Annotated in this window: 113 protein-coding genes and 1 tRNA gene (2 of these 114 cut by a window edge); 62 read left to right on the top strand and 52 right to left on the bottom strand. The window is 65.4% G+C overall.

Going from position 1 to position 110,436, the window contains the following annotated elements; genetic code table 11:
• Nucleotides 1-914, top strand: partial view of an L-seryl-tRNA(Sec) selenium transferase gene (selA, locus tag ML540_RS03180; protein WP_243358485.1) — the 3' portion only. Its footprint begins 499 nt before the window's first position; 914 of the gene's 1,413 nt are visible here — the last part of the coding sequence; its start codon lies beyond the left edge, outside the window; it ends in the stop codon at nt 912-914.
• Nucleotides 915-923: 9 nt separating this feature from the next.
• Nucleotides 924-2,327, top strand: coding sequence for an aminopeptidase (locus ML540_RS03175; RefSeq protein ID WP_243358484.1), 1,404 nt, complete (start codon nt 924-926; stop codon nt 2,325-2,327).
• A 112-nt stretch (nt 2,328-2,439) separates the two neighbouring features.
• Here ML540_RS03175 and ML540_RS03170 read toward each other — a convergent pair whose 3' ends face one another.
• The 4 genes from ML540_RS03170 to ML540_RS03155 form a co-directional block, all read right to left on the bottom strand.
• Nucleotides 2,440-2,955, bottom strand: coding sequence for a GNAT family N-acetyltransferase (locus ML540_RS03170; protein WP_243358483.1), 516 nt, complete (start codon nt 2,953-2,955; stop codon nt 2,440-2,442).
• A gap of 486 nt (nt 2,956-3,441) precedes the next feature.
• Complete coding sequence (locus ML540_RS03165; RefSeq protein WP_243358482.1) at nt 3,442-4,773, bottom strand: protoporphyrinogen/coproporphyrinogen oxidase; 1,332 nt, start codon at nt 4,771-4,773, stop codon at nt 3,442-3,444.
• A 66-nt stretch (nt 4,774-4,839) separates the two neighbouring features.
• The gene (locus tag ML540_RS03160) at nt 4,840-6,417 is read right to left on the bottom strand and encodes an exostosin domain-containing protein (protein ID WP_243358481.1); all 1,578 of its coding nucleotides are present in this window, start codon (nt 6,415-6,417) and stop codon (nt 4,840-4,842) included.
• 5 nt (nt 6,418-6,422) lie between these two features.
• A complete protein-coding gene (locus ML540_RS03155) occupies nt 6,423-7,463 on the bottom strand; it encodes a class I SAM-dependent methyltransferase (protein ID WP_243358479.1) in 1,041 nt (346 codons plus the stop codon).
• A gap of 201 nt (nt 7,464-7,664) precedes the next feature.
• Here ML540_RS03155 and ML540_RS03150 point away from each other — a divergent pair, with 201 nt between their 5' ends.
• The 4 genes from ML540_RS03150 to ML540_RS03135 all read left to right on the top strand — a co-directional run bounded on the left by ML540_RS03150 (nt 7,665) and on the right by ML540_RS03135 (nt 11,406).
• The gene (locus ML540_RS03150) at nt 7,665-8,291 is read left to right on the top strand and encodes a class I SAM-dependent methyltransferase (protein WP_243358478.1); all 627 of its coding nucleotides are present in this window, start codon (nt 7,665-7,667) and stop codon (nt 8,289-8,291) included.
• A 97-nt stretch (nt 8,292-8,388) separates the two neighbouring features.
• On the top strand, nt 8,389-10,293 hold the full coding sequence (gene selB / locus ML540_RS03145; protein ID WP_243358477.1) for a selenocysteine-specific translation elongation factor: 1,905 nt from the start codon (nt 8,389-8,391) through the stop codon (nt 10,291-10,293).
• 86 nt (nt 10,294-10,379) lie between these two features.
• Nucleotides 10,380-10,874, top strand: a complete 495-nt coding sequence (locus ML540_RS03140) for a hypothetical protein (protein WP_243358476.1) — start codon at nt 10,380-10,382, stop codon at nt 10,872-10,874.
• Nucleotides 10,875-10,887: 13 nt separating this feature from the next.
• Entirely contained in the window at nt 10,888-11,406 is a 519-nt protein-coding gene (locus ML540_RS03135; protein WP_243358475.1) for a hypothetical protein, read from the top strand.
• A gap of 115 nt (nt 11,407-11,521) precedes the next feature.
• Here ML540_RS03135 and ML540_RS03130 read toward each other — a convergent pair whose 3' ends face one another.
• Nucleotides 11,522-11,845, bottom strand: coding sequence for a hypothetical protein (locus tag ML540_RS03130; RefSeq protein WP_243358474.1), 324 nt, complete (start codon nt 11,843-11,845; stop codon nt 11,522-11,524).
• A 305-nt stretch (nt 11,846-12,150) separates the two neighbouring features.
• Between ML540_RS03130 and ML540_RS03125 the strand changes: the two genes are divergently transcribed.
• The 6 genes from ML540_RS03125 to ML540_RS03100 all read left to right on the top strand — a co-directional run bounded on the left by ML540_RS03125 (nt 12,151) and on the right by ML540_RS03100 (nt 18,730).
• Complete coding sequence (locus ML540_RS03125) at nt 12,151-12,483, top strand: hypothetical protein (RefSeq protein ID WP_243358472.1); 333 nt, start codon at nt 12,151-12,153, stop codon at nt 12,481-12,483.
• Nucleotides 12,484-12,744: 261 nt separating this feature from the next.
• The gene (gene nrfH, locus ML540_RS03120) at nt 12,745-13,206 is read left to right on the top strand and encodes a cytochrome c nitrite reductase small subunit (RefSeq protein ID WP_243358470.1); all 462 of its coding nucleotides are present in this window, start codon (nt 12,745-12,747) and stop codon (nt 13,204-13,206) included.
• Between the two features lie 34 nt (nt 13,207-13,240).
• Nucleotides 13,241-14,707, top strand: a complete 1,467-nt coding sequence (locus tag ML540_RS03115) for an ammonia-forming cytochrome c nitrite reductase subunit c552 (RefSeq protein WP_243358469.1) — start codon at nt 13,241-13,243, stop codon at nt 14,705-14,707.
• A 222-nt stretch (nt 14,708-14,929) separates the two neighbouring features.
• Nucleotides 14,930-16,393 (top strand): PP2C family protein-serine/threonine phosphatase, encoded by a 1,464-nt coding sequence (locus ML540_RS03110; protein WP_243358466.1) that lies wholly within the window; start codon nt 14,930-14,932, stop codon nt 16,391-16,393.
• A 102-nt stretch (nt 16,394-16,495) separates the two neighbouring features.
• The gene (locus tag ML540_RS03105) at nt 16,496-17,569 is read left to right on the top strand and encodes an acyltransferase family protein (protein ID WP_243358465.1); all 1,074 of its coding nucleotides are present in this window, start codon (nt 16,496-16,498) and stop codon (nt 17,567-17,569) included.
• Between the two features lie 144 nt (nt 17,570-17,713).
• Nucleotides 17,714-18,730: a PEP-CTERM sorting domain-containing protein gene (locus ML540_RS03100; protein ID WP_243358463.1), complete on the top strand. Its 1,017-nt coding sequence runs from the start codon at nt 17,714-17,716 to the stop codon at nt 18,728-18,730.
• A gap of 6 nt (nt 18,731-18,736) precedes the next feature.
• On the opposite strand, the gene ML540_RS03095 is transcribed toward ML540_RS03100, so the two are convergent.
• From ML540_RS03095 to ML540_RS03080, 4 genes are all read right to left on the bottom strand, one after another.
• Nucleotides 18,737-20,104, bottom strand: coding sequence for an L-serine ammonia-lyase (locus tag ML540_RS03095; RefSeq protein ID WP_243358461.1), 1,368 nt, complete (start codon nt 20,102-20,104; stop codon nt 18,737-18,739).
• A gap of 129 nt (nt 20,105-20,233) precedes the next feature.
• Nucleotides 20,234-22,069 carry a methyl-accepting chemotaxis protein gene (locus tag ML540_RS03090; RefSeq protein WP_243358459.1) on the bottom strand — a complete coding sequence of 612 codons (1,836 nt, stop codon included), beginning with the start codon at nt 22,067-22,069 and terminating at the stop codon, nt 20,234-20,236.
• Between the two features lie 470 nt (nt 22,070-22,539).
• Complete coding sequence (locus ML540_RS03085; RefSeq protein ID WP_243358458.1) at nt 22,540-22,782, bottom strand: hypothetical protein; 243 nt, start codon at nt 22,780-22,782, stop codon at nt 22,540-22,542.
• Nucleotides 22,783-22,936: 154 nt separating this feature from the next.
• Nucleotides 22,937-23,012 (bottom strand) — tRNA-His (locus ML540_RS03080).
• Nucleotides 23,013-23,134: 122 nt separating this feature from the next.
• On the opposite strand from ML540_RS03080, the gene murA reads away from it, so the two are divergent.
• Nucleotides 23,135-24,388, top strand: a complete 1,254-nt coding sequence (gene murA, locus ML540_RS03075; RefSeq protein WP_243358456.1) for a UDP-N-acetylglucosamine 1-carboxyvinyltransferase — start codon at nt 23,135-23,137, stop codon at nt 24,386-24,388.
• 1 nt (nt 24,389) lies between these two features.
• On the top strand, nt 24,390-26,774 hold the full coding sequence (locus tag ML540_RS03070; protein WP_243358454.1) for a DNA internalization-related competence protein ComEC/Rec2: 2,385 nt from the start codon (nt 24,390-24,392) through the stop codon (nt 26,772-26,774).
• 13 nt (nt 26,775-26,787) lie between these two features.
• On the opposite strand, the gene ML540_RS03065 is transcribed toward ML540_RS03070, so the two are convergent.
• The gene (locus tag ML540_RS03065) at nt 26,788-28,245 is read right to left on the bottom strand and encodes a cation-efflux pump (RefSeq protein WP_243358452.1); all 1,458 of its coding nucleotides are present in this window, start codon (nt 28,243-28,245) and stop codon (nt 26,788-26,790) included.
• Nucleotides 28,246-28,364: 119 nt separating this feature from the next.
• Between ML540_RS03065 and ML540_RS03060 the strand changes: the two genes are divergently transcribed.
• Complete coding sequence (locus ML540_RS03060; RefSeq protein ID WP_243358449.1) at nt 28,365-29,255, top strand: AraC family transcriptional regulator; 891 nt, start codon at nt 28,365-28,367, stop codon at nt 29,253-29,255.
• 145 nt (nt 29,256-29,400) lie between these two features.
• Here ML540_RS03060 and trpS read toward each other — a convergent pair whose 3' ends face one another.
• From trpS to ML540_RS03045, 3 genes are all read right to left on the bottom strand, one after another.
• Nucleotides 29,401-30,393 (bottom strand): tryptophan--tRNA ligase, encoded by a 993-nt coding sequence (gene trpS / locus ML540_RS03055; RefSeq protein WP_243358447.1) that lies wholly within the window; start codon nt 30,391-30,393, stop codon nt 29,401-29,403.
• 10 nt (nt 30,394-30,403) lie between these two features.
• Entirely contained in the window at nt 30,404-31,036 is a 633-nt protein-coding gene (locus ML540_RS03050; protein WP_243358444.1) for a site-2 protease family protein, read from the bottom strand.
• Nucleotides 31,037-31,136: 100 nt separating this feature from the next.
• On the bottom strand, nt 31,137-31,514 hold the full coding sequence (locus ML540_RS03045) for a response regulator (RefSeq protein ID WP_243358443.1): 378 nt from the start codon (nt 31,512-31,514) through the stop codon (nt 31,137-31,139).
• Nucleotides 31,515-31,647: 133 nt separating this feature from the next.
• On the opposite strand from ML540_RS03045, the gene ML540_RS03040 reads away from it, so the two are divergent.
• Genes ML540_RS03040 through ML540_RS03030 form a run of 3 tightly spaced genes read left to right on the top strand, consistent with a single transcriptional unit; the run spans nt 31,648 to nt 33,354 of the window.
• Entirely contained in the window at nt 31,648-31,845 is a 198-nt protein-coding gene (locus tag ML540_RS03040) for a hypothetical protein (RefSeq protein WP_243358442.1), read from the top strand.
• 6 nt (nt 31,846-31,851) lie between these two features.
• The gene (locus ML540_RS03035; protein ID WP_243358441.1) at nt 31,852-32,748 is read left to right on the top strand and encodes an adenine nucleotide alpha hydrolase family protein; all 897 of its coding nucleotides are present in this window, start codon (nt 31,852-31,854) and stop codon (nt 32,746-32,748) included.
• A gap of 3 nt (nt 32,749-32,751) precedes the next feature.
• Nucleotides 32,752-33,354, top strand: a complete 603-nt coding sequence (locus ML540_RS03030) for a hypothetical protein (RefSeq protein ID WP_243358440.1) — start codon at nt 32,752-32,754, stop codon at nt 33,352-33,354.
• Nucleotide 33,355: 1 nt separating this feature from the next.
• Here ML540_RS03030 and ML540_RS03025 read toward each other — a convergent pair whose 3' ends face one another.
• The 4 genes from ML540_RS03025 to ML540_RS03010 all read right to left on the bottom strand — a co-directional run bounded on the left by ML540_RS03025 (nt 33,356) and on the right by ML540_RS03010 (nt 37,000).
• Nucleotides 33,356-34,177: a 6-phosphogluconolactonase gene (locus ML540_RS03025; RefSeq protein ID WP_243358439.1), complete on the bottom strand. Its 822-nt coding sequence runs from the start codon at nt 34,175-34,177 to the stop codon at nt 33,356-33,358.
• Nucleotides 34,158-35,708 (bottom strand): glucose-6-phosphate dehydrogenase, encoded by a 1,551-nt coding sequence (zwf, locus tag ML540_RS03020; protein ID WP_243358438.1) that lies wholly within the window; start codon nt 35,706-35,708, stop codon nt 34,158-34,160. Before zwf ends, ML540_RS03025 begins: the two co-directional genes overlap by 20 nt.
• A 2-nt stretch (nt 35,709-35,710) precedes the next feature.
• Nucleotides 35,711-36,619: a phosphogluconate dehydrogenase (NAD(+)-dependent, decarboxylating) gene (gene gnd / locus ML540_RS03015; protein WP_243358437.1), complete on the bottom strand. Its 909-nt coding sequence runs from the start codon at nt 36,617-36,619 to the stop codon at nt 35,711-35,713.
• A 171-nt stretch (nt 36,620-36,790) separates the two neighbouring features.
• A complete protein-coding gene (locus ML540_RS03010) occupies nt 36,791-37,000 on the bottom strand; it encodes a TOBE domain-containing protein (protein WP_243358436.1) in 210 nt (69 codons plus the stop codon).
• Between the two features lie 246 nt (nt 37,001-37,246).
• Here ML540_RS03010 and ML540_RS03005 point away from each other — a divergent pair, with 246 nt between their 5' ends.
• Nucleotides 37,247-37,879 (top strand): hypothetical protein, encoded by a 633-nt coding sequence (locus tag ML540_RS03005; protein WP_243358435.1) that lies wholly within the window; start codon nt 37,247-37,249, stop codon nt 37,877-37,879.
• A gap of 102 nt (nt 37,880-37,981) precedes the next feature.
• A complete protein-coding gene (locus tag ML540_RS03000) occupies nt 37,982-38,359 on the top strand; it encodes a hypothetical protein (protein WP_243358434.1) in 378 nt (125 codons plus the stop codon).
• Nucleotides 38,360-38,758: 399 nt separating this feature from the next.
• Here the strand turns inward: ML540_RS03000 and mltG are convergent, their stop codons facing one another.
• The 3 genes from mltG to ML540_RS02985 are packed head-to-tail and all read right to left on the bottom strand — an operon-like array spanning nt 38,759 to nt 43,826.
• Nucleotides 38,759-39,772, bottom strand: coding sequence for an endolytic transglycosylase MltG (gene mltG / locus ML540_RS02995; protein WP_243358432.1), 1,014 nt, complete (start codon nt 39,770-39,772; stop codon nt 38,759-38,761).
• Between the two features lie 17 nt (nt 39,773-39,789).
• The gene (ruvX, locus tag ML540_RS02990; RefSeq protein WP_243358430.1) at nt 39,790-40,251 is read right to left on the bottom strand and encodes a Holliday junction resolvase RuvX; all 462 of its coding nucleotides are present in this window, start codon (nt 40,249-40,251) and stop codon (nt 39,790-39,792) included.
• Nucleotides 40,251-43,826, bottom strand: a complete 3,576-nt coding sequence (locus ML540_RS02985; protein WP_243358429.1) for an FAD-binding and (Fe-S)-binding domain-containing protein — start codon at nt 43,824-43,826, stop codon at nt 40,251-40,253. Before ML540_RS02985 ends, ruvX begins: the two co-directional genes overlap by 1 nt.
• Before the next feature lie 250 nt (nt 43,827-44,076).
• Between ML540_RS02985 and ML540_RS02980 the strand changes: the two genes are divergently transcribed.
• Complete coding sequence (locus ML540_RS02980) at nt 44,077-44,259, top strand: hypothetical protein (RefSeq protein WP_243358428.1); 183 nt, start codon at nt 44,077-44,079, stop codon at nt 44,257-44,259.
• 186 nt (nt 44,260-44,445) lie between these two features.
• Here the strand turns inward: ML540_RS02980 and ML540_RS02975 are convergent, their stop codons facing one another.
• The 4 genes from ML540_RS02975 to ML540_RS02960 form a co-directional block, all read right to left on the bottom strand.
• A complete protein-coding gene (locus ML540_RS02975; RefSeq protein WP_243358427.1) occupies nt 44,446-45,072 on the bottom strand; it encodes a tetratricopeptide repeat protein in 627 nt (208 codons plus the stop codon).
• Between the two features lie 6 nt (nt 45,073-45,078).
• Nucleotides 45,079-45,462, bottom strand: a complete 384-nt coding sequence (locus ML540_RS02970; RefSeq protein ID WP_243358426.1) for a hypothetical protein — start codon at nt 45,460-45,462, stop codon at nt 45,079-45,081.
• Nucleotides 45,463-45,464: 2 nt separating this feature from the next.
• Nucleotides 45,465-46,133, bottom strand: a complete 669-nt coding sequence (locus ML540_RS02965; RefSeq protein WP_243358425.1) for a YkgJ family cysteine cluster protein — start codon at nt 46,131-46,133, stop codon at nt 45,465-45,467.
• Between the two features lie 135 nt (nt 46,134-46,268).
• Nucleotides 46,269-46,457 carry a ferredoxin gene (locus ML540_RS02960; RefSeq protein ID WP_243358424.1) on the bottom strand — a complete coding sequence of 63 codons (189 nt, stop codon included), beginning with the start codon at nt 46,455-46,457 and terminating at the stop codon, nt 46,269-46,271.
• Between the two features lie 314 nt (nt 46,458-46,771).
• Between ML540_RS02960 and ML540_RS02955 the strand changes: the two genes are divergently transcribed.
• A complete protein-coding gene (locus ML540_RS02955) occupies nt 46,772-47,722 on the top strand; it encodes a glycosyltransferase family 2 protein (protein ID WP_243358423.1) in 951 nt (316 codons plus the stop codon).
• A gap of 72 nt (nt 47,723-47,794) precedes the next feature.
• Here ML540_RS02955 and ML540_RS02950 read toward each other — a convergent pair whose 3' ends face one another.
• The 3 genes from ML540_RS02950 to ML540_RS02940 all read right to left on the bottom strand — a co-directional run bounded on the left by ML540_RS02950 (nt 47,795) and on the right by ML540_RS02940 (nt 49,729).
• Entirely contained in the window at nt 47,795-48,241 is a 447-nt protein-coding gene (locus tag ML540_RS02950) for a hypothetical protein (protein ID WP_243358422.1), read from the bottom strand.
• Between the two features lie 2 nt (nt 48,242-48,243).
• Nucleotides 48,244-48,648: a M23 family metallopeptidase gene (locus ML540_RS02945; protein WP_243358421.1), complete on the bottom strand. Its 405-nt coding sequence runs from the start codon at nt 48,646-48,648 to the stop codon at nt 48,244-48,246.
• A 91-nt stretch (nt 48,649-48,739) separates the two neighbouring features.
• Nucleotides 48,740-49,729: a M23 family metallopeptidase gene (locus ML540_RS02940; protein WP_243358420.1), complete on the bottom strand. Its 990-nt coding sequence runs from the start codon at nt 49,727-49,729 to the stop codon at nt 48,740-48,742.
• Between the two features lie 239 nt (nt 49,730-49,968).
• Between ML540_RS02940 and ML540_RS02935 the strand changes: the two genes are divergently transcribed.
• Complete coding sequence (locus ML540_RS02935) at nt 49,969-50,361, top strand: hypothetical protein (protein ID WP_243358419.1); 393 nt, start codon at nt 49,969-49,971, stop codon at nt 50,359-50,361.
• 80 nt (nt 50,362-50,441) lie between these two features.
• The gene (locus ML540_RS02930; protein ID WP_243358418.1) at nt 50,442-50,639 is read left to right on the top strand and encodes a zinc finger protein; all 198 of its coding nucleotides are present in this window, start codon (nt 50,442-50,444) and stop codon (nt 50,637-50,639) included.
• Nucleotides 50,640-50,741: 102 nt separating this feature from the next.
• Here ML540_RS02930 and htpX read toward each other — a convergent pair whose 3' ends face one another.
• The 3 genes from htpX to ML540_RS02915 all read right to left on the bottom strand — a co-directional run bounded on the left by htpX (nt 50,742) and on the right by ML540_RS02915 (nt 52,363).
• Entirely contained in the window at nt 50,742-51,593 is an 852-nt protein-coding gene (htpX, locus tag ML540_RS02925) for a zinc metalloprotease HtpX (protein ID WP_243358417.1), read from the bottom strand.
• A 38-nt stretch (nt 51,594-51,631) separates the two neighbouring features.
• Nucleotides 51,632-52,084 carry an Hsp20/alpha crystallin family protein gene (locus ML540_RS02920; protein ID WP_243358416.1) on the bottom strand — a complete coding sequence of 151 codons (453 nt, stop codon included), beginning with the start codon at nt 52,082-52,084 and terminating at the stop codon, nt 51,632-51,634.
• Nucleotides 52,085-52,159: 75 nt separating this feature from the next.
• Nucleotides 52,160-52,363 carry a Trm112 family protein gene (locus tag ML540_RS02915; protein ID WP_243358414.1) on the bottom strand — a complete coding sequence of 68 codons (204 nt, stop codon included), beginning with the start codon at nt 52,361-52,363 and terminating at the stop codon, nt 52,160-52,162.
• Nucleotides 52,364-52,464: 101 nt separating this feature from the next.
• On the opposite strand from ML540_RS02915, the gene ML540_RS02910 reads away from it, so the two are divergent.
• Nucleotides 52,465-53,322, top strand: coding sequence for a PHP domain-containing protein (locus ML540_RS02910; protein ID WP_243358413.1), 858 nt, complete (start codon nt 52,465-52,467; stop codon nt 53,320-53,322).
• A gap of 107 nt (nt 53,323-53,429) precedes the next feature.
• Here the strand turns inward: ML540_RS02910 and ML540_RS02905 are convergent, their stop codons facing one another.
• The 5 genes from ML540_RS02905 to ML540_RS02885 form a co-directional block, all read right to left on the bottom strand.
• Nucleotides 53,430-54,155: a hypothetical protein gene (locus ML540_RS02905; protein WP_243358412.1), complete on the bottom strand. Its 726-nt coding sequence runs from the start codon at nt 54,153-54,155 to the stop codon at nt 53,430-53,432.
• Nucleotides 54,156-54,254: 99 nt separating this feature from the next.
• Nucleotides 54,255-54,572, bottom strand: coding sequence for a hypothetical protein (locus ML540_RS02900; RefSeq protein WP_243358411.1), 318 nt, complete (start codon nt 54,570-54,572; stop codon nt 54,255-54,257).
• Nucleotides 54,553-55,503 (bottom strand): metallophosphoesterase, encoded by a 951-nt coding sequence (locus ML540_RS02895; RefSeq protein ID WP_243358410.1) that lies wholly within the window; start codon nt 55,501-55,503, stop codon nt 54,553-54,555. The genes ML540_RS02900 and ML540_RS02895 overlap by 20 nt, the downstream gene beginning before the upstream one ends.
• Complete coding sequence (locus tag ML540_RS02890; protein ID WP_243358409.1) at nt 55,490-56,722, bottom strand: AAA family ATPase; 1,233 nt, start codon at nt 56,720-56,722, stop codon at nt 55,490-55,492. The genes ML540_RS02895 and ML540_RS02890 overlap by 14 nt, the downstream gene beginning before the upstream one ends.
• Nucleotides 56,719-57,873: a PAS domain-containing sensor histidine kinase gene (locus tag ML540_RS02885; protein ID WP_243358408.1), complete on the bottom strand. Its 1,155-nt coding sequence runs from the start codon at nt 57,871-57,873 to the stop codon at nt 56,719-56,721. Before ML540_RS02885 ends, ML540_RS02890 begins: the two co-directional genes overlap by 4 nt.
• A gap of 106 nt (nt 57,874-57,979) precedes the next feature.
• On the opposite strand from ML540_RS02885, the gene ML540_RS02880 reads away from it, so the two are divergent.
• The 10 genes from ML540_RS02880 to ML540_RS02830 all read left to right on the top strand — a co-directional run bounded on the left by ML540_RS02880 (nt 57,980) and on the right by ML540_RS02830 (nt 70,471).
• A complete protein-coding gene (locus ML540_RS02880; protein ID WP_243358407.1) occupies nt 57,980-59,017 on the top strand; it encodes a methyl-accepting chemotaxis protein in 1,038 nt (345 codons plus the stop codon).
• The gene (locus tag ML540_RS02875) at nt 59,014-61,104 is read left to right on the top strand and encodes a methyl-accepting chemotaxis protein (RefSeq protein ID WP_243358405.1); all 2,091 of its coding nucleotides are present in this window, start codon (nt 59,014-59,016) and stop codon (nt 61,102-61,104) included. The genes ML540_RS02880 and ML540_RS02875 overlap by 4 nt, the downstream gene beginning before the upstream one ends.
• Nucleotides 61,105-61,110: 6 nt before the next feature.
• Entirely contained in the window at nt 61,111-61,554 is a 444-nt protein-coding gene (locus ML540_RS02870; RefSeq protein ID WP_243358403.1) for a chemotaxis protein CheW, read from the top strand.
• Nucleotides 61,551-62,762 carry a CheR family methyltransferase gene (locus ML540_RS02865; RefSeq protein ID WP_243358402.1) on the top strand — a complete coding sequence of 404 codons (1,212 nt, stop codon included), beginning with the start codon at nt 61,551-61,553 and terminating at the stop codon, nt 62,760-62,762. Before ML540_RS02870 ends, ML540_RS02865 begins: the two co-directional genes overlap by 4 nt.
• Nucleotides 62,759-63,316: a chemotaxis protein CheW gene (locus ML540_RS02860; protein WP_243358401.1), complete on the top strand. Its 558-nt coding sequence runs from the start codon at nt 62,759-62,761 to the stop codon at nt 63,314-63,316. The genes ML540_RS02865 and ML540_RS02860 overlap by 4 nt, the downstream gene beginning before the upstream one ends.
• Nucleotides 63,313-65,649 (top strand): hybrid sensor histidine kinase/response regulator, encoded by a 2,337-nt coding sequence (locus tag ML540_RS02855; protein ID WP_243358400.1) that lies wholly within the window; start codon nt 63,313-63,315, stop codon nt 65,647-65,649. The genes ML540_RS02860 and ML540_RS02855 overlap by 4 nt, the downstream gene beginning before the upstream one ends.
• Complete coding sequence (locus ML540_RS02850; RefSeq protein ID WP_243358399.1) at nt 65,649-66,239, top strand: CheB methylesterase domain-containing protein; 591 nt, start codon at nt 65,649-65,651, stop codon at nt 66,237-66,239. The genes ML540_RS02855 and ML540_RS02850 overlap by 1 nt, the downstream gene beginning before the upstream one ends.
• Nucleotides 66,232-67,410: a fused response regulator/phosphatase gene (locus tag ML540_RS17740; RefSeq protein WP_279343206.1), complete on the top strand. Its 1,179-nt coding sequence runs from the start codon at nt 66,232-66,234 to the stop codon at nt 67,408-67,410. Before ML540_RS02850 ends, ML540_RS17740 begins: the two co-directional genes overlap by 8 nt.
• Before the next feature lie 372 nt (nt 67,411-67,782).
• The gene (locus ML540_RS02835) at nt 67,783-68,730 is read left to right on the top strand and encodes a hydrogenase small subunit (protein ID WP_243358398.1); all 948 of its coding nucleotides are present in this window, start codon (nt 67,783-67,785) and stop codon (nt 68,728-68,730) included.
• Nucleotides 68,731-68,779: 49 nt separating this feature from the next.
• Entirely contained in the window at nt 68,780-70,471 is a 1,692-nt protein-coding gene (locus ML540_RS02830) for a nickel-dependent hydrogenase large subunit (RefSeq protein WP_243358397.1), read from the top strand.
• A gap of 76 nt (nt 70,472-70,547) precedes the next feature.
• On the opposite strand, the gene ML540_RS02825 is transcribed toward ML540_RS02830, so the two are convergent.
• Nucleotides 70,548-72,488 carry a right-handed parallel beta-helix repeat-containing protein gene (locus tag ML540_RS02825; RefSeq protein WP_243358396.1) on the bottom strand — a complete coding sequence of 647 codons (1,941 nt, stop codon included), beginning with the start codon at nt 72,486-72,488 and terminating at the stop codon, nt 70,548-70,550.
• Between the two features lie 177 nt (nt 72,489-72,665).
• Between ML540_RS02825 and ML540_RS02820 the strand changes: the two genes are divergently transcribed.
• The gene (locus ML540_RS02820; RefSeq protein ID WP_243358395.1) at nt 72,666-73,160 is read left to right on the top strand and encodes a HyaD/HybD family hydrogenase maturation endopeptidase; all 495 of its coding nucleotides are present in this window, start codon (nt 72,666-72,668) and stop codon (nt 73,158-73,160) included.
• Between the two features lie 44 nt (nt 73,161-73,204).
• On the top strand, nt 73,205-74,836 hold the full coding sequence (locus ML540_RS02815) for a bifunctional metallophosphatase/5'-nucleotidase (RefSeq protein ID WP_243358394.1): 1,632 nt from the start codon (nt 73,205-73,207) through the stop codon (nt 74,834-74,836).
• Here ML540_RS02815 and ML540_RS02810 read toward each other — a convergent pair.
• Nucleotides 74,774-76,189, bottom strand: a complete 1,416-nt coding sequence (locus ML540_RS02810) for a GAF domain-containing sensor histidine kinase (protein ID WP_243358392.1) — start codon at nt 76,187-76,189, stop codon at nt 74,774-74,776. The two genes, ML540_RS02815 and ML540_RS02810, sit on opposite strands and share 63 nt — an antisense overlap.
• Before the next feature lie 295 nt (nt 76,190-76,484).
• Between ML540_RS02810 and ML540_RS02805 the strand changes: the two genes are divergently transcribed.
• Entirely contained in the window at nt 76,485-77,687 is a 1,203-nt protein-coding gene (locus ML540_RS02805) for an MFS transporter (RefSeq protein ID WP_243358390.1), read from the top strand.
• A 13-nt stretch (nt 77,688-77,700) separates the two neighbouring features.
• On the opposite strand, the gene ML540_RS02800 is transcribed toward ML540_RS02805, so the two are convergent.
• From ML540_RS02800 to ML540_RS02780, 5 genes are all read right to left on the bottom strand, one after another.
• Nucleotides 77,701-78,345, bottom strand: a complete 645-nt coding sequence (locus ML540_RS02800; protein ID WP_243358388.1) for a VTT domain-containing protein — start codon at nt 78,343-78,345, stop codon at nt 77,701-77,703.
• On the bottom strand, nt 78,345-80,168 hold the full coding sequence (gene ftsH / locus ML540_RS02795; RefSeq protein WP_243358386.1) for an ATP-dependent zinc metalloprotease FtsH: 1,824 nt from the start codon (nt 80,166-80,168) through the stop codon (nt 78,345-78,347). The genes ML540_RS02800 and ftsH overlap by 1 nt, the downstream gene beginning before the upstream one ends.
• Nucleotides 80,169-80,317: 149 nt before the next feature.
• The gene (locus ML540_RS02790) at nt 80,318-80,653 is read right to left on the bottom strand and encodes a hypothetical protein (protein WP_243358385.1); all 336 of its coding nucleotides are present in this window, start codon (nt 80,651-80,653) and stop codon (nt 80,318-80,320) included.
• Nucleotides 80,654-80,830: 177 nt separating this feature from the next.
• Nucleotides 80,831-82,756, bottom strand: a complete 1,926-nt coding sequence (gene htpG, locus ML540_RS02785) for a molecular chaperone HtpG (protein ID WP_243358383.1) — start codon at nt 82,754-82,756, stop codon at nt 80,831-80,833.
• 72 nt (nt 82,757-82,828) lie between these two features.
• A complete protein-coding gene (locus tag ML540_RS02780; protein WP_243358381.1) occupies nt 82,829-83,059 on the bottom strand; it encodes an FmdB family zinc ribbon protein in 231 nt (76 codons plus the stop codon).
• Between the two features lie 214 nt (nt 83,060-83,273).
• On the opposite strand from ML540_RS02780, the gene ML540_RS02775 reads away from it, so the two are divergent.
• The 7 genes from ML540_RS02775 (at nt 83,274) to ML540_RS02745 (ending at nt 87,412) form a co-directional block, all read left to right on the top strand.
• Complete coding sequence (locus ML540_RS02775; protein WP_243358379.1) at nt 83,274-83,690, top strand: Hsp20/alpha crystallin family protein; 417 nt, start codon at nt 83,274-83,276, stop codon at nt 83,688-83,690.
• Between the two features lie 16 nt (nt 83,691-83,706).
• Nucleotides 83,707-84,072 carry an Hsp20/alpha crystallin family protein gene (locus ML540_RS02770; protein ID WP_243358378.1) on the top strand — a complete coding sequence of 122 codons (366 nt, stop codon included), beginning with the start codon at nt 83,707-83,709 and terminating at the stop codon, nt 84,070-84,072.
• Nucleotides 84,073-84,132: 60 nt separating this feature from the next.
• The gene (locus ML540_RS02765; protein WP_243358375.1) at nt 84,133-84,591 is read left to right on the top strand and encodes an Hsp20/alpha crystallin family protein; all 459 of its coding nucleotides are present in this window, start codon (nt 84,133-84,135) and stop codon (nt 84,589-84,591) included.
• A 153-nt stretch (nt 84,592-84,744) separates the two neighbouring features.
• Complete coding sequence (gene folD, locus ML540_RS02760; RefSeq protein WP_243358373.1) at nt 84,745-85,608, top strand: bifunctional methylenetetrahydrofolate dehydrogenase/methenyltetrahydrofolate cyclohydrolase FolD; 864 nt, start codon at nt 84,745-84,747, stop codon at nt 85,606-85,608.
• A gap of 10 nt (nt 85,609-85,618) precedes the next feature.
• Complete coding sequence (locus ML540_RS02755) at nt 85,619-86,089, top strand: YbhB/YbcL family Raf kinase inhibitor-like protein (protein WP_243358371.1); 471 nt, start codon at nt 85,619-85,621, stop codon at nt 86,087-86,089.
• Entirely contained in the window at nt 86,073-86,618 is a 546-nt protein-coding gene (locus ML540_RS02750) for a YbhB/YbcL family Raf kinase inhibitor-like protein (RefSeq protein ID WP_243358369.1), read from the top strand. Before ML540_RS02755 ends, ML540_RS02750 begins: the two co-directional genes overlap by 17 nt.
• 227 nt (nt 86,619-86,845) lie before the next feature.
• On the top strand, nt 86,846-87,412 hold the full coding sequence (locus tag ML540_RS02745) for a hypothetical protein (RefSeq protein WP_243358367.1): 567 nt from the start codon (nt 86,846-86,848) through the stop codon (nt 87,410-87,412).
• A gap of 55 nt (nt 87,413-87,467) precedes the next feature.
• On the opposite strand, the gene ML540_RS02740 is transcribed toward ML540_RS02745, so the two are convergent.
• Nucleotides 87,468-88,454 carry a hypothetical protein gene (locus ML540_RS02740; protein WP_243358366.1) on the bottom strand — a complete coding sequence of 329 codons (987 nt, stop codon included), beginning with the start codon at nt 88,452-88,454 and terminating at the stop codon, nt 87,468-87,470.
• A gap of 270 nt (nt 88,455-88,724) precedes the next feature.
• Between ML540_RS02740 and ML540_RS02735 the strand changes: the two genes are divergently transcribed.
• The 4 genes from ML540_RS02735 to ML540_RS02720 are packed head-to-tail and all read left to right on the top strand — an operon-like array spanning nt 88,725 to nt 91,631.
• On the top strand, nt 88,725-89,645 hold the full coding sequence (locus tag ML540_RS02735; RefSeq protein ID WP_243358364.1) for a hypothetical protein: 921 nt from the start codon (nt 88,725-88,727) through the stop codon (nt 89,643-89,645).
• A gap of 30 nt (nt 89,646-89,675) precedes the next feature.
• Nucleotides 89,676-90,632, top strand: coding sequence for an SU10 major capsid protein (locus ML540_RS02730; protein ID WP_243358363.1), 957 nt, complete (start codon nt 89,676-89,678; stop codon nt 90,630-90,632).
• A gap of 57 nt (nt 90,633-90,689) precedes the next feature.
• Nucleotides 90,690-91,073 (top strand): hypothetical protein, encoded by a 384-nt coding sequence (locus ML540_RS02725; protein WP_243358362.1) that lies wholly within the window; start codon nt 90,690-90,692, stop codon nt 91,071-91,073.
• A gap of 12 nt (nt 91,074-91,085) precedes the next feature.
• Nucleotides 91,086-91,631, top strand: coding sequence for a hypothetical protein (locus tag ML540_RS02720; protein WP_243358361.1), 546 nt, complete (start codon nt 91,086-91,088; stop codon nt 91,629-91,631).
• 714 nt (nt 91,632-92,345) lie between these two features.
• Here ML540_RS02720 and ML540_RS02715 read toward each other — a convergent pair.
• Entirely contained in the window at nt 92,346-92,489 is a 144-nt protein-coding gene (locus ML540_RS02715; RefSeq protein ID WP_243358360.1) for a hypothetical protein, read from the bottom strand.
• Between the two features lie 116 nt (nt 92,490-92,605).
• On the opposite strand from ML540_RS02715, the gene cbiR reads away from it, so the two are divergent.
• From cbiR to ML540_RS02685, 6 genes are all read left to right on the top strand, one after another.
• A complete protein-coding gene (gene cbiR / locus ML540_RS02710) occupies nt 92,606-93,352 on the top strand; it encodes a cobamide remodeling phosphodiesterase CbiR (protein ID WP_243358358.1) in 747 nt (248 codons plus the stop codon).
• Nucleotides 93,349-93,879, top strand: a complete 531-nt coding sequence (locus tag ML540_RS02705) for a bifunctional adenosylcobinamide kinase/adenosylcobinamide-phosphate guanylyltransferase (protein ID WP_243358356.1) — start codon at nt 93,349-93,351, stop codon at nt 93,877-93,879. The genes cbiR and ML540_RS02705 overlap by 4 nt, the downstream gene beginning before the upstream one ends.
• A 6-nt stretch (nt 93,880-93,885) precedes the next feature.
• Complete coding sequence (locus ML540_RS02700) at nt 93,886-94,929, top strand: DHH family phosphoesterase (RefSeq protein WP_243358355.1); 1,044 nt, start codon at nt 93,886-93,888, stop codon at nt 94,927-94,929.
• Nucleotides 94,896-95,924, top strand: a complete 1,029-nt coding sequence (locus tag ML540_RS02695) for an HD-GYP domain-containing protein (protein ID WP_243358353.1) — start codon at nt 94,896-94,898, stop codon at nt 95,922-95,924. The genes ML540_RS02700 and ML540_RS02695 overlap by 34 nt, the downstream gene beginning before the upstream one ends.
• A 267-nt stretch (nt 95,925-96,191) precedes the next feature.
• Nucleotides 96,192-97,217 (top strand): hypothetical protein, encoded by a 1,026-nt coding sequence (locus tag ML540_RS02690; protein ID WP_243358351.1) that lies wholly within the window; start codon nt 96,192-96,194, stop codon nt 97,215-97,217.
• A 57-nt stretch (nt 97,218-97,274) separates the two neighbouring features.
• On the top strand, nt 97,275-98,555 hold the full coding sequence (locus ML540_RS02685) for an amidohydrolase family protein (RefSeq protein ID WP_243358350.1): 1,281 nt from the start codon (nt 97,275-97,277) through the stop codon (nt 98,553-98,555).
• A gap of 55 nt (nt 98,556-98,610) precedes the next feature.
• Here ML540_RS02685 and ML540_RS02680 read toward each other — a convergent pair whose 3' ends face one another.
• From ML540_RS02680 to ML540_RS02660, 5 genes are all read right to left on the bottom strand, one after another.
• Nucleotides 98,611-99,963: a protein kinase domain-containing protein gene (locus tag ML540_RS02680; protein ID WP_243358349.1), complete on the bottom strand. Its 1,353-nt coding sequence runs from the start codon at nt 99,961-99,963 to the stop codon at nt 98,611-98,613.
• Nucleotides 99,960-100,700 (bottom strand): metallophosphoesterase family protein, encoded by a 741-nt coding sequence (locus tag ML540_RS02675; protein ID WP_243358348.1) that lies wholly within the window; start codon nt 100,698-100,700, stop codon nt 99,960-99,962. Before ML540_RS02675 ends, ML540_RS02680 begins: the two co-directional genes overlap by 4 nt.
• Nucleotides 100,691-101,074, bottom strand: a complete 384-nt coding sequence (locus tag ML540_RS02670; protein WP_243358347.1) for a response regulator — start codon at nt 101,072-101,074, stop codon at nt 100,691-100,693. The genes ML540_RS02675 and ML540_RS02670 overlap by 10 nt, the downstream gene beginning before the upstream one ends.
• 120 nt (nt 101,075-101,194) lie before the next feature.
• Nucleotides 101,195-101,539 carry a DVU0772 family protein gene (locus ML540_RS02665; RefSeq protein WP_243358346.1) on the bottom strand — a complete coding sequence of 115 codons (345 nt, stop codon included), beginning with the start codon at nt 101,537-101,539 and terminating at the stop codon, nt 101,195-101,197.
• A gap of 66 nt (nt 101,540-101,605) precedes the next feature.
• Entirely contained in the window at nt 101,606-102,316 is a 711-nt protein-coding gene (locus tag ML540_RS02660; RefSeq protein WP_243358345.1) for a DVU0298 family protein, read from the bottom strand.
• Between the two features lie 249 nt (nt 102,317-102,565).
• Between ML540_RS02660 and ML540_RS02655 the strand changes: the two genes are divergently transcribed.
• The 5 genes from ML540_RS02655 to ML540_RS02635 are packed head-to-tail and all read left to right on the top strand — an operon-like array spanning nt 102,566 to nt 104,214.
• Nucleotides 102,566-103,051, top strand: coding sequence for a transglycosylase SLT domain-containing protein (locus ML540_RS02655; protein ID WP_243358344.1), 486 nt, complete (start codon nt 102,566-102,568; stop codon nt 103,049-103,051).
• A gap of 8 nt (nt 103,052-103,059) precedes the next feature.
• Nucleotides 103,060-103,527 carry a thermonuclease family protein gene (locus ML540_RS02650; protein ID WP_243358343.1) on the top strand — a complete coding sequence of 156 codons (468 nt, stop codon included), beginning with the start codon at nt 103,060-103,062 and terminating at the stop codon, nt 103,525-103,527.
• Nucleotides 103,524-103,700: a hypothetical protein gene (locus tag ML540_RS02645; RefSeq protein ID WP_243358342.1), complete on the top strand. Its 177-nt coding sequence runs from the start codon at nt 103,524-103,526 to the stop codon at nt 103,698-103,700. The genes ML540_RS02650 and ML540_RS02645 overlap by 4 nt, the downstream gene beginning before the upstream one ends.
• A gap of 7 nt (nt 103,701-103,707) precedes the next feature.
• Entirely contained in the window at nt 103,708-103,962 is a 255-nt protein-coding gene (locus ML540_RS02640; RefSeq protein ID WP_243358340.1) for a hypothetical protein, read from the top strand.
• Nucleotides 103,963-103,968: 6 nt separating this feature from the next.
• Nucleotides 103,969-104,214, top strand: coding sequence for a hypothetical protein (locus ML540_RS02635; protein ID WP_243358338.1), 246 nt, complete (start codon nt 103,969-103,971; stop codon nt 104,212-104,214).
• Between the two features lie 81 nt (nt 104,215-104,295).
• Here ML540_RS02635 and ML540_RS02630 read toward each other — a convergent pair whose 3' ends face one another.
• Nucleotides 104,296-104,559 (bottom strand): hypothetical protein, encoded by a 264-nt coding sequence (locus ML540_RS02630; RefSeq protein WP_243358336.1) that lies wholly within the window; start codon nt 104,557-104,559, stop codon nt 104,296-104,298.
• A gap of 213 nt (nt 104,560-104,772) precedes the next feature.
• Here ML540_RS02630 and ML540_RS17905 point away from each other — a divergent pair, with 213 nt between their 5' ends.
• Entirely contained in the window at nt 104,773-105,657 is an 885-nt protein-coding gene (locus ML540_RS17905) for a GGDEF domain-containing protein (protein WP_243358335.1), read from the top strand.
• A 391-nt stretch (nt 105,658-106,048) separates the two neighbouring features.
• Nucleotides 106,049-107,956 carry a HAMP domain-containing methyl-accepting chemotaxis protein gene (locus ML540_RS02620; protein WP_243358334.1) on the top strand — a complete coding sequence of 636 codons (1,908 nt, stop codon included), beginning with the start codon at nt 106,049-106,051 and terminating at the stop codon, nt 107,954-107,956.
• Between the two features lie 177 nt (nt 107,957-108,133).
• Here the strand turns inward: ML540_RS02620 and ML540_RS02615 are convergent, their stop codons facing one another.
• Together ML540_RS02615 and ftsZ are read right to left on the bottom strand one after the other, a co-directional pair.
• Nucleotides 108,134-109,726, bottom strand: coding sequence for a radical SAM protein (locus ML540_RS02615; RefSeq protein WP_243358333.1), 1,593 nt, complete (start codon nt 109,724-109,726; stop codon nt 108,134-108,136).
• Nucleotides 109,727-109,818: 92 nt separating this feature from the next.
• On the bottom strand, nt 109,819-110,436 hold the 3' end of the coding sequence (gene ftsZ / locus ML540_RS02610; RefSeq protein WP_243358332.1) for a cell division protein FtsZ. 741 nt of this gene lie beyond the right edge of the window; only the last 618 of its 1,359 coding nucleotides appear in the window; its start codon lies beyond the right edge, outside the window; the stop codon is at nt 109,819-109,821.

Below are 110,436 nucleotides of genomic sequence, written 5' to 3'. Positions count from 1 at the left end.
GCGAGGTGGTGGTGTCGCGCGGGCAGCTGGTGGAAATAGGCGGGTCCTTCCGCGTGCCCGAGGTCATGGCCAAGAGCGGCGCGATCCTGAAAGAGGTCGGGGCCACCAACCGCACCCACCTGCGCGACTACGAAGCGGCCATCGGCCCCGACACCGCCGCGCTCATGCGCGTGCACACCTCCAATTTCCGCATGATCGGCTTCACCAAGGAAGTGCCCCTGGACGAACTGGTGGCCCTGGGCCGCGAGCGCGGCCTGCCGGTGATCGAGGACCTGGGCAGCGGCACGCTCTTCGACTTCGCCCAGGCCGGGCTGCCTGGCGAGCCCACGGTGCGCGAGGTGGTGGCCGCCGGGGCCGACGTGGTCACCTTCTCGGGCGACAAGGTGCTGGGTGGGCCACAGGCCGGGATCATCGTGGGCAAACGCGAGTACGTGGACGCCATCCGCAAAAACCAGCTGGCCCGGGCCCTTCGCCTGGACAAGATGACCCTGGCCGCCCTTGAGGCCGTGCTGCGCCTCTACCTGGACCCGGAAGCGGCCCGGCGCGAGATCCCCACCCTGGCCATGATCTGCGCCGCTCCCGAGGAGCTTTCCCGCAAGGCCCGCTCCCTGGCCTCGGCGGTGCGCAAGGCCGTGGGAGGCATGTACGACGTGCGCGTGCGGCCCGGCTCGTCGCGCGTGGGCGGCGGCGCGTTTCCGGAAAGGGATTTACCAACCTCGCTGGTGTGTTTATATCCAAAGGATTCGTCCCTGACCGTGGACGAACTGCGCGCGCGGCTCCTGGACACCGACCCGCCCCTGGTGGGACGCGTGGAGGACGACGCCTTCTGCCTGGACCCGCGCACCCTCGCCAAGGATGAATTTCCCCTGGCCGCCCGGGCGCTGTCCCAGGCCGCCCTGAAGAACCACGCTTAAGGAGACACGATGAATCCTCTGGAACACGAATCGAAAAGCTGCTGGGACGTCTATTCCTCCAAGAAGGACCTGGCGGCCATGGACAAGCTGGCCAAGCGCTACGTGGAGTTCCTCACTGCCTGCAAGACCGAGCGCGAAACCATGGTCTACGTGCGGGGGCGCCTGCTCGAGGCCGGATTCACCGAGAACGTGAACGGCAAGTTCGAAGGCGACGCCAGCTTCAAGATATTCAAGGGCAAGACCGTGTTCATCGCCCGCAAGGGCGTCAAACCGCTGTCCGAGGGCTTCAGGCTCCTGGGCGCGCACGCCGACACCCCCAGGCTGGACCTCAAGCAGCACCCCATCTACGAGGACTGCAACGTCTCCCAGGCCAAGACCCACTACTACGGCGGCATCCGCAAGCACCAGTGGCTGGCCCGGCCCCTGGCCCTGCACGGCGTGGTGGCCAAGACCGACGGCAGCGTGGTGGACGTGGTCATCGGCGAGAACTCCGAGGACCCGGTCTTCGCCATCCCGGACCTCTTGCCCCACCTGGCCTACAAGCAGATGGAACAGAAGGTTTCCGACGCCTTCGAGGCCGAGAAGCTCAACATCATCATGGGCCACGCTCCCCAAGCGGAAGAGGCCAAGGGCAAGGACGGCAAGGAGACCAACTCCAAGGCCTCCAAGGTGAAGTCCAAGGTGCTGAAGCTTCTCAACGACCGCTACGGGGTGAGCGAATCCGACCTGTACTCCGCCGAACTGCAGGCCGTGCCCGCCGGTCCGGCCCGCTTCGTGGGCCTGGACGGCTCGCTCATCGGCGGCTACGGCCATGACGACCGGCTGTGCGTGTTCGCGGGGCTGGAAGCCATCCTGGCCGCGCCGAAGCCCGAGCACGCCCAGATCGTGCTCTTCTGGGACAAGGAGGAGATCGGCTCCGAGGGTTCCACGGGCGCGCGCTCCCGCTATTTCGAGCACTGCCTGGAGGACCTGGTGGACGACTGGGAGCCGGGCGCCAGGCTTTCGCGCGTGCTGCACGCCTCCAAGGCCGTATCCGCCGACGTCAACGCGGCCCTGGACCCGGACTACCAGGACGTGCACGAGAAGATGAACGCGTGCCTTCTGGGCCACGGCCCCACCTTCAACAAGTTCACCGGCCACCGCGGCAAGGTGGGGGCCAGCGACGCCCACCCCGAGTACGTGGCCTGGATCAGGGGCGTCATGGATACGGCCGGGGTGCCCTGGCAGATGGCGGAACTGGGCAAGGTGGACCTGGGCGGCGGCGGTACCGTGGCCAAGTTCCTGGCCGAGCACTGCATGGACATCATCGACTTCGGACCGCCGGTGCTCTCCATGCACAGCCCCTTCGAGCTGTGCTCCAAGGCGGACCTGTACGCCTCGTTCAAGGCCTACCAGGCCTTCCTGCAAAGCTGAGCACGGCTTCCCCGACAACCACAACGGCCCGGCGCGCTTTGCGCGCCGGGCCGTTTCGTTTTTCAGCCAGCTCGGCGTCTGTGTCGCCGGCTACCGTCAGGATGCGCGGACGCTACACGCCCGGCACGTCAAAGGCCTCGTGGGCCACGATTTCACCTTTGGGAGCCTTGTCGCGCAAACACGCCGCAAGAACATACTGGTCCGGCACTCCCCGGTAGGCGAGGCCCCGCACGTTCCCGAATCCAAAGCGGGCATAGAATCCGGGATCGCCCACGAGAACGATGCCGGAGGCCCCTAAGTCGCGCAACCGCCCAAGCGCCTCGCGGACCAGGGCGGAACCTATGCCCTGGCCTTGGAGGCGTGGCAGGACGCCGACGGGTCCAAGCAGGAACCAGCCGCTACGGTCTTCGCCCACGACACAGGGCGAGAGGGCGATATGCCCCACGCCCTCCCCGTCGACTTCCGCCAGCAGGGAAAGGGTCATGGCGCCGCAAGCGCGCAGGCGTTCGACAATACGATGCTCGAAGGGCTCAGCGCCGGGCGCATGAACCGGATGCCCCTTGAAGGCGGCGTACTGTATCTGCGAAATGCATAAAACGTCATCGGGACGTTCGTCTCTGATCTGCATCGAGGCACTCCTTGTGCGCGATGGTGTCACACGGCAGGCATGGGGTCAGACGGGCGCCAGGCCCGCCCCATGCGGCGCATGCGGCCTGTGATTGCCATGAAAAACGCCATGGGGTGGTTGCCGAACGAGAGTAAAGGGAGTCCTCCCCGAGGATGCCGGGCAGGACCAGGATGGGCGGAAGAGATCGCTCCGCAGGGGAAGACGCCTCCCCAGGCAAGGAGGCCCACGTCTTGGGAGCGCTTACCGGCCGCGGCTCTCGCCGACAACCCGCGCCACAAGATCCAGTGTATTGGTTCTCAAAAAAACCTCTGTTGAAAAGGCGGTTGAGTGAGAGGTTGATACGCAACGGGCCAAACGCCGTCAATCACATCTGTGCAACTTCGGCCAGCAACGAAAGAGTACGAACTTCCTACAGGGTTCCGGCTGTCGAATGAAACGGTACAAGAGCCGAAACGCCGTCAAGGCCGCATCCCTCGACCGTACCCGCTAAGCCGCCGGGAGCAGTTCCCTGCTCAGGCGCGGCGTGAACGCTTTCAAAAACGCGTCGGCCGAGGCCACCACGCCGTCGATGTTCTGGTAGTTCCAGGCGCCGCTGCGCCCCACCAGATGGATGCCCCGCTCGGCCAAGAACCGCGTGGCGAACTCCTTGGAGCGCGTGAGCCCCACCGTGGGGATCGGATAGGTGTGGTCCTGGCAGCGCATGTCGACGGTTTCGATGTCGTCCATGCGGCGCAGAATCCCGCGGCGCAAAAGGTCGTCCACCACACGCTCGGCCACGGCGCCCGGCCTTGGGGACTCGCCGTCCTTCACGGTGTACTCGGCCACCACCGAGGCAGGGAAGCCGTCGGAGTAGTTGTGCATCATGGTGAGGCGGTAGAAAACCTCGTCGCCCGCGAAGAAGACCCAGTGGCAGGAATCGAAATTGCCGAAGCTCCGCCCGTCCTTCAAGCCCACCATGACGAACAGGGTGTTATTGTGCCTGAGCTCCCGGCGCACCGGCGCGAGTTCCCGGTAGGGCAGCGCGTCGATCAAGGTGGTCAGGGGGATGGTGGAAATCAGGTTGCGGAAGGTCCCGGAGCTTCCATCGGCGAACTCCACCGTGTGTCCTCCGTCGGCCGGGTAGATGCGCGAGACCGGCGCGTCGAGGCGGGCCTGATCCCGGACGGCCCCGTAATAGTGGTCCACGAGTTCCTGGATGCCACCCTTGGGGTAGAGGAACTTGGCCTGGTAGGCCCGGCCCACGAAATTCTGGCCCATGGCCCCGCGCAGCACCTTCTCGAAGGGCTCCGGCTCGATCTTGTTGGACACCAGCTTGAGGGAAATGCGGTCCAGCGGGCTGTTCCAGATCTTGCGGTTGTAGGGGAGCATGAAGCAGCGGGCGATGCCCGAACCCAGGCCGCCGCGGATCCAGTCTTCGAGGTGGGCGAAGTCCTTGCGGCCGGCGGCCAGGGACTCCATGTACCCCACCACGCAGTCCTCCCAGTCGTCGTCGGGGAGCTGGTGCAGGCCGTTCTCGAAGGGGTAGTCGAGCTGGTGGACGGCCCCGTCCGAGACGTGGCAGACCTTCACCTCCCGGTCGCAGGACTGGTACTCGATGGGCAGGGAGCGCAGGTATCCGGCGAAAGCCGGGTCCTTGCCGTAGAGGGCGTGCACGCCCAGGTCCCAGGAGAAATGCCCGGTCCTTAGGGTGCGCGACAGGCCGCCGGGCACGGACTGGGCCTCGAACAGGGAGAAGCCGTGGCCGAGCTTCCTGAGTTCCGAACCGATGTACAGGCCGCAGACGCCGCCGCCAAGGATCGCCAGTTCAGCGTGAGCCACAGGCACCTCCAGTCGTTTTTCCACGATTGCCTTGTGTCCTGAAGAAAGAGCGGGCCACGTCGCGGATCATTGTTTCCCGCTCCCGGAATTGACGATCACCCTGGAACCGGGCTTCAGGGTCCGGTTCCAGGCGTCGAGCAGGACCGGGACGGTCCCGGCGGGCAGGCCGTGCCTCTCCACGAGGAGCAGGTCCACGCTCTGGTCCCGGAAGAGTCCGGCCCCCTGATCCGGAGGCACCGGCAGGACGCGGACCATGTGTTCGATGCCGGCCGAGGCCAGGTTCGAAGCGAGGGAATCGTCCACCTGCCCGGCCAGGGCGTACACCGTGGCGTCCAGGCGCAGGCTGCCCATGGCCCCGCTGGCCACAAGCGCCGTGGCGAGGCCCGAAAGCGGCCCGAGCACCACGGCCACGCCGTCCTGGGGAAGGTCGCCCCCAGCCTCGAAGAGCGCTTCCACGTCCGCGACGCGAAGCGGTCCGGGGACCCCGTTGGCCTCGATCCACCCCGCGCGCCCGGGAACCTCGCTCAGCTCCACGCCCCGCGTGGCCCAGAACTGGTCGCTGCGGCCGAGCCCCGGGGAGTCGATGACCAGGGGCTCAAGCGCACCGGGCCTGCGCACCCTTTTGGGAGCGGCCTCGGACGTGAGTTCGTGGGGCCGTTCGGTCCAGACCCCGGGGCGCTGCCCGGGAAGCGTGCGCAAGACGCGAAACATCTGGGAGGCGAGCGCTTCGTTGCGGAAATATTTTTCCCAGACCTGGCGCGCCGTCAGGCACATGAGCTTGAGCTGGGCCGGGGTCTTCGAGGCGAGCCAATCCCTCAGGATGCCCCCCGCCTCCTTGGCCCGGTCCTCCGGGATGCGCAGGCAGAAGGCGTCGTAGTCGATCTCGTCCTCGAAGGGCAGGCAGCCCTCGTCGTCCACCAGCACGGGGATGCGGGCCATGTACATGGTTTCATAAAAACGGAAGCAGATGTGGCCGATACCCCGGGGAGCGAGGACGGTCAGGCTGTTCTTGAGGGACTCGACGTAGCGGTCCTCCATGCCCCGTTTCCGATCGCCCTCGGGCAGGTAGTACCAGGAGGACTTGGTGACGTCGCGCTCCTCCGGGGTTTCCACGAAAGCCTCGAGGCCGGGCTCGTGCACCAGGGAGAACATGAGCGGGATGCGCACCACGTGCTGCACCGATCCCACGAAGCTGACGTCGTACCGGATGGCGGCGAAGTCCGTCATGGGGGCGTGGGCCCGGACGAAATCGTGGGCCGCATAGGGGAAGGGCACGCAGTTTACGTCCTTGCGCACCCGGTTGGCGCTGGTCTTGAAGATGACCGAGCCGATCCCCAGCGGGTTGTCCAGGTCTCCCGACTCGTAAAAGACGTGCTTGTTCTCGTGGGCCAGAAAATGCGGGAGCGTGTCCAGAAAGTCGCGTATGCGCGCGTACCCGAAGCGGGAGATGAAATGGCACAGTTCCAGGGGGAAGACGATCCAGTCCGCCTCGTCCGGGTCCTGGACGAGGCACGCGCCGTGCTGCTCCAGCCACTCGCCCGAGGGCTCGGCCGGGATGCAGATGGGAGTCCGAGCTGTTTCCGGCGGGACGGAGAAATCGACGCCCGGACGGTATATGAGGAGTTTGAGCGTTTTCACGTCCATACCCGCTAGCTCGAATGCTCGAGCGGCACGTCCGCGAGCTTTCTGGCCGAACCGTAGGCCCGCGATCCGCCGGGCAGCAGGTACATGTCCTTGGTCTCGAACCCGGACGAGGTGATCCATTCGCGCAGGCACAGCACGTTCGGCACGTACCAGTTGCTGAAATGGCCCAGGCAGTCGCCCGTGGTGTAGTAGGCCATGGGGACCTCCAGGTAGGGCTGCATGCGGTCCTTGCGGGCGGCCCAGACCGGGTCCAGGGTGTAGGCGTACTCCAGCACCGCGCCCTCGTAGAGCATGATGCCGCCGTCCTTCAAGGCGGCGTGGATGTTCTCGAAGGCCCACACCGGGTTCTTCAGGTGGTAGAACACCCCGAAGAACAAAATGACGTCGAAGTGGTTCCTGAAATGGGTGGACAGGTTGTAGACGGAGTCGCGCACGTACTCGGCGTTCGACCCCTTGAGGGCCCTCAGCAGGTTGTACCCGCTGGTTTCGGGGTCCTGGATGTCGTAGGAGGTGACGACGCCGCCCCGGCGCTCCACCTCGAAGCTGTAGGGGCCGGTCCAGGCGCCGATGTCCAGCACCCGCTTGCCCTCGAAGCCGCGCGGCCCCACCTGGTCGAGCAGGAAACCCTGCAGGCTGGCCGGCCCAGGGGTGGTCACGCCGGGAAACAGGTCCACCTGATGGTACCAGGCCTTGGAATCGAGCGCGGCGATGTCGTCGTCCGTGAGGTGGCCGGGCAGGACGCCCTTCTTGCCGAAGCGCCTGAGCAGGCCGAAACGCTTGTGGTGGTAGGCGTGGATCTTGTCCTCGGGCACGCCGCAGTCTTCCAGGGCCCGGCGCCGGGGCTCCTCCCAGCGGGCGGAGGTGATGAAGAGGGCGTCAAAATTTTGTCCGCCTAACATTTCGGGCCGGATCACCTGCCGGTTGAGGAACGTGGCCCCGGCCTGGGCGTTCTCGTCCACGAAGGCCAGCAGGTTGATGTCCTCAAGCTCGAGATGGCCGAGCATCTCCACGGCGTCCTTGCCCGTTCCCCACACCACGATGTCCATGGGAGCCTCCTTGGCGCTGTCGCGAGTCCCGCTCGCGCGCGGCGGCCCCGCCTGTCCCTGCCGCTCGCCTGGGCAGGCGGCAGGCGGATGCCGTGCGGGCAATTGCATATTGCGTTCCAACCGCCAGCCAACGGCGCTTACGCGGCACGCCCTGTGCATAGCCCAGTGAACCCGTGAAACCGACGCCCAGGAGGCTCCGCCATGCTCATCCCCGACGCGCAGGACAAGTACCAAAGCCTCATCAACTTCTGCCATTGGCGCAAGATCTACCAGGTGCCCGGCGACTTCGTGGAGATCGGCGCCCTCTTCGGCACCGGCACGCGCCAGCTCTCGCACTACCTTTCCCGCGAATGCCGGGAGAAGCGGCTCTTCGTCATCGACGTGTTCGATCCGGATTTCGACGTCACCGAGACCAGCGGCGGGCTCAACATGAAGGCCCTCTACAACGAATGGCTGGCCGCCACCGGCGCGCCCTCGCAGTGGCTGCTCTACCTGTGCAACGTGCACGGCCTCTCCAACGTGCACACCCTCCGGGGGGATTCGAAAAAGGTGGTGCTGCCCACCGGGGCGGTGGCCTTCGCCTTCATCGACGGCAACCACCAGGCGGACTACGTGCAAAGCGACTTCAGGATGGTCTGGCGGAAGCTGAGCCCCGGCGGCGTGGTGGCCTTCCACGACTACGGCGGCGACCTGCCCCTGGTCACCAAAGCCATAGACGACCTGGCCGCCCGGCACGCGCCGGATATCGAATACAAGCGCGCGGTGGCCCGTCATTCGCTCTATTTCATGGTCAAACGCCGCGCCTGCAGCCAAAGCGCCGCCGCGTAGACGCTCTTTCGCCCGGTCCTTTACAGACCGGCCGAGTCCGGCGATACTCTCTCCGGGCGCATTTTCGCGCCCGCCATCAGCATCACGGGAGAGACGCATGCCGGTCATCATGGGCACGGCCGGTCACATCGACCACGGCAAGACCACCCTCGTCAAAGCCCTCACGGGCGTCGATTGCGACCGACTGGCCGAGGAGAAGAAGCGCGGCATCACCATAGAGCTGGGATTCGCCTTCATGGAACTGCCCGGCGGCCACCGCGTGGGCGTGGTGGACGTGCCCGGGCACGAACGCTTCGTGAAGAACATGGTGGCCGGAGCAGCGGGCATCGACTTCGTGGTGCTGGTGATCGCCGCCGACGAGGGCGTCATGCCCCAGACCCGCGAACACCTGGAAATCTGCACCCTGCTGGGCATCCGCCACGGCGTGGTCGCCCTGACCAAGGCCGACGCCGTGGACGAGGAATGGCTGGCCCTGGTCACCGAGGACGTGAAGGCCTTCCTCGCCCCGAGCTTTCTGGCCGAAGCCCCGCTCGTCCCCGTTTCGGCCCACACCGGGCTGGGCCTGGACGCCCTCAAGGCCGAACTTTCCCGCTTGGCTTCCGAGTTCACTCCCAAACGCCGCTCCGACCTGGCCAGGCTCCCCATCGACCGCGTTTTCACCATGAAGGGCCACGGCACGGTGGTCACCGGGACGCTCATCGCCGGGCAACTCAAGGCCGGCGACGAGGCCGTGCTCTACCCGTCCGGCAGGCCCACCAAGGTGCGCGGGCTTCAGGTGCACGGCTCGTCCTCCGATGTGGCCCAGGCCGGACAGCGCACCGCCGTCAACGTCATGGGCCTGGAGGTGGACGACGTGGAGCGCGGAGAGGTGCTGGCCCACCCCGGCACGCTTTTTCCGAGCCTGGCCTGGAACCTGGAGGTCACCTGCCTGTCCTCGTCGCCGCGCGCGCTCAGGCACCGGGGCGAGGTGCACTTCCACCACGGCACCCGCGAGGTCATGGCCAGGCTCTACTTCCCGGACCGCGACAAGCTCGAGCCCGGCCAGACCGCCCTGTGCCAGGCGCGGTTCGAATCGCCCCTGGCAGGAGTCTCAGGAGACCGTTGCGTCATGCGGGCCTTCTCGCCGCTGCGCACCGTGGCGGGCGGCACCATCCTCTCGCCCATGGCCGCGCGCCTCAAGCGAAACGGCCCGGAACTTGCGGACCTGGCGGCCCTGCCCCAGGCGTCCCCGGAAGAGACGGTGCGCCTGCACCTGAAGCTCAAGGGGCGCGAGGGCGCGAGCTTCGCGGCGCTCATGGCCCTGACAGGGTTGGAAAGCCGGGAGCTGGAGAAGATTCTGCAGGGATTTTCCGGCAAGGGACAGGCCAGCCTCTGGGACAAGGACACGCGCCAGTGGATATCCGGCGAGGTGCTGGAGGGCCTAGGCGCCGGTCTTCTCGAGCACATGGCCGCCTTCCACAAGCGCGAGACCTTGAAGCAGGGCGTTGCCCGGGGCGAGCTGGCCTCCACCTGGGGGCGCGAGCTCGCGCCCAAGCTCATGCATTTTCTGGTGGAGCGGCTTTTGAAATCCGGCAGGCTGGCCCAGGAGCAGGAATTCCTGCGCCTGCCCGGCCACACGGTCAGCCTGGCCTCGGACCAAGAGGACCTTCGCGCGCGCATCCTCGGGGTCTACGAGTCCGGCGGGCTGACCCCACCCAACCTGAAGGACGTGCTGGAGGAGCTTGCGCTCACCTTCAAGCAGGCTCAGCCCGTGTACAAACTCCTGCAGGACGAGGGTCTGGTATCGCGCATCAAGGAGGAGATGTATTTCGCCTCCTCGGCCCTGGAGGGCCTGAAGGCCAAGGTGGTGGCGTATTTCGCGGACAACGCCGAGCTCGGACCCCAGGAATTCCGGGAACTTACCGGGCTCTCGCGCAAATTCGCCATCCCCCTGCTCGAATACCTGGACAAGGAAAAAGTCACCATGCGCGTGGGCGACAAGCGCCTCCCCCGAGGACGCTGACCCCCCGGGCCGGGACTTGCTTTTTTCACCCATGGGGCTACACCCCTTTGGCCCCTCGGGGCGCAACCACACACAAGGAGTCGCACATGGCCCGCAAAGCCTTGCTCATCGCCCTGGCCCTGATCCTCGCGTTCGCCGTTCCGGCCCTGGCCCAGAAGAAATCCGCCGACAAGGCCCCCGCGCCGCTCGCAGCCTCTCCCTCCGCAGCCGCCAAGCCCGGCCCCTCGGTCACCAACTTCGGCCAGCGCTGGAACGCCATGACCGACCATGAGCACGAAGTATTCCTGGAAGGCATCGCCACCGCTTTCAGGATCCTGTGCATGAACGTCGTGATGTCCGGGGAAACCAAGCCCCAGAATCCCCAGGAAGCCGACAAGCGCTTCAAGGAATGCTTCCTGGCCCAGTTCCCCTACCAGACCGCCCTGGTGAAGGAAGCCATGAACAGCCTCTACCAGGACAAGGCCAACAGCATCATCCCCTACGACCTGATGTACGGCATGGCCCTGCTCAAGGTGAAGGGCGACCCCATCGAGGACAACCTGGCCAAGCTGCGCCAGGACCTGTCCAAGCGCGGCAAATAGCTGGGCAACGCGCATGAGCGCCCTGGACCTGAAGGTGGGCCAGTCCCTGGGGATTCGGCCCGCCGGGGAAGGGCCCGCTCCCGTTCTGGCGGGCGGAGGATTCGAGGTTTTCTTCTTCTATGAGGATATCTCGGACGCCGAAGCGCGGGGATTCGCCGCCGGGGCGCTCAGCTGCGGCGTCTACGTGGAAGACGCCGTGCCCGTGCTTGTCATCGACATCGAGGGATTCGGCGGCCTCGAGGTGGCCTTCAACATCTACGCCGAACCCGAAGACAAGCGCCGGACCTTTTTCGAGTCCAATCCCGCCATGGGGATCGCCCACCTCGTGCTCTGCGACTTCCCGGACGCCACCGTGCGGGCCGTGCGGGCCATCCGCCCGGGCCCGATGCTCATGGCCGAGATCAAGAAAGCCTGCCTGGACCAGCTGAGCCTCTACCGGGACATCGGCCACTGCTTCCGGGCCATGACCCGCCTCTACGAGACCATCGGCCCCGAAGACATGCGGGAACGCGTGCTCATGCGCCCGGCTTGATCGCCCCGCGCGAAGCCTCGCGGCGTGCCGTCGCCCAGCCGGTCTGAACCGGCCGGATAGACCGGGCAGGAAGCCCGCGCGGCCCACCCGCCAGGAATCGGCCGGTTCCGGCCGGCTAGTTCCCTGCTCCGGCCTTCTTCCGGTCGATCAGGGCTTCCTTCATGGAATCCAGGGCCACCTTGCGGTCTTCAGCCTCTTTCGTCAGGGAGTCGAGGCGGGCCTTGTACTCGGGGCTCTTCTTGTCCATCTTCCCGTTCACCAGCCGCCGGACCTGCTTGCGGACCGACTTGTAGGCCTGTTTCTCGACCCGCATCGCCTCCTGGAGCTGGGGCGTGGTCATGGAGGCGTAATCCTGCTTGTCTGCGGCCAGGGCCGCGCCGGAGGCGCAAAGGCATGCAACAAGGGCCAGGAGGGCCGCGAAACTCGCTATTCTCTTCATGCTGACCTCGCATTCTCTCGTCTTTCCCCGCACATAGCAAAAGATCCCCGTTCGGGACAATCCGTTTTTTTTCGCCGCCTCCGGCGTGGTGCCGCTCGGGGCAGTTGCCTTCCATCGGGAAGAGCGAACGACAAGCCCCCATGGATACAGGACGCCCGGATCACAGCGGCAGTCCCCCCGGGCGGAGCCGTTGCGGGCAGCCCGCTTTTTTACGGCCCGTATTGCTACGACCCGGGCCGAGTGCTACATTTCAACGACGAATCGCCCCCCCATCGGCAGGAGGGGCATGGACGGAGGTATGCGCCATGATTCGTTTCGTATTGATCGCCGCCGTGACCGCTATCGCCGTTCTGCCGGGGACCGTCGGACCCGCCCTGGCCCAGCAGAGAGTGACCTCCAACACCCTGCAGGAGCTCAAGAACAAGCTCGACGAGCAGCGCAACGCCTACTACCGGATCGAACTGGCCGAGCGCGAAGCCCTGAAGGACGACTCCCCGGAACGCGCGTCCGTCTACCAGCAGGCCAAGAACAAGGCGTACGAGGCGTACCTGGCCCTCAACGCGCAGCTGCAGCAGGCCCAGATGGAAAAACGCGTCCAGGACGCACGGCAGGCCCAGCAGAACCCGGACTATCGGTGAGCCGGTGCGTCCCGGACGGCGGCCATGGCGGAGCGCCGTCATATTTTCGAGCTTTTGTGATCTAGGTCACATTTTTGAGCGCTTTTTGCGTCTACGGTCTTCCAAGTCCCGGTATTATCATGTACTCTTGATTTGCTCCCGCTTCGGCGCAAGCCCGGGACCTCGCGCTTCCTGCTGCCGACCCCCATGCAAACGGGGTCGCGCGCTACCAGAGAAAACCGGCCCGGCAAGCGATCCGGGACCGCAACCAGGAGGAGGAAAATGGGTACTTCGAGTCGTCGCGCACTGAGGCTCGCGGCCGTCCTGGCCCTCCTCTTCGCCGGCGTCGGATTGTTTCTCGCCTTCGGCCCGCCTCAGCTGCTGGCAAAATCCGAATCGCCGCTTTTCTGTTCCTCGTGCCACGTCATGGAATCCGAATACGAGGCATGGTTCCACCAGGGAGCCCACCGCCGGAAGGCCTGCGTGGACTGCCACCTGCCCAACCAGAATCTTCCCGTGCATTACCTGTGGAAGTCCATCGACGGCATGAAGGATGTCATCTTCTTCTATTCCGGGCACGTCCCCGAGGACATCCGCCTCACCGACCACGGCAAGGCCGCCGTGCAGGCCAACTGTGTGCGCTGCCACGAGACCGCCGTCTCGCGCATGGACACCACGAGGCTCTGCTGGGACTGCCACCGGGGCATCACCCACAAGAAGACGGGCTCAATCTTAACGCGCTAAGGCGCGTGCATCGCACATCAAACGGAGGACAGCCATGCGGAGCAAGAAGGTAGGGTATATCATTCTGGCCGGACTGGCGGCGTTGTTTCTGGTTGCGCCGTATGCCTGCTCCCCGCCGAAGCCCGAACCGGTGAAGACCGTCACCATCCCCGACGGAGAGATCGATCCCACACTCTGGGGCAAGGCGTACCCTGACGAGTACGACCTCTGGAAGCAGACCGAGAAGCCCGAGCCCGCCGGCAAGAGCAAGTACAAGCGCGGATACGACGCCGACCACGTCACCTACGACAAGCTGGCCGAATATCCCTATATGGCCCTCTTGTTCAACGGCTGGGGCTTCGGCGTGGAGTACAACGAGCCCAAGGGCCACGCCAACATGGTGCGCGACCAGCTCGAGATCGACGCCTCCAGGCTCAAGGCCGGCGGCGTGTGCCTCTCCTGCAAAACCCCCTATTCCCCCGGCCTGCGAAAGGAACTGGGCGAGGACTACTACAAGCTGCCCTACAAGGACATCCTGAACAGGATTCCCGAGAAGAACAGGAACCTCGGCGTGGCCTGCATCGACTGCCACGACAACAAGGACATGTCGCTCAAGATCTCCAGGGACTACACCCTGCAGCCCGCGCTGGAATCCATGGGCGTCGACTGGCACAAGCTTTCCCGCCAGGAGATGCGTTCCGCGGTGTGCGCCCAATGCCACGTGACCTACAACATCCCCAAGAACGCCGAGATGCAGTCCGTTGGCGTGTACTTCCCCTGGCAGAACAGCAAGTGGGGCGCCATCACCATCGAAGACATCATCAAGAAGATTCAGAGTGACCCCTCCGTCAAGGAATGGAAGCAGAACGTCACCGGGTTCAAGATGGGATTCATCCGCCACCCCGAGTTCGAGCTCTTCTCCAACAATTCCGTGCACTGGAAGGCCGGGGCCGCCTGCGCCGACTGCCACATGCCCTACACCAAGGTCGGCGTGCACAAGGTGTCCGACCACCGGGTCATGAGCCCCCTGAAGAACGACATGCGCGCCTGCATGCAGTGCCACACCGAAACCGCCGACTGGCTCAAGCAGCAGGTCACGGCCATCCAGGACCGCACCCTGTCCCTGCAGCTGCGCGCCGGCTACGCCACCGCCGTGGTGGCCAAGCTGTTCGAATCCGCCCACATGGCCCAGGCCGCGGGCAAGCAGATCGACCAGTCCCTCTACGACAAGGCCAAGGAATTCTACGAACAGGCCTTCTACCGCTCGCTCTACATCGGCGCGGAGAACTCCATCGGCTTCCACAACCCCACCGAAGCCATGCGAGTGCTGGGCGATTCAATCGCCTTCGCCACCAAGGCCGAGGGCTTCCTGCGCCAGGCCCTGACCAAGGCCGGGGTCGACGTGCCCATGAAGGTGAACCTGGAACTGGCCAAGTACCTGGAGGGACGCGGCGAGAAGAAGCTGCCCAACCAGCCCGCCGTCGAATTCAAGGACCCCATGGGCATCCAGGAACAGTTCTAGTCCAAACTGACCGCCAACCAACGGGCCGCCGGAACACCTCCGGCGGCCCGTTTTCCGTTGGACCTCCGCTCCGGGCGAATTCCCGGGACTTTCCTATTCCCTCCCCTTTCGCTCTGGGATATGCCTTGTCCCATGAGCGACAAACCCACCCTTCGCGTCTGGGCGGGCTACCTGCTGGCGTCGGTGTTGCTGGCCATATACGGCGGCAAGGTCTGACCCTTCATGAATGCCCTGCCCCCCGTGACGCTGGGGGCGATCATATTCGGGGCGGCGGCGGCGGCCCTGGCCATGCGGCCCCGGCTCGAGCGGGCCCTGGTGGAGAACCGCGACATCTTCACCCAGCCAAGGGCGCAGTTCCTGCTCGATTTCGCGCTCGGCCTGGTTGCGGGTTCCCTGGCGGCGTCATTCAACTCGCTGGTGCTCGGCTTTCCCCTTTTCAGCGGGATCAAGCTCTGGACAGGCATGGCGGCCGTGGCCTTCTTCCTGGCCCTGGACTGCGCCATCACCCGCCAGCGCCGCATCATCGACCGGGCCTGCACCAGGACCTGGCACTCTCCGCCCGAGACCATCCGCCCCCTGGCGCGCAAATTCGCCGTGGTGGCCATGGGGCTCGCCCTGCTGGTGGCGGCGCTGTTGTCCGTCATCCTCATAAACGGCGTGGACTGGCTGGCCGGCAACGCATACAGCCCGACGGCCCTGGCCGAGGCCAAGCGCTCCGTGACCTTGGACGTGGTGTACGTGACCACGGTGCTCATCGCTGGAGTCGGCGCGCTGATCCTGCGCTACTCCGAGAACCTGCGCAGGCTCATGGCCGAGCAGACCCGGGTGCTCGAGGCCGTGAGCCTGGGCGAGTTCGGCCAGTACATCCCGGTGGCCACGGCCGACGAGTTCGGGGTCATCGCGGCGCGCACCAATTCCATGATCGAGGGACTCCGCCACCGCACCCGGCTCATGCAGGCCCTGGCCCAGGCCCAGGCCGTGCAGAAGAGCCTGCTGCCGGGCCAGATTCCCCGGCGCATGGGGCTGGATATCGCGGCCTCGGCCATCTATCCGGAGCAGACCGGCGGCGACTACTACGACTTCCTGGAACTGGCCGGGGACACCCTGGCAGTGGTGGTGGCGGACGTCTCCGGACACGGTGTGGATTCGGCCCTGCTCATGGCCTCGGCCCGGGGCTTTTTGCGCCAGGGAGCGCTGTGCCTGTCGGACACCTCGCGCATCGTCACCACCCTGAACCGCCACTTGGCGCGCGACGTGGCCGGAAGCGGACACTTCATCACCCTGTTCCTGCTGGTTCTGGACCCGGCCGCCCGGCAGGTGGAATGGGTGCGGGCCGGGCACGACCCGGCCATCCTCTACGATCCGCGCACGGACGAATTCTCGGAACTGCGGGGCCGGGGCCTGCCCCTGGCAGTGGACCAGGAGAGCGCATACCTGGCCCAGCACCTGGGCCGCTGGCCCGAAGGGTGCGTCCTGGTGCTGGGGACCGACGGCCTCTGGGAGAGCTTCGGCCCGGACGGGAGCATGTACGGCAAGGAGCGCCTGCGCCGGGTGGTGCGCGAGAACGCGGACAAGGGCGCCCTGGAGATCATGGATGCGGTCACGAACGACTGGCGCACCTTCCTGGACGGCGCCGCCCAGGACGACGACCTGACCCTGGTGGTGATCCGCTTCGAGGAGGAATGACGCGCCTCTCGCCACGCGTCCCCCTCCCTTACCACGCCTCCCGGCTTGCGGGGACCCCGCTTTAAGGCTAGGGTTTTGTTGGAAATCCCAGGAGGCGTACCCGTGAAGCGAGACATCCCCCAGCTGCATTTCATCCGCGCCCTGGCCATGGTCGGCATCTTCCTGCACCACCTCTTCCAGGGCATCGGCCCCCTGCGGGACGCATACGCCGGAACGCTCCTCGGCGACGCCTTCGTGGATCTGGCCCTGGGCGTGGTGGTCTTCAACGTCATGACCAGCTTCCTCCTGGCCATGCCCTACGTGGGCGACAACCCCGCCCCCATCCCCAGGCTGGCCGACTTCGTGCCCAAGCGCCTTTCCCGGCTCTGCCCGCACTATTACGCCGCCGTGCTCCTGGTGATCGTGGGCAACGCCGTGGTCTACCGCATAACCAGTCCCGGTGACTGGCTGCCCCCGGCGCTCTCGCACATCTTCTTCCTGGACCCGCTGCGCACGCAGTCCTTCATGTCCAACACGGCCGCCTACTGGTGGCTTGGGCTCCTCTTGCAATTCACCCTGGCCTGGCCCTGGATACTGACCCAGTACCGCAAGCACGGCGCGGCGAAATTCACCATCGTCACGGTCGCCATCGTGTGGCCGCTCACCGAGGCCATCAAGATGTGGGGACGCGCCGCGCCGGAGGGCATCGGCGGCACGCTGGCCTTTTTGTCCACCTTCAACCTGCCCGCCCGGCTGCCGGAGTTCCTCATCGGCATGTGGATGGCCGAGCTGTGGAAAGCCTCCCCGGACCGGGAATGGATCGTGGACAGGCCCCTGGCCTGGCTCATCTTCGGCACCTGCGGACTGAGCTTCGCACTGTACCTCTTCGGGGCGCACCAGCCCTGGTTCTCCACCATCGCCTGGACCCTGGCCGTGTTCGTGGTGCTCTTCTCGCTGCCCATGTCCGTCACGTGGGGCCAGCGCAAGGGCGTGCTGTGGCTTTCAGGCGCGTCCTACGCCATCTACCTGGCGCACCAGCCGGTGCTCTCCTACCTGGACGTGGCCGTGGGGTCGTTCACGCCCTGGTGCAAGTTCTTCACCCTGTGCGTCCTGGGCTGGATACTGAGCGTCAAGGAGGGGGACTGGCTGGACAAGACCGCCGCCTGGGTGTCGGCACGGATGAAAGGGGGGCGATAGCAACTCCGCCCATTTTGAAATTCACGACACTCCGTCGGAGGATTTGACACTTTTCGGGACACTCTTGCGGACAAGCATCCGCAATGATTGAGCGGCCTTGTGGAATGGTTGTTGCTGCGACACTGCATTCCAAGGAGGCCGCCCATGAAACGCCATGCAGCAGTCTTCGCAGTCCTGGCCGCGATTGTCTTGTCTCCGGACCTGGTCCGGGCCACGGTCCTGACCTTCGACATCTTCGGCTCGACCAACGCAAGCATCATCCCCAACAGCTACGGCGACCGGGTTGCCTCCCCAAGCGACGCCACTGGCCTCTACGCCCCGGGGAACGGCTTCACGCCCAACGTCCTGACCGAATACCGCACCCGCGCCGTGACGGCGGCCGCGCCCATCGTGGACGGCACGTCCAACACCATCATCTTCGGGGACGGTTCGGTGCGCTTCGGGGACGGCTCGGTACGCTTCGCCGACGGTTCGGTGCGCGTGGGCGACGGGACCACCGTCATCCTGGCGGACGGCTCGGTGCGTTTCGTCTCGGACGGATCGACCGGAGTGCTGGGGGACGGCACAGTGGCCTTCGGGGACGGCTCGGTGCGCACCATCCCCGGCCTCGCCCAGAGCGGCTTCATGCGCTTCTGGAGCGGCGGTTTCGGCGGATTGACCAACATCGCCTATCCGGACGGGTTCCTGGGCAACGGGGAGGTGATCCTGTCGGCGGACCCGGGCTTTACGGTGCTGCTCAACTCCTTCGATTTGGCCGGGACCGAGAGCAACCGGGCCTTAGGGCTTCTGCAGATCAGGGACGGCGACGGCAACCTGCTGTGGGACAACCTCCCGCCGACGGGCGGCGCCCTGCGCACCATCGCCGACGGGACCTCCAACACCCTCCTGTTCGCGGAGACCCCGCCGCCGCTGACCCTGCGGTCCATAACCGACGGCACGTCCAACACCATCGTCTTCGGGGAGAGCGCCACCGGGTTCAGCACGTACAGGCCCGGGGTGCGCGCCCGCGAACTGCACCTGCTGTTCGGAGCCAACGGCACGGCGGGAATCGACAACATCAACTTCGACCAGGTGGCCACCCCGGAACCGGCCACCCTGGCCCTGGCCGGGATCGGCGCGCTGGCCGCCCTGGCCCGCAGGCGCTCGCGGACGAGAACCTAGAGGCGATCAGCAGCGCACGATGGCCGCGAGCCCGCCCTGGGCGGTCTCGCGGTATTTGGCGCACATGTCCCGGCCGGTCTCGGCCATGGCCTTCATGGCCTGGTCCAGGCCCACCATATGGTGGCCCGGCACCTCGGCCGCCGCGATCTGGTAAGCGGCGAACGCCTTCACCGCGCCCATGGCGTTGCGCTCGATGCAGGGGATCTGCACGTAGCCCTGCACCGGGTCGCAAGTGAGGCCCAGGTGGTGCTCCAGGGCCGTCTCGGCCGCGTTCTCGATGACCCAGGCGGGATGGCCGTACACCTGGGCCAGGAAAGCCGCCGCCATGGCCGACGCCACCCCCACCTCGCCCTGGCAGCCTACCTCCGCCCCGCTCACCGAGGCGTTGTGCTTGGCCAGCATCCCCACCACAGCCGAGGCCAGCAAGGCCTCGCGCAGCACCTTGCGGAACACCCCGGCCGTGGGGCGCAGGTTCTTGGTGACGTAGAGGACCGCCGGAAGCACTCCCGACGCCCCGGCCGTGGGCGCGGTGACGATGGTGTGCCCCGAGGCGTTCTCCTCGGCCGCCGCGAAGGCGCAGGCGCACAGGGCCAGGATGGGGCGGTCCTGCATCTGGGGGTCCTGGCGGTAGCGCTCGAACAGAGCGTGAGCCTTGCGGTGAAGCCCCAGCGGCCCGGGCAGCGGCCCCTCGGCCTCCAACCCGCGCTCCACGGAATCCTCCATGACCCGCATGACGTGCTCGAGCTTCGCGCCGATCTCCTGGCGCGTAAGCCCGGTCAGCGCGGCCTCGTTGTCCAGCATCACCTCGGGCAGGGAAAGCCCCGTGGAATCGATCACGTCAAGCAGCTCCGCCATGGTGGAGAAGGGATGCGCCGGAGCGGGCCGCTCGGCCGGAACGTCGTCCTTCCACTCGATGAACCCACCGCCAACGGAATAGGCTTCCCGTTCGAGGAGGATGTCTCCGGATTCGCCCTTGAGGCTGAACCGGATGGTGTTGGGGTGGCGATCCGGCAGGTCGAACAGGTCGAAGACCACCGTGGCCTCGGATATGGGCACGTCGCGCCCGCCCAGGCGCACCGTCCCGGCCTCGAATCCGGCCATGGAGTCCAGGATGTCCGGCGGGCAGCTCTCGGGGCGGTGCCCCAGGAGCCCCGCCAGAACGGCGCGCACCGTGCCGTGCCCGCGGCCCGTGGCGGCCAGGGACCCGAACAGGCGGACCTCGACGGCGCGCACCTGGTCGAGCACGGCCGGGGGCAGCTGCCCGGCCTGGTCCACGAATTCGCGGGCGGCCAGCATGGGGCCGATGGTGTGGGAGCTGGAAGGGCCGGGGCCGATCTTGAAAAGTTCGAAAACGGAGGTGGTGATGGGGCGCATGCTGCGCTTCTAACCCAGGTTGGTCCGAAATACCACGCCCGCACGGCTCCCGGGGCCGGGCAGCGACAAAAAAACGGCCCCCGGAGGGGCCGCCGATGGTCAACGGGATGACGGCGCGCGGGCTGCGGACTAACGCCCGATGGCGCGGGGCTTGCGCCGCCCGGCGGGCAGGCTCGCCCCTGCGCCTCCGTCGGACTGCATTTCCTCGATGAGCCCCTTGAGCACCTGGGACTGGTCGGCCAGTTCGGCCACGGCCGTCGCGGACTGGCGCATTCCCTCCGAGGTCTCGGTTGAAATCCGGCTGATCTCCTCGATGGAGCGGTTGATCTCCTCGCTGGCGGCGGACTGCTCCTCGCTGGCCGCGGCGATGGAGCGCACCTGGTCGGCGGTGGTCTCCACCAGGGCGACGATCTCGCGCAGGGCCTCGCCGGACTCGCCCGCCAGGGCCGTGGCTTCGTCGATCTTCACAGCGGCCTGGTCCACGTTGTCGATGTTGCGCCGGGTGCCCGTCTGGATGCCGCCGATGGCGTCGCCCACTTCCTTGGTGGCGGTCATGGTCTTCTCGGCCAGCTTCCGCACCTCGTCGGCCACCACGGCGAAGCCGCGCCCGGCCTCTCCGGCCCGGGCGGCCTCGATGGCGGCGTTCAGGGCCAGCAGGTTGGTCTGGTCCGCGATGTCGGAGATGACGTTCATGACCCGGCCGATGCCCTCTGCCTGGACGCCGAGTTCCGTCATGCCTCCCTTGAGGGCCAAGGCCTGGCGCTGCACCTCTCCGATGCCCTCCACCACCCGGCCCACGATCCTGGCCCCTTCATCGGCCTTCTCACCGGCCCTGGCCGAGGTGCTCGCGGCCTGGGAGGCGCTCTTGGCCACCTCCAGGACGGTGGCGTTCATCTGCTCCATTGCCGTGGCGGTTTCTCCGATGCGCTGGGCCTGGCTCTCCGAGCCCCGACTGGACTGCTCCACCTGGGCCGAAAGCTCCTCCGAGGCGGAGGTGACGATCTCCACCACGCCCTCCAGTTGCCCGGCGGCCTGGAGCATGCCCTCGCGCTTGGCGGCCTCGGCCTGCTCCTTGGCCGCCTCGGCCTCGGCCATGGCGACGCGGGCGTTTTCCGCCTCCCGCGCGGCCTGGGCGCTCTTGGCGTCGGCCTCGGCGATCTTCTCCTTGAGGGTCTTCACCATGAAGCGCAACCCGTCGGCCAGCTTGCCTGTCTCATCCTTGCAGGAGACGTCCAGCACGGCGTCCAGATCGCCTCCCGCGACGGCCTCGGAGAAAGCCATGTTCTTCTTGAGCGGCGACACGATGGAGCGCGTCACCCACAGCCCGATCAGGATGGACGCCACGGGCGTGCCCACGGCCAGCGACAGCATGAGCCAGGACAGGACGCCCGCCTCCTTGTCGGCCGAGAGGGAATCGTTGCGGGCGTTCTGGACGTTTATCTCCATCACCTTGGCGATGGCGTCGTTCAGCTCCCGGTTGGCGGCGGCGGTCTGGATCATGGCCAGGTCGGTGAGCTTCTGGAAAAGGGCGTCGTTTGCCATGTCCTTTTCCCATTCGCCGACAAGCTGCATGGCCTGGTCGTTGATGGCGCGCGTTTTCTCCAAGGCGGCGAGGAACACGCCCCAGGCGGCCTTTTCCTGCGGAGTCTGGGGGAGGGTCTCGTACTTGGCCCTGGCTTCGGCGTAGGCCTTGCGGAAAAGCTCGAAGTTGTCTTTCTGGCGCTGACGCTCCTGGGGGGTGATCTTGTCGATGAGAAGGGTGCGCTGGGCCACCACGAGATTGCGCAGATTGAAGCGCACCGCCGCCAGATACTGGATGGCGGGCACGTACTTCTTGTTGCTCGCGTCCAGATAGGCGTTGGTGGACTTAAGCCCCCAATAACCCACGGCGCCCACCACGGTGGCCAGCAGGGAAACCAGGATGAACGCCGTCACCAGACGGACTCCGACACGGACGTTGTTCACGCACACCCCCACAAACAACAAGGTTTCACGAAAATGTTCCGCTGCCGAAAACCGGGTCCGCCTTCCGCCCCTGGAGACACGAACCCCTTTCGCCGCATGATTAATCCCTCTCGGCGCCCCTCGCCGGGTAGCGCCACCTCGACGCAAGGCCCCGATACAGCCTCATAATAAAACATCTAACGAATAGACAGTTTGTCAAGCATGCACCAGTCCATTCCACACCAGGATTATCCAGTTATTTCATCGAGCGCAACAACAGGATTCCATGACGCGACCTCATGCAAGGTGGCACCACGCGGCGTGCTCGGCGCAAGGCCAGCGTGAACTTTTCGGAAGAAATTCTGGAGAGTTAATGGGCGGCGGGGGCTAGTTTGGCAGTAGCGAGGTTCCCGCCGCCCTGTGGCAGTGATTAAGGCAAGAGGCTTCTACAGGGATTCAAGGCGTTTGGATAGCGAAAAAGCGCCTTGAAATCATTTTCCCGGTCCGGGCAGGTCGCAGGCCACGACCTCACAGGGATCCTCGATGAGCTTGATCGGTTCGCATTCTTCCCGGAAGGCGCACCCGGCCTGGCCGCAAGTATCCGCGCAGCCGCATCCGAAGCAGGCCTCAAAGCCCTCGGCGCGCTGTATGGCCCGGATGGCGTCCACCCTGCCCATACCGTCCACATTGGCCCCCACCGTCCATGCCCGAGCGAGAATTTCCAGCCTGTCCACGGCATCGACCTCCTGTGCCCGGGGGTTCCCGGCCCCGGCGGCGTCGTCCAGGCGGAGGCATCCACCCGGAATCCCCCATTCTCTCCACCGCGGACCAGGGGTCTGTCAAACTGAAAATGCCGGGCAGTTTCCTGCCCGGCATTGCCGATAACGATGGGGTGGCTGATGGGGCTTGAACCCACGGCCCCCAGGGCCACAACCTGGTGCTCTGCCAACTGAGCTACAGCCACCGTCGGACGGGGAGGAATACATGAGCTGTGCCCCCTGGTCAAGACCCTTTTACAGCCCTTGAGCCCGGCCCCTCTTCGGGCTAGAGAAGCCACAGCCATCCCGACGATTTCCGAGGAAACCCATGGACAAACTGATCATCGAAGGCGGACTGCCCCTGCGCGGCCGGGTGCGCGTCTCCGGCTCCAAGAACGCGGCCCTGCCCATACTCTTCGCTTCCATCCTGCTGGACAGCCCCGTCACATACACCAACGTCCCCAACCTGCGCGACATCCACACCACGCTGAAGCTCCTGAACATCCTGGGGCTCGAAGCCGGGTTCGAGAGCGGCGCCGCCGAGGTGAAGCCCGCCGGGCAGCTCAACCCCGAGGCCCCCTACGACCTGGTGAAGACCATGCGCGCCTCGGTGCTCTGCCTCGGACCGCTCCTGGCCAGGCTCGGCGAAGCCCGCGTGGCCCTGCCCGGCGGATGCGCCATCGGGGCCCGGCCCGTGAACCTGCACCTGACCGCCCTGGAAAAGATGGGCGCGCGCTTCGACCTGGATTCCGGCTACATCGAGGGCAAGACCAGCGGCCTGCACGGCGCCAAGATCGTCTTCGACCAGGTGACGGTGGGCGGCACGGAGAACCTGCTCATGGCAGCCGCCCTGGCCAAGGGCGAAACCATTCTCGAAAACGCCGCCCGCGAGCCCGAAGTGGTGGACCTGGCCAACTTCCTCATCGCCTGCGGAGCCAAGATCACCGGCCACGGCACCCCGGTGATCCGCATAGAGGGGGTCGAATCGCTCTCGGGCTGCCGGTATCCCATCATGTCCGACCGCATCGAGGCGGGCACCTACCTGGTGGCCGCCGCCATGACCGGTGGCGAGCTGACCCTGGAAAACTGCCCCTGCGAGGCCATGGACGCCGTGTTCAGCAAGCTGCGCGAGATGGGCGTGGTCATCGACGAAGCCCCTGACGGCCTGGTGGTCCGCAGGGGCGGCGAACTCAAGTGCATGGACGTGACCACCATCCCCTACCCCGGCTTCCCCACGGACATGCAGGCCCAGATCATGGCCCTCATGTGCGTGTCCTCCGGGGCGGGCACCATCCGCGAGACCATCTTCGAGAACCGCTTCATGCACGTGCAGGAGCTCATGCGCATGGGGGCCGACATCAAGGTCAGCTCCCAGAGCGCCTTCGTGCGCGGCGTGACCCGCCTCACCGGCGCGCCGGTCATGGCCTCGGACCTGCGGGCCAGCGCCTCCCTGGTGGTGGCCGGGCTCACCGCCCACGGCGTAACCGAGGTGCAGCGCATCTACCATCTGGACCGGGGCTACGAAGCCATGGAGGTGAAACTCCAGGCCCTGGGCGCGCGCATCAAGCGGGCCAAGGAATAGGTTGGCCACGGCCAAGGTCCCCGGGCTCCTGCCCTGGCAGGTTCTGTTCCTGGCCTGCGCCGGGGGGGCCTGGGCCATCCACGACCCTTTCACCGGATTTGGCGCGGCATCGCTTGCCGCACTCTGCAATCTGATCGCGGGGCGGAAATCGCCCCGCGTTTTTATTTTTGCCCTGGCGGCGCTTACGGGCTTTGCCTACGCCTGGCTGCGCCTGCCGCATGCCCCCGAGATTCCCGCCTGGATCGATCAGCGCCCCAGGGGGGTTCTTGCCGGGCAGGTCGCGAGCGTGGAGGAGAAGCCGGGCAACCGCCTGGAGGTCCTCCTCGAATCCCCCGAATTCCGCTTCCCCTCGGGCGAGACGGGCCCCATCCCCGGCGATCTGGTCTGGACCTGGCAGGACCCGACCTTCCGGCCCGTTCCCGGCAGCCGCGTGGAGGTGGCCGCGCGCCCCCACGCCACCGGCGGCTTCGACAACCCCGGCGGCACGGATTGGGCCTGGCGCTGGCGCATCCGGGGTGTGTTCTTCCGGGCGTTCTCGCTTGGCGCCAAGGGCGCCGCCGTGGCCGCCCAGGCGGACGCGACTCCCCTGGAGCGCTGGCGCACGGGGCTGCGCGACGCCATCCTGCGCGGCGCGGGGGGCGGCTCTCCCGGCGGCATGGTGCTCGGACTCACCACGGGCGAGCGTTTCGCCATCGCCCCGGCCGACCTGGACCGGGTGCGCCGGGCGTCGCTGTCGCACCTTTTGGCCGTGTCCGGCATGAACCTGGCGGCGGTGGTGGCCATGGGCTGGGGACTGGCCTGGCTTGCCGGTCTCGCCTGGCCGGGCGTGTACCTGCGCCTGCCCAGGCCCAAGCTGGCCGTGGCCGCCGGGTTCCCCCTGGTGGCCTGCTACCTGTGGCTGGGGCGATTCGAGCCGTCGCTCATGCGCGCGGCGCTCATGTTCGCGGCCTGGGGGGTGCTGGTCTGGCTCGGCCGCCCCCGGGTGCTGCTGGACGGCCTGTTCTTCGCCCTGGCGGCCATGTTCGCGTGGGACCCGCTGTGCGTCTTCGACGTGGGCCTGCAGCTCTCGGCCGCCGCCGTGTGCGGGCTGGTGCTGCTCCTGCCCCTGGCGGAGCCCGTTTTCACCTGGCTCGGCAAGGCCGGCCCTCGGCGTATCGCCGTGGTCCCGCTCGGCTGGCTGCTGGTGACGCTGGCGGCCCAGCTCTCGGTGCTGCCCATCCAGTTCTCGGTATTCGGGGAGGCCAGCCCGCACCTGTACCTGAACCTGCTCTGGGCCCCCCTGGTGGATTGGGCCGCGCAGCCGTTGGCCTACCTGGGGGCGCTCACGGTCACCTGGTGGCCCGGCCTGGGCGATCCGCTGCTCTCCTGGTCGGCCAGGGTCTGCGAGATATTGCTCGAAAGCCTCAAGTACATGGACGCGCGCGGCTGGCTCGCGGTGTTTCCGGTGCAGCGCCCCTGGCAGCCGGAGGTGTTGGGGTACGCAGTCCTCCTTGGCGGACTGGCCTGGATACGCGGCCTCCCGAACAGGCACCGCGCCGCCTGGCTGGCGCTCGGCCTTGCGCTTTTGATTGCGCCGCCGCTGTACCGCGCCTGGGACTTGAGCAGCGACCGGGTGCGCCTGACCGTGCTGGACGTGGGCCAGGGCCAGTCGGTGCTCCTGGAAGCGCCCGGAGGACGGCGCTACCTGGTGGACGGAGGAGGAACGCTGTCCGGAAGCTTCGACCTGGGGCGCTCAGTCCTCTCGCCCGCGCTCACCTGGGGACGGCCGCCTGCGGTTGAAGGGATCGTCATGTCCCACCCGGACCGGGACCACACAGGGGGATTCGTCTACCTGCTGAACACTTACCGGGTGGGATTTCTGGCGGGCAACGGCGAGCTGCCCAAGGCAGAAGATTTCAACACGGCGCTTCACGCAAGCGGGCTCACGCCCCGCGCCTGGCGCGCCGGGGAGTGCATCGAGCTGCAACCGGACCTGTTCCTGGAGGTGCTGCACCCCGCCGAGGGCTATCACAGGAACGGCAACGACGCGTCGCTGGTCTTGCGGGTGGTCTGGCACGGGCGGGGGCTGGCGATGCTCCCGGGAGACGCGGGCAAGGACGCCCTCATCCCCCTGGGAGGCTCAGGGCGGGACATGGCCGCCGACGTGCTGGTCACGCCCCACCACGGCAGCAAGAGCGCCCTGGCTCCAGGGTTCTACCGGAGCGTGGGGGCCACATGGGCGCTCATCAGTTGCGGGCGCGGCAACACTTTCGGCTTCCCCGCCCCGGACGTGGTCCAGACGCTTGCGCAGTCGGGCGCGGCCACGCTCTCCACGGCCTACGCCGGGGCGATCACCGCCACCTGGGAGTCGCCGGACGGGCCGCCCGTGGTGCGGACGATGCATTGAACCGGGGTATTTCCTACGGCCCGCCCGCAGGATAACCGCTGGCCGGAGCGCCCTCCTCGGGCTCCACGTGGATCACCACCCGCCCGATGTCCTCGACGGCGGCCCGGACCATGTCCTCCAGGCGGGCCGTCATCTCGTGGGCGTGGCCGATGGACACCGACGGGTCCATGCGGCAGTGGAAGCTCACCGCATACTTCGTCCCCAGCCGGTGCACGGCCACGCCGTGGCAGTCCGTCACCCCGTCGGTTGTGCCCACCAGATGCTCCACCCGGCGCTTCACGTCCTCGGAATGGTCCACCCGGTTGTCCCTGGCCAGATCGGCCTCGCCCACGGGCTCGATGTGGCTGGCGATGGTCACGGGCTCCTTGAGCACCCCGCGCACTTCGTCCTCGAACTGCGTGACCAGCTCGTGCGCCCGGGCCAGGCTTAAGCCGTCCGGCACCTCCACATGCATCTCCAGGTGCAGGCCGCTCGGGCTCTGATGAGCGCGCAGCCCGTGAACCCCCAGGGCCTGCCTGGCGGCCACCCCGCGCACCAGTTCGAACAGGTCGCGCTCCTGGGCGGCAACGGGCGTCAGGTGCACCACCACGTCCGCGCCGGGAAGAATCTCCTTCACCGCGTCCTCAGCCCGGGCCCCGATCTTGTGGGCCTCCTCGAAGCTCGCATGGCGGGAGATGTCCAGGATCAGGTCCACGAAGGCCGACGGACCGGAAATCCTGGCCCGAACCTGCCCCACGCCACGCACCCCTTGGATGTCCTCCACGGCGGAGCGTATCTCATCCACCATGTCCTGCGAACCGCCGTCCAGGAGCACGTCTATGGCCTCGCGCCCCAGGCGCACGCTCACCCAGACCACGATGGCGCTCACGCCAAGCGCGGCCACGGCGTCGGCGCGCTCCAGCACGGAGCGCCAGGGGGAGCCGACGGGGAGCATCTGCGCGATCCAGACGCAGCCGAGGCCCAGAATGACCACCGCCGAGGACCAGATGTCCGTGGAGAAGTGTAGGGCGTCGGCCTCCAGGGCCTGGCTGTTGTGCTTTTCGGCCATCCTCTTGAGCATGCGGGAGCGTGAAATATCGATGACGATGGACACGGCCATGACCCCGAAGCTCCACCAGGTGACCTCCACAGCCTCGGGGGCGTAGAAGAGCCGGTTCACGGCCTCGCGCACGATGTAGACGCAGGTCAGCAGCAGAAGGAGCGTCTCCACCAGGGCGGAGAGGTTCTCCATCTTGCCGTGCCCGTAGGGGTGGCGGGTGTCGGCGGGAACGGAGGAGTAGCGCACCGCGAAATAGGTGACGGCGGCGGCAACCAGGTCCAGGCCCGAATGGGCCGCCTCGGAGAGGATGCCCAGGGAGTTGGTGGACAGGCCCACGGCCAGCTTCATGGAGGTGAGAAAGACCGCCGCCACGAGCGAGGACATGGCCGCCCCGCGCTTTTCCTTCCCGGCTTCATGGCTGTCGATGTGCATCGTCGGCCAGTAGCCTATCAGAGGGGTTTTTGTGAAGTTGTGAAGCTGATTGTCATAATTGCTCCGGACAGCGCAAAAAATGTCAAGCGGCCGCGAACAGGTTCTGTTAGACACCCAACATGTCCGAGACGGAAAAAAGCTACCGCCGCCGCATGCTCACGGTGCTTTCGCACATCCAGGAGAACCTGGACGGTGAGCTCACCCTGGAGGGGCTCTCGCGCATCGCCGGGTTCTCGCGTTTTCATTTCCACCGCATCTTCCTGGGCATGACCGGGGAGACCGTGGGGGCGCACATCCGCCGCCTTCGCCTGACCCGGGCCGCATGGCGCCTGGAGTTCACCGGGGCGAGCGTCACAGAAACGGGACTGGAGGCCGGATACGATGCGGCCGAGGCATTCAGCAGGGCCTTCAAGGCCCAGTACGGGGAATCGCCCAGCCGGTTCCGGGAGTATTCCCGAAAGCGCCGCCGGGAGCGCGTGGCCGAGCTGTTCCCCTTCCCCGAGGATTTTCTCAACCACAATCTCAAAGGAGCTGTCGCCGTGGACGTGATCGTAAGCCGTAAGGAAGCCCTGCGAGTGGCCTGCACCCGGGCCGTGGGGCCTTATGCCCAGTCCGCCAAGGAGGCCTGGGGCAAGATGATGGCTTGGGCCGGACCCAAGGGGCTTTTCGGCCCGAGCACCCGCTTCATCGGGGTCGGCTACGACAACCCCAACACCACCGCGCCGGAGCTTCTGCGCTACGACGCCTGCGTCACCGTGGGGCCGGACGTGGACGGCGAGGGGGAAGTCGTGGTCACGGAGCTGCCGGGCGGCGAGTATGCCACGGTGGTTCACAAGGGGCCCTACGAAGAGCTGGAAAAGACCTACATGTGGTTCTACGGGGTGTGGTTGCCCCAGTCCGGGCGGGAGCCGGCCGTGCGGCCCGGCTACGAGGTGTACCTGAACGACCCGTGCACCACCGCGCCGGCAGAGCTTCTGACCGAGATCAACATGCCGCTGGAAGAGAAATAACCTCCCCTCTTCACGCAAAAACCGGCCGGGACTTTCGTCCCGGCCGGCCGTTCACAACATCTCACGAATCCCGCGAAGCCTACTGAGGGTCCAGGGGGATCATCCCCCTGGCGGGTCCGGGCGGAGCCCGGCTCCTGCATCTTCTTTAACAGAAGTTCAGCTTCCCCTTCAGGTCGTCCATGACCACGGCCGCGGCCTCGCGGGCCTTGTCGTTCCCGTTCTTCAGAATATCCCAGGCCAGATCAGGATCTTGATCGAACTCGCGGCGCCGCGCCTGCATGGGCTCCAGGAAATTGAGCAGGTTGGCGAACATCTTCTTCTTGCAATCGCCGCAGCCCATGGTGGCGGCGCGGCAGGCGCAGGCGACCTCGGCCACCTCGGCGGCCGGGGTGACCAGCTGGTGGTAGGGGAACAGGTTGCACTCGTCGGGCTCGCCGGGGTCCTTGAGGCGCACGCGCTTGACGCAGGTGACCATGCCCGTGACCTTCTTGCGGATCGCTTCCGGGTCCTCGCCCAGGTAGATGGCGTTGCCGTAGCTTTTGGACATCTTGCGCCCGTCCAGGCCGGGGAGCTTGGGGGCCTGGGTGAGCTTGGCCTCGGGCTCCACGAAGGTCTCGCCCCAGAGGTGGTTGGCGCGCCGGGCGATCTCGCGGGTGAGTTCCAGGTGGGGCAGCTGGTCGTGTCCCACGGGAACCCACTTGGGGTTGTAGATGAGGATGTCCGAGGCCATGAGCACGGGATAGCCCAGGAAGCCGAAGGTGGAGAGGTCCTTGGTGCCGTCGAGCTGATCGCGCACGTCCTTGTAGGTGGGGTTGCGCTCCAGCCAGCTCACGGGGGTGATCATGGAGAGCAGGAGGTTCAGCTCGGCGTGCTCCTTGACCTGGGACTGCTGGAACATGACGCAGCGGTTGGGGTCGAGTCCGGCGGCCACCCAGTCCTTCACCAGCTCGGGCACGAATCCCTTGATCCTCTGGGGATCGGCGTATTCGGTGGTCAGGGCGTGCCAGTCGGCCACGAAAAAGAGGCAGTCGTGGTCCTTGTGGAAGTCGATCCAGTTGACCAAAACGCCGAAATAGTGCCCCAGGTGCAGGGGGCCGGTGGGACGCATGCCGGAGACGATACGGTTGTTGGCGGTCATGGGCGGCTCGCTAGATCAGAAGGTTGTAGAGGGACGACACCACCGGGCCGAGGATGCGCCCGAGCACCCCGGTGATGGCGAGCAGGATCACGACGACGAAGCCCCATCGCTCCAGGCGCGCGAGCTCATAGGCCCAGCGCTTGGGCAGAAGGCCCATGAGCAGGTGTCCGCCGTCCAGGGGCGGGATGGGCAGCAGGTTGAACACGCCCAGGGCGAGGTTCACCTGCACGCTGGCGATGGTCATGTAGAGAAGCGGCACCAGCACGTAGCCCTTGAGCGGGGACGCGCCCAGGGCTCCGCCCGCGTACTCGAGCCCGGAGAGGGCCAAGGCCGAAAGCAGGGCCAGCACGAAGTTGGAGAGCGGCCCGGCCGCCGACACCAGCACCATGCCCATGCGGGGGTTGCGGAAATAGCGTCCGTCCACGGGCACGGGCTTGGCCCAGCCGATCATCTGGGTGAGCACGAAGGCCAAAAGCCCCATGGGATCGAGGTGCTTGAGCGGATTGAGCGTCAGGCGTCCGGCGAGTCTCGCGGTGGGGTCACCCAGCAGGGCGGCCATGGCTCCGTGGGAAACCTCGTGGAAGGTGACGGCCATCAGCATGGGGGGAGCGAAGATCGCCAGTTTCAGCAGAAACTGGCTCATATCCTGGAAAAACATGGGCAGGGGCTAGCATGAAGCCCGGGGGAGGGCAAGAGCAAGGGGCCGGAGGGCGACGCCCTCCGGCCCCTTGGGTCGGGCTTGTTTACGCGCCTGCCGAAGCCTTGCCCAGGGCCAGGGAAACCTTGGACTTGAGCTCGGCCAGGTCAACGGACTTGACCACGTAGTAGTCGGCCGCGATGGACTTGAGGTCGTGCTGGAAGGAGTCGTAGGCGGTGGAGAGGATCACCGGGATGACCTGGTCCTTGCCGCGGATCTCCTGGAGCAGGTCGAGGCCGGAACGGTTGGGGCCGAGCTTGATGTCCAGCACCACCACCAGGGGCTTCTCGCGTTCGAGGACGGAGAGGATAGGCTCCTCGCCGTCGGAGGTGGCGACCTCGTAGCCTTCGCCTTCGAGTTCTTCTTGGTAGAGCATGCGGATGTGCTTCTCGTCGTCCACCACCAGGACCTTTTTCGAACTCATGGAGACCTCCGGAGCTTGGCGCGTCACGCGCTCTTACAAGTCTACGGTATGCTCAAAAACATCGGCCCGGTCAATACGTTTCCCCGCCGCGCCACGCTTGCCCTTCCGGGCGGCTCGGGGTAGGACCCCGCCCATGGTAACGATCGTCATGGAATCCACGGGAGAGCGCCACGAGTTCCGCAAGCTGAACACGGTGATCCAGCTCCTGAACAAGCTCAAGCTGAAGTCGTCCGAGGTGCTGGTCATCCGTGGCAGGGAACTGCTCACGCCGGACCGCGAAATCGGCACCCAGGGCGAGATCCGCATCCGCCACGTCGTGTCCAGGGGGTAAGCGACCATGAAATGCCGCCGCTGCGGGGAACTGGCCCAGGTGGCCCTCCCCAGCCACCACACCGGCTTCTGCGCCCCCTGCTTCGAAAACTATTTCCTGCGACAGGTGGAACGGGGCATCCACGAGCACAAGCAGTTCACAAAGGAAGACAAGCTGGTGCTGGCCGTCTCGGGCGGCAAGGACTCGCTGGGGCTTCTGCTGGCCCTGACCGAGCTCGGCTACGCCGTCACCGCGCTGCACATCGATCTGGCCATCCCCGTGTCGTCGGAGAACGCCCGGAGCACGGTGGAGGCGTTCTGCGCCAAGCACTCCATCCCCTGCCACATCCTGGAGATGGCCGGGAAGGGCCTGCCCATCCCCGAGGTGAAGAAGAAGGTCAACCGGCCAATCTGCTCGGTGTGCGGCAAGATCAAGCGCCACTGGTTCAACCGCTACGCCTTCGAGGAAGGCTTCGATGTGCTGGCCACCGGCCACAACCTGGACGACGAGGTGGCCCGGCTCTTCGCCAACACCCTGCGCTGGGACCAGGCATACCTGGCCGGGCAGGGGCCGGTGATGCCCGCCGAAGGCCGCTTCGTGAAGAAGGTCAAGCCTTTGTGCCGCCTGACCGAATACGAGACCGCCGTGTGGTGCTTTCTGAAGGGCATCGACCACGTGCTGGCCGCCTGCCCCTATTCGGGCGGGGCCAGCTTCACCGGCCACAAAAAGCTGCTGGCCGACCTGGAGGAGAGAAGTCCGGGCATGAAGATGCAGTTCTACGGCCACTTCCTCGCCACCGGCAAACCGGCCTTCGAGGCTGTGGTGGAAAACGCCCCGCCGCTCAAGGAATGCTCCGACTGCGGCTTCCCGTCCTCCCAGGACATGTGCGGGGTCTGTCGCATCAAGAGGCTTCTGGAGAGCTAGGCGGTGGATCTGGCGGCGTGGATCGACTCCCGGGAGCGCGCAGCCCTTGCGCGCGTGCGCTTGGCCGGGCTGTGCTTGGCGGCGGCGCTTCTGGCCCTGGCCGCGTGGCTGGGCTTTCGCGAAGCCCGGCTGGCCCCGCTGCCCGGCTACGCCCGCGAGGCAGTGCGGGCGGAATATGCGATCGAGGAACGGCTGCGTCTCAAAAGCCTGTCCTCGGCCATCTACCTGGCCAAGGTGCGCCGGAACTCCCTGCTCAAGGACATCACCGGCGACTTCGGCCTGTCGGCCCCGTGCTCGAAGTTGGACGACATGCGCGGCCTGGCCCCGGCCTCGCCCTGCGCGGCTGCCTGGGACGCCGCCCTGGCGCGCATCTGGAAGGCGGCCCATGGCCCGGACGCGCCGCCCGTGCCGGAGGCGCTCAAACGCGACCGCTGGGGAGCCCCCTACCTGCTGGACCAGTCCGAGGCGTCGTGCGGCCTGTTCGGAGTCTGGTGTCCCCCCGACGTGGTCAGCTCGGCCGGCCCCGACGGCAAGCCCAACACGGACGACGACATCCAGGAGACCATCCCGCAGCACCTGGGCCCTTCACGCATCCAGACTCCCTGAGCTACGCCTCCCCCACCAACCAGACGAGCTTGCCCGCCGGGCGCACCAGTCCCGCCGGGTAGCCGCCCCCGTCGTCCGAAAAGGCCGACCGGGCCAGAGCCGCCTTGTCCGCCCCCGAAGCCAGGAAGAGCACGAGGCACGCGGCGTTCAGCACCGGCAGGGTCAGGGTCAGGCGGGGAACCGGCGGCGAGGCCCCGGCATAGAACACGGGGACGACCCAGCGGACGCGCTCGCCCAGGGCGGGCTGTCCCGGAAAGAGCGACGCGGTGTGGCCGTCGCCCCCGAGCCCGAGATGGACCACATCGAAAGCGGGGATACCCCCTTCCCCGAAGAACCGCCGCAGGACGGCTTCATAGCCGGCCGCGGCTTCCCCTTGGACCGAACGGTCCGTTGCGTCCGCATGAATCGCCCGGCCTTCCTGGACAGGCTGCCCCGCTCCGGGCGCGGATGCTCCCGGGGCGTCCGGGCTCGGCCCGGCCCCGTTGACGCCTCCGGGCCACATGGCCCCCCGCATGGGGTGGACGTTGGCCTCGGGGATGGGCGCGCGCGACAGCAGGCGCTCCCGGGCCATGCGGTAGTTGCTGTCCGGGGAATCGGGCGCCACGAGGCGCTCGTCGGCCCAGAAAACGTGAACCTTGTCCCAGGGCAGGTCCTCGGCGGCCAGCAGTTCGAAATAGCGGGCCGGGGTCGCTCCCCCGGACAGGGCCAGGGAGAACCGCCCCCGTGCGGCCACGGCGTCGCGGGCGGCGGCAGCGGTCAGGGCGGCGGCCCGGAGGCTCGCGGCCTCCAGTCCGGGAAACGCCTCAAGGCTTCTGGCGGTCATCGGTCAACAGATCCTTCAGATAGCGGGGGTGTACCATGCTGGCGTCGCGGGGCCCCCAACTTCCGGACGGATAGAACTTGAGGTTCTCCTCGATCACCTCGCGCTGCTCGCACATCGCAAGGATCGGGGTCAGATACTCCCAGGAGAGCTCCACGCCGTCCTGGCGCCAGAACAGCATGTGGTCGCCCAGCATGCAGTCCACCAGCACCTTCTCGTAGGAATCCACCGTGGGGCCGGCGTCCCCCTCCTTGAGGTTGAAGTTCATGGAGGCGGTGCGCAGGCAGAATCCCTCGCCGGCCTTCTTGGCCTGCAGGGTCATGTGGATGGTTTCGTTGGGGTAGACCTCCATGACCAGGCGGTTGGCCAGGATGCGCTCGCCCACAATGTCGCGGTAGATGGAGTGCGGCACTTCCTTGAACTGCACCACCATGCGGGTGATCTTGCGCTTCAGGCGCTTTCCGGAACAGATGTAGAAGGGCACCCCCTGCCAGCGCCAGTTGTCCACGTAAACCTTGAGCATGGCGAAGGTCGGCGTGCTGGATGCGGGCGAGACGCCCGGCTCCTGCCGGTAGCCCGGAACGGATGCGTCCTCGCTGGCGGCGTACTGGCCGAGCACCAGATGCCCGAAGCCCTTCTGCGGGTCGAAGGGACGCAGGCTCCTGTAGAGCTTGGTCTTCTCGTCCAGCACCTCCCTGGCCCGGAACACCGACGGCGGCTCCATGGCCGCCAGGGCCAGAAGCTGCATCATGTGGTTCTGGAACATGTCCCGGAGTACCCCGGCCTCCTCGTAATACCCGGCCCGGTGCTCGACCCCCAGTTCCTCCGCGGCCAGCACCGAGACGTAGTCCACGAAGTTGCGGTTCCACACGGGCTCGAACACCGCGTTGGCGAAGCGGAACAACAGCACGTTCTGTACGGTGTCCTTAGCCAGGTAGTGGTCGATGCGAAATATCTGGTCTTCGCCAAAATGCTCGTGCAGGGCCGCGTCCAGCACCCGCGAGGAGGCCAGGTCGCGCCCGAAGGGCTTCTCCACCACGATCCTGGTCCAGGTGTTCTTGCACTTGTTGCCGGAGAGACCGGCCCGGCCGAGCACCCCGGCCACGCTCTCGTAGAGCGTGGGGGGGATGGCCAGGTAGAACATGCGGTGGCCGGGCAGGTTCATGGCCAGCTCGGCCTCCTCGATGGTCAGGCGAAGCCTCTCGTAGCTGTCCGGATCGGCGTACTCCAGAGTCTGGTAGTACAGGCGGGGGGCCAAGGCGCTCCAGTCGATCTTCGCCAGGTTCCCCGAGGCTTCAAGCCACTGCCGGACCTTCTCCCGAAAGGAATCGGTGGTCATCTCCGTGCGCGAGGTTCCCACGATGGCGAAGCGCTCGGGCAGGTCTCCCGACTCGAAAAGCCGCGCCAGGGCGGGGAAGAGCTTGCGCGAGGACAGGTCTCCTGAAGCGCCGAAAATGACGATGGCGCAATCCTCCGGGCGCGAGGTCACGCGGCAGCCCATGGAGTCGTCGGAAATCGTCGGGGACAGGACCACGGCTATTTCTCCTTCCTGACCACGGCGTGCCCGCCGAACTCGTTGCGCAGCCCGGCCAGGACGCGGTCGCCGAAGTCGTTCGCATTGCGGGAGCGGAAGCGCTCCATGAGCGAAAGCGTCAGCACAGGGGCGGGCACGGCGTTGTCCACGGCCTCCTGTACGCTCCAGCGGCCCTCGCCGGAATCCTGCACGAAGGCGGTCAGTTGATCCAGGCGCGGGTCCTTGGCGAACATGTCCTCGCAGAGCTCCAGCAGCCAGGAGCGCACCACGCTGCCCTGGTTCCACAGGTGCGACAGCTTGGCGAAGTCGAGGCCACCGGAGTAGCGCGAGGCGTCGAGCAGGGCGAAGCCCTCGGCGTATGCCTGCATCATGCCGTACTCGATGGCGTTGTGCACCATCTTCACGTAATGGCCCGAGCCCGTGTCCCCGCAGTGCATGTATCCCTCGGGCGGGGCCAGGGACTTAAGTATCGGTTCGATGTGCTCGAAAGCCGCCTTGGGGCCGCCCACCATGGTGCAGTAGCCCACCTTGAGGCCCCAGATGCCGCCGGACACGCCCGCGTCCACGTAGGTGACCCCAAGCGTGGCAAGCTCCGGGGCGCGGCGGACGTCGTCGGAGAAGCGGGAGTTGCCGCCCTCAACCAGGATGTCGCCGGGTGAAAGAAGGGGTTTCAATTCCTCGATGTGCTCCTCGGTCACGTCCCCGGCCGGGAGCATGAGCCAGACCACGCGCGGCGCGGGCAGCTTGGAGACCACCTCCGCCAGGGAATAGGAGGCGATGGCCCCTTCGGCGGCGATCTCGTCCACCTTGGCCGGGGTGCGGTTGTACGCCACGACTTCATGCCCACTCTGAATGAGGCGGCGGACCATGTTCATGCCCATGCGCCCAAGACCAGCCAGACCGATTCGCATACGGGGTCTCCTTGAGAAGGTTCTGGGACACCCATACGGGAATTCAGGCGGCGTTGCCAGGGGGGAACAGGAAAAAAGGACGCTTGCCGCCAAGACGGACGGGACAGACGGACAAAGCAGGAAAGCCCCGGAGCGCGGCCGCGTTCCGGGGCTTTTCCGTGCGGGCTGAAGCTAGTCGGTGACCACCATGACACTGGAGGCCTTGACCATGGCCTTCACGGTCATGCCTACCTTGAGGCCCATGGATTCGACGGAATGTTTGGTGATGATGGACACCACCTCGATGCCGGGAGCCACTTCGATGACCACCTCGGAGTTGACGGCTCCGTTGGTGAGCTTGACGATCTTGCCGGGAAGCAGGTTGCGGGCGCTGACTTTCATGGTCGTTCTCCTTGTCTTTGCGGTTATCAGGAGTGCCGCGCAGGGCGCGACGCAGAGAAAGATCCATCATAGACCGAAAACGAAAAGTCATGCCACGATTTATATTCGTGACTCAAAAGTGTGGGAGGAATATTTTCGGAAGTTTCCCACATAGCGCTGTATTGGGAGACAAGGAGGCGATTTTGAATATCCTGCGTGGTCATCGCCCGACTGAACCGGGACACCTTTCACAGAGGATTTCACCACATGAGGACAGAGCAGGAGCTCAAGGAAAACCTGGCCAAGTATTGGCGGCAATCCAACACGGCCTTCGAGGTGCCGGACGGCACGCATCCCGACGATCCGAACCAGCACGGAGCCGTCGTCCAGCAACCGGACCGGCTGGCCGGGCAATGGGCCGCTTCGCAACCGCCCGCCATCCAGCCCTTCGATGAAGTGCATGCGACTCTCCTGGGCGACCCGAAAGTCGCCGCCCTCTTCCAGGACCACTGGAACGACGCCTTCAAACCCCACGACCTCGGCCCCCCGCCCGGCGACGCGACAGGTCAGCTGCGCTGGTACATCCTGCGCGACCTGAACGAGCACCATCACAAGCGCCACAAGCTCGACTTCGAGGACGCCAAGAAGCACCGGGTGCGCCAGCGGGTGGAAAAGCTTTTCGGCAAGCTGGCCCAGTCCGACCCGCTGTTCGGGCTGACCAGGGACGTGATGGACTTCTATGTGGAGGGCCTGCCGCCCTCCGCCCAGCGGGCCATGCAGCGGATGTTCACCCGCTGCCCCGGAGATGCCTTGGAGTTCTACCGGGAGATCCGCCGGATCGCCGAGAAGGTGGTCCGCAAGCGCCACTCCCGCAAGGCCTCCAGCCGGAACGCCGACTGAACTTTTCCTCCTGGATGAGCGGATGAGGCACGCCACCCCGAGAAGGCGCACGGAAGAACCGGGGGAACTCGCCTCACCCCGAAACAATCAAGGAGACAGACGATGCCGTACTCGGAACGAGTCGCGGAAGCGTATATCGAGGCCAAGGACAAGCCCAGGCAGCAGGACATGCTGGTCAGGCAGGGGCAGTTCGACAAGGACCCCGTGACGGGAGAATCCTACGCAAATCCCAAATGGAGGCTTCCGACCAAGGAAGAAGCGGACAAGACCATGGCCAAGTTGGATGGCATAGTCGCCGGTGTCGGAACGTTTGCGGGCGGCCTTGGCCCGGTTCCACTGGGAGTTGCCGCCATAGGAGGCGGAGCATACCTCGGGAACCGCCCGGCAATAGAAAACGACATCCGATCAAAGGCTTCCGAACCAGTTTTTGAAAACTGGGACGAAAACGACTACCAGAATTACTATCGCAACTGGGATTAGCGTCTTGCGGCGGTCCTTTGGGCCGCCGCATTCATAATGACATGCACCTTGAAACACTAATGACGAACCAAGAAAACATCACCGTAAATATCGCCCACCTCAGGATTTCTAAAAAGATCCGCAATCGGCCCATGTTTGCTCCCGCTCCAGCCCCGATCCGCATTCTATTCCGAGTTCAATTCTCCAAGAAAGAGGCTCACATCTGGCTACGAAATATCAAGATCACAATCCCATGCAGAATCGTTGTGGAATAAACATGCCAGCGCTGCGATTACCAACAAATTGAAAGTACTTTGATCTTCATTGTCTCCGCGCACCCTCCCTTGCGACAGCTCGAACCCCGGCGGCGGCATTACCCACTGCCAGAATAGCCTACGCCGAACCAAAAATTCGTCAAGACTATTTCCCCTTCCTCAACTGATATTTCACCACCGCCGAGTTATGCTCCTCTAGCGATTTCGAGAAGTAGTGGGTGCCGTCGTTCTTCGAGACGAAATACAGGAAATCATGCGGTTCGGGATTGGCCGCGGCCTTGAGCGCCTCCAGGCCGGGATTGCAGATGGGGCCGGGCGGCAGGCCCGGGTGCTGGTAGGTGTTGTAGGGGTTTTTCGGGTCGTCCAGGTGGACGCGCTTCAAATTGCCGTCGAACTTCTCGCCCAGGCCGTAGATGATGGTGGGGTCGGTCTGCAGAAGCATCTTGAGCCTCAGCCGGTTGGCGAACACCCCGGCGATCCTGCCGCGCTCGCCTGCCTGGCCGGTCTCCTTCTCCACGATGGAGGCGAGCGTCACCGCATCGAAGAGCGCCCGCCCTTGCGGCGCTCCCTGGGGCCAGGCCTTGGCCACGGCCTTCTGGAACTGGGCCAGCATGGCCTCCACCACCTGCCGGGCGTCGTTGCCGGGCTTTTTCGTGAACAAGTAGGTTTCGGGGAAGAGGAACCCCTCGGCGTTGTCGGCCGGGACGCCGTATTTCGCCAGCACGTCCTTGTCGCGGGCCGCCCGGTCGAAGCTCTCCACGCTTCCGAGCCCGGCCTGCTCGGCGAGCCTGGCGATCTGGCGCAGGGTCAGGCCCTCGGGCACGGCCACCTTGTAGAGGATGGCCTGGCCGCTCACCAAAAGATCCAGCACCTTCTGGGGAGTGGCGCCGGTGGAGAGCAGATACTGACCGGCCTTGAGCTTCACGTCCTGCTTGGAGAATCGCGCCAGGATCTTGAAGGCCAGCGGGTCCGTGACCACGCCCTCCTTGTAGAGCAGGCCCGCGATGGCGTCGAAGCCCATGCCCTGCTCGATGGTGACGGTGATTTCCTTGCCGGGGGTCTCAGGGGGAACGGTCAGGAAGCGGTGGGCACGCCAAGCCACTATGGCGGCGCAGGCCATCACCATGAAGACCAGGACCGAAAGGGCGCGTCTGTACATCAGGAATTCCTTGCGGGCTAAGGCGTCTGCGGACGCCACTGCGCCGTCACGTCGCGGGCGGCCTCCGGCGCGCCCAGATAACTTTGCAGGATGCGCACGGCGGCCTGCTGGTCCAGCGCCGCCTTGCGCTTCGAAGCTTTAAGCCCGGCGGCGCGCAGGTCGTCCAGGGCTTCCTCGCTGGAGAGGGTCTCGTCCATGAGCTTCACGGGCACGGCCACGCGCCGGGCCAGGCTGGCCGCGAAGTTGGCCGCCTGCCGGGCCGTGAGGCTGTCACGCCCCTCGGCCGGGGCGGGCCAGCCCACCACGACCAGCTCGACGAACTCGGAGGCCACGATCCCCGCGATCTCGGAGAACAGGGCCTCGCGCCCGCCCTTTTCCGTGCGTTCCACGGTTTTGTGCGGAAAGGCCATGGAGCCCCCCGGATCGGACAGGGCCAGCCCCACACGCTTGAGACCGAAGTCCACGCCGAGCACGCGCATCAGCCGGTCGTCACTGTCTCGCCGTAGGACACCACGCGCTTTTTGCCCTCCTGGCGGGCGTGGGCCAGGGCCTTCCTGAAGGTCCGCTTCCACTTGGGGCCTTCCCACACGGCGGCCAGATACTCGAGCGTATGGTACACGCTCTGCTTGCGGCCCATGCGCAGAAGGCAGCGCTTGATGCCGATCTTGCACGAGGGGCAGCCCACCAGGACGGGCTGGGTCTCGCTGCCGGCGTCGCCCAGGTCCTTGTGCAGCTGCTCCTGCTTGCGCAGGCGGATGCGGTTGAAGATGTCCGGGCTGGTCATGGCGCCAAGTCCCGATTCGCCGCAGCAGCCGGGGGACATGTCCACCTTGGAGGCCGTCAGGTCCGCGAGGGCCTGGCGGTACATTTCCGGGGCCTTGGCCAGGGACACGCCCTCCCACTCGGCGTGGCAGGCGGCGTGGTAGATCAGCCTGGAGGACGGCTTCAGCCCGTCGGCGGCCCGCTCCGGAAGGCGCGAGAGCAGATACTGCACCACGTCGAAGTGCGGAATCTTGTTCCCGGCAATGACCTCTGTCTCGTAGCCGGACAAAGTCTCGCGGCAGGTGCCGCATGCGGTGAGCACGGCCTGGGGCTTCACTCCCTCGTTGGCGGCCTTGACGAATATCTCGCCCAGGGCCTCGATGTTGCGGGCGCGGTTCTTGCGGTAGGCGTCCTGGTAGCCGGAGGACAGCAGCGGATAGCCGCAGCACATGTGCCGCTCCGGAATGACCACGGACACTCCCGCGCGCAAGAGCAGGTGGATGGCGCTCATGCCGATGGTGCGCCAGAACAGGGCCGCTCCGCAGCCGGGGAAGTAGAACACGGACTCGCCGGTGGGGCGCTCGGGGATGAAGATGCCCCCCTTGTCCAGGGACAGGGCGTCGGCCAGGTTCTTGAACCCGGTGATGGGCCCCGAGCCGTGCAGCATGGGGTTGGCGAAGCGTGACCGCCACGGGCCGGGGATCAGCCCAACCAGGTGGTTGCCCACGGCCTGGCCCCAGGCGGCCATCTTGGCCATGCTGGGCGCGCGCTCCTCGGGCTTCTCCGCGATATAGTGCAGCACCTTGGATTTGAGCCCGTGCCCGCCCGCGCCCTTCTCCTGCAGGAAGCCCCGCATGTCCAGGATGGCCCCAGCGGTGTTGATCTTCACCGGGCAGGCGGCGGTGCACTTGCCGCAGGTGGTGCAGCGCTCGGTCATCTTGCGCAGGCTGTCCAGGAGTTCGGCCGAAGGGCGTCCGTGGTGCACCTGGGAGTAGTAGATGGCCTCGATGAGCGCGCCCAGGCTTATGTTCTTGTTGCGCGGATGATAGATGAGCCCGCGCTCGGGATGGTACATGGGGCAGACCTGCTTGCACTTGCCGCAGCGGGTGCAGACCTGGATGTTGGTCAGCAGGTTGATGAGCTTGTCCTTGTCCGGCAGCGCGGTCTTGCGGATGTCTCTTATGAGCCGGTTGAAGGAGAAGGTGTAGGGCTCGCAGTCCAGGTCGCGCTTGACCAGCTTGCCCGGGTTCAGAATGTTCTTGGGATCCACCTGCTGCTTGTAGGCCCGCAGGGCGGTGATCTTGTCCTCGGGCAAAAACGCGATCTTGGTGATGCCGATGCCATGCTCGCCGGACACCGCGCCGCCAAGCTCCATGACCTTCTCGAACACGCGGTCAGCGGCCTCGTGGGCCTGGGCCAGCATCTCGGGATCGTTGGAGTTCACGGGCAGGTTCACGTGGCAGTTGCCGTCGCCGGCGTGCATGTGGTTGGCCACGATGATGCGCCGGGCCAGCATGTCCTGGTGGATGGCCTCGATGTCGTTGTAGAGCTTGGGATAGCGGGTCTTCAAGTCCGTGAAGAAGTAGTAGGCCTGGACCTCCAGCTCCTGGTCGTTGAGCTCGGCGGTGGTGCGGAGGCCGCGCAGGATCTCGGCCGCGAACTGCATCTCCATGGAGACGAAGCCGTCGGAGTCCGGGAATCCGGGCAGGCGCGTCACCTCCTGCAGGGCCTTGCGGTAGGCCTTGGCCAGGTAGCTGAGGTTCAGCTCCTCCAGGAAGTCGGAGAACTGGGGGATGACCTTGAGGGGGATGACCACGTCCTCGTTGATCTTGAAGCCCGAGGTGCGCTTGGCGATGGCCGAGAGCTTGTGGCGGTCCTCCCAGAAGAGTTCAGCCTCCTTCTCGTCGCGGGCCACGAAAGCGTCCACGCCCTCGTGCTTCTCGGCGATGGCCACGATGTCGGCCACGGACTTCTCCAGGGCGGAGAGGTCGTTGCCGTCGAGCTGGAGGGTGAGCACGCTTATGGGCTCGCCCTCGCACTTGGCGGACTTCTTCTGGTATTCGATGGCCTTGACGTACTTGGAGTTGAACTCCTCCAGGGCGGAGATCTTCACCAGGTCGCCCTCGAGGCGGATCTTGTCGCGAAGGGCCACCACGCCCTGGATGGTAAGCATGGCGTTGTGCATGGAACGCCCATAGAACTCCAGCACAAGCACCTTGGAGTAGGCCAGCTTCTCGTAGCAGATGAAGCAGGCCTCGGTGATGACGCCGTCCACGCCTTCCTTCTGCATGCCGGGCAGGCCGCCCAGGTACTTGTTGGAGACGTCCTTTCCAAGGCCCGCCCCCCTGATCTCGCTGCCGGGCAGGACCACGGTGTCGACCACCTGGCCCTTCTCGTCCACGATCTCGAAAAGGGCGGTTTCGCTCTCGAGAATCTTGTGCCGGGGATGGTCCACGCGCCGGATCTCGATGATGCTGGCGCCTGGCGTGACCATCTTGTAGGAGAGCAGGTTGTCGAGCGTGGTGCCGTATTCGAAGGCGTAGGGGCCGCCCGCGTTCTCTGAGATGTTGCCGCCGATGGAACTCGAGGCCTTGGAGGCCGGGTCCACGGTAAGGACAAGCCCCTTTTCGGCGGCGGCCCTGATGGCCTGCAGGGTGATGACGCCCGACTGCACGCAGATGGTGCGGTCCTCGGGGTTCACCGAGAGGATCTGCTTGAGCCGCGTCACCGAAAGCACCACGGTGCGCCGCCGGGCGGGCACGGCGCCGCCGGTGCAGCCGGAGCCGCCGCCGCGCGGGATGATGGAGAAGCCCATCTCGTCCGCCAGTTGCATGATGCGCTGCACGTGGACGGGCTTGTCCGGGGCCAGCACCATGAGAGGCAGCTCCATGCGCAGGTCGGTGGCGTCGGTGGAGCATTCCACCAAGTTGTGGGGTCCGTCCAGGATGGCCTTCTCGTCCAGGAACTGGGAGACCTTGGCCTTTAAGTCCTCGCGGAAGCGGACGTCGTCGTCGAAGACGGTCCAGAAGTCCTTCACTGCCTTGGAGATGGCCCGGAAGTATTCCGGGGTGAGCATGGTGGTGGACTGGGTGAGGCGCTTCTCCACGGACTCGCGCACGTCGGAGGCGTCGATGAAGGGGTTGTAGCGCACCAAAAAAAGTTCGCTGGCGAGCGAAACCGCCAGTTCCTGGACGTCCTCGGGCCACGTTCCGAACTCTCGTTCGCCGATTCCCAGCACGCGCGGGACCAGACGGTTGAGCGGAATCGATATATGGGGATTCTTTTCTGGCATGGGGGGAATACCTGCGATCAGTAATGGGAAGGCGTATACATTTAGTACCGGCCGGGACGGATGGCAAGGCGTTTCGATGGGGGGAACGCCTCGCTTTTTCCCGTGGACAAGCGGGCTTGAATTTGCTCATATCCTCGCTGAATCAGAAGGGAAACGGAGCCGTCACGCCAGCCCGCCGCATCCGGGCGCGCACGCCGGCCCCGCAGACACCACGTCAACCGGCGCGCCCGCAACGGCCACGGGAGGAACAATGTCCCACGATGCAGACCTGGCTCAGAAGAACCTGATCAAGGAAACACGCGGCGGCTACGAGAACGAAAAGATCTTCCGGCAGCTGGAAAAGCTGGTGAGCCGCATGGAGTCCATGCAGCAGGCCACGGCCGAGTTGCAAAAGGATATCCAGGCCATCAAGGACCATCTGGGCATCGGCTGATCACGCCGCGCCCCGTCCCGGCTTCAAAAACACGCGGGCCCGACCGGCATTCCGGTCGGGCCCGCGAAGCTCTTGAGGATTCCAAAGGAACGCAGTTCCTTTGGCCGCCGGAGGCATCTTAAAATCTTACTCCTGGGCGCCTTTCCAGCCGCCCAGGCACCTTCCCTCCGGCCTCATCACCTCGAACTATTTCAGTTTGGCCTCGATCTCGGCGATCAGGCCCGGATGCACGTCGTAGTTGCTCGCCTGGGCCTGCTTGACGCAGTTCATGGCCTGCGCGGCGTCGCCCTTCTCCAGGTAGACCAGGGCCAGGTTGTTCCAGGCGGGGCCGAATTTGGGGTGGAGTTCCACGGCCTTCTTGCTCATCTCCATGGACTCGTCCATCTCGCCGGCCATGTACAGGGCGCTGCCCAGCGTGCCGTAGGCCTGGACGAACTTGGAGTCGAACTTGATGGCCTGGCGCAGGGCCTTGATGGCGTCCTCCACCTGTCCCATCTGGAGCAGGCAGAAGCCGATGTTGGCGTGGGGCACGGCAAAGCGGGCGCGGGCCTTGAGAGCGGCCTGGTTCATGCGCAGGCAGCCTTCGATGTCGCCCTCGTTCATGGCCAGCCCGCCCAGCTGCACGTAGGCTTCGGCCATGGCCGGGGAGCGCTCGGCCGCGCGCAGGAAGCTGGTCTTGGCATCGTCGAAGCGGCGCTTGGAGAGGTAGGCCACTCCCAGGTTGTAGTGGGAGGTGGCGCACTGGTCGTTCTTATCCAGCTTCTCTTCAAGTCCGGCGATGTAGTCGTCGATATTCTCGGCGTTCATGGACATGGTGTTCTACCCCAATCGTTTGGACTGCGTGTATTCATCGAGCCGCCCCTCTTTGTTGAGGAGCTCGGCGTACCATAGGACGAAATCGAACATGCCCTTGACGCGTTCCGCGCCGTTGATCACGCCCATGCAGAGTTCCCAGGCGCCCTGGGAGTAGTCCGTGCTGACCGGCGCGCCGGGGGGCAGGGACCGCATGAACTCGTTCATGAGTTGCTGAGAGGTCCGCTTGGAGGTGTCGATGCGGATGTCGATGGGATCGAACGGCTTCTGGAACGGGTCCCAGTTGTCGTAGCCCATCTTGTCGATGAACTTGCGCCTGCGCGGGGCGATCTTGTCGTAGATGGCGCGCTTGTGGGCCTCTTCCTCGGGAGTGAGCGTCTTGGGCAGCACGGTTAGTCCTCCTTGGACTCCTTGAGGCCGAAGAACTCTTCGTCGTATTTGCTGAGCATGGCCATGGACACGGGCACGAGCATGTCCGCCAGATAGTCGTACTTGCCGCCCACACGCTCGACGGCGCGCGCGGAAAGATCGAGCAGGCGCTGCTGGAGCCTGGCGATGTTCACGGCCGGGTACTTGCCGCCCGGCGCGAAGCCGGACTTGCCGCACACGCGCAGCTGGCCGTTCACGTTGAGCGGCGCGCCGTAGAGGCGGCAGGTGACGGGGCGCGCTTCGTACATGGAGCACTTGTCGTCGTCGCCCAAAAGCGCGCAGCGGATGCGCTCACGGGCGAAGTCCTCCACGATCTTCTCGTCGGGGACCCCGGCCTTGTGGGCCTTCCAGGCTTTGTGCTTGAGGCGGTAGTGCTCCCGGTCGGAGCGGTTGGCGGCCTCGGTGAGGCGGTAGCGCCCGTCGCCCTTGGGGTGGAGCTCGTTGAAGCGCTTGTTGATGGCCAGCGCCTCCACCAGGGTGACGTCGAAGGGCGCGTGGCAGCAGTCGGCGCAGGCCACCTCGCAGCGCACCTGCTCGGGACAGACCGCCTTGACCTTGGCGAAGACGGCGTCCACTTCGGCCAGAAGGGCCTCGTACTCGGCGAAGATATCGGAAAAATCGGCGTCGATCACAAACACGCTCCCGGCCGCTGGTCGCGGCAGCCCATGATATAAGCCCGCTTTGGGTCCGGGCAAGAGTAAAACACAGGCGGGAGCGGCCCCCTACGGACCCGCTCCCGCCTGTTTTAATTCAACCGGGGAAGGGGATTATTCTTCCTCGACGGTGATGGCATCCTGATCGCACACTTCCACGCACGATTCGCAGCCCAGGCACTCTTCTTCGTTGATCACGACGGACTTTCCGTCCTGGAGTTCGTAGACTTCAACGGGGCACACGTCCACGCATTCGCCGTCGCCGGTGCACTTTTCCTCATCGACAGTGACCTTGTAACCCATGGTCCTAACCTCCAATCTCAAGTTTGGTTTGTTGCGTTCTTTGTCGAGGGCGGTCCCCCAGGACGTTGGACTCGCCCAAAAAACCAAATGATATAAGTGATTTAGATAGAGCTGCAAAGCAACCCGGTCCAGATGAGCACAGCCTTAGCCTCCCAACCGAAGCCCTGTCAAGCCGGGCGGAGCAAGCCCGTACAAGCTTTTTCGCCCCTCGGGAAAAAAACTTTTTCCCGCCCCTAAAGAACGCCCCCTGTTGGTCCGATAAGTTAGGCGGAGTCAGCTGGATTGCACCTCAACGGCCAAGGACAGGCTGGAACATGAGCAAGATCGTCGCATTGCGGCCAAACCGCGACACTATCCGCCCCGTGCTGATGCTTCTGACATCGCACCGGATCGACTGCATCCTGCTCTGCCTGCGCAGCCTGGAACGCTTCACCAATCTCGAGCGCTTCAAGAAGATCTACATCATCGCCAACGCGGTCAGCCCTGACCACGCGGCCATCCTCCACCGCTTCATGCACACCCGCACGAACGTGGAGGTGATCCATTGCTCCCCCAGGGGGCTGGTGCCCGCTGTCAACGCCGTGCAGAACGAAATCCTGGTCCGTCACATCGACGACGTCATCATCAAGATGGACGAGGACGTGTTCGTCGCCCCCCTGTGGCTGGAGCATCTGCTGGAAGGCTACCGGGCGCACCGCATAAGCAAGGACATCCCCATCGTCAGCGCCCTGTCGCCGGTAAGCCCTCCTGGACGCTTCGCCCTGGGCCGCTACCTCAAGGCCGAGCACGCCGCCGAGCGGGCCATGTTCGAGGGCGAGGTGGTGGAGGAGAACTGGGTATACCACCGCTGGATGTGGGAAAAAGTCACGGGCGAGAACTTCGTTGAGGGCTGGCTGGGGTCCAACCCGCAGCCGTACTTCTACCCAGGGTTCGCCACCATCAACTGCGTGATCTACGACCGCAGGCTCATCGAGGCGGTACTCCCCCTGCCCACGGAAAAGGTGCTGGGCTCGCCCTGCTCCGACGAGATGACCGTCAACTCGGTGATGCACGCCCGCAAGTGGAAGAACGCCGTGGTCAGCCGGGCCATCGCCCACCACTACAGCTTCTCGAAGTGCGAGGAGTACCTGCGCGCCCATGTGCCCCTGGACACGGTATGGCTGTATCTTCAGGATTTGTGGCGCCAGGAGCAGCTCAAGGCGCAGGGGTTCGGCGTGAAGAGGCTGGGCGAGGTGGTGACCATGGCTGGCGGCGGGAGGGGGTGAGGGCGCTTTTGCTCGCCAGTAACCGCCGGATATCAAACCTCGCTTCAGACCAAGATTTGCTTTTTACCCGCCTCATCTGTACGCAAACATATCACTGAAGTACCAGCGCTCATTTTCAACAACGATCGAACACCATGGCCATGCATGAGCAGGATAATTCGACGATTGATATGATATGACAACTTCTGAGCCGACGTTATTAAGAATTATCTTCACATCGCGTGCCGTTTCGAAATATTTTTTCAACGAATCATCCCCGACAAACAAATTCCTCTGCAGCCAACTCTCCCTGTCTTTGATCAACTCGCCAAGAATTTCCTTCGAATAATATTCATCGACAAACACAACCCTCTTCCGAACGTGCGACATCAATCGACCGGCATCTTCCGCGATTATTGCCCTCTGGATATCTTTTGCGATGGACATGACTGCCGGAGACCTCTCCTGTGAAAAGCAGATGTTGTGAAAGAGCACCATACTCCACAAAAGTGACGTGGATATTAAAATATATTTTTTCATATCTACTCCTTCTCTTTTTGCGGAAGATGGCTCATGGGGTCAACAAACAAGGCGCCCGGAGACGGGCGAAAGCCATAATGTATTATATTCTTTACTTCAAAACCATTCGTATCAGTAATTCCAATCTTCTGTCCGGCGTGAACCCGCTGTCCGACTTCGACGAATGGCTTCACATACACATACATTGACTCGCTACCATCTATATTGCTTACAGTTATTTGCCCTTCACCGCGCTTGAACGGAGTCACGCTCAAAACTGTCCCCGAATCAGTTGCCTGAACATCCGCTCCTTCCTGATTATCGATATCTACACCATAGTGATAACTTGAAATTTCACTTTGTGCTACTTCATAACCACATGCGATGCACATGAAGATTGTCAAACACTGAACAAGTACGACTGCCATATTACCTCCTTATATTTTCACGGCAAGACCAAGAATAAATACGCCCTCTGGCCATCCAGCGCGACCAAGTGACATCGCACAATCAATGTGCCTATCTTTTCGGCAATCGGCTTAATGGATCAATATGCTTCCCAGTTTTTGGATCAAAAACACCGTAATGAAGATGCGGTCCGGTACTTCTCCCGCTGAGATCGGTGTTTCCGACAACAGTTCCAGGAAACACACGGTCTCCAACTTCTACAGATGGCTTCGTGTGTGCATAAATTGACTCTGTCTCATCCCGATTCCTAACTCTTACTTGATTTTCCCCATGCTTTGACCCGGGCGTAATGCTTACAACCCGTCCGGATTCACTTGCACGCACCTCCGCACCTTTAGTATTCCGGATATCAATAGCCTTGTGTGTCGTTTTCTCTCCAGTATACGGGTCGATTCGCTCCCCAAAAGGAGAAGATACCTCTCCCGGAACTGGCCACTCCGGTGCATGAATGATACGTTGCGACTCCGGGTCAAGCCCTTTCAGCTTATCCCACGTCTCTCGTTGCCCCGGCTGGCTGCCCCCATCGGGTGGAGTTCCTCCCGCGCCGCCGCCACCTGCGGCCTGATCCGCGCTCGGAGGAGTGCTCGCGGTCTTGGCGAGCAGGTCGTTCGAATTCTCTCCGAAGCCGAAGTTGCCGTTGCGGCCGGTGGTCTCCCAGGCGTTGCTCCCGTATCCGGGTGAACCGGCCCTCCAGTTCTTGCCCGCGTCCAGGAAGACGTTCAGCTTGTTCGCGCCTTCCAGTTGAAGGCGCTGCTGGTAGCTGAGCCCGCCGTTTGCATCCGTGCCCGGCATGCTCGCGCTCGACATGCCACCGCCGGAGGTGTCACCAACCGGAGCGCCTCCACCGTCAGCCTCGCCCACTGAGCCATCGCCGCCATCGGGCGGGCTCCCGGCGCTCAAGAACGTGTCCACGTCGCGGGCGAACCCGTACTGGCGACCGATGTCGTCTCCACCCGCACTCCCGCTCCCGCCACCGAAATCCCAGCTTCCGCCGACACCATCCGATCCGTCCCCGAAAGAGCCCTCGAACTCCAGAACCATGCGATCCTCCTTGCCGCGGCCGTGCCGCGCGAATTTCAGAGGATCATATGCAGGCGAAGAAAAATTTTACCCCACATAGCGCTATATGGGGATGAATGATAAAAAAAATAAAAAATTCTCTTCAATCGATCTTTTCACCCACATGCACCTATATGGGGTGAAATATTTCCGGACCCGGCTATCCTCCAGCATTGTCCGGCGCGGACCGGACCACACCACATCCCAAGGAGGATACCTTCATGCATTGTCCGCATTGCCAGGGGCGGCTCCCCGCCCACAAGCCCGTCACCAATCCCCGCCGGGTCAAGCTCTACGGCCACCACGGAGAGATGGAACTGGACGCAGGCCTACTCAAGGCCATGGCGGAAAACTCCATGAAACACCTGTCCAACCGGCGCAAGCGCGATGGCATTCTCGCTACGCTCGAAGTCTACAAAGAAGTCGTATCACGCATGGAGCACGACCCGGCCTTCGCCCGCCACGTGCTTTCCTACGACGGCAACGGCGGAGCGCGCTTCTTCCCCGGCGCCACCAAGGCGGCCAGGCTGGCCGAATTCAAGGGCCGGATCGCCAGGGGCGACTTGCGCGAGGACGACCTGCTGCGCTACATCGAACTCATGACGGATAATTAGTGCTCTCGCATCCGCGTTGTTCTCTTCGCATTCTTGGCGTATGGTCCTCGCAAACATCCACCTTGATCCGGAGGCATGCGATGACGGACGAGCGCAAAGAATGGATCTGCCCCAAGTGCAACGTGTCCAACGATCCGGATTTCACCCACTGCCGCATCTGCGGCGAGCACAATCCCGCCCTGCCCGTGCCGGAGAAGAAGTGCACCTCCTGCGGCTATCTGGCCAGCAAGGAGACCTGCTGCCCCGTGTGCGGCAGCAACTACTTCCTGCAGCTGTAATTCTTTGATTAACTGTCCGGAAAACAGAAAGGCGGCCCACATGGGCCGCCTTTCGCGTTTGTCTATCTGGGCGCAGCCGTCCTGCGCCGCGTAAAAGGGCTACTAGCCAGCCATGGCCCTGAGCCTGCGGATGCGTTCCTCGGTGGGCGGGTGCGTCGAGAACAGGCTGGCCACGCCGCCACCGCTCAGGGGATTTATGATGAACATGTTCTCCGTGGCGGGGTTGGCTCCCTGCATGGGCACGGCTTGGGCGTATTCGTCGAGCTTCTTGAGCGCCCCGGCCAGGGGCAGGGGGTTGCCGGCCAGCTTCGCGCCGGTCTCGTCGGCCAGGTACTCGCGCGAGCGCGAGATGGCCATCTGGATGAGCATAGCCGCGATGGGGGCCACAAGAGCCATGAGGATGGCCCCGAAGGCGCCGCCTCCGCCGCCCTCCTCGCTGTCGCGGCCCATGCCGAAAATCGCGCCCCACTTGAGCATGCCCGCGATGCCGGTGATGGCTCCGCCCACCACGGCGGCCACGGTCTGCACCAGGATGTCCCGGTTCTTGATGTGGCCCATCTCGTGGGCCAGCACGCCCGCCAGTTCGTCAGGGGACACCAGGCGCAGGAGCCCCTCGGTGACGGCCACGGCGGCGTGCTCCGGGTTGCGCCCGGTGGCGAAGGCGTTGGGCTGCTCCTGCGGCACCAGGTAGATTTTGGGCATGGGCAGCCCGGCATTGGTCGAAAGCTGGCGCACCAGGTCGAAAAGGCCCGGGGCATCCTCTTCGGAAAGCTCCTGGGCCCGGTACATGGACAGGACGATCCTGTCGGAGAACCAATAGCTGCCCACGTTCATGATCACAGCGAACGCGAGCGCGATCACCATGCCTCCCTTGCCGCCCAGGGCCTGGCCCATGAGCACGAGCACGGCGGTGAGCAGGCCCAGGAGAAGGCCGGTCTTGATCTGACTGGTCATCTGATTCCTCCGGAAAGGAAAGGGATTGCGCCGCGACGCTAAAGAATCTGGATGCGCCGGCAGCGCGCCTCGCGGCATTCCTTGGGGAGGGTGATCTCCAGTAGGCCGTTCTTGAACACCGCGCCCACACCGGCCCGGTCCACGCCCTTGGGAAGAGCGAAGCGCCGGGCGAATGGGCCGTAGGAGCGCTCCAGGGAGTGGTACACGCCCTCGCCCTCGCAGAGCTTCACGAACCTGCGCTCGCCATAGACCCACAGCGTGCGGGACTTGACCTCCACGGCCACGTCCTCGCGGTCCACGCCCGGAATCTCCACGGTGATGACGAATGCGTCGGCCGTCTCGAGCACGTCGGCGGCCGGAGCCCAGAAGTACGCCTTGTCGGACACGGCCCTGGGGGCGCGGCCCCCGCGGGCGGCCTCGGCCATGGCCCGTTCCAGTTCGGCCTTCATGTCGGCCAGGCCCATCCACGGGTTCCAATTGAGTTTGGCCATCCGGAAATACCTCTTGTCGCGCCGGGTTTACTCAGCGTTCAGGGTACTTAACCATTGGGGGGTGCGTGTCAAGGCTTACGGCTTGGCCTGACGGTCCCCGGCTTCCCAGCGGGAAAGCTCCACCGCTTCCTCGACGAGCATGATGGGAATGTCCTCGCGGATGGGATAGACCACCGCGCATTTGGCGCATACCAGGCCGTCGCCCTGGGGCGTGGGGGCGATGTCGCCCTTGCACTTGGGGCAGGCCAGGATTTCGAGCAGTTCGGACGCTATAGGCATGATGAGAAGGCCTCCGTGACGTTTTGCCCTCTATACGCGAGCTTTGCCCCCCGCTCAAGGCCCGCGTTGACGCACCGGGCAATACCTCCTACCTGTGGAACATGCGCACCGTAGACCTGCACACCCACTCCGACGCATCCGACGGACAGCTGCCCCCGGCGGAGGTGGTCGGACTCGCCGCCAAGGCCGGGCTCGCGGCCGTGGCCCTCACCGACCACGACACCCTGATCGGCCTGGACGCGGCCGCCCGCGCGGGAGCCGAGCACGGCATCGAGGTCATCCCCGGGTGCGAGCTTTCGGTGGTGGACGGTTCCCGCGAGCTGCACATCCTGGGACTCTGGGTGCGGCCCGGCCCCGGAGAACTGGAGACCGTGCTGGCCTCGCTCAGGGAAAGCCGCGACGACCGCAACAGGCTCATCGTGGAAAAGCTTACCGCGATCGGCATCCCCATCGACTACGAGGAGGTGCAGGACCTGGCCCAGGGTTCCGTGGGCAGGCCCCACATCGCCCGCATCCTGGTGGAGCGCGGCGTGGTGCGCGACTACGAGGCCGCATTCAGGCAATATCTGGGACGCCACGGCCGGGCCTTCGCCCCCAAGCGGGAACTCTCCCTGGCCACCGCCGTGGACGTGCTCAAGGCCCAGGGGGCCACCGTGGCCCTGGCCCACCCCTACCTGCTGGGGGAGAACGGCAGGGCCATGGAGGACCTGGTGCGCCGCTACGCCGGACTGGGCGTGGACGCCATCGAGGCCTACTACACCGAGCATTCCCCCACCCGCACCCGCGAATACATCGAGCTGGCCCGCCGCCTGGACCTGGGCGTGTGCGGCGGCTCCGACTTCCACGGGATCATAAAGCCCGGCATCCGCATCGGCGTGGGCAAGGGCAAGCTGGCCGTGCCCGAATCGGTCCTGGAGGACCTGAAGGCCCGGCGCAGGGCGCGTGGGCTGTGGGTGTGACGGCCTGACGCGAGACCGCACCACACAGCGCAAATTAAACGGGAGTCCAGAGGGCGCAGCCCTTTGGCCGCCGGAGGCTTTCCCAGACGACGCTTCGCCGCGCAGGCCTAGCTTTCCTCCGTCTCGTCGTCCCGGACCGATTCCCCTTCCTCCGGCTCCTCGACCCTCGTCCCGCCCAGCACCGTCACCGTGACCCCGCTCTCCCGGCTGGGGGACAACTGGAACACCCGGCCCGCGTGGCCGTAGAAGGCGTCCACCGCGTGGTGGCTGATGGTGAGCACCTGCAGGCCCAGCTTCTCGCCGATGGCCGCGATGAGCCGGGTGAACGTGGGCACCAGCTCAGGGCGCAGCCAGCAGTCCTGCTCGTCCAGCACCAGGAAGCGCCGGTGTTTTTCCGGGTCCAGCTGGGCCAGGCCGATGAGCCTCAGCCCCACGGACAGGATGTTGCACACCGAACCGCCCTGGCCGTGCAGGATATCCTCCACCTGCCCCTGGTTCTCCATCTCCAGTGTGATGTGGAACTTGCCCTGCTTGACCTCCCTGCGGCTCACCACCCGGCGGTCCTGCCCCAGGATCTCGCGAACCGCGTGGGTCAGGTTGGACTCCACCTCCTCCATGAGCTCGCCGAAAAGCTCGCGCGAGAGCTCTTCCAGGCGCGCCTGGGCCTGGGGGGCCATCTCCAGGAAGGCGCGCACCTCGTCCAGATCGCGCCGGATGCGCTGGTGCTCGCGCACGAAGGCGTCGGCAAGCCCCTCCAGACGCCCGGCCCGGCGGTCGAGGCCGTCCAGTTCGGACAGGAGGAAGGAGAGGGAAGAGGAGAACGTTTCGCTCATGCTGTATGGTTCCGGAACGGCGAGGCCGCAGGGGAGAAGCCTCCGGCGACCAAAGGGCTGCGCCCTCCGGACTCCCGAACGGAGGGGCACGGCGCGAATCTAGCGGGCATCGTCGTTCACGCCGCGCTCCAGGGCGTCCAGCCCCCCCCGCACCGAGGCGATGTGCTCGCGGTAGGCCGCCACCATCCGTTCGTTCTCAGCGCGCATGGATTCGAGCCTGGCCTTGAGTTCGGCCGGATCGGAGGTGCCATACTCCTGGCGGGCCTTTTCCTCCAGGGACGAGAGTTCCGCCTCCAGGTGCGCGAGCGTCTGCTCGGCCCGCACCTGTTCCTCGCGCAGTTTCTCGTATTCGGCCTTGAGCTGGCCCAATTCGCGCTCGAGCGCGGCGTCAGGGCCGTCAGGGGCGTTTCGAGCCACCGGCCACCTCCTCGTAGAGTTCCCAGATGAGCCCCGTCTCGGGGTGCTCCGGGTTCAGGTTCGCTGACAGAAAATCCTTGAGCCCCAGGCCCTCCTGGGTGCGACGCCAGGCTAGGCGCTCCAGGCCCTTGAGGAAGAGCGACTTCCGCTCCTCCGGCCCCGGCTCCGGAGCGAACGGCTGGTCCGGGAAGACCTTCTCGAAGGGAAGCACCGGCACGGGCCAGCGCGTGAGCTCCTGCGCGCCGGGCCGCCAGACCGAGGCCGCCGGGACGCGCTCCCTGGTGCGCTGGGTGAAGGTCAGGCGGGTGATGTTGCCCGGGTTGCACCAGCGCGTCGCTCCCTTGACCACCATGGGCTGGGGCCGGTGGATGTGCCCGTTGATCACCCAGTCCAGGCCGGGGATCTCCTTGGGGAAGAGCAGGCGGTCCTGGAAGTCGGGGAAGCTGATGGAGTGGTGGGAGAACCACACCGTGGCCACGGCCCCGTTCCGGTCCACCTGCCGGGGCAGGTGCGAGCCGTCGGGCGAGGCCCCCACCAGCGCGGGGCCCTCGGGGGTGTCCAGCCAGAACTGCGGGCCGGGCTCGCTCATGAGTCGCACCGCTCCGGCCGCGTCCAGCACCGCCAGGGATACGTCGCGGGTGAACCGGGCCAGGTACTTGTCGTGGTTGCCCACCAGCACCGACGGCATGTGGGGCCGCAAAAGCTCGATCAACTCCACGATCAGGGAGTTGGGATTCTCCCGGGGCCAGTGGAAGAGGTCCCCGGCTATGACCGGATGACAGCCGAGTTCACGGGCCCGCTCCAGGCAGGCGGTCAGCTTGGCCGTCACCTGCTCGCGGTAGCCCTCCAGGCGCTGCATGGGCGGTGTGGCGGCCACGTGGGGGTCGCAGATGACGAACAGGCCCTGGCCCGCGATTCTAGGCAGCCCCATGTCCGCCCGCCTTCCTTAAGAATTTCGCAGCGTCCAGCCCGGCCCCGCACAGCGGGCATTCGCCCACCTCGGCAAGCCGCGCGGCAATTCGTTCGGACAGGGCCGAAAGGGCCGTTTCCCGCTCGACAAGCCAGGCCCGGCCCTTGGCGATGCGCCCGGCCAGCACATCCATGGATTCGACCAGTCCGGCCAGGGGGGCCGGATCGGGCAGCCCGGGCGGCGGTGAAAGCCCGGCCAGGGCCGCGAGCCTGCCCGAGGCGCGGGCCTTGAGCGCGCGCAGGCTGCCCGCCTGGGCGCAGGCGTCGGCCAGGGGCGCGCAAAGGCGCAGACCGCCGGGGGCGGCCAGGGGGGCCAGGCGGGCGAGCGTGGCCCGGATCGACGCGGACCGTGAGCGCAGCGCGTCCACGGCCGCGAGGGTCGCGGCCAGGTCCGCCGCCGGAGCAGGACTCGGCGGCTTCGCCAAACCACCAAGGAGGGAAGTCCGGGAGCGCAGGGTCCGCGCCTCCCCGGTCAGGCGCTCCATGCGCTCCACATCGGCCTGGACGGCGGGCATGCGGGCGGCCCGGTCCTGGAGGACGCGGCCGTCCTCGCGCAGCCGCTCCAGGGACAGGGACACGCCCGGCAGGGCGGAAAGCCTGTCCAGGCCGGACCGGGCCCGCTCGGCGGCTTCTTCGAGCTTGCGCTGCTCGGTCTTCATGCGCCGGGTCTTTTCGCGTAGCGCGTCCTGCATGGCCATGAGGTGGGCGCTCTCCGTGGACGAGGCCAGAAAATCCGCCATCAGGGAGCCCGGCTTATCCAGGAGGAAGATGGGATGGCGCTGGTCGCCCAGGTGGACGTCCACCTCGTCGCCCTTGTCGAACCCCACCGGGGCGAGCTTGACGAGTTTGGCCACCTCGGGAGGGACCATGCTGCGGCCCAGCTTGGCGAACACCTGGGGTTCGTCCTGGCCGGGCGCGTAGACCTCGTACAGGGCGTGGGCCTTGCGCCGCACCCAGGCCACGCGCCAGCCGTCGTCCAGCAGGGCTTCGACGCGGGCCTCGGACGCTCCATGGCGGATGTAGTGGCGCGGCGAGGGGTTGTTGGCCAGGCAGCGCAACGCCTCCACCACGGCGGACTTGCCGGTGTTGTTGGGGCCGCACAGCACGTTGAGGCCCGGAGCCAGCTCCAGGATGGTGCTGGCGTGGGCCATGAAATTAGTCAGGGTCAGGCGACGGATCACGGCTGGCCGGGCGCTCCCGGATCTGGACAGGCTTTTTCCGGCGCGAGCGGCAGGGAGAAAGTGAAGGTGGTGCCTTTGCCCGCCAGGGTGGTGAAGCCCACCTCGCCTCCCAGATAGCGCTCGCCCAGAAGCTTCATGCCGTAGGTGCCGAGCCCCCGGCCGCGCCCCTTGGTGGAGAAGTTGCGCTTGAACACGCGCAGGCGCACGTCGTCTTCCATCACGGCCGAATTGTTGACCGCGAACGTCACCCGGCCGTTTTCGCAGGCGCAGGCGAGAAGGACACTGTCGCCGGTGGCGGAAGCTTCCAGGGCGTTCTTCACCATGTTGCCGATCACCCGCTTGACCAGCGTCACGTCGCTTATGAACTCCACGTCGGCGCAGCCCGGCGCGACGCTGATGGCCTTGCCCCGGGCCTGGGCCAGGCTGGAGCCGATCTTCGCCGCCCCCTGGAGCACCTCGGTGCTGCGCAGGGTGGTGAACACCGGGGTGAGTTCGTTGTTCTCGGCGGCCATGAGGTCCTTCTGGCCGATCAGCTCGTCCACCAGATGGGCCAGGGTGGAGTGGATGAAATCCGCATCCGGCTTGAGGGCCTCAGGGACCTCGCTCCGCAGGATGTCCATGAGGCCCTTGAGCCCTCCGGCGGTGTTGAGCATGTCGTGGAAGAACAGCCGTTCCAGGGTGCGGCGGCGTTTCAGGTCGCTTTGATCCTGGATGCAGAACATCACGAAGGAGTTGCCCTCCACCTGGATGGGCGAGGAACTCACCTGCAGGTCCACTGCCTCGATGCCGAATTCCTTGCGCCTGAGGAAGCTGCACTCCTGCACGCTTTTCTTCCCCTCCATGCCCGCGAGGATGGACCGCAAGGCCCCGCACCTGGAACAGAACTCCGTGGTGCCGCAACCCGCGGGCTCGCCGTAGGCATGGACGCACCCGAAGGCCTCGCCGGGACGAAGCCCCACGAGGTCCTGCCGGTCCCTCCCGGTGGTCCGCTCGGCCTGGGCGTTGGCCAGGACGATCTGCCGATGCTGGTTGAGCACCAGCAGCACCACCGGAATGGCGTCCAGGGTGGTGGCGATGAAATTGCGTTGCAACAGTGCGTTCTGCTCCCGGACAAGTTCGGGAGAGCCGCGTTCGGCGGGAGCGCAATCCATCGAAACAGCTTGAACTTTCATGACGTTTTGAGAACTACCTTTTTTCCAGGCCGTCTTCAACCATCCCCGTGTTGCGTACTCCTTGGATGCGGGGTAATCATCCGCCATGTCAAGCACTCCTGGTAAGACTGCGGCCCTCCTCTGCGCGGTGGCGGCCCTGGTTGCGGGCGGGCTGGAGGAGGCCGTCCGGTTTTTCCTGGGCGAAGTCGCGCCCGTCCTCACCCTTGCCGCCGGGACGGCCTGCGCCGCCGCGCTCGGCGCGCTGGCCGGGCGCGTCCTTTTCGCCCGGCCACCGGGTGAGGCCCTGCCACCGGAGATTCCCGAGCCGTCGGTCCCGGCCGGACCACCTCCCGCCGGGCATGACCACCTGCCGCGGCTGTCGCAGGCCCTGGCCACGGCCGCGCGCCAGCCGGGAGCGGCCCTGGGCGACCTGTTTTCCGGCCTGAGCGCAGCCAAGGCCAAGGCCGAGAACGCCGTCAGGGCCTCCGGGGAGTCCCTGGGCCCCGTGGAGCAGGCGGCAGGCGTCCTGCTGGCCTGCAGGGAGTCCCTGTCCGGGCTGGCCTTGGCCATGGAGCGCATCCTGTCCGGGACAACCAGCGCATCGGCCAAGCTCACCGTCATCGCCGGAAGCGCCGAGCAGGCCCAGACCCTGGTGGCGGGCATGGCGGCCATGGCCGAACAGACCAACCTGCTTTCGCTCAACGCATCCATCGAGGCCGAGAAGGCAGGGGAGCACGGACGAGGATTCGCCGTGGTGGCCCGCGAGGTGCGACGCCTGGCCGACACCGCCGGGATCGGCGCGGAGGACATCGAGCGACTGGTCAGCCGCATGCGCCAGGCCGTGGCCGCCGAGGTCATGGAGATGGACACCTTCGCCCGGGAGACCGGCGCGGGCGAGCGCAAGCTGCGCGAGGCCCAGGCGTCGTTGGACCAGGCGGTCAAGTCCCTGGATGAACTGGCCCCCCGCCTGTCCGAGGCCGGAGGCTACGCCCGGGGAGTGCCCGGCGAACTGGAAAAACTCCAGGGCACGGCCAGGGCCATGGCCTTCTCCCTGGACGCCCTGGCCTCTCTGGCCGAAGATGTCGTCCGCGCCGCCCAAGGCCTGGCGGACGTCGAACCCGAAACAAAGGACGGCCGCTCATGATCGCCTGGTGGCGCGACCTCAAGCTGAGTTCCAAGCTCGCCCTGTGCGGCCTGAGCTTCCTGGTTCCAATCGTTCTGCTGCTGGCCCTGCTGCTCGGGCAGATGTCCAAGGAGATCTGCCTGACCCGGGTGGAGGCCCAGGGCATAAGCGTCATCGAGCCCATGGAGGATGTCACCGAGGGCGTGGCCGAGCACCTGCGGCTGGTTCTCGGGCGTATGTCCGGAGAGGACGTCGATGCCCGGCTCGCCCAACTCGACGCGTCGCTCCACGGCCGCTGGAACGAGATGGTCCTGCGCCTGACCAGGGAAGCCCCCGCCCTGGGCCTGGAACCGGCCGTTCTGGCCCCCAAGGGACTGGCCCATCTGGAGCCCCAGGCGTTCATCAAGAGTCTCAAGGACATCTTCGATCGCAAACCGGCCACGCCCGAAGAGGCCGTGGCCTTGCACATGAAGTTCCAGGTGCTGCTGGCGGAGATGCGCGATTACGTGGCCGACTCGGCCCAACTGGTGCTGGACCCGGAGCTGTCCACCTACTATCTGATGTACCTGCTGGTCTTCGACATCCCCAGGGCTCAGGAGCGCCTGGGCATTCTGTACTCCTCCGGCTTCATCGCCCTGGCCGGACTCCCGACCGCCGACGCGGAGCGGGCCAAGATGGAACAGGTCAGCGCCGCCTGGGAACAGTCCGTGGTGGACCGGCTGCTGGACAAGCTGACCAAGGCGCAACGGGCCTTGGGAGGGGACAGGCTCTCTTCGCTGCCCAAGGCGGTGCAGGCATACGCGGACGCCTCCCGCACATTTCTGCACATGGCCCAGGCCGTCAGCCGCAAGGACCCGTCCGTGACCCTGCAAGCCTACCTCAAGGCGGGGCAGGAGGCCCGCGACACCGGAGCCTCGCTGTGGGACCAATGCTATCCCGTGTTCACGGATCTTCTCAATAACCGGACCATGGCCCTCAAGACCCGCGTGGCCATGGTGCTGGCCGTGAGCCTGGCCTCAGTGGCCCTGGCGGCGATCCTCTCCTGGACCATCGTCACCGCCGTCACCAGGCCCCTGGCCCGAGTGGCCCGCATCGCCACCACCATCGCGGCGGGAAAGGTGCGCGAGGCCGCGGCCCTGCTCGAGCGCTCCTGCCCCTCCGGCAGCTGCACCCGCGAAAGGCTCCTGGCGGGCAGCCGGTCGCGCTCCGAGACCAGCCAGCTCTATTCCGCCGTGGCGGTCATGATCCATGGCCTGGAGGAGCTTCTGGGCGCGGTGAACTCCACCGGCGGCCAGCTGCAGGCGTCTGCCGGGCGCATCGCGGCCACGGCCCGGCAGATCGAGGCCGCGGCCACCCAGCAGGCCGCCTCCACCGTGGAGGTCGGGGCCACCAGCAAGCAGATCTCGGCCACGGCCGGGGAGCTGGCCGACACCATGGCCGAGGTGCTGGGCGTGGCCAACCGCAGCTCGTCCCTGGCCGAGGAAGGCCGCGAAAGCCTGGCCCGCATGGGGCAGGCCATGGACGACCTCTCCGGGGCCAGCCGGGAGATGACCGCCAAGCTCACGCTCATCAAGGAAAAGACCTCCGGCATCGGCCAATTGCTCTCCACCATCGCCAAGGTGGCCGCCCAGACGAACCTGCTCTCGCTCAATGCGGCCATCGAGGCCGAAAAAGCCGGAGAGTTCGGCCCCGGATTCGCCGTGGTGGCCCGCGAGATTCGCCGCCTCGCCGACCAGACAGCAGCAGCAGCCCTGGACATCGAGCGCACCATCCGCGACATGCAGGCGTCGGTCCAGTCCGGTTCGGCGGCCATGGAGGGCTTCGCCTCCCTGGCCGGGCAGGCGTCGGACACCTCGCGCGGGGTCAACGCCAAGCTCGGCCGCATCCTCGAGGCGGGCGAGGAGCTCACGCCCAGGTTCTCGAGCGTCACCGGGGGCATGCGCCTGCAGGCCGAGGGCGCGGACCAGATCAGCGTGGTCATCGCCCAGTTGGCCGACAGCGCCGGGCAGACCCGCGACTCCCTGGCCGAGTTCAGGCAGGCCGCCGAGGAGCTGACCACCACGGCGGCCGGGCTCAAGGAGCTCATCACCCGCTTCGACCTGGGATAACACGGCATGCTCCATGTGACCTTCAAGGCCGCCGGGGCCCGTTTCGCCCTCCCCGCCCGGGACGTGGAGGAGATCACCCCCCTGGTGGAGCTGGCCCCCCTACCGGGAGCGCCCCCTTACGTGGCAGGGCTCATGAACCACCGGGGCGCGAGCCTGCCCGTGGCGGACATGACCGTTCTGCTGGCCGGGCGTCCCTCGCGGCCCTTCGCCTCCACGCGCATCCTGGTGGGCATGGCCGCTCCGGGCCTGGCCGTCGGCCTCATGGCCGAGCGGGTGCTCAAGACGTTGGACCTCGACCCGGCCGCCCTGGTCCCGCCCGGAGCTCCGGCCGCGCCATACGTGGCGGGCGTCGTGACCGACGAAGGCCAGGTGGTGCAGGTGCTGACCCTTGGCGCGGTGCTCCCGCCCGAACTGCTGGCGAGCCTCAAGGCCGCCCTGGAGGCCGCATGAACCAGTTCGAACGCGCGGCCTCGCTGTGCGGGCTCGATCCCATGGCGGTGGGGGCGGCCAATATCCGTCGCGCCTTCGTGCGCGGGGCCGCTCGCCTGGGTCTCGACGCGCATGCCTACCTTTCACGGCTCGACGCCGACGCCGGGGAGCGCCGCCTTCTGGCCGGGGAAGCCGTGGTGCAGGAGACCTGGCTCTTCCGCGATCCTGACACCTTCGCCCAACTGGCCGGCATGGCCGCCGCCCTGCCCAGGCCCGTGCGCGCGCTCTGCGTCCCCTGTGCCACCGGCGAGGAACCGGCGTCCATGGCCATCACCTTCCTGGAAGCGGGCCTTGCGCCGGAGGAATTCCTCATCGACGCCGTGGACGCCAGCCCCGAGGCCCTGGACAAGGCCCGCACCGGACGGTTCGGCCCCGCCAGCCTGCGGGGGGCGCTCAAGGACCACGGCGGGCATCTTGTCGTGGAGGACGGAGGCGCGCGCCTCTCGCCCGAGGCGCTCTCGCGCATCCGGTTCATCGAGGCCGACGCGGTGGGCGATTCGTTTCTGGCAGGCGAGCCGCCCTATCAGGTGGTATTCTGCAGGCACCTGCTCATCTACCTGGCCCCGCCCGCGCGTCTGGCCCTGGCGCGCAACCTGTCGCGCCTCACGGGCGCGCGCGGCGCGTTCTTCGCAAGTCCCGCCGAGGCGGGCGCGTTTTTAAGCCTGGGGCTCACGCCCTATGCATCCGGTCCGGCCACGGCCGCGGGCACCGTCGCTCCGGCCACCGGGACCGCCCAGGTCCACGCCTCGCGCGACGCTTGCGCCCCGGCCGCGCCGCCACGGGCCCGCTCCGGTTCCGCTCCCGCCCCCCCCCCTGAACCGGTCCACCCGGCCGTTCCGGCAGCCCCGGCTGGCGATCCGGCCCGAAAGGCCCGGGAGCTGGCCGATTCCGGCGACCTGGACGGAGCCCTGGCCCTGATCGAGCAGGCCGTGTCCCAGGCAGGTCCGAGCGCCCAGCTGTTCCAGCTCAAGGCGGCGGCCCTCCTGGCGAAGGGGCGCGAGGACGAGGCCGAGGAGGCCCTGCGCCGGGCCCTGTACCTGGACCCCGCCCACCCGGAGGCCCTGGCCCATCTTGAACTGTTGCACCGCGCCAGGGGCCGAGAGGACGAGGCCGAGCTCGTGGCGGCCCGCGCCCGGCGCACCGGGCGTAATGGAGAGTCCAGGCCGTGAACGGTTCCGACGCCCACGCGGCAAAAATCCTCTTCGACCGGGAGGTCTCGGCCGAGACCATCGCAGAATGGACCGCCCAGACCGCGGCGCCCAAGCCCGCCCGCCAGGCCGCCCGCCAGGGGGCGCTTCTGGTGCGGGCCGGAAAGGAATGGATCGCCCTGCCCACGGCCATCGTGGAGTCGGCCCGCCCGGCCGGTCCGGTGCACTCGGTTCCGCACATGACCTCGCAGGCTTTTCTGGGGCTGGCCAACGTGGACGGCGAGCTTCTGCCCTGCGTGTCCCTGGCGGCCCTGGCCGGAGGCGAGCCGGAGTCCGTCCCTGCCCGCGCCCGGCTCATCACCGTGAACGTGCCCGAGGGGCGCTTCGCCCTGTTGGCCGATGAGGCCCTGGGCACGTGCGGGTTCGATCCGGAGGCCGCGTCCCCGCCGCCGGACACCGTGGCCCGCTCGCCACACCCTCTGGTGACGGCCATGGCCGAGCTCGAAGGGCGCACCGCCGGGATCGTCGACACCGAAAGCCTCGGCCGGGCCCTGGCCAGGAGCCTCAGGCCATGACCCCGGAACTGGCCGATCTCTCCCTGCTCGAGCTCTTCGCCATGGAGCTCCAGATGCACCGCCAGTCCATCGAGGACGGCCTCGTGGCCCTGGAGGCGGACCCGAGCCCCGAGCGCATGGAGCCCCTCATGCGCGCCGCCCATTCCATCAAGGGCGCGGCCCGCATCGTGAACCTGCCCCAGGCGGTGGAGCTGGCCCACGCCATGGAGGACGTCTTCCAGGCGTTCCAGAAAGGGACGCTTGCTCCCTGCCCGGCCCACGTGGACGCCCTTCTCGCGGCCAACGACTTCTTCGGACGCCTCGGCGCGGCCAGGCCCGCCGAGATGCCCGGCCTGCTGGAAGCCTCGGCCTCCGAGGCGGCCCGCCTGGCCCGCAACCTGCGCGACGCCGGGGAGCAGCAGGCCGGAGCCGAGCCCTGCGGCACTGTGACGTCCGGTTCCGCAGATGCGGCAGATTCGGCCGGGCCAACATCCTTGAGCACCGAGACGCCCGGCGGGACCGGAACGGCCACCCCGGGTGCGGAAAGCATTGCGTACCGTCCCGCCTCGCCGGACCAGGCAGGCCAGCCCGCCCCCCCCGGCACGGAGGCATCCGCGGAGCCCCAAGACGGCGTGGTGCGCCTCTCGGCCGCCCTGGTGGGGCGGCTCATGGGCCTGGCCGGGCAGTGCGTGGTGGAGGCCGGTGCTCTCGGACGCATCTTCACCCGCATGCGCGGCGGCAGGCGCGACCTCATGGACCTGGTGGACACCCTGGCCGAGCTGCGCTCCCAGGCCGCCGGGGACGAAACGTCCGTGCGGGCCGAGGCTGCCCTGGCCCTGACCGCCAAGATCATGGAGTCGTTCGGTTCCACCCTGGCGTCCATGGACGCCCTCACCCAGCGCTTGGAATCGCTTTCGGACCGCCTCTACGGGCAGGTGCTGGGCAGCCGCATGCGGCCCTTCGGCGAGGGCGCGCGCCCCCTGCCCAGGCTGGTGCGCGACCTCTCGCGCGAGCTCGGCAAGAAGGTCCGCTTCACCCTGGACGGCTCCAAGGCCGCCGTCGACCGAGACATTTTGGACAAGCTCGAGGCCCCGCTCATGCACCTGGCGCGAAACGCAGTGGACCACGGCATCGAGCCGCCGGCCGAGCGCGAGGCCCTTGGAAAATCCGCCCAGGGCCGCATCACGCTCTGCGCGCGCCACGTCTCCGGCACCCTGGAGGTCCGCCTGGCCGACGACGGCCGGGGCGTCGACCCCGAGGTCCTGCGCGAGGCCGTGGCCCGCAAGGGGCTGGCCCGCAAGGACGTGGCCGCGCGCCTGAGCGCCCCGGAACTGTTCGAATTCCTGTTCCTGCCCGGCTTCACCACGGCCCAGGCCCTGACCCAGGTCTCCGGGAGGGGCGTAGGCCTGGACGCGGTCCGGTCCATGGTCCAGGAGGTGGGCGGAACGGTCATGGTGGAGTCCGCCCCGGGCAAGGGCACGGCTTTCGTCATGCGCCTGCCCGTGAGCCGTTCGGTGATCCGCGCCCTGGTGGTCCAGGTTGGCGGCGAGCCCTACGCCCTGCCGCTCTCGGGAATCGGGCGCGTGGTGGCGGCCGAGTCGCAGGACCTGCGCACCGTGGAGGGGCGCCAATTCCTCACCCTGGACGGAGCCCACGTGGGCCTTGCCCCGGCCTCCCAGATACTGGGCAGGCCCCCCGCACCGGTACCCGGCGAGGAGCTTCCCGTGGTGGTCCTGGAGAGCGGGGCCGCCCGCTTCGGGCTGGCCGTGGAGGCGTTCCTCGGCGAGACCGACCTGGTGGTCCACCCCCTGGACGCAAGGCTCGGCAAGGTGCCGGGCGTGGCCGCGGCGTCCATCCTGGACGACGGCTCGCCGGTGCTCATCCTGGACGTCGCCGACCTGGCTCGCGCCCTCGAGGCCCTGCTGGACGAGGGCCGCCTGGCGGGAGTGGGCGCGGGCGGGGCGGCGGTCCCGGCGAAACGGGTCAAAAGAATCCTCGTGGTCGACGACTCCCTTACCGTGCGCGAGGTGGAGCGCCAGCTGCTGGCCGGGCGCGGCTACCTGACCGACACCGCCGTGGACGGCTCCGAAGGGCTGGCCCTGGCCCGCACCGGAGGCTACGACCTGGTCGTGACCGACGTGGACATGCCCCGCATGACCGGCATCGAGCTCACCCGGCGCATCAAGGCCGACCCGGACCTTTCGCGCACGCCGGTGATGATCGTCTCCTACAAGGACCGCCAGGAAGACCGCCTGGCCGGGCTCGAGGCCGGCGCCGACTACTACCTGGCCAAATCGGGCTTCCACGACGAAGCGCTGCTGGCGGCCGTGTCAGACCTCATCGGGGAGCCGTGATGGAGGCGGTCTGCTGCCTGAACACGCCGGTGCTGGCCATCGGCGCGTCAACCGGAGGCCCCAAGGCCGTGGCCGAACTGCTCGCGGGGCTGCCGTCCGACCTGCGCGCCGCCATACTGGTGGTGCAGCACCTAGACCAGACCTTCAGCCGCAACCTGGCCGAATGGCTGGCCACCCAGACCAGCTTCCCCGTCTCCCTGGCCCAGGACGGGGACCGGCTCAAGCCCGGGCGCGTCTACGTGGCCAGGGGCGGCGACCATCTGGTGCTCTCGCCCGTGCACACCCTGCTCTACAGCCCGGAGCCCTCGGGCACGCCCTACCGCCCGTCCATCGACACCCTCTTCGAGAGCCTGGCCGAGTCGCGCATTCCCAGGGGCGTGGCCGTGCTGCTCACCGGCATGGGCAGCGACGGGGCCAAGGGGCTTTTGCGCCTCAAGGAGGCCGGCTGGCTGACCATCGCCCAAGATCAGGGCAGCAGCGCCATCTACGGCATGCCCAAGGCCGCCCGGGACCTCGGCGCCGCCCAGTTGGTGCTGCCCCTTTCCGCCATCGCGGCCCAGGCCGCCAGACACCTGCGCCCGCATGGATAAGGCACGCGCCATGACCGCATCTTCCGATCCCGCCAATCCCAGCGTCACCGTCCTTCTGGTGGACGACCAGGCCATGGTGGCCGAGGCCGTGCGCCGCATGCTGGCCCCCGAGTCCGACATCGCCTTCCACAGCGTGCAGGATCCGGCCAAGGCCCTGCCCGAGGCATTGGCCCACGCGCCCACGGTGGTCCTTCTGGACCTGGTGATGCCGGACATCGACGGCCTGACCCTGGTGCGGTATTTCCGCGCCCACCCCAAGCTCAAGGACCTGCCCCTGGTGGTGCTCTCCACCCGGGAAGACCCCGAGACCAAGGCCCAGGCGTTCGCCCTGGGGGCCAACGACTACCTGGTGAAGCTGCCCGACCGGGTGGAGCTGGTGGCCCGCATCCGCCACCACTCCCAAGGCTACACGCGCCTTCTGGAACGCAACCGGGCCTACCAGGAGCTGGCCCGCCAGCTTGACCAGGCCGCGCAGTACGTGCGCAACCTCCTGCCCCGCCCCGTGGAGGACGGCCCCGTGCGCACCCAGTGGCTCTTCGAACCCTCGGCCCAGCTTGGCGGGGACGCTCTGGGCTACCACTGGGTCGACGAGAACCGCTTCGCCTTCTACCTGCTGGACGTGTGCGACCACGGCGTGGGACCGGCCCTGCTGTCGGTTTCGGCGCTCAACGTGCTGCGCTCCCAGACCCTGCCGGGGGTGGACTTCGCCTCGCCCAGCCAGGTCATGGCCGGACTCAACGCCGTGTTCCAGATGCCCCTGCAGAACGACCTCTACTTCACCATCTTCTACGGCGTGTACGACACCCGCACTCGCAGGCTGCGCTTCGCCTCGGCCGGGCACCCGCCGCCCATCCTGTTCCAGGCGGGCGGCGATGTCGCTGAGCTGCGCTGCCAGAGCATCTTCATCGGGGCCATGCCCGACGTGGCCTACAAGGAATCCGAGATCGCCGTGGAAAGCCCGGCCCGACTGCTGGTGTTCTCCGACGGGGCCTACGAGATACGCCGCCCAAGCGGCGGCATGTGGAGCTACGAGGAGTTCAAGGACTACGCCGTGTCGCAATCCGGCGGCCAAGGGCCGGAACTCGACTCCATGCTGGCCCACGTGCGCTCACTGCTGGGCAGGGACACCCTGGACGACGACCTGTCCATGCTGAAGATCACCCTTTCGTGAGGCGTGCAGCCTGGTTGCTGGCTTGTTCTTTTTTTCTCAAGAACTGTAGCACCGTTTATTGCATCGTAGCACGGACTGCATTATCCGACCCCATCTGGGCCAGCGAGAGGCGTTTTCCACGCCGAAACGTCCTGCTGCGTGCGACACCACCCCCGCCCCAAGAGCTTCTTGCGGGACTTGTGCGCCAAGTCACAATTTCCGCTGGCAAATACATTTCACTTCTGCTAAGGTCCCGCCCAGCCTGGAAGTGTCAGGTCCATTGACTTTGGATCTTCGCCGGCGCGGCATCTGTGGGGGAAGCCGCTTCCGGTTTGCAGTGGGGCCTTATCAACACAACCGACCAGCCAACCTGTAACGATTTGGGAGGTCCGTATGCGCGTATCCATTGGTCTCGCCAAGGACGACGCCGAAAAACGTCTGGAAGAAAAGGGCGTCTCCCGCCGCGACTTCATGAAGTTTTGCGCGGCGGTGGCAACCGCTCTTGGCATGGGCCCCGGCGCCGCGGCTGATGTGGCCGCTGCCCTGACCGCCAAGAAGCGCCCCAGCGTCGTCTACCTGCACGGCGCCGAATGCACCGGCTGCTCCGAAGCCGTGCTGCGCACCTATGAGCCCTTCATCGACGCCCTGATCCTCGACACCATCAGCCTGGACTACCATGAGACCATCATGGCCGCCGCAGGCGAAGCCGCCGAGAAGGCTCTGCATGACGCCATCAATTCCCCCGATGGCTTCATCCTCGTGCAGGAAGGCGCCATCCCCACCGTTGAAAACGGCGCTTGGGGCAAGGTGGGCGGCCACACCATGGCCGACAACCTGAAGATGGCCGCCGAGAAGGCCAAGGCCATCATCGCCATCGGCGCGTGCGCCACCTTCGGCGGCGTCCAGGCCGCCAAGCCCAACCCCTCCCAGGCCGTCTCCGTGAGCAAGTTCCTGAACCGCACGGACGTGATCAACATCGCCGGCTGCCCGCCCAACCCCATCAACTTCGTGGGCGCGGTCGTGGCCTTCCTCAAGGGCGACAAGATCGAACTCGACTCCAACCAGCGTCCCAAGGTTTTCTACGGCAAGCTGGTGCACGATCAGTGCCCGCGCCTGAAGCACTTCGACGCCGGCGAATTTGCCAAGAGCTTCGACTCCGAGGAAGCAAAGAAAGGCTACTGCCTCTATGAGCTCGGCTGCCGCGGGCCCGAGACGTACAACAACTGCCCCAAGGTGCTCTTCAACTCGACCAACTGGCCCGTTCAGGCTGGCCACCCCTGCATCGGGTGCTCCGAGCCCAACTTCTGGGACTCCATGTCCCCGTTCTACGTCGGCCGTTAGTCTGGTCCGCAAGTAGCCCGAACCGCAGCACACCTCACGGAGGAAAGTCATGGCTGACAGCAAGCCTCAAATCATGAAAACGCCCCAGAGCACCTTCACCGGCCCCGTCGTAGTTGACCCCGTCACCCGCATCGAGGGTCACCTGCGCATCGTGGTCGAGCTTGAAGCGGGCAAGATCAAGAACGCCTGGAGCTCCTCGCAGCTGTTCCGCGGCCTGGAGATCATCCTCAAGGGCCGCGACCCCCGCGACGCCCAGCACTTCACCCAGCGCTCCTGCGGCGTCTGCACCTACGTGCACGCCCTGGCCTCCACCCGCGCCGTGGACAACGCCGTCGGCGTGAACGTGCCCGAGAACGCCACCCTCATGCGCAACCTGGTCATGGCTTCCCAGTACCTGCATGACCACATCGTGCACTTCTATCACCTGCACGCCCTGGACTGGGTTGACGTCACCAGCGCGCTCAAGGCCGACCCGGTCGCCGCCGCCAAGATCGCCAACTCCATCTCGAAGCGCAAGACCAAGGCCGAAGACCTCAAGGCCGTTCAGGACAAGGTCAAGGCCCTGGTCGACTCCGGCCAGCTGGGCATCTTCACCAACGCCTACTTCCTCGGCGGGCACCAGGCCTACTACCTGCCCCCCGAAGTCAACCTGATCGCCACCGCCCACTACCTTGAAGCCCTGCACCTGCAGGTGAAGGCCGCCCGGGCCATGGCCATCTTCGGCGCCAAGAACCCCCACACCCAGTTCACCGTGGTTGGCGGCTGCACCAACTACGACGCCCTGCGCCCCGAGCGCATCGCCGAGTACCTGACCTTGTTCAAGGAAGTGAACGCGTTCATCAACGAATGCTACATCCCCGACCTGCTGGCCGTGGCTTCCTACTACAAGGACTGGGGCGGCATCGGCGGCACCTCCAACTTCATCTGCTTCGGCGAGTTCCCCCAGAAGGGCGAACACGGCCTGGACAACCGCTTCCTGCCCTCCGGCGTCATCATGAAGCGCGACCTGGCCGGCGTGAAGGCCGTTGACCAGAAGCAGATCATGGAGCACGTGGCCCACTCCTGGTACAAGGGCAACGAAGCCAAGCATCCCTACGAGGGCGTCACCGATCCCCAGTACACCAACCTGGACGACAAGGACCGCTACTCCTGGATGAAGGCCCCCCGCTACATGGGCGAGCCCATGGAGACCGGCCCGCTGGCCAAGGTCCTGGTGGCCTACGCCAAGGGACACAAGACCACCGTCAAGACCGTGGACATGGTGCTCAAGAACCTGGGCGTCGGCAAGGAAGCCCTGTTCTCCACCCTGGGCCGCACCGCTGCCCGCGGCATCGAGACCGCGGTCATCGCCGCCGAGATCGAAGGCTGGGTGAAGCAGCTGGCCTCCAACGTGAAGAAGGGCAACAACAAGCTGTACCAGGAATGGAAGATGCCCGACTCCGCTCAGGGCGTCGGCTTCGTGGACGCCCCCCGCGGCGCCCTGTCCCACTGGATCGACATCAAGGGCGGCAAGATCAACAACTTCCAGTTGGTCGTGCCCTCCACCTGGAGCCTCGGACCCCGCTGCGCCGCCGGCAAGCTGTCCCCGGTGGAAGAGGCCCTGGTCGGAACCCCGATCGCCGATCCGAAGCGCCCCGTTGAAATCCTGCGCACCGTGCACTCCTTTGACCCCTGCATCGCCTGCGGCGTGCACGTCATCCAGCCGGAGTCCAACGAAGTGCTCAGCTTCAAGGTGCTGTAAGAGTCGATCGATCAGACGAAACGAAAGGGGCCGCGCAAGCGGCCCCTTTTTTTGTTCGTCCTGTCGGCAGCCCGGCCTAGATCTCTTCCCCGCAGTTGCAGAAGCACACGGGCTTTGGCGGCTTCACTCTCGGCTCCTCGCCCGCCTGGTAGAACTTGAGCCCCGCGAACACACTGGACCAGAGCGTGGCGTACTCGCCGTCGGCCCCGGCCAGGGTATCAGGCAGCCAGACCTTCTTGAGCCTGCGCCCGGCCAGGGGCGCGGGCAGGGCCACCATCATGATGCGCCCGTCGACGGTCCCCTGGGCCTGGAACTTGTCCTGCCCCACCTTGACCTTCACCCGGACCGAGCCTGGTCCGGCAAGCGTCGTGGAGAACGTCAGCACCAGCGCGTCAGCCTTCTGCGTGAGCCGCACCAGCCTGGGCATCTCCCTATAGTCGTCCGCACCCTTGGGCGCGTAAAACGCGAAGGCCGGACCTTCCATCAGCTCCGCGTCCGCGCCGTACGCCCCCATGGGGGTGTCCGGGCCGCTGGTCCAGTCCTCAGGCGCGGCCCAGTCCACCCCGCCCTTGAGCGTCACGGCGCACCCCTTGGGCGGCCCTCCCACCAGGCGCAGGTCGCCCTGCTCGGGATCGGCGAACGTGGCTTTCGGATCGGATATCCCGTTCTTTTCCTGGCCGTTCCGGGTGACCTTGGGCGGCCAGGGCAGATTGGTCAGGTCGCAGTCGAAGGTGACGCTCGGGTCCCAGCCTTTGGGCATGAAGCCCATCCCCAGGAAGCGGTCATCACCGTAGTTCCCGTCCGGGAAGGGACGCCGCACCGCCTGGGGCATCTGGCAGGGCACGCCCTCATGTTGCGGAGCAAGCTGCGGCAGAGAATCCCGGAAAAGCACGGCGTTGTTCACATGCAGCAGATGGGCGGTGACGCCCTCCTTGATGAGCGAGTTGTACAGGTAATAGCTGTTGTTGAAGAAGAACGTGGGCTTGGACGGATACGGCCCGCCCTGGTCGTACTTGTAGACCTTGCCGCCCCGGTTGGGGTCGAGCTTGGAGCTCGGCTTGTCGGTGATCCAGCCGGTGTTGGCGAAATAGTACCAGAACCCGCCCGCCACCTCGTCCAGGGAGAACCAGGCATGGGCGTTGTGGATGCGGTTGTGGTGCACCCACCAGTTGGTGGCACCGCTTTCGGGCTCCACCGGGTTGTCACGGGTGCGCAGGAAGGTGTTGTCGTAGATTTCAACGTTGCAGTTGGTCACGGTGGGCTGTTTCTTGTCCACCTTCATGCGCATGCCGTTGAAGGTGTCACAGAGGGTGTTGCCGCGAAGCACCACGCTGCCCGAGATGCCCACGCTGCCGAAGATGCCGCCGTTGTAGTAGAAGAAACGCTTCTTTTTGGAGTCGAGCCACAGGAGGTCGCGCCACATGGAGCTGGTGGGGTCCTGCCGCCAGCGGTTGTTTTCCAGCAGGATGTGGTGGGTGGACTGGCCCCGGGCGTACACCAGGTAACGGCTGTCCTTGGCCACCACGTTGCGCACGGTGATGTAGGCGGAGTCCTCCATATAGAGGAAGGTGGGCCAGCAGTTCTCCACGTGGAAATTTTCGAACTCGATCCAGGAGCAGTCCGAGAGCTTGAAGAAGGCGAAATGCTTCATCTCGGGCAGCATGGAGTCGTGGGGCACGCCGCCAAGGCCGCCGTCCAGCAGGGTGGCCGCGCCCAGGCCCCGGATGGTGATGGGCACGTCGGGCCAGCCGTTTATCTCGGTCATCTTGATGGGGTGGCAAGCCGGAGTGCCCCCGGCGTCCTCGTCGTAGAGGATGGGCGGCCAGTACTTGCCCGGCAGAAGCTGCAGGATGTCGCCGGGCCGCACGCAGTAGAGGGTGTCGGCCAGGGTGCGGGTGAGGAACACCTGGTCGCGCCCGTCCACGTGCAGCATGCGGCAGTCGCCCTTGTACGTGACGTAGAGGACGCGCCTCCCGTTCTCGACTCCGTACGGCAGGGGCGTGAGGTCGTCTTCCATTGCGGCTCCTTTGCTGTCCACCGGGACAAGCTCCCTATATTCATTACATGAATCATGTACGCACTAGGTAGTAGAACCATGAACCGGCAGGCCCGTCAACAGCGGGAACGGCCGCGCCGCACTTGCCCCCGGGGCCTTTGCCGGGCATTATGAGGCATCTTTTTCACGGGAGTGGACATGGACGAACAGCGCAGAATCCTGGTTCTTGGCGTGGGCAACATCCTCTATACCGACGAAGGCGTGGGCGTGCGCTGCGTGGAAAAGCTGGAGCGAGAGTACGAGTTTTCGGACAACGTGACCCTCATGGACGGCGGGACGCTGGGCATGCGGCTCATGGACGCGCTCCTCAACTGCGACATGGCCATCATCCTGGACGCGGTGCTGGGCGGGCAGGACCCGGGCACCATCTACCGCTGCACCGGCGACGACCTGCGCAAATCCGTGGCCTTCAAGGATTCCATGCACCAGTCCGACCTGGTGGATACGCTCATCTACTGCGGCCTGATCGGCACCCGCCCCGACGCCGTGGTCATCGGCATCGAACCGCACGACTACCACACCATGAGCATCGAGGTGTCGCCCATGCTGGCCGGGCGCCTGGACGACATGGCCGGGCACGCGCTCAAGGAGATCGAGGCCGCGGGGGGGACGTTCACACCCCGCGCCCAGTAAGCCCCGCATCCGGCCACGACAGGCATCAACCACGGGAGACGACCATGGCGTTCGCGCGCATCCTCGCGGTCCTGGCCTCGATCCTTCTTGCGTCGGCGCAGCTTCACGCCGCAGACGCCAAGCTCTATCGCCTGAAGGTCCTCCACACGAACGACATTCACGCCCGCATCTCCGAATTCAACCGGTTCGGCCAGACCTGCACCGCTGAGGAATCCTCCCGAGGGGAATGCTTCGGGGGCTACCCGCGCATCGCCGCGGCCGTCGAGGCCGCCCGCAAACAGGGTGGCAACGTCCTGCTACTGGACGCGGGCGACCAGTTCCAGGGGACGCTGTACTACACCATCCTCAAAGGCGTCCCGGAGCGGGACTGCCTGAACGCACTGCACGCAAACGCCACGACCCTGGGCAATCACGAATTCGACGACGGCCCAACGGTTCTGGAGAACACATATCTGAACGGACTTATCGTCCCGGTGTTGGCCGCCAACCTGGACGCTTCGGCCGTTCCCTCCCTCAAGGCCAGGATCAAGCCCTGGACGGTGCTCAGCGTGGGCGGGCGCAAGATCGGCGTCGTGGGCATCGCCAATGAGGACACGGCCAGGCTCTCCAATCCTGGCGCGGACATCGCCTTTGGCGACGCAGAGTCCGCCCTGCGCCAGTCCGTACGGGAACTCGCGGCCCAGGGCGCGGACATCGTGATCGCCTTGACCCACGTGGGCATCGAACGCGACACGGAACTGGCCTCCAAGGTCGATGGCGTGGACCTGATCGTGGGCGGGCACAGCCACACCCTGCTCTCCAACGCCGACCCCAAGGCTGCCGGGCCGTATCCGGTGGTGGCGCGTTCGCCCTCGGGCAGGCCCGTGCTCATCGTGCAGGCCGAGGCTTGGGGCAAATATCTAGGTGAAATCACGGTGGATTTCGACAACCGGGGCATGCCCGTGGCCTGGACTGGGGCGCCGCTCCTCCTGGACGCCTCCAAACCGCAGGACCCGGCCCTGCTGGCCAAGGCCAGGACCTGGCAAGAGGAGCTCAAGCCTTTCCTCGGCCAACCCATGGGCAAGGCCGCCGAGTCGTTCATGCCGGACTGCCGGGGAGGCGAATGTGCGCTGGGGGACGTCCTGGCCGACGCGATGCGGGCCTCGGCCAAGGCGCAGGGGGTTCGGGCGGCCTTCGTCAACGGCGGAGCGGTGCGGGCTGGGCTCAGGGCGGGCGACGTGACCCTTGGGGACCTGCTCACCGTCTACCCCTTCACCGACAACGTGGCCACATTCGAGCTGGCCGGAAAGGACCTGCTGGCCGTGCTGGAGCACGGCGTCAGCCTGGGCGGGCAGCCCGGCGCGTCCGGGTCGGGCAGGTTTCTGCAGGTGTCGGGGATGAAATACGCCTTCGATCCGAACAGGCCCGAGGGCAGCCGCATCATCACCGCGGATATCGCCGGCCCAGACGGAAGCTATGCGCCTGTGGACCCGGAGAAGACCTACGCGCTGGCCACCAGCGGCTACCTGCTCAAGGGCGGCGACGGATTCGATATGCTGAGGGACAAGGCCAGGCGGGTCTACGCTTTCGGCATGCCCATCAACGACGCATTCTCGGACTTTGTGGCCAGCCATTCACCCCTGACGCCGAGGCTCGAGGGTCGAATCGTCAGGCTGGGGGACGCGCTGGAGAAGTAGCCTTGACGGGGCGTCTTCCGCCCCCCCTGTCCCTTCGGGCAACACGTCCCCGGTCCAGGCCGGAGTCCGCCGCTCCGCCAGGGGCTGGGCATCCTCTTGCGCAATCCGGACCTCCACGAGCAGGTGGCAGTCCGTGCCCCGGCCCGGCTCGCTGTCCAAGCAGATGGAGCCGTTCATCATGCGGGCCAGCTTGGCGGCAATGGAAAGGCCCAGCCCGGCCCCTTCGTAGTGGCGGTTATGGGCGCCGTCCGCCTGGGTGAAATTATCGAAGACAACGCCGGACTGCCTGTCGTCCATGCCGATGCCCGTGTCGGACACGGTGAAGTGGAGCCGCGCCCGGCCGTCGCCACGGACGTGGGTGCAGCGAACGGACACCCCGACCACCCCGGCCGGGGTGAACTTGACGGCGTTGCCCACGAGGTTGAAGAGAATCTGGCGCAGCCGCGTTGCGTCGCCGATGAACCTTGCAGGGGTCCCCGCGCCAGCCTGATCGAAGGCCAGGCCAAGTCCTTTGGCCTGGGCCTCATGCTCGAAATGCGCCTCCACCGACCTGAGGAGCTCATCCAGATCGACAGCATCCTGTTCGAGGGCGAGCCCCCCGGCGTCAAGGCGCGAGATGTCCAGAACGTTGTTGAGCAGCGCGAGAAGGCGTGTCGCCCCGTCCTGGGCCAGCCTCGCATAGCCGCCACCCTCGTCGCTCAAGCCGGACAACTGAAGCAACTGGAGCATGCCCAGGATGCCGTTGAGCGGGGTGCGTATCTCATGGCTCATGTTGGCCAGGAACTGGTTCTTGGCCAGGATGGCGGATTCGGCCAGCTCTTTCTGCCGGGTCAACTCCGCTATGCGCTCGCTCAGCTCCTGGTAGAGATAGACGTTGCTGATGCTCACGGACGTTGCGTCCGCCAGGGCCTGGAGCACTTTCACGAGTTCCTCCCCCGGGCGGCGTTTCTCGGTCCAGTACACGCCGATGGCCCCGATGGGGTCCGCCGTGCGGATGGGCACCATGGCCATGCTTTTGACGAAAGTCTTGCGGTAGACGTCGGCGGGAATGCGCGGATCGGCGAAGACGTCCTCGATGACGGTGGCGTGGCGGTTGCGCATGACCCAGCCGCTGATGCAGATCTCCATGGGGAACCGCTTGCCCTTCCACAGGGGGCTGATGGCGTCCTCGTCGGCGTAGTAGCACTTGTCCCCATCACGCAGGACGAACGTGGCCCCGTCGGCCCAGGCCAGGGCGCGGGCCGCGGTTCGCACGATCTCCATGACCCGCTCAAGGGTCCTGGCCATGGACAGCTCCTGCGTCACCTGGATCAACCGCTCCATCGATCCGGAGCAGACCATATTGCCAAACATGCTTCCTCCGAATGGACAAGGCCCGGCTTCGGGCCGGGCTCTGGACCGCCTCAATATACACCCGGCCGCAGGCCAAAGCAACAGCCCATACGAAAATCCACCGCCCATCACCCAGATATGCGGCCGCTACGCCGTGCCCCCGCCCCGTGAGGCTTGACGCTCCCGGGCCATGCTCCTAGTGTCGCGCCGTGCGGTTTACAGGGCATATCAACCGATGCACCTGGAACAATCAACACTTTAGTTAGCCACATATACATTCTTATTGTCTGACAAACAGACTTCATTACACGCCATCGTGAAAGACTCCTCACTGCTTCGATCCTTTCGCCACCGGAACTACCGCCTCTATTTCTGCGGCCAGCTCGTGTCCCTGACAGGCACCTGGATGCAGAGCACGGCTCAGGGATGGCTGGTGTACCGCCTGACCGGGTCCAGCATGGCCCTTGGCATCGTGGGATTCGCCGCCATGCTGCCGATCTTTTTCTTCGGGCTCTTCGGGGGGGTGCTGGCCGACCGTTTCCCCAAGCGCCGCCTGCTCGTTGCCGCCCAGACCGTGGCCATGCTCCAGGCCGCCGGCTTAAGCCTGCTCACCCTGTCCGGGCACATCGAGGTGTGGCACGTGGCGGCCTTCGCGGCCTGCCTGGGATTGGTCAACGCGGTGGAAATACCCACGCGGCACTCCTTTGTTGTGGAGATGGTGGGCAAGGAGGACCTGCACAACGCGGTTGCGCTCAACTCCTCCATTTTCCACCTGGCCCGGGTGCTCGGGCCGTCGGCGGCGGGCATGCTGGTGGGGCTCATCGGCGAGGGGTGGTGCTTCGGGATAAACGCGGTGAGCTTCCTGGCGGTGATCGCCGGCCTCGCCGCCATGCGCCTGGAATCCCCTCCAAAAAAACCGCGCTCGGCCGGAGTGCGCGAACACCTCAAGGAGGGCGTGGCCTACGCCTGGAAGACTCCGCTCATCCGGTCCATACTGCTGCTCATCTCCATGGCCAGCCTCATGGGGAGTTCGGCCATCGTCCTGCTGCCCGCGTTCGCCGGAGACGTGTTCCATTCCGGGCCGCAGGGACTGGGATACCTGACGGCGGCCTCGGGCCTGGGCAGCTTGGCCGGGGCTCTCTTCATGGCCAGCCGGAAGGACGCCCAGGGGCTGCGCAGGATCGCGCTGTGGGGCTGCGCCGGGCTCGGAGCGTCGCTTGCCCTGTTCGCCCAGGCTCCGGCATTCTGGGCGGCCGTGCTTCTCATCGCTCCCACGGGATTTTTCCTGATGGTGCTCATGCCCAGCTGCAACACCATGCTCCAGCTGGAAGCGCCCGACGGGATGCGCGGGCGGGTGATGTCGCTCTACACCATGCTCTACATGGGGGTAGCCCCGTTCGGATCGCTCCTGGCGGGCAGCATGGCCCACTGGCTGGGCGCCCCCCTGGCCGTGACCATCCTTGGGCTGTGCTGCCTGGCCGGCGCTCTCGGTCCGGGCCGGTCGATATCCAGGACCTGAGCCCGGTTCCGCTTCAGCGCCCCTTGACCACGCTCAGGTAGACCATGCGCGCCACCACTCCGAGCAGCGGCGCGCCCAGGGCCAGGAAGATGGCCACGCCGAAGTTCCTCTGCACCCAGGGAATCTGCCCGAAAAAGTAGCCCCCGAAGAGATAGAGCGGCGTCCAGAGCAGTTTGCCGATGGCGTTGTATTTCAGAAACTCCCGCCATTCCATGCGCACGATGCCGCCCACCAGGGGGGCGAAGGCGCGCAGCACCGGCACGAAGCGCGAGGCCACGATGGTGGCCCCGCCGTGGCGCTCGTAGTAGTCGTGGGCCTTGGCCAGGGACTCGGCCGAGATGAAGGGAATGCGGCGCGAGGCGAAAAAGTGCGCCCCGAGATAGCGACCGCAGGCGAAGTTCAGGGAGTCGCCCAGGAAGGCGGCCAGCATCATGAGCATAAGCGTCCACCAGAGGCTCAGGTCCGCGCCGCGAGCGGCCAGCGCCCCCACGGCGAAGAGCACCGTGTCCGAGGGCAGGGCCGTGGTGACGATGAGCCCGGTCTCCGCGAAGAGCACCAGGAACATGATGGCATACACCCAGGCCCCGTAGTCGGCGCTGAAGGCCAGGAGGTGGTTCTCCAGGTGGATGGAAAGCTCCCAGACCTCGGCCGCCGTCACTACTGTTCCTCGTGTGCGCCTGTCCCTTCCAGGAACTTCTCGAACTCCGCCGCATCCAGGACCTCTTTCTTCAGAAGCTCCTGGGCCACTGCCTCAAGCGTGTCCTTTCGCGCCTCCAGGATGCCCCGAGCCCGCTCCCGGGCCTTCTCCAGTATCTCCTTGACCTCGGCGTCGAGCTTGGCGGCGGTGGTTTCGCTGTACTCCTTGCCCATGAGCGGGGCCTGTTCGGGGGAGAGGAACATAGGCCGGGCCTGCCGGGGATAGGTTGAAAGCCCCAGGGTCTCGCCCATGCCGTATTCGGCCACCATGGCCCGGGCGATGTCGGTGGCGCGTTGGAGGTCGTTGTGCGCGCCGGTGGATATCTCGCCGAAGACCTGCTCCTCGGCCACGCGTCCGCCCAGGAGCACGTCGATCTTGCCCAGGAGCTCCTGGCGGGTCATGAGGTAGCGGTCCTCGGTGGGCAGCTGCTGGGTGTAGCCCAGCGCCCCCAGGCCGCGGGGCACGATGGATATCTTGCCCACCTTGTCCGAGCCCGGCGTGAAGCTCGCCACCAGGGCGTGGCCGGTCTCATGGTAGGCCACGATCCTCTTTTCCTTGGGGTTTATCACCCGGTTCTTCTTCTCCAGGCCCGCGATGACGCGGTCCACGGCCTCGGAGAGGTCGTCCATGTCCACGGCGGTCTTGCGCCTGCGCGCGGCCAGGAGCGCGGCCTCGTTGATGATGTTGGCCAGGTCCGCGCCCGAGAAGCCCGGGGTCTTCTGGGCCACCACCTTGAGGTCCACCTCGGGGGAGAGCTTCACGTTCTTGGCGTGGACGTTCAGGATTTCCTCGCGGCCCTTCACGTCGGGCTTGTCCACCAGCACCTGCCGGTCGAAGCGCCCGGCGCGCAGGAGGGCCGGGTCCAGGGTTTCGGGGCGGTTGGTGGCGGCCATGATGACCACGCCCACCCGGGGGTCGAAGCCGTCCATCTCCACCAAAAGCTGGTTGAGGGTCTGTTCGCGCTCGTCGTGGCCGCCCATGACGGCTATGCCGCGCGCCTTGCCGATGGCGTCCAGCTCGTCGATGAAGATGATGCAGGGGGCCTTCTCGCGCGCCTGGGTGAACAGTTCCCGCACCCGCGACGCGCCCACGCCCACGAAGAGCTCAACAAACTCCGAGCCTGAAATGGAGAAGAACGGCACCCCGGCCTCGCCCGCCACGGCCCGGGCCAAAAGCGTCTTGCCCGTTCCGGGAGGGCCCACCAGCAGGACGCCCTTGGGCATGCGCCCGCCCAGGACCTGGAAGCGTTCCGGCTCCTTGAGGAAGTCGATGATCTCCTTGAGCTCCTCCTTGGCCTCGTCGCACCCGGCCACGTCGGCGAAGGAGGTGTTCATCTCGGACTCGGCCACGATCTTGGCCTTGCTGCGCCCCACCCCCAGGAGCTGGTCGCCGGGGTTGAAACGGCGCATGAGCACGAACCAGATGCCGAAGAAGATGACCGCGGGCAGCACCCAGCTCATGATGTCGCGCAGGAAGGTGGATTCGGGCTGGCCCCGGAAATCAACGTTGTACTTGACGAGCTCGTCGGAGATTTCCGGGTCCACGCGCAGGGCAACGAAGCGTTGCTCGGTCTCCTGCCCGTCCTGGACCACCTTCATCTTGCCCGAGAGCGAGCCCTGGCCGATGGCCACCTCGCTGATGTGCCCGGCCTTGAGCTCCTTGAGGAACTCCGAATAGGCCAGGGTCTTGGGGCCGTAGCTGCGGGCGTAGAAGTCCTGGATGATAATGAGGCCCCAGAGAGCTGCGATGACGTACCAGATGGTGAAGTGATGCTTGTTTTCCATGGATGATCCAAAGGTTCGGTCTTTTTGGGATTCTTCACTGATACGGGCCGGGGGCGGGCGGGTCAAGCGGGCGGATGGGGCGACGGGGATGTTTTTCGGGTTTTTCCTCCAGGAGCGTGGCGGGTAAAGGCGGCAAGGCGCGCGAGTTTCTAGCCGCCCTTGGGCATGAAAAACACGGCCACCAGCATGCAATTCACGAAAAGAAACATGATGATGATCGCCAGGATGAACCAGGGGAACTCCCGAACCCCGTGGTCGCGGCTCAGGATCCAGGCCAGGTGCCTTCGCGCCTGGGCCGCCTGGGATTCCCCCTTTGCCGGGGAAACGCCCGCGGCGTCATCCTGGCCGGTTTTCCCCACTTCGCCCATGCGCCCGCCGCCCCGCGACATCATCAACCGGATGGCGAGCCCGAAGAGCCCCAGGAACAGCCCCGCATACCGCATGGCTCCCACGAACCAAGGTGCCTCAATGTCGAATCCTGCCATCGCCTGTTCCCTCACCAATGGAGCCGCGTCGGCCAGGCATCCAGTCCGCCCCTCGGCGGCAAAAAAGGGGCTGGCCCCGTAAGGGCCAGCCCCATCCATGATGCCTGCGTCTTGAACATCCTTCCTGCATGCCGCATGCGAAAAGAATATTCGCCAAGGCGTATCGCGTCAATTAATTCAATGCGTCGTTCCGCTATCGCCTCCGGCCTTGAGCCCGGCATACCAGCCGCTGGCCTTTTCCAGGATGGCGTTGATGCGCCCCACCATCTTGTGCGGGTCGGAGAGGTAGCCTTCCAAGAGCAGCGCCGACTCGTAGAGTTGCTCCGTGGCCTGGGCGATGAAGGCGTCCGCGTGGTCCGCCCCATAGATGGCCAGCAGGTTCCGAGTCAGGGGATGGTCCGGGTTCACCTCCATGATCTTGTCCGGGATGGTCTCGTCCTTGGACATCATGCGCATGATGCGCTGCATCTGGGAGCTCATCTGGCCGTCGGCGGACACCAGGCAGGACGGGCTGGACTTCAGGCGCTCGGAGGCGCGAACGTCCTTGATGCGATCCCCCAGGACCTCCTTCATGCGGGCCAGCAGGCCCTCCAGCAGCTTGGACTCGCCCTCGCTGAGGGGAGCGGCCTCGGGGCCGGACGGGGCCGCATCATCGAAGGAGGCCAGGTCCTTAGCCTGGGCCTGCTCGGCGGACTTGAAGCCGAACTCCTTGAAGGAGCCCATGGACTCCAGCATGAACTCGTCGATGGGCTCGTACAGGTAGAGCACTTCCAGGCCCTTGCGCCGGAGCATCTCCAGATGGGGGGAGAGTTCCACGGCCTCGCGGCTGGGGCCTGAGATGTAGTAGACGGTCTTCTGGCCCTCCCGGGCGCGCGAAACGTAGTCGGTGAGGCTGGCGAGCTTGCCTTCCTCCACGGCCGAGGAGTCGAAGCGCAGAAGCTCGGCGTATGCCTCGCGGTTGAGAAAGTCCGAGTAGCCCAGCTTGAAGATCTTGGCGTGTTCCTTCCACAGGGCGGCGTAGCCGTCGGGGTCGGAGGCGGCCTTCTTGCGCAGGCGCGAGAGGATCTCCTTGGTCACGGCCTGTGCGATGCGCCGCAGCACCATGTTCTCCTGCAGGGTCTCGCGGGAGAGGTTCAGGGGCAGGTCCTCGGTGTCCACCACTCCCCGGCAGAAGCGCAGGTACTCGGGCAAAAGCTCGGTGGCGTCCTTGGCGATGAGCACCCGGCGCACATAGAGGTCCAGGCCGCGCTCCAGCTTGGACATCCCCAGGAACTCCTCGGACTTGGCCGGAACGAACACCAGGGCCGAGAACTGCACCGGGGCGTCCACGTTCATGTGCACGGTCTCGATCGGGGCCTCGGTGTCGTGGGTCAGGAAGGAGTAGAACTCCTTGTACTGCTCGGCCGTCACCTGGGACTTGGGCTCGCGCCACACCGCCGGGACGGTGTTCACCCGCCCGCCGTCCACCAGGATGGGGAAGGAGATGAAATGCGAGTGGCGGTTGATGATGTCCTTGATCTGATCCGGGTCGGCGAACTCCGTCGCGTCGTCCTTCAGGTGGATCTCGATGGAGGTGCCGCGCGGAACCTCGCCCTCGGCGGCGATCAGCTCGTAGCCGCCCAGGCCGTCGGAAATCCACACCCAGGCGGGTTCGTCAGGCGTGGCGGACCGGGTGGTGAGCACCACCTGGCGCGCGGCCATGAACACCGAGTAGAAGCCCACGCCGAAACGGCCGATGATGGAGCTGGCCTTGGAGGAATCCTCGCCCAGGGCCTTGATGAAATTCTCGGACCCGGAATGGGCGATGGACCCGATGTTCTCCACCAGCTCCAGCTCGCTCATGCCGATGCCGGTGTCGGTGATGGTCAGGGTGTTGTTTTCCTTGTCGGTGGTGATGCTGATCTCCAGGGGCAGGTCGGCCCCGGCCACGGATGTGCCGCGGCTCTGCTCGAAGCGCAGCTTCTCCAGGGCGTCTGAGGCGTTGGAGATGAGCTCGCGCAGGAAGATCTCCCGGTTGGTGTAGACCGAGTGGGTGATGATATCGAGCAGCTTGACGATGTCGGCCTTGAACTGGCGCTTCGTGCTCTTTGCCGTGTCGGACATGTCTCTCCCTCTGAAATGTTTACTGATTGCGGCGATACTCCGGCCGGCCTCCCGGGCCGGCTCCCGCTACTTTCAGGAAAATCCGCCCCCCCCGCCCGAGCCGCAGCCCATGCTGGTGGGGAACGGCCCCGGGGCGAATTGGTGCTCGGCCCCCTTGTCGGAGGTGCGTCCACAGACGCTGGACAGGATGCGTGTCACCTCGGCGCAGGCGCAGGACGGACACGCCGGGGGGGGCGAACCGACGCTGACGAGCTCCTCGAATCGCTGGCCACAGGCGGAGCATTGGTATTCGTACAGGGGCATGACGGTTTTCCTCCTGCTGAAGCTTCCAGACAACAGCATAGCTTAAACAGCCCGGACCGGCTGTCAAGGGCGTTCCGGAATCGCAGGCGGCGTTGACTGTTCCACGCGTCGGGCGTACATAATAAAGGATTGCGTCTCCCTTCGGAGATCGCTTGACCGTAAGCGAAACCTGATTATTGTCAACTTTGCCAATTCCCTCAAGGAGGACAATCGCATGGTCATCGATTTCAGTCCGTTCTTCGGCCAGCAGACGCCGCTCGACCGAATCTTCGAGGCATTTTGGTCCCCCAACATGGCTATTTCGCAACGGCCCTACTCCTACCCGCCGGTGAACATCTCCGAGGATGAGGAGCGCATCGTGGTGCGCTGCGAGATTCCCGGCATGGACATTTCCGAGCTGGACCTGACCCTCACCGAGTCGTCGCTGGTGGTCAAGGGCGAACGCCAGGCGGCCAAGGGCAAGTATTACCGCCAGGAGCGCCCCACGGGCGCGTTCCAGAGGGTGGTGAACATCCACGCCCCCATCGACCGGGACAAGGTCACGGCCAAGATGAAGGACGGGCTCCTGGAGGTCGTCATCCCCAAGTCCGAGGCGTCCAAGCCCAAGAAGATTTCCATCGACATCGCCTGATCGCGGAGGAAAACCCATGAGCGAAATCACCAAGACCGAGGAGAAAGGCCTGCCCCGCGTCAAGCCCTCCACCGACATCGTGGAGACCGACGACGGGTTCTTCATCTACATGGACATGCCCGGCGTTTCCAAGGAGGCGCTCATCATCGACCTCAACGAGGACGAGATCAAGGTGTCGGGCCGCACGGCCTACCCCGCCCCGGACGGCGAGAAGCTGGTCCACGTGGAGTTCGGCAACGGCGAGTACTACCGGGGCTTCACGGTCTCGCACATCGTGGACAAGTCCCGCATCAAGGCCACCGTGAAGAACGGGGTGCTCGAGCTGCATCTGCCCAAGGCGGAGAAGGCCCAGCCCCGCAAGATCGACATCCAGATGGGCTAGCGTCCAGGCCCCCAACCGGCCGCGCCGCTTCCCGGCGCGGCCCAGACCCTGGAGGTGTGTATGTTCGAGCGTTTCTTCCCCGCGTTGCGCAAGAGCGAACCGGCTGGAAAGTTCGTCAGCCCCTTCGAAGCCATGGAACGCCTCATGCGCGAACCGTTTCCCGGATTCCCCGGATTCTCCGGCAAGGGCGACATCACCCCGTCGCTGGACGTGAAGGAAACCGGCGACGAGATCCTGGTCAGCGCCGAACTGCCCGGAATAGACCCAAAGGACGTGGAGCTGACCCTGGATAACGGCGTGCTCACCATCAAGGGCGAAAAGCGCGAGGAGACCGAGAAGAAAGAAGGCGAGAACGTGCTTTCGCGCGAGATCCGCTACGGCTCCTTCTCCCGCTCCATGGCCATGCCCGGGGAGGTCCTGGCCGACAAGGCCACGGCCACCTTCGACAAGGGCGTGCTCAAGATCTCCATCCCCAAGGCGGAGGGCTCCAAGTCCACCCGCGTGAGCATCCAGTCCTGAATGCGAGGGGCCGGGAAGCGCTTCCCGGCCCCTTTTTCGCGTCCGCGCACCGATTTGCATTGCCGGTGCTTTTACCCTATCAAGAGCATACCGGCTCGCCGGGATTCCTCCCGTCCGGCGTGCGGAAAATCCAGTCATATGAGGGTTACCTGCATGCAGCTTCTCGACGGGAAGGCCACCGCGCTCTCCATCCGCCAGAAACTCGCCGTAGAGGTGGAAAGCCTGAAGAAAGTCCACGGCCGCGCGCCGCACCTGGCCGTTGTGCTGGTGGGCGACGACCCGGCCTCCCAAGTCTACGTCCGCAACAAGGAAAAAGCCTGCGCCGAGACGGGCATCACCTCCACCGCCCACCGCGTCGGCGCGGACATCACCCAGGAGGCTCTGGAAAAGCTGGTCACCAGCCTGTCGGAGGATGATTCCATCGACGGAATCCTCGTCCAGGCCCCCCTGCCCAAGCACCTCGACCTCCTGGCCGTCCAGGCCCTGGTGGACCCCGCCAAGGACGTGGACGGCTTCCATCCCGTCAACGTGGGCAAGATGTGCATCGGCCTGCCGAGCCTCCTGCCCTGCACCCCGGCCGGGGTCATGGAGGTGCTCAAGCATTACGGCATCTCCTGCTCCGGCAAGAAGGCCGTGGTGATCGGGCGCTCCAACATCGTGGGCAAGCCCATGGCGCTCCTGCTGGCCCGGGCCGAGCCCATGGCCAACGCCACCGTCACCCTCTGCCACTCCCGCACGCCGGACCTGGCCGGGGAGTGCCGCACCGCCGACATCCTGGTGGCCGCCATCGGCCGTCCCAGATTCGTGACCAAGGACATGGTCAAACCCGGCGCCGTGGTGATAGACGTGGGCATCAACCGGACCGATTCGGGCCTGTGCGGCGACGTGGACTTCGAGCAGGTCAAGGACGTGGCCTCGGCCATCACCCCGGTGCCCGGCGGCATCGGCCCCATGACCATCGCCATGCTCCTCTCGAACACCGTCCAGGCGTACACGTGGCGAATGAATAGAACCTAAGGAGCAGCCCATGAGCCAGCCCCTGACCGTGACCAGCGACGCTTTCGCGGAAGGAGGGAGCATCCCTTCCGTCCACACCTGCGACGGAAAGGACGTTTCGCCGCGCATCACGGTCGGCGGGCTGTCCGGGAGCGCCAAGACCTGGGCCCTGCTCTGCGACGACCCTGACGCCCCGGGCGGCGACTGGGTGCACTGGCTGGTGTTCAACCTGCCGGCGGCGCTCACGGACCTGCCCCCGGGAGTGACTCCCGAGGTCCTGGCCGCCAAGGGCGGGGTCCACGGCCGCAACAGCTGGGGCAACTCCCGCTACCAGGGGCCCTGCCCTCCGTCCGGCACGCACCGCTACATCTTCAAGGTGTTCGCCCTGGACGCCGCCCTGGACCTGCCGGAGGGGGCGTCCAAGGCCCAGTTCCTGGCCGCGGCCAAGGGGCGCGTGCTGGGCCACGCCATGCTCACGGGGCGCTATGCTCGGCCCCGCTAGAATCGTCCTCATCGCCGCGCTGGCCCTGTTCTGCCTGAGCGGGTCAAGCGATGCCTCCTCGCTCACGGTGGGGTGTCCCCTGTTCAAGGACGGGGACAAGATGCCCCGCGCGCTGGCCTGCGAGGGAGGCGAGCACTCCCCTCCCCTCACGGTGAGCGGAGTGCCGTCCGAGGCCAGGACCCTGGCCGTCATCATGACCGAGCTTGATGCACCCAAGGGGGCGGCCGCCCTGTGGATGGCCTATAACATTCCGGCAGCGGGCACGGTGGGGGTGTCCGAGAACCAGCCGCGCGCCCGCCAGATGCGCGGCGAAGGGATGCAGCTCGTCTGCGCCGGGGCCGCCGGGAAGCCCGGCTATTGCGGCCCTTGCCCGCCCCAGGGAGTGACCCGGCGCTACCTGATCGAGGTGTTCGCCCTGGACACCGCGCTGGACCTGCCGGAAGCAGCCACCAAGCAGCAGTTCCTCCTGGCCGTGGAGGGGCATATCCTGGCCCGAGGCAAGATCATGGGCAAGTATTCCAAGAAATAGTCCAGGCGTCCGCCAATCCGGCCGGACGCCTGCTTTCACGCGCGCAAACGACGCGCCCATCAGCCCTCTCCCTGCGGAGAGGGCATTTTTTCACCTTTTTACCCACATACCGCTATGTGGGGTGAATTTTATCCGCGCCTGGCTATGCTCGCGGCCAATTCCGGAGGAGTGCCGGATGTCGAGTGAAATGCCCAAGGAACAACTTTACGCTCAGAAGGAGGTTACTCATGAGCGAGCGCAGTGAAGGCACCGGATTCGAAGATTACGCGTGGACGGACGACGTGAAGAACACGTTCGCCGATCGGGAGTCCAATTGGGACGCAATGCTTACACCGAAGCAGGATTCATCCCCACAAGTTGGAGGCGATGGGACCGCCAGTGACCCCGACACCCCGGTCATCCGGGCGCCCAGGGAAGGCGAAGGCGGCTGGCAGAGCAGGATGCCGTACAACAAGTACATGGAGAATCCTTTCGTCCAGATTCTCTCGGGCTTCGGCAAAGGCATCGTTCGCGGCGTGGGTCTGGAGGTCCACCCGAGCCTGGACTATGATACGCCGGTGGAAGAAACCGTAAGCGACCTGACAAAGACCTGGCATCCAGGCCTGAATGTCCCCAAGGCCCTGACCATGACAGCCTTGCAGGCTTCCGGGCAGCCTCTCACGCCAGAGCAACAAAGGACACGGATGGAAGGTGTGATCGGGACGGCTTCTGGCCTGCTCCCCGTTCCGGCCAAGCAGGTATGGGATGTGTGGGATACCGGCACCAAAATCATCGACTCGGGAAAATCCTTTTAAATGAACCATGCGATGGCGCTTGCTGCACAAGCGAGGTGCAGCAAGCGCCATCACGCTACTGAATACCTAGCGGCAAGGCATTTGCTTCGAATTGCATGTACATCTCCTTAAACTGATCCACCATGACAGTACATGGAGCTTTTTCATCTGGCCACAGAACAGCGCACTGTTTATCAAGAAGATCAAGCACCTCTTTGTACCGCGCCATTCTCCCCCGCAAATAATATATGATCAATTCGTTGTCATTTTTTGACAAGTTTTTTTGTGATCCAACAGCCTGAAGCCTCTCCCCAACAACCAACAGCATGTATACATCCGGAACAAGTATCGACAGCGAAGTGATGCTCCTTTGTGTCTGCCGAAACAGATAAATATAATCCATGCCATTTTTCATGGCCACTTTTTCAGCACGCTCCATGTCTTTGAAATATTTCACCGATGCATCATTAACATTATCTACACGTGTCGCCAATTCAACCATTCCTTTTGAGAGCTCCCCCTTCCCATAAGGCTCATCGCCAATATGTTCTCGCAAATACGATCCCGGCCAACCATCAAAAGCCGCAACCAGGTTTTTAAGATATGGAGCCATCTCTTTTCCTGCCGCCTTCAACTCTTGCGAGGGCAAGGAGCCATACCCGGAAATTATTCTGTCTGCGAGCACGGGGATAGCCCCTGGGAATCGTTTTAAGGCATCGCCATATATGACAGGCTTCTTGCCAAGATCGAGAGCGATGCCCATCTCGACACCAGAGGCCAACAAAACATCTTGCGCCAACTCGATGAATGCTCTCAGCGTCAAAACATCAACGGATATATCATTAATAGCAAACGCTTCAGCGCTATTATCTGGCATTACAACAGCTCTGTTTGCAGTTTTATTCCATACGTCAAAAACAGACTGAAGATCCCGTGTCGTTTTTCCAATAAAATCCTTGCAATACTTTCGAACTGATATCAGATCGTCCCGCTCGGACGCTGTGGCGACCGGCAGCACCGACAGGGAAAAGCCGACGATGAATATCAAAACCTTCTTTAGCACTCACTACTCCTAGGGATCGAACGGTTTTGGGCGCTATCCACGATTGCTCCATGCGGACCTGATATAGCGCAACAAATATTAAAACAAGATGTCGTTTCCCTGATTCGAGAAAGTCGTCTTGTCCTGCCCCCTCTCCTCTCCTCAATTTTTTTCAACTTTCTCCCCACATACCGCTATGTGGGGTGAAATAAAAACCCGCCTGCATAGAATTCGGGGAACCTTGGCGCGGGAAGCCAAGGAAAATAACCACCTCTCAAGGAGGAACCCCGAATGCCTTATCCCACCACCGCCGGACCCGCCGGTTACGCCGCCGCCGGGGCGGTCGACCAGCAGGCCGCCAACGAACTGAGGTACAAGCGCTACCTCGAGCACCTCGCCGGTTTCGCGCCCGGCGAATCCGACCTCCCCGACGAGGAGATCCTGCGCCGCCGCGCCATGGCCCAGGGAACGCCCCAACCTCAGGCCGGAACCGGATACGCCCCCGGTTCAGCCATGCCCCAGCCCGGCCAGCCCGCCCCGTCGCAGGTGCCCCTGCAGGCCATCCTGGCGAGCCTCAAGGCCCGCCCGGGCATGATCGAACACCTGGAGGGCATCGACGTGGACGGCGACGGCATCCCCGACGCCCCCATGGGCCCGCCCCCCATGGACCCCATGGGCCGCATGCAGTGGCAGAACATGATGGCCCAGCGCAAGCAGATGATGCAGGCCGCGCAGCAGCGCCGCGCCCAGCGCAAGCTGGTCAACAACCAGGCCATGCTGGCCGTGCTCCAGTCCAACGATCCGTTGTTCGGCTATGTGCTCAGGCGACTTGAAGGGTATGTACGGTCTTTACCCGCCAAGGTTCAGAGGCCTTTCTTTGAAGCCGTCGAGCGCACACCTGGCGCGTTCCTGGACCTGTACACCCACCTGCGCGCCTCCGTTGAGCGCGACCTCAGAGGCACCGCTCCCATTTCCCAGCCCATGCCCCAGCCCGGCAACGCTGATCCACGCGCTCGCATCAGGCAGGCCGTGGCCGGGCGCATGAGCCCCCCCGCCCTGGAATCCGCGGGCATCCTGGACGACCGCCTGCCCGGCGCGACCCGCGCGGCCGAACTGGCCGCGCTCAAGGCGCGCTGCAAGGCCGGTCAGGCCCGCGAGGGCGACCTGCTGCGCTACATCGAGCTGTCCATGGGCGACAGCTCCCCCCGCTAACCCCAACCTGCGAAAGGAGGATTCCTCGCAATGGCCGATTCCCTTACGTCCTACTATTCCAATTCCGGCGCCGGAGTGCGCGAGATGAAGGACTCCATCTTCGTCGACGTGGAGAACATGATTCAGACGGTCACTCCCCACAAGACGCCCTTCATCTCCTCCATCAAGACCCTCAAGGCCAAGAACGTGCTGCACGAATGGCTCGAGGACGAACTGAAGACCCCCACCGGCGCCAATAAAGCCATCGAGGGCGCGGACGCCGTGGCCCAGGCCCGCACCGCCCCGGTGCGCCTGTCCAACTACTGCCAGATCCTGGAGGACACCTTCAAGATCTCCGGCACCCTGGACGCCGTGACCCCGCTGGGCCGTTCGCGCGTCAAGCAGTACGAGATGGACAAGAGCTTCAAGTACCTGAACACGGAGCTCGAATACGCCGCCCTGAACAACGCCACGGCCAACGCCGGAGACGCCGGCACCGCCCGCCAGATGAAGGGCCTGGAGGGCTTCGTCACCACCAACGACAAGTCCTACGCCGCCTACGCTTCCGGCAACGACTTCTCCGAGGCCGACCTGCTGGCCATGTCCCAGGCCTGCTACGAGGCGGGCGGCGAGCCCTCGGTGATCCTGGTGGGCCCGGTGCAGGCCCGCAAGATCGCCAACTGGAACCAGGCCGGGCGCATCACCGTCAACACCAACGCCTCCGAGCAGACCTTAGTCATGGCCGTCATGGTGCTGGAGACCCCCTTCGGGCGCATGAAGGTCACCATCGACCGCTACATCGCCAAGGACACCGACACCGGCAACTCCTACGACCGGGTCTACGTCTACGACCCCAGCCGCTGCTCCATGGCGTTCCTGCGGCCCTTCAAGTGCGTGGACCTGGCCCAGACCGGCGACTCCGTGAAGTGCCAGTCCATCGTGGAGGCCACCTTCGTCATGCACAACGAGAAGTCCGCCGCCAAGTGCAAGAAGTGCGCGACCGACTAGCGGACAACTGACCAAACAGGGGCGGGCCGCAAGGCCCGCCCCTTTCCAGGAGGAACGATGATCGAGCATCGCATAACGCTCACCGGCGAGGAGCTGCGCGCCACCGCCACCCAGGACAACCTGTCCATCCTGGCGCTGAACAAATTTCTGAGGAGCCTGCCCGAGGACCAGCGCGGCTTCTTCAAGGACTGCCGCATCGAGGCCGTGATCCCGGTCTACATGCCGCGCGGGGATTTTGAGGAGGACGTCCACGCCATGAACATGGACCGGGACCAGCTGGACTGGCTGCTCAGGACCAGACCCGAATTCAAGGCCTGCGACGACACGGCCAACAACACCCTGGCTACCGGAAGCAAGATCGTCTCCTGCGGCGCGAGCGCCGATGCGGGGAGCGGGAAGGCGGACGGGACTGTGGAATCAACTTCTAACGAGAAGCTCTAAAGGAGGAGCACCATGAGCGAACGCATCGACGACCCCAGCTTTTCGGACTACTCGTGGCTCAAGGACGAGAAGAACTTCTTCGACAGCAACGGCACCCAATACGAATACCGTGATGGAGGCACGTACATGTACAACCCCCAAGGGGGTGAAATGACGCGGCTTGATCCGGTGACGGCAGCCAAACTGGATGAAGATCGGGCTTGGGAGAACGCAAAGAAGCGGCAAGAACAATTTGGCCCGGTTTACACGGACCAGACGCCGGGAGGGGTCGTTGAATATGACCCATCAAATCCCAACCCGGACTATAAGCACTGGCTTCCCATGCAAGACGAACGCATGGAGTTTCGAAAACTTACGCCAGACGAAAAAAAAGGTTTGGCAGTTGCAGGTGGCGCAATAAGCGGGACTGCCGCCGGGCTGGCCGCCTATGACGGAATTGTCACTGCTCCCGCGGCAGGGTGGGCGGCCCTGAAAGGTTATGGAGGAGGTCACACAGCCACAGAAAACATCTTAAAGTTGACCGACCCGACTATTGGTTATGATTTAAAGAAAAAATAATCCAGCGGACTGTGCGGCTCAACTGCCGCACAGTCCAACGACCACATAATAGAAAAAAACAAACTGAGCACTATACCACAACACATCAAGAATATGTCGTAAACAAGGAGCTACTGAGCCCACAGCCAGCATCCTCCTCCGTAATATTTTCCATACAAAAAATACAAAATGGCAACCCCAATAGCTCCAGAATAAATTTCCCTTGCTATTTTCTTCGCCAGCTTGGCTTGATCTTCTGCAACCATACTATCCAACCATCAATCTTTTGTACAAAAAAATGAGCCCATACCCCAACAAACAACTGACGACTATCTTACAAAGCTCAAAAGATATTATCTTCAGCACAGCCCCCCCCCCTCGCCAGTCATCATAGCCAATACTACTCTTCGCCCCATCCACTCGCGCACATCCACAAACCAGTTAACGCTATAAAATAGTAAATACGATATGTCAAACACCTGGTGAATGGCGGAGCATCCTCCCGAACAAGTTGGAAATCTGATCCCCCCCTCGCCGCATCGGATCTGGACCGCTCCATCTCCAAGGACACCGGTTCCGGCAAGCAGTACGACCGGATCTCCACCTACGATCCCGGCCGCAGCCCGGCGCACCACGGCGCAGCCGCGACGGTCCATCAACCATCACATCAGGGGAATTCAAAGGGGGGCAGAAATCCGGGGAAGGGCGAAGGCCCTTCTTGAGAAGGGGTACGTGTTACGGCAGCAGCCGGAAGACGAACCGCTCGTAGGCTTTACACATCTTCTTGGCCACGGGGGCGGAGAGCCCCATGTCCTTCAGGCGGCAATACACGTGAAGGGGATTGAACACATGGTGAAAGGCATTTCGAAAGCGCGTCACGAGCTAACACCTCCGCTGGAAAACGCTTCCGCCCGGGGCGCTTTTTTGACAGAAGAAGCCTGCGCCGCGAGCCACCGGCTGTCTACCAAATGTAACTTTCCCGTGCAAGTGAATCAATGAACAAGACCCCGCCCAGCTGGCCCCTGGCGACCACCAGCTGGCTCTGGCCAAAGACTTTGCCGGAAAACCTCCGGCGCATTGGAGCGTGGAAACTGCCCATCCGGCAGGTGGCCCTGCTCTTCTACCAGAGCGCCGCGTCGCTGGCCTACACCCCGGCCGACTTCGCCGCCCCGGACCACCTCGAATCCCACGTGCACCTGCCCGTGGACCTGCCCTGGGACGACGGCCCCGAGACGGTCTGGGACATCATCTCCCGCCTCATGGAGCTCCCGGGCAGGCTCTCCCCCTGGGGCGGCGTTCTGCACCCGCCGGGAGATCCCGCGCGGCTGGCCGGAGTGGCCGCCCTGTGGCGCGACCGCGCCCCGGGCTGGCGGCTCATGGTGGAGAACATACCCGGCCAGGATCTCCGCGCCCACTGGCCCGTGATCCAGGACCTGGACCTGCCCGTGTGCCTGGACGTGGGCCACCTCATGGCCTTCGGCCAGCACTGGCTCCTGGACGAGCCGGACCTGCCGGGCCGGGTGGAACTGGTGCACTGCTACGCGCCGGGCATCGTGCGCGAGCGCCACGAGCACCTGCCGCTCTCGGAGCTCTCCCCCAGCCAGGCCCGGACCATCCTTGAGGTGCTCGGTCTGATCGGGGCGAATACCCCGATACTCTTCGAGGTTTTTTCCGAATCGGACTTGCGCGACTGCCTTGAAAATTTTACCAAACTAACGCGGGACTGGAGGCGTCCGGAATGATCCGGCTGATTCTGGGCGGCGAGAAGTCGGGCAAGTCCGACCTGGCGTACGAGTACTTCCGCGCCGCCCCCGGCCCCGGCGTGGTCATGGCCATGGGCGCTGCCCGGGACGCGGCGTTCCGCCTTCAGATCCTGGAGCACCGCCTGCGCCGCGACCCGCGCGTGCCGGTGCTGGAGCCCGGGCCCAGGCTACCCGAGGCCCTGGCGGACGCCGCGGCCAAAGGCCGGAACGTGCTGGTGGACAGCCTGGACTTCTGGCTCTTCGCCTGCATGGAGAGCGCCCCGGAGCGCCCGAATGAACTGGTCGGAGAGCTGGCGGAGGAACTGGCCGGGAGCCTTTCCGGGTTCGTGGCCGAGGGCTCCCCGGCGTGTGTGCTGGTGAGCTGCGAGGTGGGCCTGGGCCCCATCGCGCCCACGTCCCTGGCCAGGCGCTTCGCCAGGGCGCAGGGCGCGCTCAACCAACGCCTGGCCCGGGCGGCCTCCGAAGTGAGGCTGGTGGTGGCCGGGCTGCCCATTGCGCTCAAGTGAGGAGAGATGGCTTTTTTCAGGGTGCTCACCGAAAAGCTCGAGGGCCTGACGCGTCTGATCACGCCCCATGAGCGATGGCTCATCCTCATAAGCGCCGACCCGGACGCGCTGGGCTCGTCCATGGCCCTGCGCCAGATCATCCGCTCGCGCGGCGGCCAGGCCGAGATCGGCCACGTCAACGACATCTCCCGCCCCGACAACCTGGCCATGATCCGCACCCTGCGCATCCCCCTGACCCGCGTCACACCGGACATCGCCAAGTGCTGCCAGCGATTCGCCATGGTGGACTCCCAGCCCCACCACAGCACCGATTTCCCCCCGGTGGACTACGACATCATCCTGGATCACCACCCCCTGGACCCGGCCCACCCGGCCAGGGCCAAATACGTGGACATCCGCACCGACTACGGGGCGTGTTCGAGCCTTTTGACCGAATACCTGTACAACCTGGGCATCAAGCCGGGAAAATTCCTGGCCACGGCCCTGCTCTACGGCATCAAGACCGACACCGGCTCCTTCGAACGCGACTTTTCCGACGTGGACGTGAAGGCGTTCAGCTATCTCTCCAAGCTGGCGGACAAGTTGCTCCTGCGGCGCATCGTGCATGCCGATTTCCACCGCAAGTGGCTCAAGTATTTCTCACGGGCCTTCGAGCGCGCCCGCTCGGTCGGGCGCGAGGGCTTCTTCGCCTATGTGGGGCCGGTGGAAAACCCGGACGCGCTGGTGGTGCTGGCGGACTTTTTCCTGCGCGTGCACGGCCTGTCCTGGAACTGCATCGCTGGAATCTACAACGACAAGCTGGTGGCGGTGATGCGCTCCGACGGCATGCGGCGCAACATGGGCCGCAAGGCCCAGGACTGGTTCGGCGCCTTCGGGTGCGCCGGGGGGCACAAGATGGCCGCCCGGGCCGAGATCGACCTTTCCAGGCTGGCCGGCTACGATCCCGAACAATTCCTCTGGAAGCGCCTCACCGGGCGCATGCTCCAGCCCGACTGGTCCGTGGCCGAGGGCGAGGCATGTCCGGTGAAGGCGGCGCAGGCCGGGTCATGACCGTGCACCAGCCGGGCGCGGCCCCCAAGGTCTCCCAGCGCGGGGAGGACTACTTCCCCATCCATCCCCGCACCATCCTGCCCGGCACGGCGGGCCAGTTCGACCTCTACCTCAAGCGCGTCGACTGGTTCGTGCTCTACGCCAAGAAAGGGGAGACCTTCAGCGTGGAGCCCAAGCTCAAGGAACTGCTGGACGTCAGCGAATTCTACATCCGGGTGGACCAGCGCTTCGACTACGAGACCTACCTGGCCAAGAACCTGGGCAACATGCTGCTCAACAACCAGATCCCCATGGAGGAGCGCTCGAAGCTGTTCTACCAGATCTCCTCGGGCATGCTGAAGCAGAGCTTCGCCAGCAAGCTGCCCCGGGGACTGGACGAGAAGACCTACCAGGCCATGCAGACCCTGGTGAAGCGGGGCATCGCCCTGCTCTCCAAGGAGGAGAGCCTGAGGAGCCTCTCGGAGTTCCTCTCGCACAAGTACCACACCTACAGCCATTCGCTGAACGTGATGGTGCTGACCATATCGGTGCTGCAGAGCGTGCAGGGCATCGACCAGACCACTCTTTTCGAGGCCGGGCTGGGCGCGGCACTGCACGACATCGGCAAGACCCAGATCCCCGACGCGGTCATCAACAAGGGCGGCCCGCTCAACCAGGCGGAATGGGAGATGATGAAGACCCATCCGGTGCGGGCGCTGGGCATCTGCGCCTCCATGCCCATCAGCCACGTGGCCACCAACGCCATCCTTTTCCACCACGAACGCTTCGACGGCGGGGGGTATCCGGGCGGCATCTCCGGGGAGGGCATTCCGGTGTACGCCAGGGTGCTGGCCTTGTGCGACGTCTACGACGCTCTGACCTCGGAGCGGCCCTACGCCAAGGCCCTGCCGCCCTACAAGGCGCTGACCATCATGCAGGAAGACATGAAGGGTGCCTTCGACCCGGTCCTGTACAAGCGCCTGGTGTACGTGCTGGGCAACGCGCGCATCGTCTGACGCCCAGGAGGCGCCCAGGCAGAGCTCGACCAGTCCACGTCTCTTATCCCGCCATATCTTATCTATCGAAGCGCAATTCAGCTGTACATTTTAATTTCACCTGGGATATTCGCACATGTAAAGAGGCCAAATCTACCTCTTGTCATCCGCCACAATGGCACCACACGCGAGAAGCAGATCAAATAACAGAGGACATTAAATAACTATTATACGTAAGAACCGAAAACGCCTTACAAACATCACGCCGACACACCACGGAGGGGCCGCATGTTCAATTCCGCCACCCTGGAAACTATTGTTGGATTGTTGTTTGTCTTCCTGCTCCTGAGCCTTATCTGCTCCACACTCAACGAACTGGCCCTCAACTTCCTGAGCCTGCGGGCGAATAATCTGGATGCTGGTTTGCGCGAACTCTTCGACGCGGGCCAAGGCACAAATTCGGCCCTCGGCGTTCTCTGGAAAAGCTCGAGAAACCTGAAAGCCAGCCTGTGCAACCGCATGCGGGCGGACAGCACAGGCCAGCCCGTCCAAAGCGAACCGCCCGGCCTGCTGGATAACTTCTACACCCATCCGTTGATCTTCAGCCTTTACCAAGGGTCGTACGACGACGCCAAGGCGCTCACCAACAACCTCCCCTCGTACATTCCCTCCAACTCTTTCGTCATGGCTTTCATGGACAACGTGCTCAAAGGGACAGGCGACGGACAGGCCCCACCCATGACCTTCCCGAACTTCAAGGCCGCCGTGGACAAAATCACGGACAACGATACCGTGAAGGGAGCCTTGCAGGTTCTGATGGAAGACGCGGCCGGGGACATGGACAAGCTCAAGGTCAACATCGCCGGCTGGTACGATTCCACCATGGACCGGGCCAGCGGATGGTACAAGCGCCAAGCCCAATACACTGCCCTGGTCATGAGCCTGCTCATCGTGGTGCTGACCAACGCCGATACCCTGGGCATTTGCCGGAGCCTGTCCATGGACCAGAGTCTGCGCCCGGCCCTCAACACGCAGATTCAGGATCTGGTCAAACCCGCGCCCGGAGCCACGCCCGAAGCCCAACTGGCCAAATTCCTGGACTCGGGCATCATGGCCAAACTCCCCCTGGGCTGGAACAGCGACGATCCGCGCCTGGTGCCCGACGCTCCCAGGGACTGGGCCACTAAGGCCGTGGGCTGGCTGATCACGATCCTGGCCGTTTCTCTGGGAGCCCCCTTCTGGTTCCAGGTGCTCCAACAGGTCATACGCTTGAGCAAAAAGCCTGATGGTCAGTCCCCAACGGCCGGCAGTTGAGCGCGCCGACGTGTCCTTATCCGCAATTGCGGCGTGAACCCCTCACAAGGAGGCACCGTGCGTTTCAACACCCATTGCCATGTTTTCAACCTGCAGTCCGTTTTCAACCAGGACACTGTCTTCATACTGAAAAATCGCCTGATCCAGGACCACGGCCTCAGCCGAGGCGGGGCCGAACTGGCCATCGGTTTCATTAAAGCCGTGATGGTCCACCACTCCGGAAGCGACACCCAGGGACTCCCCCGGGGATGGAGGCACGGGGACGCATGGTCGGCCCTTGAGTTGGGCACTCTCTCCAACATGGACCTGGTGGCCAAGGACATGGTCGAACAACTTGACGAAGAAGGCGGCGACCCCTTCATCTTCGTCCCCCTGATGATGGACATCCTCTGCCAACCCCAGCCAGACCCAGTGCCGGCCCGGCCTGACCAGTTGGATCGCCAAGTCCAGGACACCCAGCGACAGATGGTCAACTATCCCGGCCGGATGTTGCCGTTCTACGCCGTGAACCCAAACCGCCGGAATTTCGTTGAACGGACCAAGCAGTGCCTGTGCCGCGGTGGCTTCGTGGGAGTGAAGCTCTACCCTTCCTTGGGCTACAGCCTGACGGACGCGGGTATGTCCGATGTCATGCAGTACTGCAACGACAACGAGATTCCCATGCTGATGCACTGCAACCAAGGGGGGTTCAAGAAAGACAACGTAACCGCCGACAATTGCAGTCCGAAACTGTGGGGACTGGTCGATGACGGAGACGGATTCCTGGACACGTTTCCGAAGCTGAAGATCTGCTTCGCACATTTCGGTGGGTCGGAGAACTTCGTGCAAAAACAACCCAATGGCAGTTTCCAGGACGTTTTCCAATCGGGTTCATGGTCCAGCCTCATATTGGCCCTGATGGGTTCGCAGGGATACCGCGACAGGGTTTTCGCCGACGTGTCCTTCCATGAGGACTCCCTGCCCGGCCCCTTGGCAAGCGGCTATCTGGGGAACCTGGCCACGATAATTGCCAGGGAGGAATGTCGCGGCCAGGTGCTGTGGGGATCGGACACTTGGCTTCTTCGGATGGTCAGCACGGAAATTGATTACTGGCACGGCTTCACCGGCCAATACATACTGCCCATCGAACACTTTCACCTGATGTGGGACGCCAACCCGCGGAAGTTCCTGGGATTCGGAGACGGGAATCCCGCACGGTACACACCGAATATCTGGGCGCACGTGCGATACATGGAAGAGAACAGGGCCCGGTTCGCTTCCGGCCAGGACATCCACCCCTGGCTTGAGGCCGCCATGGCAGTTCCGGAGAAAGACAGGAGGTATCCGGCCGCCCCCTGAAGCTGAGGAGATACGCGAGTGCGAGCCTTCCTGGCATGCACTCTTGCATGTTGCTTCAACTCGTGCGCACCGCCCGCACGTGCCTCCTGCAGGTCATGTCGGCCCAGGCGAAGGCTCCGAGCTCCATGTCCGCGAACCAGGACTGGGTGAAGGCGCGCCGGTCGGCGCTCCAGAGCAGGCGCTGCTCCTCGTCGAAGACGGGACTCTGGCAATGGCCGGTGAATTCGGCGGGCGGGGTCATGATCCGGGCCAGCTCCTCCACCGTGGGCAGCCGCCAGTCGCGCGCCCCCGCGAACCCGGTGGCGTTCAGGTGCGCCACGTATTCGTGGGCCTCCCACCAAGTGAGGCGGTACCGGCTCCCGGACAGCTGCCATTCCAGGCCGGACGTCTCGTCCAGCACGGTCCCCACCCGAGGGGACAGGCGCTGCACGGTGTAGCAGCGGGGCCGCCAGAGCTGGTCCAGGCCCAGGGCCTCGCGGGCGTTTTTCCCCGAGACCTTCAGGGGGTTCGTCCGGGCTTGGCCCAGTCCCGGCACTGGGCACGGGGGCGGCTCGCCCTCCCCCTCCAACCGGCAGGCGTTTTCCAGGCGTTTTTTCCAGTCCGCCAGCAGTACGGTGATCTCGGCGGCCATGTGCCGGGCGTCGCGGTGACGGCCTTCGGCCTTGGGGAACAGGGCCCGCCGGAAGAAGTCGTCCCAGGCCTCGTCCAGATCGCGCGAGAGGCGGCTTGGCAGGCGATCGCCCTCCAGGGGCCACTCGGGCAGAAGCCCGGTGAGCATCCGATAGAGCGTCACCCCCACGGAATAAAGGTCGGCGCGCGGCCCGGCCCGGTCGGGGTCGTCCTCCTGCTCGGGGGCGGCGTAGTAGGGCGAGCCGACCTTGAGGCCCGGTGAGCTGGCCACGCCCTCCCCGCGCACCCGCGAGAGCCCGAAATCGGTGATCTTGATCTGGTCCTCGTCGGTGAGGAGCAGGTTGAAGGGCTTGATGTCGCGGTGGACGATGCCCGCGTGGTGCAGCCGGTCCAGGCCGTCCAGGGTCTGCACGGCGTACCCGGCGGCGCGCGGCAAGGGGAGCCTGCGGGTTGCGGCCTCCGCCTCGGCGGTCTCTCCGATGACCTGCCCCAGGTCGCGGCAATAGTATTCCATGAGGAAGAACGGCCGCCGCCCGGCCCGTCCAAAATCCCACACGGAGGCCACATGGGGGTGGCTGAGCGCGCCCAAGGTGTGGGCTTCGGCCAGGAACCGGCGCTCGATCTCGGCGCGCCCGATGAGTGTCTTCAGGAAGGGGTTGGGGGCCAGGAGCTTAAGGGCCATGATCTTGCCCGTGACGGGCATGGCCACCTTGTAGACCGAGCCCATGCCGCCCCGGCCCAGGAGTCCCAGGACCTCGTACTTGCCGATGCGCTTCACGAAGCGCCCTGCGTGAGCCGGTCCGCGTAGACCCTGGGCTGGCCCGAAGCGATGATCTTGTCGGCGGCGGCCTGGGCGTCGTAGTCCACGAAACGCACGACGAGCTCCCGGGAGGCCGGCTCGTAGAGACAGTATTTTGCCTTGGGGTTGCCGTCGCGGGGCTGGCCCACGGCCCCGGCGTTGACGATGTATTTCACCGTCGGGGCCAGCCGGCTCACGCCTTCCTCCAGGCGTCCCCCGGAAAGGCGGCCATTCTCGACGCGCACGAGCCGCAGCTGGTGGGTGTGGCCCACGAAGCAGACATCCTCGGCGATGCCTTCCATGGCCTGCACGGCCTTGGCGGCGGATGCCTGGAACAGGTAGGTGTCCACCTCGTCCGGCGGCAGGCCGTGGACGAAGCGGCACCCCTCCAGGCTCAAGCTGGCGGGCAGACCGGCCATCCAGCGCCTGGTTTCCGGCGAAAGCCTGGATCTGGCCCAGAGAACGGAGTCCCAGGCCTGGGGGTTGAAACGCGAGCGGCTGCGCAGGTCCGTGACGCCCATCTCGTGGTTGCCCATGACGCAGGCCGCGCCCGACTCCATGACCATGCGCGCGGCCGCTTCCGGGTCGGCGCCGTAGCCCACCACGTCGCCCAGACAGACGATGGCCGCGCCCGGCGCCACGCGCCTCGCGTCCGCCAGCACGGCCAGGAGCGCTTCGAGGTTGCCGTGGATGTCTGAGAGAACGATCAGCCGCATTCTCCGTTTCCGGACAGGGCTTCGTGGATGCGCTCCGCGAGTTCGCGGGCGTCGACGGGCTTGGAGACGAAGTGGAGGCAGCCGGTGCGGCCGGCGCGCTCCTTGGTGGAGACGTCGTTGCAGGCGGAAACGAACACCACGGGGATTTCCCGATGCTCGCGGATACGCCGGGCGGCCTCGATACCGTCGAAACTGCCGTCGAGGATGATATCCATGAGGATCAGATCCGGGCTGAGTTCGGCCGCGAGCCTGACAGCCTCCAGGCCGGTGTGGGCCAGCCCGATCACCGTGTAGCCGAGCTTGGCGAGCTTACTGCGCAGGTCCAAGGCGATGATGCGTTCGTCCTCCACGATGAGGATGCCCGCGTTTTCCATAGTTGCCTCCAGACACGCCCTGAGTCTTTCCACCTTCCGCGCCGATTTTTTACATTCCGGGTGGCTTCAGGGCAATAAAAAAGGCCGGTTTCCCGGCCTTGAGGAGGCGATCATCCGTTTTCAGTTGCTCAGCTGGGTCCGCAGCCAATCCTTGATCTCGGGGGTGGGGGCGTAGACGCCCTTGTTGTTGCCGATGTGCTCCAGAAAATTTCCCCTGAGGTGGTCCGGCAGGGGCAGGATGGCCAACTCCTTGGCGTCGTCGCTGGTGCGCTTGATGAGCATGAGCTTGGGCTCGCGCTCCCAGGTGTTCACCACGAAGTAGGTGGTGGAGTCGCTCCTGTAGCGCACGGGCTTGAACTCGTTCAGCCAGCAGTTGTTTCCCCACTCGAGATACAGGGTCACGGCGGCCTCGGGGGTCATCTCCCAGTCCACGTCGTATTCCTTGAAACTCTTCAGCTCAGCCATGGATGCCTCCTGGGCGCTCTTTGATTTCGGGACCATGACTGAGTAATAATCCTTCCTAAAAAATGGTCAAGAGGCTTTTGCGAGAGCTTCCCGGGCCATGTCCGCCACGCTCCGTCGCGTCAGGCTGCCGTGCGAATAGAACTCGAGGGGGGACTCGTCACCAGTGAGCGCCTCGAGCCCGGCCAGGGCCGCACCACGCCCGTCTCCGGCCAGGGGCAGAAGTCCCCCCACGCCCCAGGCGGCCAGGCCCCGGCTCTCCGGGTCGTCTCCGGCCAGGGCCAGGACCAGGTCGTTAAGCGCGGCAAGGGCCAGCTCGGGCCTGGCCTCGGCCAGCCTGCCCAGGCCCCAGTACACGCCGCGCCGCAAGGGGCACAGCTCCAGGTAGTTGTCGCCGGTCTTGCAGTCGCGTTCGTGGATGTAGGAGGCCAGTACCAGGTGGAACTCCCGGGCCAGCACGGGCTGAGCGGCCAGGATCTCCCCGAAGGCTTCGGGGACGCCCCAGGCCACGTTGCCGGACTCCTCGTTCAGGCGCCACATGAACTGGCGCATGAGCTGGCGGGCGTCCTCGGGCTTCGTGTCGAACAGCCGGGACACCACCGCGCCGAACGCGGAGGCCGCCCGCCAGCGCACCAGCGGGGCCGGCTCCAGCAGGCAAGCGAAGAGCGGCCCCAAAAGCGCCTTGGGGGCATGCTCCTCCAGGCTGGCCAGACCGTCCGGCCAGGGGTCCTTCCGCAGCGCGTCCAGGACGTTTTTCCGCAATTCCCGCAACTTGCCCATAGTGCCTCCGGATAGGTGTCGATGGTTCTCGATACACCGGAACATCCTGCAAGGCCAGAAGCGTGACGCCTGGCCCCGGCCGCACCGGGCACGATTAATTCTCCCACATAGCCCTATACCCCTATGTACCCTTCACAAAAGACTCTGTTCCACTATTATCCGGCCCGTCACCCGCAGGGCCGGACCGCCCCGACAGCACGCGCGGACCCGTCGCGCCCGGGTGGCAGCATCGAGCGAGGAGAACGGAGAATGGAGCACCAAGCGCTCATCGAGAACGCCGCCCAAGCCCACGGCCTGCCGTCCAGGCTGGTGGAGGCGGTGGCGGGAGTGGAGTCCGGAGGCAATTCGTGGGCCTTCCGGTATGAACCGCAATTCTTCGCGCGCCACGTGGCCTCCGACGCATCAGTGCGGGCCGTGGCCCCGTGCAGCCTGGACAGCGAACGCCAGGCCCGGGCCACGTCCTGGGGGCTCATGCAGGTCATGGGGGCAACGGCGCGCGGACTCGGATTCCAGGGGGCGTTCCTGAACGCCCTGTGCGATCCGCAGACAGGACTGGAGTACGGTTGCAGGCTGCTGGCACGGCTGCGCGACCGCTACAAGGCGCTCCACGGCTGGCCGGGAGTCGCGGCGGCCTACAACGCGGGCAGCCCGCGCCGGGACCTCTCCGGGAGTTTCGTCAACCAGCCCTACGTGGACAGGATCGCCCAGGCTTTGGGGGGGCAATGGCCCCAATGAGGACCCCCATGACCATCAGACTGGTTTCGTTTGCGATTGCGATGTTCTTGGCCGCCCAGGCATGGGCCTTCACCGGAACCGTCCAGCGCGTCCACGACGGCGACACCGTCACCGTGGACGACGTGCGCGTGCGCCTCTACGGCATAGACGCCCCGGAGCTCGACCAGCCCGGCGGGAAGGAGGCGCGCCAGTATCTGGCGTCGCTGGCCCAGGATCGCGCCGTCGAGGTCCTCCCCAGGGACGTGGACGCATACGGACGCACCGTGGGCGTTCTCCTGCTGCTTCCGGGCAGGCAGGACTTGAACGCGGCCATGGTCAAGGCCGGGCATGCTTGGGTCTATAAACAATACTGCCGCGACTGCACGGCGCTGACCATCTCGGAAACCTGGGCCAGGCTTCAGGGCCTTGGCTTGTGGGCCAAAGAAGGTCCGGTCGCGCCGTGGGTATGGCGGAACAAGCACAGGAGAACCCCATGAACGGGAAGAAGTGGTATCAGTCGAAGACCCTTTGGACCAACATCGCGGCCCTGGGCGCGCTCGGCGTCCAGGCGGCCGCGGGAAAAACGGCCATGGATCCGGCCTTGCAGGCGGCCGTTCTGGCCGTGAGCAACGCCGCCCTGCGGCTGTTCACCTCCGAGCCCATCCGGTAGCGCGCCCATGAGCGAGGAACTCAAACCCCTCATCAAGGACGCCCTGCGCGAGGCCCAGGAAGAGGGGCTCATGCGTCCCGGATGCTGCTCCGGCTGCGATCTGGCCCCGCACGAGCACGCCAAGCACCATCAGATGCTCCGGGAGGCTTTTTCCCTGCGCAGCCAGGTGGTGAACACCGTGGTCACGTCGGTTATTGGCGGGGGGCTTGTGTGGCTGGGGCTGGCGGTCTGGGAGAAGCTGGTCCGCCAGGCCGTGAAGTGAGCCGGCATGGCTCCCAGAAGGAAAGCCTCTCCCAAAGGGGCGGCCGCATGCGAGCGCGCGGCCAAGCTCCTGAACGAGAAGGTGCTGGACGTGCTCGAGAACCTGCTCGAGGCCGAGGACGACAAGGTGCGGCTGGCGGCGGCCAAGGAGATCAAGGAGATCGTCCGGCAGACCGACCCGGCGGAACCGGCCCCCAAGGAGGGGCCGACGCGGGTGTTCGTGGTCACCGGGATTGACCGCAAGCCAGGCTGAGAAAAGACGGCCGGGGGGCTTTTGGCCCCCCGGCATTTTGCGTTCCCGGGATCGGCGCTGACGCGTGCCTCGTGACGCCCTCTAATCGTCCCAGTGGCGCCAATGCTTATGATGCTTCCACGGCTTGTAGTAGTACACCGGGGGCGGCGGTGCGGGCACGTAGTAGGCTCCGGGAGAATACCCGTAATAGACCGGCGGGGGAGGCGCGTAATAGACTGGCGGGGGAGGCGTACCCACCGACACCGAGAACCCCACATTGGGCCCTCCCACGGACACCGACCCGTATGCGCTGGCCTGGGTGGCGAACGCCGTAACCAGCAAGGCGGCCAGGATGATTCGTTTCATGGCTGCTCTCCTCCTGCCCCGGATTAATCACATATCGTGCCAAGCGGTAACCGCTCGTCATCACTGACTTACCATTTCACCCTCCCACATCTGGTAACGATATTTGCGCACTCGGGTACGTAATTTTCCTTCTGGTCCACACTTGACGGGACAGACCAGCCCAAGTATCGAGACATCGAAAATGATTTTCATTCTCAAATTGTTGGAGTAAGCGTGAGCCCGCACATAAAACTCGCCTCCATCCTCTCGCTCATCATGGTCGCGCCGGTGATCGCCGCGCTGGCGCTCCTTGAAAATGGCAACAGGCCGGGGGCACTGGCCCTTCTGGCCATCCACTGCGCCCTGAGCATCGCCCTGCTGCCCTTTATCGCCCGGTTCTGCCTGTTCGTCTGCGTGTTCAAGGACCTGGCCGAGGTGGGCGAGTTCGCCGGACGCCTGCGCAAGGGCGGCTTCCCCCATCCTTTCGAGCTGCCGGTGGAGAAGGAGGACGAGCATATCCTCTACAAGCTCAAGCGGAACCTCAACTGGATGCTGCACATATTGAAGGACAAGGAGAAGCGCCTGCTCTGGCGCCTGGAGGAGACCGACCTGGCCCGGCGCAACCTGGAAGACCTAAGCCGCACCGACCCGCTCACGGGCCTGGGCAACCGCAGGGGTTTCGATGAGGCGGTCGCGGGGATGTCCAGGGCGGACGCGGGCGCCGTGACGCTCATGCGACTGCTCTTCATCGACTGCGACAAATTCAAGCAGGTCAATGACACCCACGGGCACCAGGCCGGGGACGAAGTGCTGCGGATACTGGCGGCCATCATCAGGGAATCGGTGCGGGAGGGGTTCGACGCCCCCTTCCGTCTTGGCGGCGACGAATTCGCCGTGCTGCTCTCCTGCCGGGAGGACCAGGCCGTCGACGTGGCCGAGCGCATCCGGGAGCGCTTCAAGGAGTCCAACGGCCACGGCAGCACCTTGTCCCTGGGGCTGACCTCTTTCAGGCCTGTGGGCTGCGCCGGTGAGACAGCCTGGGAGGCCGTGGTGGCCCGGGCCGATGCGGCCCTCTACGACGCCAAGGGTTCGGGCGGAGACAAGGTCAGCCTGCGATAGGCCTGCACCCCGAGCGAGGCGTCGCGTACCGATGCCCCCACATCTCTGCTGCCCACTCAATGCGAACCATTCCTGCACACGAATTATTCTTGCGTTTCGCACAGCCTAAGGAAATAATTGTACTTTACTTTTTTGCGTGGACATCCACGCGATTAGCGCTTTACACCTAGCGGGAACGAGATAATAACATAGTCACCACTGGTACGTGATGCGCGGAAAAGCCTTTCGCAGCCTCTCACGGGGCAGCCTGGGAAAGTAGTTCTCCCCCGGGATGCCAACCACTCAAACGATCAGATTCGGCTTTTTCATGAACTGTTCGGGAGCTGCGGCCACCGCCAGGCCAAGACTCCTTCAACATCGCGTTTTCCCGCTAAACCCAGGAGGATCGCACATGCAATGGCTGGACGACATAAAGGTGGGCACCAAACTCATCACCGGCTTCATCCTGCTCGCGTTGCTCACAGCGTTGGTCGGCTTCATCGGCATCATCAACATGGGCAAGATGAACGAGGCCACGGAAGACGTCTACAAGAAGGAGCTGATGGGCATCGCCCACATCAAGGAAGCCGCCATCAACATGACTTTATACGACCGGGCGGCCCGGGGCCTGATCATGTCCCCTCCGGAAGAGCATGACAAGTTCCGGAAGCTGATGGACGGATACGTGAAGAAGTACCAGGATGCGTACGACAAGGCCAATCCCCTCTTCTATTCGGAAAAGGGCAAGGAGCTGATGATCAAGATCGGCAAAGCCGATGACGAAGTCACCAGCTTGATGAACCGTTTTCTGGAGCTGGCCAAATCCGGAAGCGAGCAGTCCCTGGCCGGGGCCCGGACCTTGATCCTGGGACAACTCCGGGAAAAAGAGAACGCGCTGATCGACTTGATCGAGGACGCCACGCGACTGAAGGAAGGCAATGCCGAACGGTTCTTCCAGCAGACCAGCGAGAACTTCGAGCGCAGCCGCCTCATCCTGACCTCCATCGTCGCTCTCAGCGTGATCCTGGGGCTGTCCCTGGGGATCGTCCTCGCCCGGTCCATCAGCGTCCCCCTGCGCAAGAGCGTGGACATAGCCCAGGCCATGGCCGTGGGCGACCTGGAGCGCAATCTCGACATCCACCGCAAGGACGAGGTGGGCGTGATGATCGACGCCCTGCGCGCGGTGGTTGATGCCGAACGTCAGATCACAGCCATCGTGGGAAACATGGCCCTGGGCGACCTGTCCACGCTACCCAAGGAGCGCTCCGGCGCCGACACCCTCATGCGCTCGCTCAAGTCGCTGGTCGAGACGGACGCTAAAATCGCCGAGACCGCGCAACGCCTGGCCGAGGGCGATCTCAAGGTGCGCATCGCGCCGCGTTCGGAAGAGGACCAGCTCCTGATCTCCCTGGCCGAGATGGTGCGCCGGATCAAGGATGTCATCATGGAAGTGCAGTCCGGGGCGACCAACGTGGCCTCCGGCAGCGAAGAGATGAGCGCCTCTTCCGAGAGCCTCTCCCAGGCCACCACCGAACAGGCCGCCGCGTTGGAAGAGTCTTCCGCCTCAATGGAGCAGATGGCCTCCAGCATCAGCCAGAATTCGGACAACGCCCGCCAGACCGAGGCCATCGCCACCAAGGCCGCCACCGACGCCCGCGAATCCGGAGAGGCCATGGACAAGACCGTGTCCGCCATGAAGGAGATCGCTCAGCGGATATCCATCATCGAGGAGATCGCCCGGCAGACCGACCTGCTGGCCCTCAACGCGGCCATCGAAGCCGCCCGGGCCGGCGAGCACGGCAAGGGCTTCGCCGTGGTGGCCGCTGAAGTGCGCAAGCTGGCCGAACGCAGCCAGATGGCCGCCGGCGAGATCAACGACCTCTCCAGGAGCAGCACCGAGGTGGCCGAAAGCGCCGGCGAACTCCTCAAGAAGCTCGTCCCGGACATCCAGAGGACAGCCGAACTGGTGCAGGAGATCAACGCGGCCTGCAACGAACAGAACTCCGGGGCGGCCCTGGTCAACAAGGCATTGCAGCAGCTCGACCAGGTGGTGCAGCAGAACGCGTCGGCCTCCGAGGAGCTGGCTTCCACGTCCGAGCAGCTATCCTCCCAGGCGCAGCAGCTCCAGGCCGTCATCAGCTTTTTCCAGGTGGATGACACGGGGGATTTCGACCCCAGGAGGCTCGCCCAGGGGCGCCCCCGCGGCCATGAGACGCCACAATTCCGGCCGCAGGCCCCCAAGACGAAAAAATCCGGCATCCAGCTTCATCTGGGCACCGGGGAAAATCCAACAGAGGGCGGCGACTTCGAGAAATTCTGATGCGCCATGGACCGGAAGCAGCCCTGCGGCCAGCGCGCTGCGGGGCTGGTCGAACCGCCGGGGGGGGGGGAAAGTCGTTGCTCGCCTGACGCAGTCAGGCTCCTGGCGCACAGGCGGAGCGGCTTCCCGGTCAGGCGGGCAACTGAGCGGGACGTACGGAAACGCGTCGCCTGACGGTCAGGGGCAGGCCTCACACAGGCCGCAGCCCTGCTCCGGACATTTGGGGGTGCGCTTGCCGGATCGGTAGCGCTCCCATTCGCGCCAGAGAGTCTCTCGGCCCACGCCGATGTCGATGCACTCCCAGGGGAAGGGTTCGTCCCGGCCGCGCTCGCGGTCGAGCACGGCTGACACGTCGCCGCTCCACTCGCGCAAAGCCTTTCGCCAGCCGATCTCCCCGGCCGCGATGATGAGCTCCGCCAGATCCTCTCCGCCCCTGGCCAACAGGCCCTGCACCCGGGCCCAGGACGGCTTCTCACCTTCCAGGCGCACCCCGCGCAGGGGCTTGACCATGGCGGCCATGCGTTCCAGCCGGTCCTCCAGGTAGGCTGCCCCGGCCATGGGGGCCCACTGCATGGGGGTCCAGGGCTTGGGCACCAGGGGGTTCACCCCCAGGGTCATGTGCCCGATGCCCTTCTTGCCGCCGCCAACCTTCCCGGCCTTGACCACCTCAGCCAGAAAGCGCGCCAGTTCATCGTAATCCGCGTCTTCCTCACCGGGCCAGCCCACGATGAGATAGGTCTTCAGGTGGTTCACCCCGCGTTTTGCGGCCAGTTCCACGGCGCGCAGGAACACGTCCTCGTCCAGATTCTTGTTGGCTTTCTTCCGGATGCGCGCGCTTTGGCCCTCCAGGGCCAGGGTGAGCGTGCGCAACCCGGCGTTGCGCAGGATGTCCAGGAGCGATTCGGTCACGCCGTCGGCCCTGACCGAGGACAAGGTGAACTTCACTTTCTCCGAGGACAGCCAACGCAGAAATTCGGGAAGCTCCTTCCAGTCCGTGAGCGCTGTGCCCACAAGGCCGACCTTCTTGGGCCGTGTCTGCTCCACGATGGCCCGCAGGTCCGCCATGCGGGCCTGGCGAGGGGGACGGTACACGAACCCGGCGGCGCAGAAGCGGCAGGAGTGCGGACAGCCCCTGTTCACCTCCATGAGCAAGGTGTCCTTGAATTCGGCCTCGTGGCTGACGAAGCTGGAGCAGACCGGATCGGCCAGCACGCGCCCGCCCGGCGCAACCACCCGCTTCACGGGCAGGGCGCTCCTGCCTGGCACGTAGAAGCCGGGCAAGGCTGCCAGCATGGAGAGCACCGAGGGCTTGTCCGCGCCGGCAAGGATCATTTCGGCGGCGCGCTCAAGGGCGGGAACGAACCCGGCCTCCGCCTCGCCCACGAACCAGGCGTCAAGGATGGGAGCCAGGGGGGCCGGATTCAAAAAGGCCAGCGGCCCGCCTCCCAACAGAATCGGGAAGCCGGGCCGCTGGCTCGCAAGGAGAGGGACACTGGAGGCTGAAAGCGCGCTCGTCAGCACGGAACCGTCCAGTTCGTAGCCCAAGGAGAAGGCCGCCAGGGGGAACGCGTCCAGGGGGGAGGACGAGTCCTGGGACCTCGGAACGGAGTTTCCAGCGGAAAGGAAAAACCGCTCCACCACCAACCAAGGGCTTTGTCCGGCCAGCCGGTACACGGCCTGCCACCCGAGCGCGGACAAGGCCGCGCGTGGGGCTCCAGGGTAGGCCAGCGCTACCGGCAGCCTGCCGCCGGGATCGGGCAGATCAGGCATGCGGCCGCCGAAAAAGACGGTACGGGCTTGCGCGTTCACCTCCTCAAAGTGACCCTGCCAGGGACATTTGGCAACATTTCTTCATGCTCCGCCTAGTCGGCCTGCATCCGGATGAAGGCCGGCACCTCGAACTCGTCCTCGTCGAACACGAAGTCCTCGGAGCCCGGGGTGTGGGTCTTGTACTGGGCGATGGCCGCCGGATCGGCGGAAGAGCCCTTGCGCCCGACCCGCAGATAGGTCGGAATGCTCAGATCGTTATGGCGCGAGGCGATGATGCGCTCGGTGCGCGGGCTGGCCACGTGGGGGGACTGGGCCTCGCGGGGGCGGTCCTGGCGCACCTCGGTGCGCACCTCGGCACGCAGCTCCGGCTCGCGCGGGGCCACTTCCGGCGCGCGCGGGGCGGGCTGGGGCTCGGCGTGCTGGGCCACGGCCTGGGCCACGGCGGGATGCACGCTCACCTTGGCCATGTGGCCCTGGGCACGGGCCATCTCCTCGGCGGTCTCGATGCCGGTTGCGATGACGGTGATGCGGATCTCGTCGCCCGCGTTCTCGTCGAACACGGTGCCGAAGAACACCTTGGCGTCCTCGCTGACGGCGGCGGTGACGGTGGAGGCGGCCTCGTCCACTTCCTCGATGGTCAGGTCGGGGGAGCAGGTGATGTTCATGAGGACGCCCTTGGCGCCGTCGATGGTCACGTCCTCCAGCAGAGG

Origin of the sequence: Fundidesulfovibrio terrae (assembly GCF_022808915.1) — a bacterium.
GTDB classification, from domain to species: Bacteria; Desulfobacterota; Desulfovibrionia; order Desulfovibrionales; family Desulfovibrionaceae; genus Fundidesulfovibrio; species Fundidesulfovibrio terrae.
This window is presented reverse-complemented; position numbering and strand designations above follow the sequence as displayed.

What these genes read in the sequence shown, in the direction of transcription:
- ML540_RS03175 (WP_243358484.1), top strand. Translation starts at nt 924, where the DNA reads ATGAATCCTCTGGAACACGAATCGAAAAGCTGCTGGGACGTCTATTCC.
- ML540_RS03170 (WP_243358483.1), bottom strand. Translation starts at nt 2,955, where the DNA reads ATGCAGATCAGAGACGAACGTCCCGATGACGTTTTATGCATTTCGCAG.
- ML540_RS03160 (WP_243358481.1), bottom strand. Translation starts at nt 6,417, where the DNA reads ATGGACGTGAAAACGCTCAAACTCCTCATATACCGTCCGGGCGTCGAT.
- ML540_RS03155 (WP_243358479.1), bottom strand. Translation starts at nt 7,463, where the DNA reads ATGGACATCGTGGTGTGGGGAACGGGCAAGGACGCCGTGGAGATGCTC.
- ML540_RS03150 (WP_243358478.1), top strand. Translation starts at nt 7,665, where the DNA reads ATGCTCATCCCCGACGCGCAGGACAAGTACCAAAGCCTCATCAACTTC.
- selB (WP_243358477.1), top strand. Translation starts at nt 8,389, where the DNA reads ATGCCGGTCATCATGGGCACGGCCGGTCACATCGACCACGGCAAGACC.
- ML540_RS03140 (WP_243358476.1), top strand. Translation starts at nt 10,380, where the DNA reads ATGGCCCGCAAAGCCTTGCTCATCGCCCTGGCCCTGATCCTCGCGTTC.
- ML540_RS03135 (WP_243358475.1), top strand. Translation starts at nt 10,888, where the DNA reads ATGAGCGCCCTGGACCTGAAGGTGGGCCAGTCCCTGGGGATTCGGCCC.
- ML540_RS03130 (WP_243358474.1), bottom strand. Translation starts at nt 11,845, where the DNA reads ATGAAGAGAATAGCGAGTTTCGCGGCCCTCCTGGCCCTTGTTGCATGC.
- ML540_RS03125 (WP_243358472.1), top strand. Translation starts at nt 12,151, where the DNA reads ATGATTCGTTTCGTATTGATCGCCGCCGTGACCGCTATCGCCGTTCTG.
- nrfH (WP_243358470.1), top strand. Translation starts at nt 12,745, where the DNA reads ATGGGTACTTCGAGTCGTCGCGCACTGAGGCTCGCGGCCGTCCTGGCC.
- ML540_RS03115 (WP_243358469.1), top strand. Translation starts at nt 13,241, where the DNA reads ATGCGGAGCAAGAAGGTAGGGTATATCATTCTGGCCGGACTGGCGGCG.
- ML540_RS03110 (WP_243358466.1), top strand. Translation starts at nt 14,930, where the DNA reads ATGAATGCCCTGCCCCCCGTGACGCTGGGGGCGATCATATTCGGGGCG.
- ML540_RS03100 (WP_243358463.1), top strand. Translation starts at nt 17,714, where the DNA reads ATGAAACGCCATGCAGCAGTCTTCGCAGTCCTGGCCGCGATTGTCTTG.
- ML540_RS03095 (WP_243358461.1), bottom strand. Translation starts at nt 20,104, where the DNA reads ATGCGCCCCATCACCACCTCCGTTTTCGAACTTTTCAAGATCGGCCCC.
- murA (WP_243358456.1), top strand. Translation starts at nt 23,135, where the DNA reads ATGGACAAACTGATCATCGAAGGCGGACTGCCCCTGCGCGGCCGGGTG.
- ML540_RS03065 (WP_243358452.1), bottom strand. Translation starts at nt 28,245, where the DNA reads ATGCACATCGACAGCCATGAAGCCGGGAAGGAAAAGCGCGGGGCGGCC.
- ML540_RS03060 (WP_243358449.1), top strand. Translation starts at nt 28,365, where the DNA reads ATGTCCGAGACGGAAAAAAGCTACCGCCGCCGCATGCTCACGGTGCTT.
- trpS (WP_243358447.1), bottom strand. Translation starts at nt 30,393, where the DNA reads ATGACCGCCAACAACCGTATCGTCTCCGGCATGCGTCCCACCGGCCCC.
- ML540_RS03050 (WP_243358444.1), bottom strand. Translation starts at nt 31,036, where the DNA reads ATGAGCCAGTTTCTGCTGAAACTGGCGATCTTCGCTCCCCCCATGCTG.
- ML540_RS03045 (WP_243358443.1), bottom strand. Translation starts at nt 31,514, where the DNA reads ATGAGTTCGAAAAAGGTCCTGGTGGTGGACGACGAGAAGCACATCCGC.
- ML540_RS03040 (WP_243358442.1), top strand. Translation starts at nt 31,648, where the DNA reads ATGGTAACGATCGTCATGGAATCCACGGGAGAGCGCCACGAGTTCCGC.
- ML540_RS03035 (WP_243358441.1), top strand. Translation starts at nt 31,852, where the DNA reads ATGAAATGCCGCCGCTGCGGGGAACTGGCCCAGGTGGCCCTCCCCAGC.
- ML540_RS03025 (WP_243358439.1), bottom strand. Translation starts at nt 34,177, where the DNA reads ATGACCGCCAGAAGCCTTGAGGCGTTTCCCGGACTGGAGGCCGCGAGC.
- gnd (WP_243358437.1), bottom strand. Translation starts at nt 36,619, where the DNA reads ATGCGAATCGGTCTGGCTGGTCTTGGGCGCATGGGCATGAACATGGTC.
- ML540_RS03010 (WP_243358436.1), bottom strand. Translation starts at nt 37,000, where the DNA reads ATGAAAGTCAGCGCCCGCAACCTGCTTCCCGGCAAGATCGTCAAGCTC.
- ML540_RS03005 (WP_243358435.1), top strand. Translation starts at nt 37,247, where the DNA reads ATGAGGACAGAGCAGGAGCTCAAGGAAAACCTGGCCAAGTATTGGCGG.
- ML540_RS03000 (WP_243358434.1), top strand. Translation starts at nt 37,982, where the DNA reads ATGCCGTACTCGGAACGAGTCGCGGAAGCGTATATCGAGGCCAAGGAC.
- mltG (WP_243358432.1), bottom strand. Translation starts at nt 39,772, where the DNA reads ATGTACAGACGCGCCCTTTCGGTCCTGGTCTTCATGGTGATGGCCTGC.
- ruvX (WP_243358430.1), bottom strand. Translation starts at nt 40,251, where the DNA reads ATGCGCGTGCTCGGCGTGGACTTCGGTCTCAAGCGTGTGGGGCTGGCC.
- ML540_RS02985 (WP_243358429.1), bottom strand. Translation starts at nt 43,826, where the DNA reads ATGCCAGAAAAGAATCCCCATATATCGATTCCGCTCAACCGTCTGGTC.
- ML540_RS02980 (WP_243358428.1), top strand. Translation starts at nt 44,077, where the DNA reads ATGTCCCACGATGCAGACCTGGCTCAGAAGAACCTGATCAAGGAAACA.
- ML540_RS02975 (WP_243358427.1), bottom strand. Translation starts at nt 45,072, where the DNA reads ATGTCCATGAACGCCGAGAATATCGACGACTACATCGCCGGACTTGAA.
- ML540_RS02960 (WP_243358424.1), bottom strand. Translation starts at nt 46,457, where the DNA reads ATGGGTTACAAGGTCACTGTCGATGAGGAAAAGTGCACCGGCGACGGC.
- ML540_RS02955 (WP_243358423.1), top strand. Translation starts at nt 46,772, where the DNA reads ATGAGCAAGATCGTCGCATTGCGGCCAAACCGCGACACTATCCGCCCC.
- ML540_RS02950 (WP_243358422.1), bottom strand. Translation starts at nt 48,241, where the DNA reads ATGAAAAAATATATTTTAATATCCACGTCACTTTTGTGGAGTATGGTG.
- ML540_RS02945 (WP_243358421.1), bottom strand. Translation starts at nt 48,648, where the DNA reads ATGGCAGTCGTACTTGTTCAGTGTTTGACAATCTTCATGTGCATCGCA.
- ML540_RS02940 (WP_243358420.1), bottom strand. Translation starts at nt 49,729, where the DNA reads ATGGTTCTGGAGTTCGAGGGCTCTTTCGGGGACGGATCGGATGGTGTC.
- ML540_RS02935 (WP_243358419.1), top strand. Translation starts at nt 49,969, where the DNA reads ATGCATTGTCCGCATTGCCAGGGGCGGCTCCCCGCCCACAAGCCCGTC.
- ML540_RS02930 (WP_243358418.1), top strand. Translation starts at nt 50,442, where the DNA reads ATGACGGACGAGCGCAAAGAATGGATCTGCCCCAAGTGCAACGTGTCC.
- htpX (WP_243358417.1), bottom strand. Translation starts at nt 51,593, where the DNA reads ATGACCAGTCAGATCAAGACCGGCCTTCTCCTGGGCCTGCTCACCGCC.
- ML540_RS02920 (WP_243358416.1), bottom strand. Translation starts at nt 52,084, where the DNA reads ATGGCCAAACTCAATTGGAACCCGTGGATGGGCCTGGCCGACATGAAG.
- ML540_RS02915 (WP_243358414.1), bottom strand. Translation starts at nt 52,363, where the DNA reads ATGCCTATAGCGTCCGAACTGCTCGAAATCCTGGCCTGCCCCAAGTGC.
- ML540_RS02910 (WP_243358413.1), top strand. Translation starts at nt 52,465, where the DNA reads ATGCGCACCGTAGACCTGCACACCCACTCCGACGCATCCGACGGACAG.
- ML540_RS02905 (WP_243358412.1), bottom strand. Translation starts at nt 54,155, where the DNA reads ATGAGCGAAACGTTCTCCTCTTCCCTCTCCTTCCTCCTGTCCGAACTG.
- ML540_RS02895 (WP_243358410.1), bottom strand. Translation starts at nt 55,503, where the DNA reads ATGGGGCTGCCTAGAATCGCGGGCCAGGGCCTGTTCGTCATCTGCGAC.
- ML540_RS02885 (WP_243358408.1), bottom strand. Translation starts at nt 57,873, where the DNA reads ATGGATTGCGCTCCCGCCGAACGCGGCTCTCCCGAACTTGTCCGGGAG.
- ML540_RS02880 (WP_243358407.1), top strand. Translation starts at nt 57,980, where the DNA reads ATGTCAAGCACTCCTGGTAAGACTGCGGCCCTCCTCTGCGCGGTGGCG.
- ML540_RS02875 (WP_243358405.1), top strand. Translation starts at nt 59,014, where the DNA reads ATGATCGCCTGGTGGCGCGACCTCAAGCTGAGTTCCAAGCTCGCCCTG.
- ML540_RS02870 (WP_243358403.1), top strand. Translation starts at nt 61,111, where the DNA reads ATGCTCCATGTGACCTTCAAGGCCGCCGGGGCCCGTTTCGCCCTCCCC.
- ML540_RS02865 (WP_243358402.1), top strand. Translation starts at nt 61,551, where the DNA reads ATGAACCAGTTCGAACGCGCGGCCTCGCTGTGCGGGCTCGATCCCATG.
- ML540_RS02855 (WP_243358400.1), top strand. Translation starts at nt 63,313, where the DNA reads ATGACCCCGGAACTGGCCGATCTCTCCCTGCTCGAGCTCTTCGCCATG.
- ML540_RS02850 (WP_243358399.1), top strand. Translation starts at nt 65,649, where the DNA reads ATGGAGGCGGTCTGCTGCCTGAACACGCCGGTGCTGGCCATCGGCGCG.
- ML540_RS17740 (WP_279343206.1), top strand. Translation starts at nt 66,232, where the DNA reads ATGGATAAGGCACGCGCCATGACCGCATCTTCCGATCCCGCCAATCCC.
- ML540_RS02835 (WP_243358398.1), top strand. Translation starts at nt 67,783, where the DNA reads ATGCGCGTATCCATTGGTCTCGCCAAGGACGACGCCGAAAAACGTCTG.
- ML540_RS02830 (WP_243358397.1), top strand. Translation starts at nt 68,780, where the DNA reads ATGGCTGACAGCAAGCCTCAAATCATGAAAACGCCCCAGAGCACCTTC.
- ML540_RS02825 (WP_243358396.1), bottom strand. Translation starts at nt 72,488, where the DNA reads ATGGAAGACGACCTCACGCCCCTGCCGTACGGAGTCGAGAACGGGAGG.
- ML540_RS02820 (WP_243358395.1), top strand. Translation starts at nt 72,666, where the DNA reads ATGGACGAACAGCGCAGAATCCTGGTTCTTGGCGTGGGCAACATCCTC.
- ML540_RS02815 (WP_243358394.1), top strand. Translation starts at nt 73,205, where the DNA reads ATGGCGTTCGCGCGCATCCTCGCGGTCCTGGCCTCGATCCTTCTTGCG.
- ML540_RS02810 (WP_243358392.1), bottom strand. Translation starts at nt 76,189, where the DNA reads ATGTTTGGCAATATGGTCTGCTCCGGATCGATGGAGCGGTTGATCCAG.
- ftsH (WP_243358386.1), bottom strand. Translation starts at nt 80,168, where the DNA reads ATGGAAAACAAGCATCACTTCACCATCTGGTACGTCATCGCAGCTCTC.
- ML540_RS02790 (WP_243358385.1), bottom strand. Translation starts at nt 80,653, where the DNA reads ATGGCAGGATTCGACATTGAGGCACCTTGGTTCGTGGGAGCCATGCGG.
- htpG (WP_243358383.1), bottom strand. Translation starts at nt 82,756, where the DNA reads ATGTCCGACACGGCAAAGAGCACGAAGCGCCAGTTCAAGGCCGACATC.
- ML540_RS02780 (WP_243358381.1), bottom strand. Translation starts at nt 83,059, where the DNA reads ATGCCCCTGTACGAATACCAATGCTCCGCCTGTGGCCAGCGATTCGAG.
- ML540_RS02775 (WP_243358379.1), top strand. Translation starts at nt 83,274, where the DNA reads ATGGTCATCGATTTCAGTCCGTTCTTCGGCCAGCAGACGCCGCTCGAC.
- ML540_RS02770 (WP_243358378.1), top strand. Translation starts at nt 83,707, where the DNA reads ATGAGCGAAATCACCAAGACCGAGGAGAAAGGCCTGCCCCGCGTCAAG.
- ML540_RS02765 (WP_243358375.1), top strand. Translation starts at nt 84,133, where the DNA reads ATGTTCGAGCGTTTCTTCCCCGCGTTGCGCAAGAGCGAACCGGCTGGA.
- folD (WP_243358373.1), top strand. Translation starts at nt 84,745, where the DNA reads ATGCAGCTTCTCGACGGGAAGGCCACCGCGCTCTCCATCCGCCAGAAA.
- ML540_RS02755 (WP_243358371.1), top strand. Translation starts at nt 85,619, where the DNA reads ATGAGCCAGCCCCTGACCGTGACCAGCGACGCTTTCGCGGAAGGAGGG.
- ML540_RS02750 (WP_243358369.1), top strand. Translation starts at nt 86,073, where the DNA reads ATGCTCGGCCCCGCTAGAATCGTCCTCATCGCCGCGCTGGCCCTGTTC.
- ML540_RS02745 (WP_243358367.1), top strand. Translation starts at nt 86,846, where the DNA reads ATGAGCGAGCGCAGTGAAGGCACCGGATTCGAAGATTACGCGTGGACG.
- ML540_RS02735 (WP_243358364.1), top strand. Translation starts at nt 88,725, where the DNA reads ATGCCTTATCCCACCACCGCCGGACCCGCCGGTTACGCCGCCGCCGGG.
- ML540_RS02730 (WP_243358363.1), top strand. Translation starts at nt 89,676, where the DNA reads ATGGCCGATTCCCTTACGTCCTACTATTCCAATTCCGGCGCCGGAGTG.
- ML540_RS02725 (WP_243358362.1), top strand. Translation starts at nt 90,690, where the DNA reads ATGATCGAGCATCGCATAACGCTCACCGGCGAGGAGCTGCGCGCCACC.
- ML540_RS02720 (WP_243358361.1), top strand. Translation starts at nt 91,086, where the DNA reads ATGAGCGAACGCATCGACGACCCCAGCTTTTCGGACTACTCGTGGCTC.
- cbiR (WP_243358358.1), top strand. Translation starts at nt 92,606, where the DNA reads ATGAACAAGACCCCGCCCAGCTGGCCCCTGGCGACCACCAGCTGGCTC.
- ML540_RS02705 (WP_243358356.1), top strand. Translation starts at nt 93,349, where the DNA reads ATGATCCGGCTGATTCTGGGCGGCGAGAAGTCGGGCAAGTCCGACCTG.
- ML540_RS02700 (WP_243358355.1), top strand. Translation starts at nt 93,886, where the DNA reads ATGGCTTTTTTCAGGGTGCTCACCGAAAAGCTCGAGGGCCTGACGCGT.
- ML540_RS02695 (WP_243358353.1), top strand. Translation starts at nt 94,896, where the DNA reads ATGTCCGGTGAAGGCGGCGCAGGCCGGGTCATGACCGTGCACCAGCCG.
- ML540_RS02690 (WP_243358351.1), top strand. Translation starts at nt 96,192, where the DNA reads ATGTTCAATTCCGCCACCCTGGAAACTATTGTTGGATTGTTGTTTGTC.
- ML540_RS02675 (WP_243358348.1), bottom strand. Translation starts at nt 100,700, where the DNA reads ATGCGGCTGATCGTTCTCTCAGACATCCACGGCAACCTCGAAGCGCTC.
- ML540_RS02670 (WP_243358347.1), bottom strand. Translation starts at nt 101,074, where the DNA reads ATGGAAAACGCGGGCATCCTCATCGTGGAGGACGAACGCATCATCGCC.
- ML540_RS02665 (WP_243358346.1), bottom strand. Translation starts at nt 101,539, where the DNA reads ATGGCTGAGCTGAAGAGTTTCAAGGAATACGACGTGGACTGGGAGATG.
- ML540_RS02660 (WP_243358345.1), bottom strand. Translation starts at nt 102,316, where the DNA reads ATGGGCAAGTTGCGGGAATTGCGGAAAAACGTCCTGGACGCGCTGCGG.
- ML540_RS02655 (WP_243358344.1), top strand. Translation starts at nt 102,566, where the DNA reads ATGGAGCACCAAGCGCTCATCGAGAACGCCGCCCAAGCCCACGGCCTG.
- ML540_RS02650 (WP_243358343.1), top strand. Translation starts at nt 103,060, where the DNA reads ATGACCATCAGACTGGTTTCGTTTGCGATTGCGATGTTCTTGGCCGCC.
- ML540_RS02645 (WP_243358342.1), top strand. Translation starts at nt 103,524, where the DNA reads ATGAACGGGAAGAAGTGGTATCAGTCGAAGACCCTTTGGACCAACATC.
- ML540_RS02640 (WP_243358340.1), top strand. Translation starts at nt 103,708, where the DNA reads ATGAGCGAGGAACTCAAACCCCTCATCAAGGACGCCCTGCGCGAGGCC.
- ML540_RS02635 (WP_243358338.1), top strand. Translation starts at nt 103,969, where the DNA reads ATGGCTCCCAGAAGGAAAGCCTCTCCCAAAGGGGCGGCCGCATGCGAG.
- ML540_RS02630 (WP_243358336.1), bottom strand. Translation starts at nt 104,559, where the DNA reads ATGAAACGAATCATCCTGGCCGCCTTGCTGGTTACGGCGTTCGCCACC.
- ML540_RS02620 (WP_243358334.1), top strand. Translation starts at nt 106,049, where the DNA reads ATGCAATGGCTGGACGACATAAAGGTGGGCACCAAACTCATCACCGGC.
- ML540_RS02615 (WP_243358333.1), bottom strand. Translation starts at nt 109,726, where the DNA reads ATGCCTGATCTGCCCGATCCCGGCGGCAGGCTGCCGGTAGCGCTGGCC.